Below are 115,343 nucleotides of genomic sequence, written 5' to 3' on the forward strand. Positions count from 1 at the left end.
GACATTGCAAGACGTCAGTTTGTACCCACAAACTGCTCTTGCTCCCCTCGTTCGATTGTCGGGGAGATAAGACCGTAATCACTCCGTTCTCATCGGTCAGTATTCAGGAATTAAGAAACAATGAATCATCTACAATGATAAACTTTCAAGGAAACTTATATGAGCAGATACAAGAGAAAAGCTGCCCGATGGCAGCAACAGGATAAGGAAGAACAGCGAATGAACAAAACAGAGTTCATCAAGGTAAGATGCACCTTAGAAGAGAAGCAGCGTATCAAGTCAAAAGCGGAAAGTGCAGGGCGGAAGTTCTCAGACTACTGCCGTGAGATTCTCCTTAACGGAGAAGTTATTGCCGTTCCCAAGATGACCGACAATGAAAGGGAAGCCATTGCCATTCTCCAGCAGACAGGAAAGTTCTATGGGCAGGTTTCCAACCTCATCAAGGTCAAGGACGAAAGGTGGGTACTCATCACAAAGAATCTATCGCTATGTGCCAAAGAAGCATTTAAGCGATTTTACGACTCGCATTTTCGTGTGAATGATGAGGTATATAAGGTCTTAAATCTAACAAGAAATGATAGGAAAATGTAAGGCGATAGCGCACGTCAGCACGGCTTTGGACTATATCTTCAGAGAGGGCAAGCTTGGTTATCGGCTTGCCTTCCACAATCTTTGCAGCAGGGAGCCAAAGACTATCTATGAGGAAATGAAAGTGGTTAGCGACTATAACAGCCGTTGCAGGAACAAGTTCCTACGCATTGAAATAGGCATCGCACCGCAGGACGAGAAAAAACTGCCTGTGTCCGAACTGATGTGGATAGCCCATCTGTTTGCCAAGCGAATGGGACTTGACAACCACCAATGGGTGGCAGTAACGCACAAGGACACCGACAACAGACACATTCATATCATTGCCAACCGCATCAGCCTATATGGAGAGGTCTATGATACCACTTTTGTGAGCAACAGGGCTGCAAGAGTGGCAGAGGAAATCAGCAGGGAGAAAGGCTTGACCATTGCAAAAGAGGTCAAGGCAGAAAGGAAACACCAAAAGACAAAGGCTAATCCCACGAGAGAGCAAACAAAACAGCAGGTACAGCAAATCTGCTATGCCTTGCTTGACAAATACAAAGGTACAGGCATCACGGGACACTCTATGTTTCTCTACGAACTTCACAAGAACGGCATTTCCATAGAGTGTATGAAGAACAAGCAGGGCAAGGTATATGGCTTGAAGATCTCATACGCAGGACAATCTTTCAAGGCTTCCGAAATCGGCAGGGAATTTGGCTACCGTTCCTTGCAGAAGAATTTCGAGGCAAGTCAGAAAGTCGAGACCAATGCACCTGCTCAAGAAATACATAATCCGGCAGAGCATACAGATACTAAGAATTCAGGCTATCAGCTCGTACCCCCAAGCCATTCATACAGTCCACAACCAACTAAGGAATCTCCACAAATCTCACAGATTGTAAGAGAAGTGGCAGATACAGCCATTAGCACAGCCGATGATTTGGTGGAGGGACTGGGCGGAATGATAACCCCAGCAGCACATAGCGAAGATTATGCAGAAGCAGCATGGCAACGCAAGCTCAGATTCCAAACTAACAAGAAAAAGAGAGGACGAAGACAATGATGCAGTTGGTAAGCTCTTTTGTTTCATGGTGATAAACTAGTAGGGAGTGCCAATTTGACACTCCCTGTCTTCTTAGATGACCTTAATGTTTCCTGTCTTTTGGAGGGCAAGAGTCATTACCATAACTATTAGGATTCTGAATCTTACCATCCTTTCCATGAGGAATAAGTTCTGCCCCTTCTTTCTTGGCAAGATTACGTCCCCAGTCCATTGCCTCCTTCTTTGTTTCAAAGTGTTTTGAGGCTCTGTCTGCATTTGGTCGCTTTGCGTCCCACCCTCCGTCTGGATTAGAAACGACATGAATTTCTTTTCTCATATCAATAATTTTTAGTTGATAGTTTTGCTTACGGTGTCCTTCCGATTCCGCTACGGTGTAATAACAGCATATTTAAAAGCAAAATAGCAATTATGGTGCCAAAAATTAAAAAAAATATTTTTTCGCTTTTATGATAAAACGATCTGTTTCTAATTTCAGTTTGTAACAGATTCTATAATCTTATATAGTTGATAGAAAGATAAAAATTATAGGTATATTTCATCCAAAACGCTTGTTATTCGGTAACAAAGTATTATCTTTGCAGACAGAATAACAAGCGTTCTTTGTTAGGCAGAAAACAGCGAAGCCAAGTAGCTCGCTCGTTTCTAAATCGTTACCAGTTTAGTTGTAACAATAAAGTAACTTCTTTATTTTCAATAAGTTGTATTTTAAGAATTATCTTGTGCGGCGATATGGCTGATATTAGAAAGCCGTATGATTAGGCTTTTTTATCGAATTTGATGAGCAATAGGCCTATTCCCGTCCAAAGCAATTCGCGAAGTCTGACAATCAATGCGACAAAGATACCGGCATTGGCTGAGATGCCTAATGCCGTCGTCGACATCAGGAAGCCGCCTTCACGTCCTCCCAACTGCAAAGGAATGAAGAAAAGCAGGTTGGCAAAAAGACTGGTGAAGGCAAGAACCAACACGCATTGCAGGAAGTTTGCACTCGGCATGAGTACCAAAAGAATAAAAAACAGCTCCAATGCGGAGCAGAAACGGCACGAAAGCTCTAACAATACGGCCGAAACAAAAGTCTTGGGACTCTGTTTGTGGAGGGCCGATATCTGCCGATCAATGGTGTCAAGTTGCTCCCTATGACTTTCAATGAAAGGCAAAGCCCATCGTTTCAAGAGTGGAATATGCCCTAAGAATTTCATCACACGGTTGGCTAATCCCTTGCGGTAGCCGGAGATAAAGAACCATATTCCCAACACGCAAAAGGCTCCCGTGACAGTCAAGAGCACAGCCATTGGCATGCTGACACGCTGTGTGAAGATAAACAAAAACAGAGAGAGAAGCCAGAACCAAAAGTGACTGAAGATGTGAGTCATGGCATATAAGATGACCGAAGACGAAGCTCTTTCTGGTCCGATCCTTGGAGACAGCGACATGATGCGATAGGGTTCGCCTCCCATCAAGCCGCCCGGCGTGGCATAGTTGAGGGCAAATCCCGATACGGTCAGCTTATACAACCATGCAAAAGATACTTTCTTCTGTCCCTCTTTGCAGTCTTGTGAGTTGATGATGATATACCATGCCGACGTATTAAAAAGGTAAAGGAAAGCCCAAAGCACTACTACTGCGATGAACCAATAGCCTGCATGCCGCAGTCCCTCCCACACTTGGTGGAAGTCGAGCTGCGTAATCATGATGCCGAGAACGATGATTCCGAAGATGAAAAAACCGTTCTGATATTTCTTATTCATGTTTTTTCTTTGAAACGGAAAAGCGCACTTTCTCTCCGTCGTCATGCTTTTCGTGATAAAGCTTTTGCAGAGGATGCTGTAAAGGCTCATCATATCGGGCACGGTTGCGATGAATATCAATAGCCATATAAATGGCATGACGGAAAGAACGCTCGTCGGCCACACACTGACCGGCGATGTCGAAACGCACATGACAGTCGGGCTCGGTCGTAATGATGGGAAGATTGGCGTTGAATTTCACGACGCCTTCCGTGGCAAGTGCTTTGATCGACGGGACTCCTTGGTCGTAAAACATGGCAAGAATGCCGTCGAATTCATTGTAATAGTCATTCTCAAAGAATTCGGCTGCCGTATAAGGACCGAATGCCTGCACCCCCGTTTCTATCAGTTCTTTGATGGCCGGCGCAATTATCTCTTGCTCTTCTTTGCCTTGGTTAGGGTTCAAGGCCAGAATGGCAAGGCGTGGATTAGAAATATTAAAGTCTCTGCGAATGGTTTTGAAGAACAATGTGGCTTTGTCCTTCACCAAATCTTTGGTCAATACACTTGCTATATCTTTGACAGAAGAGCCTTCTGTCGCCACCATCAAGCGCATCTTGTCGCTGATAAACAAGGTTGCGGCCTTACTTCCTTCGCCCAAACTGGCTTCTATATACTTGCCGGTGTTGCTGAACCGATAGCCGCCAATATGTATATTCCCGTCATCCATGGGGCAGTTGACCAGCACATCGTAGGCATTTTCTCGGTAATCTGTCATGGCTTTGTCGAGAACTTTCAGGGCAGCCATACCGCTTTCAGGCGATGCCACGCCCATTTCCACTTTCACATCTTCGTCAAAGCAGGCGAGCAGATTGACGCGTCCGTCTGTGGCTTCTGCCACATTGTTGATGATGCTGAAGTTTCCTTGAATGTCAAGAACCTTGCGATGGTAGGCCGCAATCTTGGGAGACCCATAGATAATCGGCGTGCATAGTTCCAATATTTCAGGCTCGGCAAAGGTCTTGAAGATGAGTTCATATCCGATACCGTTGGTATCACCGTGCGTGATAGCGACACGAATTTTTCTATTTTCCATTGTTTATGATATTTATTGAACCCAGTATGGCACGAAGCTGACTGAGAAGTGTATTCTTTTCGTTGGTTTCGGGCGCATAGAGGAAGCCTTCCGCGATGATGAGCCCGCGCCTGTCAAGCCGTTCATATACGTCGCTGACGAATGGACCACCCATGGCATCGCCTTTCATTTCCCATAATCCTTCATAGCGACATCGCCTACTTTTTGGATAGAAGCGCCCTTTGACGGAGGCCTTGACCGTGGCGACGTGCATGCTGTCTTCCTCTCCTTTGATATTTATCTTCATCACGCTGTCGCGCAACTCGCAGAACCTTTCCACACTCAACGGCAGTGTGTTGCAGCTGCGAATGCGGTAGATGACTACGTTCTTCATGCCCGAAGCAGCATTGTTCGACAGCCAAAAGAAGTCTTTTCCCAGCTTGCTCGACTGCATGTCGGCTGGCAACGCAATGGCAAGGTTGAAAGACTTGCGCACCTTTTCTTGCATTTCAGGATTGTCCGCATAGGGACGGTCGAGCCGTTGTATCCGCCTACACGCACTCAGCATGAGCAGTGCGGCCAAAATAAAACCTATCGTCTTACCGTTCATGCCTTATCTCGCCTATCTTTTTTGAGGTGGAAAGCAGGCCGCAGGCCGCGAATATGTCCTCTCCACGACTGGCCCGAATGGTTGTGAACACGCCATGAGCCGTCAGATAGTCGCGCAGCTCCTCCATCTTTTTCTTGTCGGCACCATGTAGCGGCACATCGGGAATCTGGTGGAATCGGATCAGATTGACGCGGCAGTCCAATCCCTTCAGTAGCTTTACGATTTCCCGGGCATGGGCCGCAGAGTCGTTAACGCCACCGAAGACAATATATTCAAACGACAGCCGACGCTGCCGGGAGAAGTCATAGTTGTGCAGAAGCTCCACGATTTCCGCGATACTCATACTCTTTTGAGCCGGCATCAATTCGGCCCTTTGCTCAGTAATCGGCGAATGCAGGCTGATAGCCACGTGGCAGTCGCTCTCTTCGAGGAAGCGCTTCAGCTTGTTCTTCACACCCACGCTACTCACCGTGATACGTTTCGGGCTCCATGCCAGGCCGTAGTCGGCCGTCAGGATTTCCGTTGCTCTCAGAACGTTGTCGAGATTATCCATCGGCTCTCCCTGTCCCATGAACACGATATTCGTCAGCTTGTCCACCTCGGGCAGCGCATAAATCTGGTTCAGTATGTCGCAGGCATCAAGACTCCCCTCGAACCCCTGCTTGCCCGTCTGACAGAAAAGACAGTTCATCTTGCAGCCCACTTGGCACGAAACGCACAGCGTGGCGCGGTCGTTCTCGGGGAGATACACCGTCTCGACGAACTTCCCGCCCGCCACGGGAAACAGATATTTGATGGTCCCGTCCGCGGAGTGCTGCGCGTCGATAGGCGCATGGCAGCCCACGGTGTAGCTCTCAGACAGCCGCGCACGATTGGCCTTGGATATGTCCGTCATCTCGTCAATCTCTTTCACGCGATGCACATACAGCCACTTCGCCATCTGCCCGCCCGTGAAGGCCGGCATGCCGAGTTCCTTGCAAACCTTCCGGAGTTCGTCCAAGGTCATGCCCAAAAGTGTCTTCTGCTGAGAAATCATAGTGCAAAGGTAATAAATTAATGTCGAACGGCTTCACGCTCCGTCTTGTTTTTTGATGCGAAGACACATGAAACTGCCCGTCCGCGTTTCCGTATGATGCTATGGAAATAGGACATTATCGTATGGAAACGTCAGCGCAATAGCACGAAATACATTCTTATACCGCACGGAATGGTCAGCGCAATAGGATGGTTTTTGTTTATCACCATGGAGATAACACCTTATCACCGTGGAGATAAGACTTTATCACCATGGTGATAAGACCTTATCTCCATGGTGATAATCCAAAAAGAACTATTGCAAAAACCGTTCCGTGCGGTATGTGTGTAGTTTCTCTCCTATAGTAATTATGGTTCTTTCGAGTTGCAATTATAGTTCTTTCGAGTTACAATTATGGTTTTTTCCTATAACAATAATAAATCTCTCTTATGGCAGTTGCATTTTTCACCTAAAGCGAGCCGAACCGGCCGCTTATTCAGGATAATTTAGTATCTTTGCACGAAACAAAGCTCCGCCACGGTTTTCCGGCCCTTTGGTCGGCTACTGCACGCAGGGCGTCGGAACACAAGCTAAAAAACATATCGTATGACAGGAAATACAGACTGCTTTCTGTCTTGCGAGAGCCCGGAGGAATTCGGGGAACTCGTCGGGACATTGAGACAGAATAAGGCCGTAGGGCAGATATGCCTTGTGGTTGATTCGAGTAGGGAAACTGACCGTGCGCCCGGCGGCTGTTCGCTGCTCGCCATGGAAAGACGGTTTTCGACCGATGCAATTTGCAAGATCGGCACGACGGCCAAGGGCGACTACGTGCTCCTTGGCCTGAAATCTACGCCGGTAGTCTTAGGACAGCACGCTATCGACCGAATGCTGCGCGTGGCTGACGACACTGGCGCGGCTATGGTTTATGCTGATTTTTATTCGGTTGCCGACGGAAACCGTGAGCCACATCCTGTCATCGATTATCAGGAAGGCAGTCTGCGCGACGATTTCGACTTCGGCGCTCTGCTGCTCATACGTACCCGTTTGTTGCACGAATACGCAGCCACTTGCGGACGCGACCCGCGTCATCGCTTCGACTTCGCCGGGCTTTACGACTTGCGCCTCTTTTTAAGCCGCAAGGGTGAACTGTTCCACGTTAACGAATATCTTTATACCGAGCAGGAATACGACACGCGGAAGAGCGGCGAGCGGCAATTCGACTATGTCAATCCGCGTAACCGTATGGTGCAGGCGGAGATGGAAAAGGCCGTGACGTTGCATCTTGAGGCTGTGGGTGCGCTGGTTGACACGCGCCGCTATCGTGAGCCCGACTTCACCGAAGGCAGTTTTGATTGCGAAGCCAGCGTGGTTATTCCCGTGTACAACCGTGAGCGGACCATTGCCGATGCCGTAAAGAGCGCGTTGGCGCAGCAGACGGAGTTTAAGTACAACGTCATCGTTGTTGATAACCACAGTACCGATCGCACGGGAGCTATCTTGTGCGAATTGCACGAAGAGCGGCTCGTTGTCATCAAGCCTGAGCGTACCGATTTGAGCATTGGCGGCTGTTGGAATATGGCCGTTGACGACAAACGTTGCGGTCGGTTTGCTGTTCAGTTGGATAGCGACGACCTCTATTCTTCGCCGCATACGTTGCAGAAGATTATCGATGCGTTTCATGAGCAGAAGGCTGCCATGATCATCGGGGCTTATCGTATGTGTGACTTTGAACTGAACACGCTGCCGCCGGGGCTTATCGACCATAGAGAGTGGACCGAAGACAATGGCTGTAACAATGCCTTGCGCATCAACGGGCTGGGGGCTCCGCGTGCGTTCTTCACCCCGCTTTTACGCCAGATCCGCTTCCCCAATACCGGCTATGGTGAAGACTATGCCGTGGGCTTGACCTTTAGTCGCCATTATCGTATCGGCAGAATCTACGACGAACTCTATCTTTGTCGGCGTTGGGGTGGCAACAGCGACGCCGCTTTGAGCATCGAAAAACAGAACGCCAACAATCTCTATAAAGACCGTCTGCGCACGGTTGAGCTTATGGCTCGCCGCCGTTTGAATGCCGAGAAGGTCGGGGGCGCAATGGATAACGAACTGAACGACTTCTTCTGTCAACAGCTGGAGCAGTGGGAAGAAGTCCGACAACGCTATCAGCAGCTGCAGGATGTAAAGGTGAAGCAAACGGGGCGACTGCGTGTGCAGTTCAATCCGGCACGCATGGTGAGCACGGGGGCAAAGATTGATAAGCAGACTTTGGAGAAGCGTCCATGCTTTCTCTGCGAGGCGAACAGGCCCGAAGTGCAGCTCACGGAGCACTTCGACAAAGGTTTCGACCTCTTGGTTAATCCGTTTCCCATACTTCCCGCTCACTTCACGCTCCCTGCCTGTAAGCATCGGCCGCAGGCTATCAAGGCGGATTACGGCGAAATGCATAAAGTATTGTCACGCTATGGTAGCCTCATGGTGTTCTACAACGGGCCGAAGTGCGGTGCAAGTGCACCTGACCACATGCACCTGCAAGCGGGAACGAGCGGCTTGGTACCGTTGCAATGCGAGTGGCGGCGCATGAGTCGCAGTCTTGAGCCTATCTTCGCCTTAGACCGCGATAATGATATCTGCGTGCTTCATGGCTTCGTAGTGCCGGCTCTTGTCATTCGAAGTAAGGACGAGACGGCCGACCGGACGCTCTTCAACCTTGTTTACGAGGCCCTGCCGCAACGCGACGGAGAAACTGAACCAATGATGAACATTGTGAGCTGGCGGGAAGAAGCGTATTATATCTCCGTGATTATCCCACGCGGAAAGCATCGTCCCAATTGCTACTATGCCGAGGACGAAGAGCAGTTGCTGGTGAGTCCCGGTGCCTTGGATATGTCGGGATTGCTGATAGCTCCACGTGAAGAAGACTTTAACCGGCTGACCGAAATGCAAGCAGAAGCCATTCTGAAAGAGTGCGGCATCACCGAAGAGGCCATGCAGCGGGTGGTTGAAAAGCTGAGTGCACACCATTGCGGGCCGAAGATAAAGGGAAGGGCCGACGTGTCGGTAGGTATTGTCAATGGAAAGCAAATCAAGTTCCGACTCAATGCGCCTTATCTCGTAGATAATAATAAGGTAAAAGGCGAGCAGGAGGTTTCCTTTGCTAACGGGGCCATGCTATGGAATGGCAAGTCTTATAGCGGGCTGACTTTCATACCGCAAGCGAATGGTGCTTCTTTCTCGCTTTCCGATGTCACTATCGGAGTTGATTTCCATTGGGAACGCAAAGAGACGCAGACGTTTCTCGGTGCGTTGAAACTCATTGTTGCGGGCGATAGGATATATGCCGTCAACGAGTTGCCCGTAGAACAATATTTGGAGAGTGTCATTTCGAGCGAGATGAGTGCTACGTCGAGCCTTGAACTGCTTAAAGCTCACGCCGTTATCTCACGCAGTTGGCTGCTGGTACAGATAGAAAAGCGAAAGACCGCGCATGAAAGAAGCAATAAACCTTCTTCATTCATCAGGAATGACAACGAACTGATGCGCTGGTATGACCGCGACGACCACACGATATTTGATGTTTGTGCCGACGACCATTGCCAGCGTTATCAAGGCATCACAAAAGCGACAAGTAAACAAGTGGTCGAGGCAATCAGGCAAACTAAAGGGCAAATCCTGACGTATGATGGTGAGATTTGCGATGCCCGTTTCTCTAAATGTTGCGGTGGTGAGACCGAAGAGTTCCGATATTGCTGGGAGAACATTCGCAAGCCTTATCTCGTTGCCTTGCGAGATGCGCCACACGACGAGGCGATCGACTTGACCATTGAGGCAAATGCCGACCGCTGGATACGCTCCAATCCGGAGAGTTTCTGCAACACGCACGACGCAAAAGTGCTTTCCCAAGTGCTTAACGACTATGACCAAGAGACGGCAGACTTCTACCGTTGGCGCGTTGAATACAAGCAGGAAGCACTCTCCCGCTTGATAAATGAGAAGCTGGAAACAGACTTCGGGCGCATCATCGACCTTGTTCCGGTAGAGCGTGGCACGAGCGGGCGTCTCTCCAAACTCAGGATAGTAGGTGAGAAGAAGACCCTTACCATCGGCAAAGAACTTGAAATCCGCCGTGCTTTAAGCAAGAGCCATCTCTACAGTTCGGCTTTCGTCGTCGATGCGTTCGACCGCGATGCGCAGGGCGTCCCACAGCGCTTTGTCCTCACGGGAGCAGGGTGGGGACATGGAGTAGGCCTCTGTCAGATAGGGGCTGCGGTCATGGGAGCGCGCGGATATGCCTATGATGCCATCTTGCTCCATTATTATAAAGGTGCAACCATTCAGAAAATCTACTAAAAACCATGAAGACTTCAAAACCTTGGACATGGGTTCCATCGCTCTATTTTGCGGAGGGACTTCCCTATATTGCCGTAACCGTGCTGGCCATCGAAATCTACATGCAATTGGGATTGACCGACGCCGAAGTAACATTCTACACCTCTTGGCTCTATTTGCCGTGGGTCATCAAACCTTTTTGGAGCCCTTTTCTCGACCTTTACAAGACGAAACGCTGGTGGATAACGGCCATGCAGTTGCTCTTGGGAGCTGCCTTTGCGGGCGTGGCTTTCACCATTCAGGCCTCGTGGTGGCTGCAGGGAAGCATCTGTTTCTTTTGGATGATGGCCTTTTCGAGTGCCACACACGATGTAGCGGCCGACGGGTTCTATATGATGGGACTCAATCAGCACGACCAAGCTTTCTTCGTAGGCATACGAAGCACATTCTATCGCCTTTCGATGATTGTCGGAAAGGGAGTCTTGATTATGATAGCCGGAGTGCTTCAGGTGATGTTCCGCTATCAGATCAAGTTCTCTTGGAGCCTTATTTTCTATGGTCTTACCGGGCTTTTCATGGCTTTTTATCTCTATCACAACTACATCTTGCCGCGGCCGAAAGAGGATATAGACCATAAAGAGAAGCGGCAGGCCAAGGCGATATTGTATGAGTTCTTGATGACATTCGACACGTTTTTCAAGAAAAAGCAACGATTTGCGGCAATCGCCTTCATGCTCTTCTTCCGTCTTCCCGAAGCTTTGCTGAACCCCGTCTCGCAACTCTTTCTGCAAGCTCGGCCGGGTAAGGGAGGATTAGGGCTGTCGCCGCAGGAGTTCGGACTGGTCAACGGAACTGTCGGTGTGGTCGGACTGTTGGCGGGAGGCGTCATCGGCGGACTGCTTGCAAGCCGCGACGGACTGAAACGCTGGTTGTGGCCGATGACCTGCGCCATCACCATTCCCAACATCGCCTATGTGTATCTGGCTTATGCGATGCCCGAGAACCTGATGACCATTAATGCGTGCGTGTTCTTCGAGAATTTCGGCTACGGTTTCGGCTTCAGTGCCTACATGCTCTTTATGATTTATTTCAGTCAAGGGCAGCACAAAACCTCGCACTATGCTTTGTGCACAGGCTTCATGGCCCTTTCGATGATGCTTCCCGGACTCTTTGCGGGCGCTTTGGCGCAGGCCGTGGGCTACCGAATGTTCTTTATCATCGTCATGTTGAGTTGTCTGCTGCCCTTCGCCGTGGCTTCTTTCCTCGATATCGATCCCCATTTTGGAAAGAAAGACGTAGAAGAAGACGTTTGATTTCAACGTTTTTCTTCTTCCAAGTCCTTGGCCGTTTGGAAACAAGATGCTTGGTAATGTGTTTTATTCCAGCCACATAACGACGCTATTTGGCTGTGAAGAAGTAGGGACGTACGGTTTGTGCGTCCGTTCAAGGCGGATTTCCAAGTGCATGCACATGTTTGTTTGAGCGGACGCACGGGCCGTGCGTCCCTACATGCCTTGCAACAATCAACTTATTCACCCGTTTACTCGCCAACTGTCAACTGAAACAGGAACGGACGCACGGGCCGTGCGTCCCTACATGCCGTGTGACAATCAACTTATTCACCCATTTACGCATCAACTGTCAACTGAAGGAGGAACGGACGCACGGGCCGCGCGTCCCTACTTCCAGTCAAACGGTTGCCCGTATTCGTCGACCAGTTATTGTGAATCGTAAATTTTTATACGGGAAGAAATTTATTTTCTCCCGTATGCCCGTAAATTTTCTCCCGCAAAGAATTTTATTTTCTCCCGTATGAAAATTTATTTCTTCCCGCATGAAAATTTATTTTCAACCGCATGAAACTTGAGTTCTAACCGCATGAAACTTGAGTTTCAACCGTATGAAACTCGAATTCCAACCGTATGAAACTTGAGTTTCAACCGTATGAAACTTTATTTCAATGCGATTTCAGCAATATTGCAACACAATATCAGCTGTTTTGGTGCGCAATATCAGTCATTTCGCACGCTAATGTGGCTGAAATTGCGTCGTAAAATGGCTGGAATCAGAAACCGGAGTACATGCTGCGGGAGTTTATCCTCATGGATCGGCGGCCGTTGCTCATAAATTACGGCCAAAGTTTGCATATCTCGGAAAAAATAACGAATATTGCATGGCAAACAAACTTGCAGAAACAATATTCAAATCTGATTGAAAACATGAAATATCTATTGGTATCCGACATTCACGGCTCGCTCCCTGCGCTGGAGAAAGTGATTGACTTCTACCGCCAACAGCATTGCGATATGATGTGCATCATGGGCGATATCTTGAATTACGGGCCCCGGAACGGTCTGCCGGAAGGGCTCAATCCCAAGGCCATAGCCGAGCGGCTGAATGCCATGGCCGACGAAATTGTGGCCGTCAGAGGGAATTGCGACTCGGAGGTAGACCAGATGTTGCTCGACTTTCCCATTCTTCAAGACTATGTGTTGCTCGTCGATAACGGCCGTAAGTTGCTGCTTACACACGGCCATATCTTCCATAAAGACCACCTGCCGCACGGCCGTTTCGATGCCGTTGTCTATGGGCACACGCATCTTTGGGAGCTTCAACGGACCAAAGAAACGGTGATATGCAACACGGGGTCGGTCACTTTTCCGAAAGGAGGGAACCCGCCTACATTGGGAACCTATGAGGACGGGCGCATAAGAATGTTCCGGCTCGACGGCAAGCTGCTAAAGGAAATCGACCTTTAGCATCGGGAAAACGCCCCGAAAGGGCTTTGAAAGCAGAGCCTTTATCCTTTCAAGGCGATGTTGTAGTTGTAATATTCCGATACGCCCGTGATGTCTTTGACGACCTTGATGAACGGGGGAAAGTTCACAGACTCTTGCTCTGTAATGCCTTTTGTCTCTAAAATCATCAGCCCGCTGACCGGTTTCAGGAAGTTGTCAAGCTCGAAATACTGCCCTTTCCAGATGAAACTCTTGCGCGTTTTCTGTATCGTCTTACGGTAAGGGTCGGCCTGCTGTAACAACGACGTATAGAGGTTGCTGCTGATTTGGCGTTCGGTTTCGAGCTGTTCTGAGTTTGAAATGTTCTTTTTCGTGGTGTGCACATAGACATATTTGCCCTGCCAGCCACGGCGACGTAAGCGTACTTCGCACCCCGGTTCAGCCACCAAATAGGTCTGTGTGATTTCACTCTCGATGCAATTCGGGATTTCTCCCGTCAGTTCGACAATGTATTTCCGTTCTTCGACGATAGGCTGGGGTATGCCCAAGACGCTCGATATCTCTTTCAACACGCGATGCAACTTGTTATTGAAGTCTTCATGATTGTTGATTACACGCAAATGAGGATGCCCGGTCCAGGCGTCAATCACCTTTTTGTCAATCAGTCGGGCCATTTCCAAGCCCTCCGTGCGTTGCTTGTTATTGGTTGTTGTATAGAATTTCTCGGCACCGTCTGCCGCCGAAACAAGATGCAGCACGGCATCGTAACGCTGGTCTCGCAATGCCGTCGTGCTGGTTCCCACAGCCTTTGTGATGGTATCCCACGTTTCTGGGGACATATAGGCCGAGATGTCCATTGCCCCGCGGTCGCAGATAATTATAACCGGTTCCTCACATTGCTCTGCCATGCGCTGAAACTTATCTTCCAAAGCCAGCTGTACTTCAAGCGTTGCCTTTTCGCCTTCATAGAAGAGCTTGCGGTTTGTTGTCAGATAGTCCATACCCGACTGGCTGAACATCGTCGGAACCTCGGGAATAGTGAATACCTTATAGCCGAGACTTGAGAAATGCTCGATAACCTTGACTAAAGCCGTTGTCTTTCCGGCACAAGGGCCACCGGTGAGGACGATTTTCTTAATGCTGTTTGTCATGTTTCGCTGTATCAAATTTGGGAACAAGGCCTGAGAAAGCCCGCTTAAAGCAGGTCTTCAGGCTGTTCTGCGCGAACGATTGCGTACCTCTTTGGCTTTGACAAGCTCCGGGTGACTGTCTATGTAATGCTGACGATACTGTCGTGGAGTCATGCCTTTGAAGCGAAAGAATGCCCCATAGAAACTCTGACGATTGGCAAACCCCACCATTGCACCGATATCAGCAACGCGTAACTTCAGATAACGTGGGTCTACGAGCATCGACATAGCCTCGTTGATACGCTGTGCATTGACTAAACCGCAGTAGTTCGTGTGGAAACGCTCCGCACAAACTGCCGAAATATAGCGCACATTGGTTCCTAAATCCTCGGCCATCTGCTTGGCAGAGTAATCTTTATCCTTGTATTTCTGCTCGATAATGATTTTCCTGCTGATTTCCTCTTGCAACGTATCCTTGACGTTTGCACTCATCATGACGCGATAAACGGTTGACCGTTTCTGCTTTTCTGTTATGTTATACTTAGCCATCTTCTGTATATGTTTTGTAGATTAATGCTATTCTGACATACAATCCGTATATCAATTTTATTATAAATCTTATTTCGCGTCGCAAAATTAATAAGAAAAAAAGAAAAACAGGCAAGATAGGATACAAAAAAACTGAAAGATGGTCAATCTTTCAGTTCTTTATATGATGTAAGACGGTAAGGAAACGCTTAGTCTGCCGTGTTGGTATCTTCTTTCTTCTTACGGATACTGCGCTTTGCACGCTTCGGTTTTTCTTCCGAGACCGACTTTTCTGATTTGATACCAGCTAACTCCGGATCAACCATAATACGTCCGCAATATTCGCAAACGATGATTTTCTTATGTATTTTAATGTCTAATTGACGCTGTGGGGGTATCTTATTGAAACAACCGCCGCATGCATCACGCTGAACGTAGACAATACCGAGACCATTGCGGGCGTTCTTGCGAATTCGTTTGAAGCTGGTCAGTAACCGGGGCTCTATCTTTGTCTCTAGTTCCTTTGCCTTTTCCTTCAGTTTTTCTTCTTCTTCACGAGTCTCCTGCATGATTTCATCCAGTTCATCGCGCTTTTCGCTGAGGGCTTCTTCGCGTTCCTTGATAGCCTGTTGCGTCTGCTCTAAATCGCTCTTGCATTCTTCTATCTTGATAGCAGCCTCTTTAATCTTCTTATTGCAAAGTTCGATTTCCAGCGATTGAAACTCAATTTCTTTTGTTAGTGTGTCGTATTCGCGATTGTTCTTCACGTCGTCCAACTGGCTTTTATAGCGTTCAACGCTGGCTTGTGCTTCAGCAATATCTCGTTGTTTCTGCGTAACGGCGTTTTGAAAATCGGTTATTTCATTCTGTATTTTTTCCATACGTATGTTCAACCCCTCAAGTTCGTCTTCTAAATCCTGAACCTCCAAGGGGAGCTCGCCACGTAATGCTTTCTTTTCGTCGATGCTACTCAACGTTGTTTGCAGTTGATAGAGTGTCTTCAACTTCTCTTCAACGGATAAATCTGTAGGGTTTTTTCTTACCATATTCTGTTATAAATAAATGATGGGATTGGTATTGATTTCCGTGAGAACGCATCTCGCACCGGAACACCGCTCCTCTATGATTGATTTAAATATTTCGTTTGTAAACTGTTCACTCTGATAATGCCCGATAACAGCTATCTGTATTTCCTGATCGTGACCAAAGAACTCATGATAGTGCATCTCTCCCGTTATGAAAGCATCTGCACCTGTCTCGATAGCATCATGCAGTAAGAACGAACCAGCACCACCACATATCGCAATTGTACGAATAGGGCGACAAAGAAGTTGATTACATTGAATGCATTCCGCATCAAAACGCTTCTTCAACATCATTACAAAGTCATCAACCGCCAATTTTTCATGGACTTCACCCACGACGCCATCGCCCCCTTCGATGCCATTGACGAGAACCTGTTTGCCAAAGAAACGCAGATTCCTTAGTCCAAGTTTCTCGGCTATCTTGTAGTTTACACCACCCTTGGCACTATCCATATTCGTATGCATGGACACAATGGTGATGTGATGCTCTATCGCTTGACGTACCGTAATCTGCACTTCGTTTTCATCAGCAATGCGTTTCAGCTTATGAAAGATAAGTGGATGATGGGAAACGATAAGATTACATCCCTTTGCAATAGCTTCATCAACGACTTTAGGGGTCACATCAAGACACAATAAAGCCCCTGAGAGTTCCACATCTGTTAATCCAATTTGCAGACCGGCATTGTCATAGTCTGCCTGCAATGGCAGAGGTGCGAATTGTTCAAGGGCACCAATTACTTCCTTTATCTTCATGCTATGCACAAAATATGGTTACAAAGATAGTGATTTTATGAGATTTTATAAAGGTAGCATGATGTTGTTTAACGTTTTTTACCAGTCCGATAAATCTGTTTTTGCCTCTATTCTTGTCTCTATCGTGTCCGGGAGCGAAGAAAAGAAATCAATACCGGTAATGCGTTCGATTTGATCTACCGAATTAACATAATCACCTTTCGGTCTATTTCCTGATTTGTTTTTATAGATAAAGCCAATTGCTTTTATCGTTCCTTCCATACAAAGAATCACTTTGAAAAAAGCATCGGGCACCACAACCTTAGACTTGCCTATCGTTTTGTGTTTCTGATGATAGAGAATCGGGCCGGCAACGATATAGATGCTGCCATATACTTTGGCCCATTTCCGGCATTGCTTCTCCATTTCATTCCAATCACCAACATTCAAACCGTGGTCTTGCGGACAAACATTCGTGAGTAGAAACGACTGTTCCTGTGCGCGTCTGCTCCACTTATTGTCAGCCGAAGGACACATATGGCCACGATCATAACCACTTCTACTGTAATCAAATGTCGTTACCCTCACACCTTTTGCCTCAATATCCTCCTGAAATCCAATACCTTCACGCTTGTAAGGGCCAGTCGTATGCTGTGCTTTCAGGTGCCATGCCACCCAATTTGGAATGTGTGTTTCATAGTTATAGGAGACGATATAGCCCTCTCTTTTTAGGATTTGGGAGGGTTTTCCTTGTGGAACATTTTGTATTAGTAATCGTTCATCAGTAATTGTAGTAAAAGTACTCTTTGTCAGGTGTGCTTTTGTCGTAAGACGCTTCTTTCTATTAACTTCAATGCCACCATTATGTTTGCTATTGTTCTTCAGGAAATTACGGTTTCCCTTAGCTAAGTTGCAGGTTACTGTTCCAATAAGAAATATAAGAAAAGGAATATATACAGGGAAATGCTTTTTCATTCTTCAGTTTCGTTTATCTGTTTCTGGGTGCTCAACTTGCCATACTCGTCAAAGGTATAGCGTTTGGTAAGCACTAATGTCAACAACAAGGCCAAAGGTGAGGCTGCTAACATCACAGCGAGAGCCAATAATTCTATGAGGATAGCCGAATAAACATTGGTACCAGCTAACAGCATTGCCCACATAACAGCTGGTGTAACACCTATTATTATATATGCCATACGGCCTAAGGAAGGAAGCATATTACGTTCCAAAGACCGCTTGATAAAGTATTTGACAGCCTGATGATGACTTGCTCCATTACCCAAAAGATTGTAAAAAAGCGCGCAATGATTGCGCAATCCGGCATAATAAGTATCCAAAGCCTTAGCATTACTCTCTATTATACCACCAATAATAAAGCCAGTAATCGGAATAAAATAACGTGTATCGAATGGATTCCCTGTTGAGAAAACGGCCATAATAACGAGAATACCAAAGATGAAGGTTACTATAAGTGTAGAAAAAAAAGCTGGGATAAAGTACCTTTTCATGCTCAATTTTGCTCTGCTAACAGTCACGACAGAGGTTAAAAGTGACAAGAATATCACCCAAAGAATATTGAGTATGACATTATTCAGACGGAAAACGAACTCCAACATGATGCCCGTAACCGCAAGATAGCCCACAGCCTTTGTGATTGCTATGACGAACTTTCGCTGTAAATTCAGCTTGTAAAAATAAATCAGATATACAGGGATACATAGTAATATCACAAGGATACAAATACCCATAAAACCAATATTCATCGTCTTCTCTATAATCATTGCGGTTCTAACAGCGTTTTATCACACAGTTCTTTCACTTCCTCATCTTCAGTTGCAATAATAATCATTCCTCCAGAGGCCGTATATTGTCTGAGGTAAACTATCATTTCAGGTGTCACGGCCCCTCGTATTTGATCAATAATGATGTAGTTACTGCTCTTCATTACAGCCACAACCATCATCATTTGTTGCAAAACCATCTGCGAAACAGACGATATGGCCTGCTCCCATAGATTTCCCTTGATACCTATCTTATTCCATTCCTCCTCGATTTTGTCTTTTGTCAGAGATTTATCTATCGTCATCATCTGCATCATCTCACCGATTGTCATGGAAGGGAACTGAAGTTCACGAGGGACGTAGGCTGCATGTGCTCTGAAATAAGCAGCGGAACGGCTGTCTACGACATCTCCATCAATAGAAAAAAAACCAGATTTGAGAGGCTGCAAGCCTAATAGCGTGTGTATGATTGCCTGTCGTTTTTCATCATGCCAAGCATAAATGCACAGCATTTCTCCTGCTTCTACCATAAAATTAATGCCGGCTACAGTCTTGGAGTACTCGACTCCACTCAAAACCCCATCTTTTATTTCCAACATTTCCCATCGCGTTTAACGGGGCAAAGGTACTGTTTTTTATCCAAAAAATCAATAATTAGAGAAAAAACAGCTATTTTTGTAGGCAGCAATACGAATGATGATAGCACAATATGACAAATAATAACTTCATGCTTCCTGCTGAATGGGCACCGCAACGTGGCATTCAACTCACATGGCCGCATGCTGGAACAGATTGGGAACCTTATCTTGACGAGATAACAAAGACATTTGTCGAAATGGCAAGAGCCATTACATGTGACGAACGGCTTTATCTTATTTCACCGGAGGTACCTCAAACAAAGACCTTGCTTGAAAAGCAACTGACAGACGACCAACTTGCCAATATCACATTCTATCAAATAGATTCTAATGACACATGGACGCGTGACCACGGAGCCATCACGCTGACAAACGGAACTGAAGCTCGCTATCTTGACTTCAAATTCAACGGCTGGGGTGAGAAGTTTGAGTGGCAAAAAGATAATGCCATCACAGCAAACATGGCCGGACTTGGCGCTTTCGATGGTGTAGTTGAAGACCACACAGATTTTGTCTTGGAGGGCGGAAGCATTGAAAGCGACGGAAAAGGAACCATCTTCACCACTTCAAGCTGCCTTTTGGCTCCGCATCGAAACCAGCCCATGACACGCGCAGAGATAGAGGAAAGGCTACTTAAAACGTTGCATGCAGTGCGAATTGTGTGGATAGAATACGGTAAACTGAAAGGAGACGATACCGACGGGCATATAGATACGACGGTGCGACTTGCGCCTGACGACACCTTATTATATATATATAGTGATGAGAACGATGAACATTTTGCGGACTTTCAAGCCATGGAAAATCAGTTGAAGGCTCTCCGCACACTTGAAGACAAGCCCTACCGACTGCTTCGCCTGCCATTTCCCGAAGCCATTTATGATAATGGAGTGCGACTTCCGGCTACTTATGCCAACTTCGTAATCCTCAATCATAGCGTGCTTTGCCCTACATATGCGCAGCCGTATAGAGACGGGCTGGCTATGTCGCAGTTGCAAAAGGCCTTTCCCGGCCGTAAGATTATCGGTATTGATGCCCGAACGGTTATCCGTCAGCACGGTTCGCTCCATTGTCTCACCATGCAATTCCCTAAGATATGAAAGAACTTAAAATAGGTTTCTCGCAGCAACATAATGTTTCTGATGCCTCTGTAAACATACAACGTTTATCTGAAGGCATTGCCGACTTGGCAACTCGCGGTGCACAACTCATCATACTGCAAGAACTCCACAACTCACTCTATTTCTGTCAGGTGGAAGACATCAATAACTTTGATTTGGCGGAGCCTATACCCGGTCCGTCAACAGACTTATATGGCGAACTTGCACGTCAATTCGGCGTAGTCATCGTCACATCTTTGTTCGAGAAGCGTGCCCCAGGACTCTATCACAACACGGCGGTCGTGATAGAAAAAGACGGAACGATTGCCGGAAAGTATCATAAGATGCACATTCCCGACGACCCTGCCTACTACGAAAAGTTTTATTTCACACCCGGAGACCTCGGCTTTCGTCCCATCGAGACGAGCATAGGCAAGCTGGGTGTGCTGGTTTGTTGGGACCAATGGTACCCCGAAGCAGCCCGCTTGATGGCCTTACAAGGGGCAGAAATATTGATTTATCCCACAGCTATTGGTTATGAGAGCAGTGACACGTCCGACGAACAAGAGCGTCAACGCGAGGCGTGGACCACTGTTATGCGTGGTCATGCGGTTGCCAACGGACTACCCGTCATTGCCGTGAACCGCGTTGGCCACGAACCTGACCCCAGCGGACAGACCAAGGGTATCCAGTTTTGGGGCAGTAGTTTCGTAGCCGGGCCACAAGGCGAACTCCTTTACCGTGCGAGCAACGACAAGGAAGAGCGCATTGTCGTCAGTATTGACATGCATCACAGCGAGCAGGTGCGTCGTTGGTGGCCTTTCCTGCGCGACCGCCGCATCGATAGCTACACCGACATCACCCGCCGCTTCATCGATGAATGAGCAATGCGAGTAGAAGTCTAAGTTACAGCAAGAATACACACTTTTAAGTATTGCCGCATACGTTTCCTTTCTGTAACTTTGATGCATCGTTTTACGACATTTTATTAAATCAGACACATATGGAAACAAAACAATTATCGGCTATTCCCGAAACGATGCTCATTCCGCTGTGGGCCAAGGCTACGGAAACACTCAACAACGGTGGACTGCTACACGACGAAACGGCCGTGGAGATATTCCAAAAGCTCGACTATGACTTCTCGAAATTCAAGAAAGCCACCATGTCGCAAGTGGGTTGCTGTGTTCGGGCAAACCTCATCGACCAAGAAACCAAGGCGTTTCTCAAGCAGCATCCCGATGCCGTTGTCATTCAATTGGGTGCAGGTATCGACGCACGCTATCAGCGGCTCGGCATGCCTGCGGTCACCCATTGGTATGACCTCGACCTGCAAGAAACTATCGACCTGCGTCGCCAACTTATTCCCGAGACCGAGAAGAACACCTATATCGCTCTCTCGATGTTCGACTATCAATGGATTGACACCGTCAAAGCCGCAGGAAAGCCCGTGTTGATTATCATCGAGGGCGTATTGATGTACTTTGAACCACAACTCGTAAAAGACTTTTTCATCACGCTTTGCAACCGTTTCGACCGCGCAACCATTCTCATGGACATGCTCTCCTACATGCTTGTGAAGCACAACAAGCAACACGATGCACTCAAGAAGATGGGCAAGGAGGCCGAATTCAAATGGTCGGTGCTCCACACCGAGGAAATGGAGGCGTGGCATCCCAAACTACATCTTGGTAAAGAGTATTTCATGAGTGATTATACGCAGGGACGTTTCCCCCTCATAGCCCGCCTTGCCTATAGAATCCCTTATTTCTATAGGCACGGTAACCAACGTATCGTAAGGCTCGAAATCGAGTGAAGGCTCCGGAAGCCTGTCCTATTGCAACCTGATATCAGTCGTATCAGCGTGTAAAGTCAGCCTTATTGTGCCCCGATATCAGCCATTTTAGCGCGTAATATCAGCCATATTACGTGCTAAAATGGCTGATATTAGATTGCAATGGCAGATACTGTTTGTCTAAAGTAGGACTACACCATGTCTAAAGTAGGACTACATCTCATGTAAAGTAGGACTACATCATGTCTGAAGTAGGATTAGATGTCGTCTGTAGTAAGTATAGGCAATGTCTATGTTGGGAGTTGATGTCTCCGATATCGGTTGGGTTTGCCAATGAAGTTATGTTTATCGAACGACTCTATAGTGTGTTTTTCGGTTTATTATTATCAGTTTTTGGCAACTATTATATGTTTATTTTATATCAAAGTTTCCAAAAACTTTTTGTAACTTACTCATAATTAGTTGTTTTACATTAATTAACTCGTAAAAAGTTGTCCAAAAAGTACGCCGTAATAAAATTAATACTATCTTTGCAAAAGAAAAATATAATCAAAATATAACAATCAAAATGATACAGACGGTAGTAAAGCGAGACGGACGAATCGTTGGTTTTAACGAGCAAAAAATCATGGCAGCCATTCGTAAAGCCATGATGCATACCGATAAAGGTGAAGATGATGCCTTGGTACAAAAGATAACGGACCATATTAGTATTCACGGAAAGAGCCAGATGACCGTGGAAAAGATTCAGGATTCGGTGGAAATGGAGCTGATGAAGAGTGCACGTAAGGACGTAGCACAGAAGTATATCGCTTACAGAAACCAGCGGAGCATTGCCCGAAAAGCCAAGACGCGCGACGTGTTTATGGAGATAGTGAACATCAAGAACAATGATGTGACGCGCGAAAATGCCAATATGAATGCCGATACGCCGGCGGGAATGATGATGAAATTCGCTTCGGAAACGACGAAGCCGTTTGTAGATGACTATCTGTTGTCAGAGGAAGTGCGTGAGGCGGTGACCCATAATTATATCCATATCCATGACAAAGATTATTATCCGACAAAGAGTCTGACTTGCGTTCAGCACCCTTTAGACCACATATTAGAGTATGGTTTTGTGGCTGGTCATGGCTCTTCACGACCTGCTAAGCGCATAGAAACGGCAGCAGTTTTGGCTTGTATTTCGTTGGAAACCTGCCAAAACGAGATGCATGGTGGGCAGGCCATACCGGCTTTCGACTTCTATTTGGCTCCTTATGTGCGCAGTTCTTACATCGAGGAACTGAAAAATCTGGAGAAACTGACGGGCCGTGACCTCTCGGCTTTGTATCATCAAGAGCTGGAAGACTATGTATTGAAGGAACTTGATGGCTTGGAAGGCGATGAACGTCTGCGCCAACATGCTGTGAACAAGACGGTGAACCGGGTGCATCAGGCCATGGAAGCCTTTATCCACAATATGAATACGATTCACAGCAGAGGTGGAAATCAGGTTGTTTTCTCGTCGATAAATTATGGAACGGATACTTCTGCCGAGGGACGCTGCATCATACGCGAGTTGTTGAAATCTACTTATGAGGGAGTTGGTAATGGAGAAACCGCTATATTCCCTATTCAGATTTGGAAGAAAAAGCGGGGCGTAAACTATCTTCGTGAAGATAGGAACTATGATCTTTATCAATTGGCTTGCAAGGTGACGGCCCGTAGATTCTTCCCGAACTTCCTTAATCTCGATGCCACGTTCAATCAAAACAGCAATTGGAAAGCCGACGACCCGGAACGTTATTTGTGGGAGGTGGCTACGATGGGATGTCGTACGCGCGTGTTTGAGAACCGCTTCGGTCCGAAGACGAGTGTGGCTCGCGGTAACTTGAGTTTTACGACAATCAACATCGTCAAGTTGGCCATCGAGTGCATGGAAATAGCCGGTAAGGAGGAGCGTATCAATGCTTTCTTTGCAAAGCTTGACCATATTTTGGAGGTGACAGCTAAGCAATTGGACGACCGTTTCCAGTTCCAGAAGACAGCGTTTGCCAAGCAATTCCCGTTGTTGATGACGAAACTTTGGATTGACTGCGACAAACTTCAGCCTACCGACACGATAGAAAGCGTGCTTAATCAAGGTACATTGGGTATTGGATTTATCGGATTGGCCGAGTGTTTGAAAGCATTGGTGGGCAAGCATCACGGAGAAAGCGAAGAAGCACAGGCCTTGGGCTTGAAGATTATAACGTATATGCGTGACCGTGTGAATGATTTCTCAGAGCGTTACCAGCATAATTACAGTTTGTTGGCTACACCGGCTGAGGGACTCTCGGGACGTTTCACGAAGTTTGACCGTAAGCGTTTTGGTGTAATCGATGGAATTACCGACCGCGATTATTATACGAATTCAAACCATGTGCCTGTATATTATAAGTGTTCTGCACTGCATAAAGCGCAGATAGAGGCTCCTTATCATGATTTGACGCGCGGTGGCCACATCTTCTATGTAGAAATTGATGGTGATGCAACGCATAATCCAGATGTCATATCTGGTGTAGTGGATATGATGGATAAGTATAATATGGGCTATGGCAGTGTGAATCATAACCGTAACCGCTGTATGGACTGTGGTTATGAGAATGCCGAAGCTGAAATGGAATGCTGTCCGAAGTGTGGGAGCCGACATATTGATAGGTTGCAGCGCATTACGGGGTATCTTGTCGGAACAACCGACCGTTGGAACCAAGGAAAACTGGCCGAATTGAATGACCGGGTGACGCACATCGATAAGAAATGCAAGTAGAAAGCTAAGTCCTCTTCGCCTCATAAAGGCGAAGAGGGAGTTGGATTTATATATGAGTAATGATAAGTATCTTGGAGATTGTGCACGACACAATGGTTGACGGGCCGGGGTTTCGCACTTCGATTTATTGTGCCGGATGTCCAAATGCCTGTTCGGGCTGTCATAATCCACAATCGTGGGATATCCGTCATGGCACATTAATGACGACCGATGCAATCATGAGAGAGATCGTCTCTGACCCTTTTGCCAATGTTACTTTTACAGGTGGGGATCCGATGTTCCAGCCTGAAGGCTTCTTGGAACTGGCAATGGCTATTAAACATGAGACGGAAAAGACGATATGGTGTTATAGTGGGTTCGTTTTTGAGAGTTTAATGAAAAAGGAAGTGTCATGTCAGTTGCTGGAGAACATTGATGTATTGGTGGATGGTCCTTTTATAGAGACTCAGAAAGATAATGATTTGATTTTCAGAGGAAGTCGAAATCAACGGCTGATAGATGTCAAACGCTCACTAAAGGAAAAAATGGTCGTGCTATTAAATTATAATCCAAAGGGGGACTTCCTATAAGGAAAAAAATCAATATGTCTTAATTTGGAGTTGAATTCTCCGGATATTAGGTAGGAATATAGCTATAAATGAAGGCTTATTCTTGCTTGTTTTTGTTAAATTTCTTGATAGGCTGGGATATCACCTAAATATAAATATTTTTGATAGTCATAATCCATTTTACAACAATAATGTTGAATGCCGTTTGAGACGATGAGATAATCTACATGAAGAAGCATATTATAGGTTGTAATTTGATCGAACACTTTTTGAGTAATGGCGATATGAGGTGCCTTGTATTCTATGATGATACGTGGTTTGAGTTCTCTTGAATAAAGGACTGTGTCAGCTCGAAGAGTTTTATTGCCTATCTTGAGTCTCACTTCATTTGCCAAAAGGGTGGCGGGGTATCCTTTGTGATTAATCAAAAAATGAACGAAGTGTTGGCGTACCCATTCTTCTGGAGTAAGGGCAACGTACTTGCGACGTAAAATGTCGAAAATCGTTGGTTTGGTAGGCGTTCCGGATAACTTTATTTCGTAATCGGGTAGGTTTAATGGAATCATTTTATTATTTTTGCAGATAAAGAACAGGTTGATGAAAAAGACTTCCTTTTAGGATAAGTCTTTGTTTCTTGTTTTCTGCAAAGATAAACAATAAAAAATAAAATAGAGCGAAATGCCTGAAAAGAAAAATACAGGAACATCGTATGAAACGATAATGCGTGACTTAAAAGCACGTCATTTTTCACCTATATATATATTAATGGGTGACGAATCATATTATATTGATAAGATTTCTGATTATATTGCTGAACATGTATTGAGGCCGGAAGAACGTGATTTTAATCAAACCGTAGTGTTCGGCTCAGATATCTCGGCCTCACAAATCGTGGATTCAGCCAAAGCCTTTCCAATGATGGCCGAAAAACGAGTTGTGATAGTAAAAGAAGCACAGAATTTGAAGGGTACAGAACCTTTAGTGAAGTATTTCAAGCAGCCGGTGGTTTCCACAGTTCTTGTCCTTTGTCACAAGAATGGAAGCATTGATAAAAGAAAGAAGATTATTCCAGCAGCACAGGTAGGTGGTGCGGTTATTTTTGAGAGTAAGAAGCTTTATGAGCGCGAATTGCCGGGTTTTATAACATCTTATTTCATGCAACATGAGATTACTGTAGAGCAAAAGGCGGCCCAAATGATTGCGGATCATGTTGGGGCCGACTTACATAGACTAACTTCTGAGCTTGATAAGATTTTGATTTCTTTTTCTGAAGCTGACAGAATGGTAACTCCGGAAATTGTTGAAAAGGAAATTGGGGTCAGCAAAGATTTTAATGCTTTTGAATTACGAAGTGCTATTATTCAAAGAGACGTCTATAAGGCTAATTTAATTACGAAATATTTTGACAACAATCCCAAGGCTGGCTCCTTGTTTTCTTTTCTCCCAATGCTCTTTTCTTACTTTGAAAATTTGATGATAGCATTTTATTCACCAAACCGAAGTAATGAAAATGCGATTGCACAATTTTTGGAATTACGAAATGGATGGGCTGCAAGAGATTATCTTACTGGGATGCGAAATTACTCGGGAATGAAAACGATGCAGATAATTTCAAAAATAAGAGAAATAGATGCCAAAAGTAAGGGGTTAGATAATCCAAATACAGCTTCAAGTGAGTTAATGAAGGAACTTATTTTCTTCATTTTGCATTAAATGTGTCTTTTTTAATACTATTTTTTTCTAGATTGAGTGCTCTTATAGAGTACTTTTTTTATGGTAATCTCCGATAAATAAACGTTTTACCATAGTTTTTCCACCTCTAAAACTCGTATATTTTCAGCAAAGAAATCCCTTATCAAGAATATGTGAATTATGTTATTTTTTATCGATTTGGCACACTATGATTTCGAGATTAGTTTTTATTAACGTTTTACATTCTAAAACTTCGGAAACGAAAACCAAAAGCTCTGAATATTATTTTAGCCATGTAAACATAAAATACTCGTTTATAAATAATTCCTTTTTATCGGAATAAAGGTTTGTAAATGTGAAATATGGATATATATAATTATACGTATGTATATTCTTTAGTCGACATATAAGATACCTATTTGAATTTCAGCCGTTTATTTGTTTTTTATAAACTAAATAATAGAATATAGTATTTTCTTTGCATTTTAATATTGGATATTGAATAAATAATACAATACTCTTTATAGCTAATTATATATAACACATATATTTACACTCTAAATATTATATTACCTATTTTGATATTTTTCATTATGGGAAATTTTGTTTTGTTGCGATATATATATTCTATATATTTGTATATTTATAACACTAAATTTTAAATATAAAAATTTAAAAATTGAGTAACTAAATTTAATATACAAATGTTGTGTGTGTTATTTTTTCATTTTACCTTTGTAAAATCAATGAAAATTGAATGTTATACTCTAATTAAATATAAAGGTTTATGAAGGATAGAATAAAAACAATCATGGAAAGTCAGCATATGACTCAGCAGACCTTTGCACAATTCATACAAATATCTCCTGCATCATTGAGTAGTATTTTTAATGGAAGAACTAAACCAACATTGACCGTTGTTGAGGCTATTCGTTCAAAAATTCCATCTTTATCACTTGAATGGTTGATATTTGGTGTAGGTCCAATGTATAATAGCGATAAAGCGAGGTCTAATTTGGAGGTTGTAGAAGGAACATTTGCTGCTAAAGAGGGCTTAAATCATTTTGGTGAGCAAACAAAATCTCCTACTCCTTCACTTTTTGATCAAGACCAAGAAAGAATTCAGAATATAGGTAATACGCTTATTGATAATAAAGAAAAAACGGTAAAAATAATTGAAAAGCCGCAACGCAAGATTTCTGAGATAAGAATCTTTTATGATGATAGAACTTGGGAAACTTTTGTCCCACAGAAAAGTTAGCTATTGGTTAGAATGTTTTTTTTTCTTATATTTGCATCAACCAAATTGCAAAAGCAAATATGAAGAAATTCGTTCAAGATTTGACTGTCAAATCTGTAGAGATTCTTAGTTCTAAGCATGTGCTATTGAAACTTACTACAGAAGAAACACTACCACCAACAATTCCCGGTCAGTTTGTTGAAGTTCGGGTTGACAATTCACCCTCTACTTTTCTTCGGCGTCCAATTTCAATAAACTTAGTAGACTATCAGCAAAATGAGCTGTGGTTATTGATAGCTATGATAGGTGATGGTTCTCAACAATTGGGTAAACTTAAGGTTGGAGATACTTTGAATTGTTTGTATCCCTTAGGTAATGGGTTTACACTTCCCAACGATTCAAGTGAAAAAATATTATTAATTGGCGGTGGTGTGGGTATAGCTCCCCTTCTTTATTTGGGACATGAGATTAGGGCTAATAAAGGAAAACCCACATTCATTTTGGGTGCTAGGACAAAGAATGAATTGTTAGAGTTGGACTTATTCCAACAACTTGGCCGTGTTTTTATTACAACAGAAGATGGAAGTATGGGAGAAAAAGGCTTTGTAACTAATCATTCGATTCTCCAAAAAGAAAAGTTTTCAAGTATTTCTACTTGTGGTCCCAAACCAATGATGATGAATGTAGCACAATATGCATATGCGAATGATATACAATGTGAAGTCTCGCTAGAGAATAAAATGGCTTGCGGTTTAGGGGCATGTCTGTGTTGTGTAGAGAAGACTATTGATGGAAATATATGTATATGTAAAGAAGGACCGGTGTTAAATATTAAGAAATTATTATGGCAGATTTAAATGTAAAAATAAGCAATCTTCAATTTAAGAATCCCGTGATGACAGCTTCTGGTACTTTCGGTTACGGGTTGGAGTTTGCGGATTTAGTGCCATTACATGAGATTGGCGGCATAATAGTAAAAGGTACTACTTTACATTCGCGTGAGGGTAATGACAGTCCACGTATGGTGGAAACTGCAAGTGGAATGCTGAATTGTGTTGGGCTTCAAAATAAGGGTATTGACTATTTTTGTAAGCATATCTATCCACAAATTAGGGATATTGATACGAATATAATAGTCAATGTAAGTGGAGACAGTGCGGAGACCTATGCCGAATGTGCCCGGCGAATCAATGAATTGGACGCGGTTCCTGCGATAGAATTGAATATCAGTTGCCCTAATGTCAAAGAAGGCGGTATGGCATTTGGTGTATCATGTGCCGGTGCGGCGGGTATTGTCAAAGCGGTTAGGGCTGTTTATCAGAAAACTTTAATTGTCAAACTCTCTCCAAATGTGACGGATATTGTATCTATAGCCCGTGCATGTGAAGAGGAGGGAGCAGATGCCGTTTCGCTTATTAATACATTGATGGGGATGGCCATTGATATAGAAAAGCGCGAACCTCTATTGAGTATCCGCACCGGAGGCTTGAGTGGTCCGGCTATCAAGCCCGTTGCCCTGCGTATGGTTTATGATGTTGCTCATGCTGTTGAAATTCCTGTTGTGGGGCTTGGTGGTATTAGCAGTACGGAGGATGCCATTGAGTTTATGATGTGTGGTGCGACTGCAATTGAGATAGGAACAGCCAATTTTATTGATCCTACGATAACAAAAAAGGTGAAAGATGGAATAAACAGTTGGCTTGATGCACATGGCTGTAGAAGTATCCAAGAGATTATCGGAGTCGTTTGATTTCAATCATACCTTTGTTTTAACGTGAGTTGGATATCAGCCCCTTAGGAACAATAAATTCTGCGTTTCGTTCGTGAGTGACAAGTAAAAAATAGCAAATTTTGTGTTTCGCGCCTGTGCGACGACATAGAAAATAGGAAAAAGAGCTTTAAAAATCTCTTCGTCTATCGAACTCACATTGTTTTATTGTTTATGTTTTCGGCAAAAAGTACTATCTTTGCAAAGCGTTTAATCTATTTGTTTTATTTATCCATCATGAAGAAGTCTCTTAATAAATACATTGTTGCTTCATATAAATTGTATGATGTGACAGAGGGCAAAAAAGAATTGGTAGAAGAAACTTCGGCCGATCGTCCTTTTGTTTTCTTGAGTGGATTCGGTGTTACACTTCCTGCTTTTGAAGATGCGTTGGTTAATCTGGGCAAAGGAGAATGTTTCGATTTCTCGCTAACGGCTGAACAGGCTTATGGTGCGTATTATCAAGAACGTGTGATTGAGCTTGACAAATCTGTCTTTAAGGTTGATGGCAAGTTCGATGAAGCGCACATTGTTGTCGGGGCAATCGTACCACTTCAGAATGAAGATGGAAATCGCTTTAATGGTCGCATACTCACTGTCACGGCAGATAAGGTGAAGGTTGATTTGAACCATCCTTTCGCCGGCAAGAAACTTAATTTTGTCGGAAAGGTCATAGAGAGCCACGAAGCTGACAGTGAAGAAATAACCGATTTTGTGAACATGCTGAATGGAGAAAGCGGCTGCGGTAGTTGTAGCGGAAGATGTGGTGGCGGAAACTGCGAAGGTGGTTGTGGTTGCCATTGATGCAAAATAGTATGAGATATGGTGCGAAATAGTTTTGGTAATATATTTGTACTTACGACCTTTGGCGAAAGTCATGGAGTTGCTATAGGGGGTGTCATTGACGGAATGCCGGCTGGTATTGAGATTGATTTTGATTTTATTCAAAATGAGCTGAAACGCCGTCGCCCGGGGCAAAGCAAAATAACTACGAGTCGATCGGAACCGGACAAAGTTGAATTCTTCAGTGGTGTGTTTGAAGGTAAATCTACGGGGGCCCCGATTGGTTTTGCCGTCTATAATACCGATCAACATTCTAAGGATTACGACAATATGCGTGCGCTGTTTCGTCCTTCTCATGCAGATTTTACTTACTACAAGAAATATGGCGAGCGTGATTATCGGGGAGGAGGGCGCTCTTCCGCTCGTGTGACAATAGCGCGTTGCGTAGGTGGTGCTTTGGCTAAATTGGTGTTGAGGAAGCTACATATTGACATTAAAGCTTATACCTCGCAAGTGGGAAGTATCATTTTAGAGAATGATTATCATAAATATGATTTGGATACTATAGAGGATAACATTGTTCGTTGTCCGGACCAACGGAAAGCTACAGAAATGGCAGAACTCATTGAACAGGTGAAAAACGAAGGAGACACGATTGGTGGTGTCGTGAGTTGTGTCATAAAAGGCTGTCCGGTGGGACTTGGCGAACCGGAGTTCGGGAAACTTCATGCGCAGTTGGGAGCTGCAATGCTCAGTATTAACGCCGCGAAAGGTTTTGAATACGGTATGGGATTTGCCGGAGTGGGGAAACGTGGAAGTGAACAAAATGATGTCTTTCATTCTCAAAAAGGGAATATCTCCACAGTCACAAATCATAGTGGAGGTGTTCAAGGTGGCATCAGTAATGGGCAGGATATATTCTTCAGAGTTGCATTTAAGCCTGTTGCTACGCTTTTAATGCCACAAGAAACGGTAGATGAGCATGGAGATGCTACTTCTTTTCATGCGCATGGACGCCACGACCCCTGTGTGCTCCCGAGAGCTGTCCCTATTGTCGAGGCAATGGCTGCAATGGTGGTACTGGATAACTACCTTCTCAACTTGACAATAAAAGTATGAAATCGGCATATAGGCTTTTATGATGTAACGTGAGTTCGATATATTCCCGGGGAACTTGCAGAAGTCACTCTCACGATGGAGAGTGCAGCTCAGGGTAAAAGAACCCACCCGATAGCTTCTACGGCATCGGACGACAGCTTCTTTTCTCATTCGAGCCCTCAGATGACAGTTCCTTTTTACTTTTTTATCATCCGAGCCCTCGGAAAACAGTTTAATCTTTCTTTTTCTTCCATCCGAGGCCTCGGATAGCATTTTCCGTTAATTAATTTCACATCCGAGGCCTTGGGTAGTACTTCCTGTTAATTAATTTTATATCCGAGGTCTCGGATGGCATTTTCCGTTAATTAATTTTACATCTAAGGCCTCGGATAACTGTTCTTTTTCCATTTAATTTCCAGCCGAGCCCTCGGACGAGCCTTCTTTTTTTGTATTCCATTAATCCGATGCTTCAGAGACGCAGTTTTTCCTCCATAGGACTCATATCGAACGCACATAGGGCAGAACGCAGCACGAACTTCCTCATCATGAAAAGCGCAAGTATGGTAAGAAGACCAAGGGAAACATTGAACTTCGTAATATCGAAGCCGGAGTTTTACAAGTATTATTCGGAATGTTGCACTTGATGGGGGAGGCTTTACTTACAGAAATCAGTAGACTCCAGTTTTGTAAAAAAGATAAAAAGAATTGCACGTTACATATAAAAGTTGTATATTTGCCTACTGTATAGAGATTAGCACTTAATGAGACAACTGAAAATCACAAAATCAATTACTAATCGAGAAACGGCATCGCTCGATAAATACTTGCAGGAAATAGGGCATGAAGAACTGATTTCTGTTGAGGAAGAAGTTGAACTTGCACAACGAATTCGGAGAGGAGACCGTCAGGCATTAGAGAAATTGACGAGAGCTAATTTGAGATTTGTGGTTTCAGTCGCAAAGCAGTATCAGAATCAAGGATTAAGTTTGGCTGATTTAATAAACGAGGGTAACCTCGGTCTTATCAAAGCTGCTGAAAAATTTGATGAAACACGTGGCTTCAAGTTTATATCCTATGCAGTTTGGTGGATTCGGCAGAGTATACTTCAGGCAATAGCAGAACAGAGTAGAATTGTAAGATTGCCATTAAATCAGGTTGGGTCCGTAAACAAAATAAAGCGTGCACTCAATAAGTTCGAGCAAGAAAATGAGTGGTATCCCAGTATAGAGGAAATAGCGAAGAAGGTGGATATTCCGGAAGAAAAGATTGCAGATGCCATTAAAATGAATGGACGGCAAATCTCTGTTGATGCTCCCTTTACAGATGATGATGATTGTACTTTTTTGGATATCATGCCTAATAGTGATGCGCTTATGGCAGATAATGTCTTGGTTAGAGAGTCTCTTCAAGATGAAATTTCGAATGCACTCCAAACATTAAGCGAACGCGAACGTAACATTATTGAGGCCTTTTTCGGTATTAATCAATCGGAACTGACATTAGAGGAGATAGGAGATAAGTTCGGTCTGACTCGTGAACGTGTGCGGCAGATAAAAGAGAAAGCCATTCGTAGGTTGCGGCATCATGCGAAGAGTAAGAATCTGAAAACGTATCTTGGACAATAAAATAACTTTATATACGTTTGTAGTAAATAAATAACAGAAGGTAATGAGATTGGAAAGATTTTTTTTGATAGTGGTTGTGTTTTCCGTTTGTACCACGGTATTTGCCGGAAACAAAAACAAGGTATTCCTTTGTGGTTTCGCAGCTTCATTTAATGATTCAACCGTTTTTTTCACCGATATACAAGAGGTGGATTCTGCTGTAATAGATAAGAATCATTTCCTGTTTGGTCGCGATAATTATTCATATCAATTGCGTGATTACTTGACTTCACAGGGCTTTGAGCATGCAACTTGTGTGACATTATGGGCAACGGCACGCGATGTCATAGAAAAGAAATATCAGAAACTGAGAAATAAGTATGCGGTTATTGCTCAGAAAAGAACAAGAAGAAAGAATACAGCTCCCCTTACTATAAAGTATCTCACAACAGAACAGTTCCGTTATGAGGCTATCGTTCCTGAAGGGAATACCGTCTCTGTAGCAAAGCAATCAGCCGTGAAAACCAAGAAAGCAGGAAAGTAATCGGGCACAATCTTAGTTTTAGATACTGTTATCGTAAAACATATGGATTACTATTTCGAGATTGCCGAGCATTATATAAAAATCAGTCAGTTGGACGGCAATATTCCGCTCTTAAGCCTATTGCCTTCGTTTCAGCCGTTTTTATGTGATGCCGTCAGCGACGAAGAATTATTGTTCGGTTTTACGATAGACAATCACTTAAAGGCCGTTGATAAAAGTCGGCGGCATCCCATTAGGACTTTTGATACCGGAAATGGAGATACTGTCGTAGACAAGCTTTCGGATGGCGGTTATCAATACGTCGTCAAGAACATCAACAGGGACGCGTGTGCTTTATTGATATGCGATAAAGACTTCAGGACGTGTTCGTGTGCACTCAATGGAAGTTTGAATATGCAAAGTTTCGGTCTTAACAATGCACTCATGCTGACGATGGCCTTTGCGGGTAGTAAGCGCGACACGGTGCTGATACATGCATCTTTGGTCAGGAATAATAATTATGGTTATGCTTTCATTGCAAAGAGCGGCACGGGCAAGAGCACGCACGTCAGCCTTTGGCTGCGCTTTATCCCTGATTGCGATTTGATGAATGACGACAATCCAATTATCCGGCTCATCAATGGTACGCCATATATCTATGGGAGTCCGTGGAGTGGAAAAACACCTTGCTACCGCAAAGTAAAGGCACGCTTAGGGGCTATTACACAGATAGCACGCGCCCGGGAGAACTCCATTGAGCATCTTTCTGTGGTAAATGCTTTCGCTACACTCCTCCCATCGTGTTCGTCGATGAAGTGGGATGCCGATATCTTCAATCATATTTGCAGCATCGTAAGCGACATCATGGCCAAAACCCCCATATACACCTTGCACTGCAGGGCCGATCGGCATGCTGCTGAATTGTGTCACCAAACCATAACCGCAGAGTGAAGAAGATTTTCCCAAATGAACAGCTGATACCAGAGGTTATCTCGTTAATCGAACAAGGGCACACCGTGACGCTCCCGCTTCGTGGGTTCAGCATGCGTCCGTTCTTGGAAGACAATCGCGACAAGGCACTGTTGACAAAGCCGGACCGTTTGAAGGTGGGAGACCCCGTCTTGGCAGAGGTGCGCCCGAAGTTCTACGTCTTGCATCGCATCATTGCAATTGATGGCGAGCATGTCGTCCTTCGTGGCGACGGCAATCTGGCATGCGAGCATTGTCTGCAGAAAGACGTCAAGGCCGCTGTCATCGGCTTTTACAGAAAGAAACATAACTATCTAGACCGAACCGATGGTCTGAAATGGCGGCTATATTCACGCCTTTGGCTCTTTCTCTTTCCCATTCGCCGCTATCTGTTGGCCTTTTACCGACGCGTGTGGATAAAGTGTTTCGGACTGATTTAATAATAAATAAACACGTATGAAAACAAAACAAGGATTTATACTTCGCAACGTTTGTGGTGAGAACATTATTGTTGCGGAGGGCGAGACGAATATTGATTTCAGCAATATCATCAGCATGAACGAAACGTCTGCTTTCTTATGGAACAATATTCAAGGAAAAGAATTCACACACGACGATCTTGTCGATTTGCTGACCGAGACGTATCAGGTTGATGCGCAAAAAGCGCTCGAAGATGTTACCCGTCTTGTCGAAAACTGGAAATCAGCAGGAATTATAGAATAAGTATTGCTGTCCGATAAACATTTTCCGCACAGCAATAAAAATGACATGTGCATGGAAATGTAGAATGTTTCGCATGAGTTCTCGGCAATGTTTATTTCACTCAGAAATGATTTCAGCCATTTTACCTCGCAATCTCAGTCATATCAGGCGATAAAATGGCTGAAATCAAGTCGCAATATGACTAAGATAGAAAAGTCTTTGAAAGTCAATCAACTATATGCATTGTTGATGATGAATTTTCTTTCAAGCTTGTCGGTTACGTAACTGCATGATAAGGGCATTCAATTGGTTTTCATCTTGTATCAGCACCTCACGCGGTTTACTTCCTTGCGCAGTACCGACAATGCCCATATGTTCAAGCTGATCCATCAATCGCCCTGCACGATTGTACCCAATGGAGAAGCGACGTTGAATCATACTGGTTGAACCTTGCTGGGAAAGAACAATTGCATGGGCCGCTTCCTCGAAGTAAGGGTCGAGTGAAGAAATGTCAGTTGCCCCGTCACCTATACTACCACCGCTATTATCCTCGATTGGTTCGGGAAGTTCCATAGGCTCTATGGGGCCGGGCTCTTCACTGATGTAATCGTTTATATGCTCGATTTCGGGTGTATCGACAAAGGCACATTGCACGCGGACAGGCTCATTGCCATTCAAGAAGAGGAGGTCGCCCCGACCTACAAGCTGATTTGCGCCGGAACGGTCAAGAATTGTGCGCGAATCTATCTGGGAACTCACACGGAATGCCATTCTTCCGGGGAAGTTAGCTTTAATATTTCCTGTAATAATCTTTGTTGTCGGACGTTGTGTTGCAATCACCATATGGATACCGACAGCGCGTGCCAACTGTGCAATACGTGCAATCGGAAGTTCTATTTCCTTGCCAGCTGTCATGATAAGATCGCCGAACTCATCGATGATGACAACAATATAAGGCATGTAGTCGTGGCCTTTTGTGAGATCAAGCTTATGATTGACGAATTTAGCATTATATTCCTTGAGGTTCTTTGCACCAGCCATCTTCAATAAATCATAGCGATGGTCCATGAGTGCACAGAGACTGTTCAACGTTCTGACCACTTTGGTGACATCGGTGATAATGGGCTCTTCTTCATTTTCAGGCAGACAGGCCATAAAATGTCCCGAAATCTTGTGATAGACACTGAACTCGACCTTCTTTGGGTCTACAAGAACGAATTTCAGTTCATTTGGATGCTTCTTATATAATAATGATGTGATAATCGCATTCAGGCCGACAGACTTTCCTTGTCCTGTCGCACCGGCAACGAGCAAATGGGGAATCTTGGCCAAGTCAACCATAAAGACCTCGTTGGTGATGGTTTTTCCCAATGCCAAGGGCAGTTCCATCTTTGTTTCTTTGAACTTTTTGGAGTTAAGAATACTCTCCATGGAGACAATCTGCGGCCTTTTGTTCGGTACTTCAATACCAATGGTCCCCTTACCCGGTATAGGAGCAATGATACGAATACCAAGTGCCGAAAGACTCAAGGCAATATCGTCCTCTAAGTTTCGTATTTTAGAGATGCGTACACCCTCGGCCGGAGTAATCTCATACAGTGTAATGGTAGGGCCGACGGTAGCTTTAATCTCTCTGATTGATACACCAAAGCTGTTAAGCACTTCGACAATACGGGCATTGTTGGCCTTGATTTCTTCCATGTCAACATTGGGTTTGTCTTCTTCGTCATACTTTTTCAGAAGCTCAAGCGTTGGTTTCTTGTACTTAGTAAAAGGCTCCAAAGGGTCTATAGGTGTACTAAGGATATCTTCCAAGTTCACAACTGCACTGCCAGCTTTCTCTTCATTCTTGGCAATCTTCACTGTCAGCCGATTGTCATTTGCTGTCTGAGGCTCTGAATTGTTCGTAACGCTCAGCGTGGGAACTGCATTTGCTGGTAATGTATCTTTGTCAATGTTTCCAAAATCGGTAAGATCCACCACAGGGGCAGGAAAATCTTCGGGCAATCCCTGATTTATCGTATTGCTGTCTTCAGTTTCTTCGTTATTATCAGCCTCTGTATTGTGTTCGGAGTCAGCTGTGTCTATCTCGTGATTCGTAACCGTGAACTTGACTTTAGAAGTCAGATATTTCACCGGATTCATCGCTTTTCTAATAATAAAAATCGTTTCTGCGCTCAGATAAGTCAAGAAGGCAAGTGCCGTGAAAAGCAGAATTACGATTAATCCTGGGGCACCGACAATGTTCTCTAACTGCTGAACACAGAACAATCCGTGATTACCACCTGGATTAAAGAACAAATTTCCCATGACAGGAGTAAGGAACTTGGCAAATGTTATCGAACACCATATCATGGTCAACATCATACCAAAGAACCATTTCCACAGGTTGATGGTATAGATGCTCATCAGTTTCAGTCCGACTAAGACAATAAAAGCTGGAATAATGAAAGCCGGCAGGCCAAAATTAACCGACATGAGGGTGTAAGCCACAATGGCTCCGATGGAACCGCAATAATTTGTAATCGAACGGTTAGAGTTTATCCATTCTCCATGCCTTAAACTTTCAAGAATACTTTGGTCATCCTGCCCAGTAGAGAAGTAGGAGACCATAGCTATGATTACATAAATTGCAATTAAGAGGAGTATAAGTCCTAAAAGGAAATCTGTTTTTTCATTACTGAAAATATTGCGAAAGCCGACTGCCTCACCAATACTCTTGGGTTTGCGGTCAGATTTTTTCCTTGCCATGTTTATAGAGTCGATATTGTATTTCTTGCAAAATTAGTGTAAAATTCCGAGAAAAGGCGTTCTTTTCGTAACTTTTTTCTAATTTTGCACGTTGGAACAAGCCATTTATAATGAAGAAGACAATATACAGCAAGTTTGATAAAAAAAAGATTACCAATCTCCCTATCGTTCAATTTCCGGGAAGGATCATTACAATCGTCAGTGAGACAGATGCCGATAAGGCCGTTGATTATCTCTTATCGCGTGATATCTTAGGCGTAGATACCGAAACCCGGCCGACCTTTCATAAGGGAGAACAGCATAAGGTTGCATTATTGCAAGTTGCATCGCGTGACACTTGTTTCTTATTCCGGCTTAACGATATAGGAATGCCTGCCTCAATTATAAGATTGTTAGAAGACCAGACCGTTCCAAAAATCGGTTTGTCATGGCATGACGACATTCTTTCTTTGCACCGCCGCACAGAGTTTACACCGGGATATTTTATCGATTTACAGAATGTGGTAGGTGAGATTGGTATAAAAGATCTCAGTCTTCAGAAGCTTTATGCCAATCTCTTTCATCAAAAGATAAGTAAACGACAACGGCTGACAAATTGGGAAGCAGATATATTGAATGACAAACAGAAGCAATATGCAGCCACGGACGCTTGGAGTTGTATTAAACTCTATGAAGAGGTTAAGCGACTGCATGAGACAAAAGATTATGAGTTGATCGTTCCGCTGGAGGTTACTGAAAACAACAATGACTATGCTGTCTGACAAGTTTTGTTAATCATCGAAATATTTGAACTTATGTATAAATCTGTCTATCTCAAAAAAGGGAAAGAAGAATCGTTGAACCGCTTCCATCCATGGATTTTCTCGGGTGCCATTCATCACATGGAAGAAGGCATAGAAGAGGGAGATATCGTCAATGTATTCACTGCGACGAACGATTTTATTGCGGTCGGTCACTATCAGATTGGCTCTATTGCCGTACGCGTGCTTTCGTTTTCAGAAGAGGAAATCAATCATTCTTTTTGGTGTAGTCATTTGGAAAGTGCTTTGAAAATGCGGCAACGCATCGGCATTGCAGATAATGACAACAACAATACGTATCGATTGGTACATGGCGAAGGCGACGCTCTGCCCGGATTGATTATAGATTGTTATGACGAAACGATGGTCATGCAGGCACACAGCGTAGGCATGCATGCTTCCCGCAAGGCGGTGTGCCGTGCATTGGTTGAAGTTATGGGTAACCGCATGAAGCACGTTTATTACAAAAGTGAGACCACACTTCCATTCAAGGCCGAACTCGAACAAGAAAACGATTTTATTCATGGCGGGACAGACAATGATATTGCCATTGAGAACGGGTTGAAGTTTCATGTGGACTGGTTACATGGACAAAAAACGGGATTCTTTATCGATCAAAGAGAGAATCGCAGTCTGTTGGAGCACTATGCTAAGAACAAAAGCGTACTGAATATGTTCTGTTATACGGGCGGCTTTTCCGTTTATGCCATGCGTGGGCAAGCCAAGATGGTTCATTCCGTTGATAGTAGTGCCAAAGCCATAGAACTGACAAACAGAAACATTGATTTGAATTTCCCCGGTGATAAACGCCACAAGACCTTTTGTGAAGATGCGTTCAAGTATTTGGACAATACAGACAACGCCAACAAATATGATTTGATAGTTCTCGATCCTCCGGCATTTGCCAAACATCGCAAAGCACTTCATAATGCTTTGAAAGGTTATACTCGGTTGAATGTGAAAGGATTGCAGCGCATTAAGCAGGGCGGTATCTTGTTTACGTTCAGCTGTTCTCAGATAGTTTCAAAAGAAAACTTCCGTAATGCTGTGTTTACAGCTGCGGCGCAGGCAGGGCGCAAGGTGAGGATTTTGCATCAACTTCATCAACCTGCAGACCATCCCATCAACATTTACCATCCGGAGGGAGAATACTTGAAAGGCTTGGTGCTTTATGTTGAGTAGTTTCGCACATGGTGTCAAAGCGTTTATCGATAGGAACCGTTTGTTGAAGACCGATGGTTTCTATCTGCTTGCTTTAAGTGGGGGCAGTGACAGTGTGGCTCTGTTCCGTGTGATGATAGAACTCGGCTATCGTTTCGCTGCCGTTCACTGCAATTTTCAATTGCGTGGAGAGGAATCTCAGCGTGATGAATTATTTTGTGAGCAACTTTGCCTCGCTCAAAAGGTCCCATTCCATCGTGTTCATTTCGATACAAAAGCCTATGCCAAGCTTCATCGTGTCAGCATTGAGATGGCCGCACGCGAACTGCGCTATCGTTATTTTGAACAATTGAGAAAAGATTTGGGAGCAGATGCCATTCTTGTGGCCCACCATAACGATGATTCCGTCGAAACTTTTTTGCTTAATCTGATATGCGGAACCGGAATTCACGGGCTATTGGGAATAAAACCGAAAAACGGTTTCATCGTTCGGCCGTTGTTATCCATCGGCCGTTCCGACATAGAAGCATATTTATCCGGTATCGGGCAAGCGTTCGTGACAGACTGCAGCAACCAAATTGCCAATGTCAAGCGGAATATGATCAGGCTGAAAGTGTTACCACTGCTCCGCGAAATTAATCCTTCCGTGTCAAACGGCATTGCTTCGACAGCCAAACGATTGGGGCTTGTGGCGCAGACATTCGATAAAGCTATGACTGAAAGCATTGCGGCAGTAACCTCTCATCAAGGGGCGGACAACTGTGTCATAGACATTCGGCAGCTGAAAAAAGAAACGGCACCGGAGTACACGTTGTATTCCATTCTCAAAAAATATGCGTTTTCATCGGCCCAGATAGAAAGTATTGCATGCTCACTCGATGCGCCTTCGGGGAGAAAATGGTTATCGAAGTCGCACGAACTGGTCGTGAGCAGAGGACAACTGATTGTCGTTCCTCTTTTTCAGGACGCGAACCGTTCCCTGAGTCTGACCGAACCGGGGCGCTATGTCTGGAATGATGTGATGAAGTTTGATGTCGCCTTGTGTGATATTCCATCGGATTTTTCCCCGAGTCGTAGTAAAAACATCGTTACATTGGCTGCTGACAGCGTCCGTTTCCCGCTGCTTGTCCGTCATGTCCACAAGGGCGATAGATTCCGCCCGTTGGGAATGAAGGGGAGTAAGCTCGTCAACGACCTGCTGACAGACCTGAAACTTTCATTAGACGAGAAACAACGTCAGCTGGTTGTCGTCGATGCAGCCGATAAGATTATTTGGGTCGTGGGGAGAAGGATAGATGACAGCGTCAGCGTAACATCCGAAACGACAGAAATACTACGCTTACAAGTTCTTTAAAAGCCTGCTTTTAACCTCTGCCGAAAGTCAAGGGGTAAAATACATATCAGCGGGAGCCCCGCCGGAAGTCAAAACTCAAAAGACGTATCTGCGGAAGTTCCGCCGAAGATAAAATGTTAAGAAACGTGTCTGCGGAAGTTCCGCCAAGCTGTAAATGTTAAGAAATGTATCTGCGGAAATTCCGCCGGCTCTTTCCAAATAGAAGTGCAAAATCTTGGTGGTGTTTGACACTATGCAAAACAACACGGGGCTTGCCTTGCGGCCGGGGGGGGGGAGCCCCCAAAGAGCCCGGTGGAAGACTTAAGCAATGCAAAAAAGGAGGAGAACGTGTCCGCTTCCAACATGGAGGTCAACTCTTGGTATCATCCATTAAGAATTGGGGTTCTGTCTTGAATGTTTAGAATTCTGCCAATATATAGCCAACGGTAGCAGTTTACAATTTATAATGTACAGAGGTGAATCAACAAGGTTCTCGATTTTTATGCCCGAGGGCAATTTCATTCCTTATCATTTGCCCATGTATGGAAAATTATGTAACTTTGGGCCTGATTAAAAATTACAGAGTTATGGCTGATAAAAATAATCATTTAGTTATCATGGCCGGCGGTGTCGGCAGTCGCTTCTGGCCGATGAGCACGGCAGCACGCCCCAAGCAGTTTATTGACGTGCTGGGCGTTGGGCGTTCCTTGCTGCAGTTGACCTACGACCGTTTCAAAGGAATTTGCCTACCCGAGAACGTCTGGGTCGTGACCAACAAAGACTACGCCGAGAGCTGTCGGGAACAATTGCCCGATATTCCGGCTGAGAATATACTGCTGGAGCCGTGCCGTCGCAACACGGCACCCTGCATTGCCTATGTCAGCTGGCGTATCAAGTCGAAAGACCCGAGGGCAAACGTCGTCGTCACACCAAGCGACCATATCGTTACCGACACGGCAGAGTTCAGGCGTGTTGTCGCTTCATGCCTGAAGTTCGTGGGCGAAACTGATGCTATCGTCACATTGGGCATGAAACCCACCCGTCCCGAAACGGGTTACGGCTATATTCAGGCTGACCTCTCCACCGCTTCGCCTCGCAATAAGGAGATTTTCCGCGTGGATTCGTTCCGCGAGAAGCCCGATGCCGATACGGCTACGAAATATATCCGGCAGAACAATTATTTCTGGAATGCAGGCATTTTCATCTGGAGTGTTGGCACCATCGTCAACGCGTTTAGGGTCTATCAGCCCGCCATCTCCAAAGTCTTCGAGGGAATGGAACGCATTTACGGGACGGCAGAAGAACAGTCGTTCATTGATGAACGCTACCCCGAATGTGAGAGCATTTCCGTGGACTATGCCATCATGGAGAAAGCCGAGGAAATCTTCGTGTGCCCGGCTGACTTCGGTTGGAGTGACCTCGGCACATGGGGCAGTCTGCTTGCCGAAAGCCGAAAAGACCTCTACGGTAACAGTCTCATCGGCGACAATATTACACTGTTTGACTCCCACAACTGTATTGTCCACACCATGCAGGAGAAGCAAGTGGTCGTGCAAGGGCTCGACGGCTACATCGTTGCCGAGAACGATGGCCGGCTATTGATTTGTAAACTATCCGAAGAACAGCGTATCAAGCAGTTCTCCGAAAACAAATAAAAGAATAATGGAAAGAAAAACAGCACTTATCACTGGTATCACCGGACAGGACGGTTCGTATTTGGCCGAGTTCCTCTTGGAGAAAGGCTACGAGGTGCATGGCACCATACGCCGCTCTTCCGTCGACTACCGCGAGCGCATTGCCCATTTGGAGGGCCATCCTCATTTTCATTTGCACTACGCTGACTTGAGTGACTCGATGAGCATTCTGGGCGTCGTCGGCCAAATCCGACCGACAGAAATCTATAATCTCGCGGCGCAGAGCCATGTGCAGGTGAGTTTCGACTCGCCCGAATTCACGGCCGACGTGGATGCTGTCGGTGTGCTACGCGTGTTGGAAGCCGTTCGCCAATTAGGTCTCACCGATTCCTGCCGCATCTATCAGGCCAGCACGTCAGAACTCTACGGCAAGGTGGAGGAAGTGCCGCAGAACGAAAACACGCCTTTCCACCCCTACAGCCCCTATGCAGTGGCCAAGCAATATGGTTTTTGGATTGTGCGTGAATACCGTGATGCCTATAACATGTTCTGCTGCTCGGGCATTCTGTTCAATCACGAGAGCGAACGCCGTGGCGAAACGTTCGTCACGCGAAAGATTACGCTGGCCGCCGCACGTATCAAGCAGGGCAAACAAGACAAACTCTTGCTGGGCAACCTGAGTTCATTGCGCGACTGGGGCTATGCCAAGGACTACGTGGAGTGCATGTGGCTCATCTTGCAGCACGACAAACCTGAAGATTTCGTCATCGCTACGGGCGCACAGCACAGTGTGCGCGAGTTTTGTTACTATGCTTTCAAGCGTGTGGGCATCGAACTGGAGTTCAAGGGCGAGGGCATCGACGAGAAAGGCATTGACAAGACCACGGGAAAAGTGCTCGTTGAAGTCAGCCCCGACTTCTATCGCCCGACGGACGTCGTCAACCTATGGGGCGACCCCACCAAGGCCAAGGCCGAATTGGGCTGGAATCCCGACAAAACGAGCTTCGAAGAACTCGTCAACCTCATGGTCGATAGTGACATGGCCAAAGTGGCTTCGGAGGGTGCAGCCGAGAAGGTGCGTACCAATTTGGCCGAATACCTTGAAAAAGGCATTGTTAAATAGTCTTTTTCCCATTTTATATTTCACGCATATCCGCTTTGGAATATGCGTGAAATCTTTTTATATTATTGTCCGGTAGACCTTTTTCGTATATAGAACCACAAGCTTGTCAATTGTAAACCACAAGGTTATGACTCGTAAATGTCAAGATCTTGAAAACATATCGGGCAGATGTTGATAATCAATGCCTTACTATCAGTTCATAATATCAGCCATTTTAGCCCTCAATATCAGCCATTTCACCGTGTAAGATGGGCCATATTGTGCGGTGAAATGGGTCATTTTGTCAGGCGATATGGGACGGACTTGTTTTCTGAATGAACCAAAAAGGATAACCATTTGGATGATAGCGCATGCAAAGCGCCTACAACGTAAGGATAAGACAGGCCCAATCGCCCTCTTGTTTCCGTCCGAATTCTTCCAATCCAAGTTGTCGTGCATGTTTCAGAAGCAGGGGAATGTCGGCCAAATAGAAGCCGCTGAGTATCAGCAAGCCGCCTTTGGCCATGACATTCTTAAAAGTTTCCAAATCGTTTAAGAGTATGTTGCGGTTGATGTTGGCCATGACAACGTCGAAAACCCCGCTGATATGGTTCAGCACATTGGCATCGCCATGGTACACCTCCATGTTTTCTACGCCGTTAAGTGCGGCATTATGCCGGGAATTCTCTACGCTCCACTCGTCTATATCATATCCGATAACACGCTTTGCTCCATGCTTCGCGGCGACAATCCCCAATATTCCGGTGCCACAACCACAGTCGATCACACGCTTATCTTTCAGGTTCTGGTGGAGCAGGGTAGAGACTATCAATCTCGTTGTCTCGTGTGTTCCGGTCCCAAAGGCCAATCTTGCGTCAATGAAAACATGCTCTGTCTTGCCGGTTGTGGCGGGAACAGGCTTCTTGGCATCGCAAATCAAGAGTCTTCCTTCAATATCGATAGGTTCGAAGCCCTGTGCCTCCCATTCTTGGTTCCAGTCTTTATCATCAGCATTTCTCACTGTATAAGTGATGTGAACGCCCGGTATAATGAAATGTTCGATAGCCTTCTTCATCACGTCTTCATTCCAATTCTCCGTTTGGGCGAATGCTTTGAGTCCGTTTTCAGTGTCTTCAAACGATTCACAACCGGCCTCTCCGGCTGCATCTGCTAGCAAAGCGCGTGCGTCATCAGCAGTTTCTGGGTTGCATTCCAGCTTGAAATCAATCTCGAAATACTTCATAATGTTGTTTAATTTTGGTGCAAATATATAAAAAATAGGGAAAAACCTATCGCCGATTAGGGAATTTCCTTATTTTTGCAATAGAAGAATAAATAATTTTGTAACTGAAAATAAGTGTAATTAAATAGGGAGACAATAATATGAAAAAGCTTGTTCTCATGACAGTTCTTGCCGGATTTTTGCCATTATCAATGATGGCACAGGACGACGACCTCTATTTCACACCGAAAAAGAGTTCGGAAACCGGCCCTATGGTTGAAAAATCAACCTATTATTCAGGCAGTGACCGCAGCGTTGATGAGTACAATCGTCGCGGGAAATATTGGAGTCACTATCAGAAGATAGGCACTGACGGAAAGGGAAACGACATTATTCAGTTCTCCAAGGGCAAGGGTGTCTATCCCGATTCCACGTATATCGACACCACCTTTGTCGGAAAGTATTATGATTCCATGACAGATGCCGACGATTATAGATACACACAGCGCATGAGTCGCTGGGATGGTTTCTATAATCCGTGGTATTATAGTTATTCATGGGGCTTTGGCCCTTATTGGGGCTATGGTCCTCGCTGGCGTTATGGCTGGTACGACCCGTTCTATGACCCTTGGTATGATCCATGGTATTATGGTTACTACGGCTATGGTTATGGCTATCCATACTATGGTTATGCCGGTTGGTATGGCGGATGGTACAGTCCATGGTATTACGGTGGCTATTATGGCGGTTATTATGGCTATCCTTATTATAGTGGATACGTAAGCTATAATCGTCCGACAGGCACGATGAACCATAGTTATGCTTCCAATTCAACTTCGTTCCCAACCGGTTCGTTTGGCGAAGCGCGTAGTCGTTTCAGCGGTAGCCGCTCTTCTATGTCGTCAACACCGGGCGTTCGTGTTGGTAACAGCGGCATGTTCGGAGGCTCAAGGGCCGTGGGTGGCAGTCGTTCTTACAACAATGGCAACACGGACATACCTTCACGCTCTTACAATAACAGTCCTTCACGCGGTTCCTATAATCAGGTTCCCACTCGTTCCTATAATTCGAGCAGCTTTAACTCGGGCTCTTCTTTCGGTGGTAGCGTTCATTCCGGTGGCGGATTCTCAGGCGGTCATTCCGGAGGAGGCTTCTCCGGAGGAGGCGGAGGCTTCTCTTCCGGTGGTTCGTTCGGTGGACGTAGATAAGCTATAAAACAACAAAGTAAAAGAATGGATATGAAAAATTTATATATTTCTATTGCAGTGCTTTCCCTATGTGGGTTGCCTGCAATGGCTCAGGAGACTTATGAGAATACGAAGCTCGTTGATAACGATTTGAACGGTACGGCCCGTTATGTCGGTATGGGCGGTGCAATGGAGGCATTGGGAGCCGATATATCGACGATGGGCACTAACCCTGCGGGCATAGGTCTGTTCCGCAAGTCGAAGGTCGACATGTCCTTTGGACTTGTCAGCCAGCAAGACGCAACCAAGTTCAACACTTTGGGCAAGACAAACGCCAGTTTCGACCAGATAGGCTTTGTATATGTGCTCAATAAAACCTCGAATTCGGTTTTCAACATAGGTTTCAACTATCACAAGAGCCGCAACTTCGACCAGATTTTAAGTGCAGCCAATACGCTGGATAATGCATCACAGAACAAACTGACGTATCAGAAGTATCGTAAGGGCATCTTTACTGATAAGAAAAGCATGACCTATAATCAGATAGATAACCTCTATATGGAGAATCTGCTTTATAATAACAAGGATAAGAAGTACTATAACTTCCCGGCGACAGGCTATCTCTATAATGAGGAAAACAAAGGTTATATCGGCGAATATGATTTCAACATGAGCGGAAACATCAACAACCGCGTTTACTTGGGCCTGACTGTTGGGCTGCACGATGTGCATTATCGCAGCTATTCCGAATACACCGAGAACTTTGCACCCAACAGGGATAATATCCCCGGCCTGACTTTGAACGACAATCGCGAGATAACGGGTACGGGATATGACGTAAAGTTCGGCGCAGTCTTCCGTCCGTTCGACGCAAGCGCATTCAGATTGGGTGTTTATATCCATACGCCGACATGGTATGACCTGACAACGTCGAACTATTCGACGATGACCGACGGAAATGTAGCAAAACCAACGAATGAATCCTACGACTTCAGAATAGACACGCCTTGGAAGTTCGGCTTGAGCTTGGGCCATACGATAGGCAACTTCATTGCCTTGGGTGCCACTTACGAATATGCCGACTACGGAGCCATCAGCACACGCATCAAAGATGGCGGTTATTATGATTCTTGGTCTGGTTCTTATTACGAGAACAGCCACAGAGATAAGGCGATGAATGCGCACACGGAGGCCACGTTGAAGGGCGTTCACACGCTGAAGTTGGGAGCCGAGGTCAAGGTTATGCCCGAGTTGGCGGTACGTGTGGGCTATAATTACCTGAGTGCGATGTTCAATGAGAATGGTGCGAAGAATGGAACCGTTGCTTCTCCCGGCTCATACTATGCAAGTTCTACGAGCTTTGTGAATTGGAAAGCTACGAACCGTCTCACTTGCGGCTTAGGCTATACGGCCAAGAATTTCAATATCGACTTGGCTTATCAGTACAGTGCACAGAAAGGGGACTTCTATCCGTTTATGAACTATTACGAAAGTAACACGTCGTCTCCGGAGGACAACATCGCAACCATGACCAAAGTGAACAACAAGCGTCATCAGTTGCTCCTGACATTGGGCTACCGCTTCTGACCAATAAACAATAAAAGGAATTTGTCTCTCGGCAAATTCCTTTTATTTTGTTCCCATTATTCCTTATATCGGTCCGATTTAGGCTCAACATCCGGCTTGACCTTCAATATCATTCCTATTGTACACATATTATCTATCCTGTTGTATAGATACTATCTATCCTCTCCGATACATACTATCTATCCTGTTGCATAGATACTATCTATCCTTTCCTATAGATACTATCTATCCTCAAGGACTCTAAGTATAAGGTGTCAAGGACTCTAAGTATAAGTCCTTTCATACCTCCAATAGGAGTCCGATCGTACCTCCAATGGAAGTCCTCTTGCACTTCCACTGGAGGTCTTATTCACTTATAACTTGATGTAGATTTTCTTCTTCCACAGCGGGTAGCCGATGGCTGCATGGAGCAGGGTGAAGAGCAGTGCATATACCAATGAAGCAAGATAGGGATTGATGATGATGGCATGAAGCGTGCCGTATAACTCTTCCTTCCATGCCCGGCTGCCGAACAGAATGGAGAGCAGTTCGCTGACTACATAGAGGAACAAAGGATTGGTTCCAAAAACAAGAAAGAAGGTCAATCGCGAGCGTGAGACGCCTTTCATGTCGATGACGTACATCAGGAGACCCAAGCATGTTGCGGCCAATCCGCAGGTTATGCAGACGTAACTCGGACTCCAGATGCGTTTGTTCAGTGGTAGGCCGAAGCTCGCCAGATAGCCGATGAGAACAAGGACGCCGCCGACTAACAGGCATTTCAATACTTTCTCTTCCGTCGTTCGGGCCATAGCCATCAGTCTGCCGCAGTAAAAGCCGATGAGCGTGTGGGCTATAGCCGGCAAACTGCTGGCAAGTCCTTCGGGGTCGACGGGGCTTTTATGGTAGAGATGTGCTTGGCCGAAAAGGTGAATGTCGATTTGTGCGATAAGGTTTTGCTGGCTGTCGTAGGCATAGCCGTTTCCGAGCATCAGGAACATAGCGTAGGCCATCAGCAGCGTTGCAATCAGGGGTAGGATACGTTTGTGGTTGATGCTGAGCGCAAAGACGCTGACGGCACCATAACAGATGGCAATTCGCTGCATGACGCCCCATATCCGGAGGTGTTCGAAGTCTAAGGCACGGCCTTGCTGCAGTAGGTCGAACCAATTGATGAACAAACCTATTGCGAACAAGAGCACCGTTCGCTTGGCAATCTTGTATGCTGTCTGCCTGTTCCACGCGAAGTTTGTCTGCTTCAGGCTGAGGAATGTGGATATACCCATGATGAAAAGAAAGAAAGGGAAGACGAGGTCGCAGGGTGTCATTCCGTTCCATTTGCTGTGTTGCAGCGTAGCATAAATGTGTTCGCCGGCGCCGTTGTTCACAAGTATCATCAAACAAACCGTCATTCCGCGAAGCACGTCAAGGGAGAGGAGTCTTTTCTTTTCCATATCGTCTTATTTCAAGAACCGGATTACTTCCTTTGCCATGTCAATGGCGTCGCCTTCGGGCTGACTTCGGTAGGTGTTGTGTTGCAGTGTCCAAGGCTCTTCGATGGCATACCAATCAATCTGCGGGCCTTTTGGCAGGGCCATCTCAAAGAGTTCGTTGGCGGTTTTGTTGGCATTCGCTCCTCCGCCGAGCGCATCTTCGTTGCTTCGCGTGTTGTCTTCCATTTGCTTGGCAAGCGCATACATATAGATTTTCCACCTTTTATAATAGAAGTCTTTCAGAATGCCCTGCCATTCTTTGTGCGCATAGTCTCTTAGTCCGCCGTTATCGGCACAAGTTCTGTTTCCCCATGTCGTTATTTGCACGCGGGCATTCCACTCGTAGAGGTTTTTTTCGGCCTGCGTTGTCCCAAGACTTCTTGCTGCTTCCGTCCAATGTCCCAAGCGAAATTCCTTTCTTGTGCCCAATAACCTGTCTTGCAATAGTATCATATCGAGGAAACGTCTCGCGTCTTTCGCAAAGGCTGCACGGCTGAATCCATTGTAATCGGCGATGGTCTTGAGATATTGCAAACGACCTTGGTCGGCCAGAGCCTGCCGACAGATATCTATTAGGTCGTATTCAAAGTTGTTGTTGCCTTTGTAACGACTGGAAACGCTTGTCATGAGTCGGGCTGCTTCCAAGGTAGCTTGCGGGTCGTAATAGTTTCTCATCTTAGACCAACTCTTCACCTGAAAGTTATTCAATCCCGGTCTGCCGCAAAATACACTCTCATGTGGACCTTGCTGATTGTTTCCGGCCGGGCAATTGTAAATCGTTTCTGCAAGCAAGAGCCATGCACGCTCGATGGTCTCATCTTTCCTGCCGTATCTTGCCTTCACATAACCTCTGACCCAATCTTCCTTTTTGAATATTTCCGGTCGCCATGGCAGTTCGCTCATGAGTTCAAACATCACGGGATTGTTCTCTGAACCTTCCATCGTAAAGCCGATACCTTTCAGATGTTGTGTATTTGGGCTTCGCTTCTTGGTGCTATAGAAATTGTGAATCAGTTGGTCCATACGTCCATGTAGCCCCACATTTGCCCCGAAGTTCTCAAGCATGCAAAACAACCAATCGTGCTGCTCGTATCCTTTCTCTCGTTTCCACACAGAGGGAATACCGAACATGGGCCTGCATTCAGAAAACAAATCCAATATCAGCAAATCGCCATTCTTCATATCTTGTATCATACGCGGACGTGGGTTTTCTGTCCATCCTTGAATAACCCATGTCGCTTTTGGGTTGATACGTTTCATCGCCTCCAGCATCACGCTTCCCGCTTTGCCATAGTCCAAGGCATCATCGTCGTTGCTTTCATGGAAAGGATCCATGCTATAGTAATTGGCCTTGCCATAAAGTCGTGTCAGTTCGACATAATAAAGGTCGGCAATCCTGTTAAACTGACTGTCGGTAGGTGATAGATTAGCGGGCCGAGTGTAGCCATTCCATTTGCCACCGTCAGTGACATTAAGTCCCAATTTCTCTTTGGCATCATGGGGCATCATACCACAGAAGCCCGGCAACACGGGCTCCATGCCATACTCATGCATTCTTTGAAGAATCTTCTTCTGTAGCGTTTCCTGTTGTTTATACCAAGAATCGGGCAGCGGACCGCCCCAACCTTCAAGGTTGTTCATCTCCCACCATGCGAGGAATGCAGGCCCTGCGATGAACTTTCCGATTTCTTTCTTGGTGTAACCCAGCTTCAATAGCATGTTACGCCACGCCACCTCTTCGCCCACAATGGCCAAGGGGAGATTGACACCATGCAGTGCCATCCAGTCAATCTCTGTTTGCCAGCGTTCCCAATTCCAAAAGGCCATGGAGTAGGAGAAGGTACAATAATTGAAATCATACCTCAACTTCAAGTCGGTTTCGTGTCGTTCTGTTTGGGTTACTTGCGGCAGACGTTCCGGAAGGTTTGCAGTCATGTTGTTCCAAGTCAAGTGTATGCCGGCATGATATTTCAGATACCAATTCAGTCCGGTGGCAATATTCACCCACGTGTTACCTTTTATGACGACTTTATTTCCCTCTTGCGAAAGTTCAAAGAAGTCTGTCGGGCTTTTAATCAATTGGGTCTTGAATTTCTTGCTTGCTCCTCTTTCAATACGCTCCAGCAGGTTCTCTACCGGGTTAGCTGATATAACGACGCTCGTCAGGCAAAATAATGCGATGATAAAGTTTCTCATGTCATTCACTTTTATTTGCAAAGGTAGGCAATTTAATTAATTTCTTATGGCCATTTTCGTTATAAAGCAAAAAAGAGAGATAAATTCTATCTCTCTTTGTACACCCTTAGGGATTCGAACCCTAGACCCACTGATTAAGAGTCAGTTGCTCTACCAACTGAGCTAAGGGTGCAAATGCAATATTTCCGGTAATCTTCAAATGTACACCCTTAGGGATTCGAACCCTAGACCCACTGATTAAGAGTCAGTTGCTCTACCAACTGAGCTAAGGGTGCATTTGTTTCACCTCGGATATTGCTTTCCGAATTGCGTGTGCAAAGGTACATTCTTTTCATTAAACAGCCAAACAAAAGCGCTCTTTTTTTGAAAAAAACACGGACAATCTGTCATCTGTTTTACAGTTTCACCCATTTTACAACCCAATCTCAGCCATTTTGTGACTCAATCTCAGCCATTTTGTGGCCTAATATGGCTGACTTTGCAAGCTAAAATGGTTGAGATTGGATTGTAAAATAAAACACCTTTGTGGGAGGAATGAATTTCTTTGTGGGAGAAAATGCTACAGTTCACTATATCGTTTGGCTGATACGGCCAACCGCATGAAAGGTGTAGGAACTCACGGCTCATACGTCTGTTCAAATAAACATGTGTAATATATCTTCAATTCATCTTGGACAGGCAAACGAACCGTGTGTCCCTATTTATCAATCTCAGCGATATGGTAAGACAGGTTGCTTAGATTTCAATATAAATCAGGTCACTCATGATGTCGTCAGCAGTGAAAAGACCTTTTCTTGTGAGCGAAAGGTGATGATTTTTAATTTGCATATAGCCGGAATTCAAATGTGGTCGTGCCTCATGAAGCATATAATCATGGTATTTCCTTCCATATTGTTTTAGAAGATTGGTCAAGTTGATTCCTTCACGCGTTCTGAGTGTTGTCGTGACCAAGTCGTCATAGCGCGTATTCAAGTCCAAATACTCGGACTCTCGCGGCAGTTTGTCGTTTTGAATACTGTCGATGTAGGCGTTGATATCGCTGATATTCCAGCTGCGCGTGCTTTTGTTATAACTGTGGGCAGAGGCTCCTACGCCCATATATGGGATTTCATGCCAGTAGTTGCTGTTGTGTATGCTTCGGTAACCGGGTCGTGCGAAATTGCTGATTTCATAGTGTTCGTACCCAACATTCGCGAGTGTGTCTATCAGACTATCATACATCGCCAAATCAGTTTCCTCACTTATCGCTTTTATCTTTCTCTGTTTTAACAAGTGAAAGAGTGGTGTGCCCTCTTCATAGGTCAGGCTATATGCAGAGATGTGTTCAACATTGAGGCTGATAGCCTCGTGTAAATCGGATTGCCACGCTTCAAGTGTCTCTTCGGGAAACCCGAATATCAAATCTATGCTTATATTCTTGATGCCTGCATCTCGTAAGTTTTGCACGGCATGCAATATATCTTCGCGGTTATGCCGACGTTTAAGAAAACTAAGACGGTCGTCGTCGAAAGTCTGTACGCCCACGCTTACACGGTTGATGGGCAGGTTTTTGAGGGTGATAGCATAAGCGGTCGTCACATCATCGGGGTTACATTCAATCGTTACTTCCTGTAAATCCAAGTGTTTCGACCACACTTTGGAAATGCATGCAAACAATTGTGACAATTGCTTTTCTGTAAGTAAACTGGGAGTACCCCCACCCAAATAGATGGTTTTGATTTTATGGTCGGAGTGGATGCAATCTTTTGCAAGCTCGGCTTGGCGTAACTTCATTTCATGACAGAGTGCATCCACATATTGTTGTTGGAGCATTTGTTGTGTTGTGCTATAGAAATTGCAATATATACAACGGCTCGCACAAAATGGTATATGTATATACAGACCTGACATGTACTCTTTTTCCATACAAAATTACTAATTTTCCTAAAATATTTTTGGTTGTTCTCTCTTTTTTTTCTATCTTAGAGGCCAATAATGATACGTGAGTCATTATCAACCATGAATGATTACTAACACTTTAAATCTTTTGATATGAGAGTTTATCAAACGAATGAAATTAAGAACATCGCACTGCTTGGCAGTGCGGGCAGCGGCAAGACAACGCTTGCCGAGAGTATGCTTTTTGAAGCGGGAGTCATTAAACGTCGCGGAAGTGTGGAAAACAAGAACACCGTAAGCGATTATTTCCCGGTAGAGTTGGAATATGGCTACTCGGTATTCCCAACAGTTTTTCATGTCGAGTGGAACAATAAGAAGCTTAATATTATAGATTGTCCGGGAAGTGACGACTTTGTCGGCGGTGCCATTACATCTTTAAATGTGACTGACGAGGCTGTTATTCTTATTAACGGGCAATATGGACCAGAGGTTGGGACACAGAATTTCTTTCGGTATACGGAGAAACTAAATAAACCTGTTATTTTCTTAATCAACCAGCTTGATAGTGACAAGTGTGATTTCGATGCTATCATTTCTACCATGCGGGATATCTACGGTCCGAAGTGTGTTCAAATACAGTATCCATTACAAACAGGAGCCGGATTTAATGCTTTGATTGACGTACTCATGATGAAGAAATATTCATGGAAGCCTGAAGGTGGTGCGCCAATCATTGAAGATATTCCGGCAGAAGAAATGGATAAGGCCATGGCACTTCATAAAGCTTTGGTCGAGGCGGCAGCAGAGAACGATGAAACTTTGATGGAAAAATTCTTTGAATCGGAGTCTCTGACAGAAGATGAGATGCGAGAAGGCATTCGAAAAGGGCTTGTCACACGCAGTATATTCCCGGTCTTTTGTGTCTGTGCGGGGAAAGATATGGGTGTACAGCGTTTAATGGAATTCTTAGGCAATGTAGTTCCATTTGTTAACGAGATGCCGAAGCTGCATAATACGCGCGGCGAAGAAGTCGCTCCCGAGGTTTCTGGTCCGACGAGTTTATATTTCTTTAAAACCGGAATGGAGCCTCATATCGGTGAAGTTAGTTATTTCAAGGTGATGAGCGGAAGCGTAAAGCCCGGCGATGACCTGACGAATGCCGATCGTGGAAGCCGCGAACGGATGGGACAAATTTATGCTTGTGCCGGTGCTAATCGTATTGCAGTTGATAAGCTGAACGCTGGTGATATTGGGTGTACTGTTAAGTTGAAAGACGTAAAGACTGGCAATACCTTAAACGGGAAAGATTGTGATTGGCGATTTAATTTTATCAAATATCCTAATTCGAAATATAGCAGGGCCATCAAGGCAGTCAATTCGCAAGATACAGAAAAACTGATGGCTGCGATAGTAAAAATGCGCCAGGAAGACCCAACATGGGTTTTAGAACAAAGCAAAGAATTGCGTCAGATTATTGTCCATGGTCAGGGAGAGTTCCATTTGAGGACCTTGAAGTGGCGTCTGGAGAACAATGAAAAACTTCAAGTAAAATATGAAGAACCAAGGATACCTTATCGTGAAACGATAACCAAGAAAGCAAAAGCCGAGTATCGACACAAGAAACAGAGTGGTGGTGCCGGACAATTTGGCGAGGTTCACCTCATCATTGAGCCGTATGCAGAGGGAATGCCAGATCCTACGATTTATAATTTCAACGGACAGGAATTCAAAGTAAACATCAAGGGCAAGGAAGTTGTAGATTTGGAATGGGGCGGTAAGCTTGTTTTCATTAACTCTGTGGTTGGTGGAGCCATCGATGTCCGCTTTATGCCTGCTATATTAAAAGGTGTGATGGATTGCATGGAACATGGTCCGTTGACAGGGAGTTATGCTCGTGATGTTCGTGTGGTTGTCTATGATGGCAAGATGCACCCGGTTGACAGCAATGAGCTTTCGTTTATGTTGGCTGCACGCCATGCTTTCGCTGATGCTTTCCGTAATGCCGGACCAAAGATTTTGGAACCCATATACGACTTGGAGGTCTATGTTCCAGCAGACTTCATGGGAGATGTCATGAGTGATTTGCAAGGTCGGAGAGCCTTAATTATGGGTATGGATGCAGAGGCCGGTTATCAAAAACTCCAAGCCAAGATACCTTTGAAGGAACTGAGTAATTACAGTATCTCTTTAAGTTCATTAACGGGAGGACGTGCTTCGTTCACGACAAAATTTGCAAGTTATGAGCTTGTTCCTGCGGAGCTTCAGACAGCTTTGATAAACGAACATGCAACGGAACTATCAAAAGACGACGAATAATTTACGCTAATCATGTAATGGAAAAGAGACGGAATAATAATTTCTGTCTCTTTTTTTAGTGCTACATTCTGATTTATAGATATATTAATTCGTTAAATTCATTGAATAATCTATATTTATTTAACATTATGATGTTAATGAATTAAGAATTGATATACCTTTGTCTGCATGAAGCAAAGAACAATATGGACAATAGCCATCATCATGGGGCTTTCGTTTATGGGGCTGTTATTCCTGCAATTGAGTTATATTCAGGAAATGGCTGAGATGAAAAAAGAGCAATTTGACGAATCTGTTAATCGTGCGCTCTATCAGGCTTCGCGTAATCTTGAATTAAATGAAACGTTACGATATTTAGAAAAAGACGTCAAGGAGACCGAACGTCGTTCTTTTATACGGGATTCTGTTGGAACAAGGTCAGGGCAACTCAATGATGGTACCATACAGCAAAGTCATCAGTATTCTACGATAGGTAAAGATGGAACTATCTATTCTTCATTCGAACTTAAGACAATTTCTACAAAACCATCGGCAATGCCCAAGGGAATGATTCTAAAAACAGACAAGAATTCGATATCAGAGGCTTCGAAGTCATTGCAGGAGATTATCAAGAATCGTTATGTCTATCAAAAGGCTCTGTTGGACGAAGTTGTTTATTCTATTCTTTATTCAGCTTCAGACAAGCCTTTGAAAGAAAGAATAAACTTCAAACTACTTGATCAAGACCTCAAGGCGGAATTGATGAATAATGGGATTAATATATCTTATCACTTCACGGTTTCAACTCAAGACGGCAGAGAGGTCTACCGCTGCCCAGATTATTCTGATGAAGGAGAAGAGTTTACTTATTCACAAGTTTTATTCAGGAATGATCCCCAATCTAAGATGGGTGTTGTAAAGATTCATTTCCCGGATATGAATGCATATATCTTTTCTAGCGTTCGTTTTATGATACCAAGTATTATATTTACGTTGGTATTGTTAGTCACGTTTATCTTTACAATTGTAATTATATTCCGTTCAAAGCGTTATAGTGAAATTAAGAATGACTTTATTAATAATATGACGCACGAGTTGAAAACACCGATTGCAAGTATATCGTTGGCTGCTCAGATGCTGAATGATAAAAGTGTTACCAAGAGCGAGACGATGATGACCCATTTGGGAGGTGTCATCAATGATGAAAGTAGGCGATTGCGTTTTTTGGTAGAAAAGGTATTACAAATGAGTATGTACGATCGAAAAAAGGCTGTATTGAAAAAACGCGAGATAGATATCAATGAAATGGTTGAAGGCATTAGTAATTCCTTTACATTGCGTGTGGAGCATACGGGAGGAAATGTGTATACGGATATAGAGGCAGTTGATTCTAAGATATATGTGGATGAAATGCATTTCCAGAATGTAATTTTTAATCTGTTGGACAATGCAGTGAAATATAAGAAGCCAGACCTGCCATTGAATGTTTATTTGAAGACATGGAATGAGGGGAAGAAAGTTTGTATATCGATAAAAGACACGGGACTTGGTATTAAAAAGGATAATTTGAAAAAAATCTTCGATAAGTTTTATCGTGTACATACTGGAAATGTACATGATGTCAAGGGGTTTGGCTTAGGGTTGGCTTATGTGAAGAAAATGGTTGATTTGCACGATGGAGAAATCTATGTAGACAGCGAATATGGAAACGGGACGACTTTCACGATAAAATTACCATTTATAGAACAATAAAAATCGAGTTATAAAATAGAATATTAACTTTAAAAATAAAAATTATGGAAGAAAAACTGAAAATCCTTTTGTGTGAAGATGATGAAAATTTAGGTATGCTTCTTCGTGAATATTTGCAGGCGAAAGGCTTTGCGGCAACGCTTTGCCCTGATGGAGAAGTGGGGTACAGGGAGTTCCTAAAGAATAAGTTTGATATTTGCGTGCTTGATGTGATGATGCCAAAGAAAGACGGCTTTACTTTGGCACAGGAAATTCGGCAGGCTAATGCCGAAATACCAATTATTTTCTTAACAGCAAAAACGCTGAAAGACGATATTCTCGAGGGCTTTAAGATTGGTGCAGATGACTATATCACTAAGCCTTTCTCTATGGAAGAACTTGTATTCCGTATTGAGGCAATCCTACGTCGTGTTCGGGGAAAGAAGAATAAGGAGAGTACACTCTATCATATCGGTGAGTTTACTTTTGATACACAGAAGCAGTTGTTGTCGATAGGGGAGAAGCAGACCAAGTTGACAACTAAGGAGAACGAGTTGCTTGCCTTGTTATGCTCCCATGCAAACGAAATATTGCAGCGCGATTTTGCCTTAAAGACAATTTGGATTGATGATAACTATTTCAATGCTCGTTCTATGGATGTTTATATCACGAAATTGCGTAAACATCTGAAAGATGATCCGCAGATTGAGATTATCAATATTCATGGTAAAGGATATAAGTTGATAACTCCGGAGGAAGAGTAAAAGAAGTCTTAATAGTTGTTTTGGCACTTATCATTTACGATGTATCCTATAATACCTATAATGATAAGTGCCAAACCTATTAGATGCGGAAAGTTGTGCTTGCCGATATCCAATAAATGTGTTACCAATAAAATAATCACACCTATATATATAATAGGTAGGCCCATATAGTGGGCAGCTTTCTTAATCATATTAGAATTCTGTCTTCTCATATTTCGAAGTTTATCACAAAAGTACGAAAATATTTGTTTATATCATCAAAAAGCAGTATTTTTGCACCGCATTTCAAAAGAGAGAGTCTTGAACTCTGCTGTTTGGAGTGTAATTACTATTTTAATAATAATTATTTTTCAATTTTATTTAGTATGAATCAATACGAAACCGTTTTCATTTTGACTCCCGTTTTGTCTGATGATCAGATGAAGGAAACGGTCGCTAAATTCAGAAAACTTCTTACCGATAACGGTGCAGAGATTCTGAATGAAGAGGCTTGGGGACTGAAAAAGATGGCTTACGCTATCGAAAAGAAATCGACAGGCTTCTACTGTTTGGTTGAGTTCAAGGGTGAGCCATCCATCGTTAACACGCTCGAAACAGGCTATCGCCGTGATGAGAAAGTTATTCGTTACATGACAGTACGTCTTGACAAGTATGCTGTAGAGTATGCTGAAAAGCGTAGAAACAAACTTGGTAAAAAAGAGGAGGCTTAATTATGGCAGAGCAGAAAAAATCAGAAATCCGTTATTTGACAGCTCCTTCAATTGATACTCGCAGGAAGAAGTATTGTCGTTTCAAGAAAAGTGGGATTAAGTATATAGATTACAAAGATCCTGAATTCTTGAAGAAGTTTTTGAATGAACAAGGCAAGATTTTGCCTCGCCGTATCACAGGTACCTCTTTGAAGTATCAGCGCCGCGTGGCACAGGCTATAAAGCGTGCCCGCCAGATTGCACTGCTTCCATACGTAACCGATTTGATGAAGTAATTAAGGAGGAATTAGCAATATGGAAATCATACTGAAAGAAGATATTATCGGACTTGGATACAAGAATGATATTGTGAATGTAAAGAATGGTTACGGTCGTAACTATCTGATACCGAAAGGTAAGGGTGTTATTGCTTCTCCTTCTGCGAAGAAAGTGCTTGCAGAAAACTTGAAGCAGCAGACTCATAAGCTGGCAATGCTTAAGGCTGAAGCAGAAAAGAAAGGTGCTGCATTGGATGGCATTACACTCACGATTACGGCAAAGGTTAGTGCTACTGGTGCTCTTTATGGTTCTGTAAATTCAGCTATTGTTGCAGAGGAACTTGCAAAGAAAGGTATAGAGGTAGATCGCAAGATTATTACCATGCACGATATCAAGAAGGTTGGTGAGTTCGAGGCAACTGTTCACTTCCACAAGGAAGTGGAAGTTAAGGTTCCTGTGACTGTCATTGCAGAGAATGCGCCAGTCGAAGCTCCTGCAGTTGAGGCTCCCAAAGTTGAAGAAGAAGTTACTCCTGCGGCAGAATGATCATAGTACATTAATGATTGCAGTGTAAAGCAAATCTATATAAATCCCGATAACTACTTGTTGGTTCTCGGGATTTTTTATTTTATATGCGTCGTTCTGCATTTTTTTTTGTATTTTTGCAAGCAAATGAATTTTAATTAGAAAAAACAATGAAAGCATTTGTATTCCCAGGGCAAGGTGCCCAGTTTGTCGGTATGGGCAAAGACCTATATGAAAATAATGCTCTTGCAAAGGAGCTTTTTGATAAGGCTGATGAAATTCTCGGCTTTAAGATTACTGATATCATGTTTGCCGGAACAGATGAACAGTTGAAAGAGACCAAAGTGACGCAACCGGCCGTGTTCCTTCATAGTGTCATTCAAGCACTATGCCTTGGCGAAGCTTTCAATCCGGATATGGTCGCAGGCCATTCATTGGGAGAGTTTTCTGCGCTTGTAGCTTCCGGAGCGTTGAGTTTTGAAGATGGTCTGAAGCTCGTGGCAGCCCGTGCAAATGCAATGCAGAAAGCTTGCGAGGCAAATCCCGGAACGATGGCAGCCATTATCGGTTTGTCGGATGAAAAAGTTGAAGAAGTATGTGCATCGGTATCCACCGATAATAATATTGTTGTGGCAGCAAATTACAATTGTCCGGGTCAGTTGGTTATTTCGGGCAATATCGACGCTGTTAATAAGGCTTGTGAGAAGATGAAAGAAGCTGGTGCGAAGCGTGCACTCCCGTTGAAGGTCGGTGGGGCTTTCCACTCTCCGCTGATGCAGCCGGCCAAGGATGAATTGCAGGCAGCCATAGAAAAAACGACTTTCAGGATGCCGAAATGTCCTGTCTATCAGAATGTCGATGCCAAAGCACATACAGACGCTGCTGAAATCAAGAGCAATCTGATAGCGCAACTTACAAGTTCTGTCCGTTGGACGGCAAGTGTTCAGACCATGATTGCTGCCGGTGCCAACGATTTCACCGAATGCGGTCCGGGAACGGCATTGCAGGGAATGATTGGTAGAATAGACAAGAGTGTTAGTGCTCACGGCATTGCATAATGAAAGACAAGATAGTAATATATCAAGTGTTACCCAGACTTTTCGGCAATCGTAATGAGACTCTCATCGAGTCCGGCACGATTGCCGAAAATGGTTGTGGCAAGTTCTCCGCCTTTGATGACAAAACGCTGAAGGAACTCCACGACATGGGTATCACGCATGTATGGTATACCGGAGTCATACGTCATGCCACGCAGACGGATTATTCTGCTTATGGGATTCCAAAGCAGCATCCTGAAATCGTGAAGGGAAAGGCGGGCTCTCCCTATGCCATCACGGATTATTATGACGTAGATCCGGATTTGGCCGACAAGGTTTCGGAACGCATGGCGGAATGGGAGCAATTGATAGAAAGAACCCATGTGGCAGGAATGAAGGTTGTCTTGGATTTTGTGCCCAATCATGTTGCACGCGAATACCGGTCAGTCTGCAAACCAACGGGAGTGCGCGATTTGGGGGAGGACGACGACACGGCCTTGCATTTCTCGCCACGCAATGACTTTTATTATTGCTGGGGCGAACCGCTTGACCTCAGTGCGATTGCATCGGGCACAAGTTACGAAGAAACACCGGCCAAGGCTACGGGCAATGACCATTTCGATGCGCACCCCGGAATAAACGACTGGTATGAAACCGTGAAGTTGAATTACGGCGTTGATTACTGCAATACCGATGGCAGAAGTTATCACTTCGACCCGATACCGAGCGCATGGCGCAAGATGACGGACATACTTCTGTTCTGGGCCGCGAAGGGTATCGATGCTTTCAGATGCGACATGGCAGAGATGGTGCCCGTAGAGTTTTGGGACTACGCCACCAATAAGGTGAGAAAGCGTTTTCCACACATACTTTTTATCGGCGAAGTTTATAACACCTCGCTCTATCGCACCTATATCGCCAACGGCTTTGACTATCTCTACGACAAGGTGGGCATGTATGACTGCATGCGTGGCGTCATTAGTGGCATGCGCGGCGCGCACGAGATTACCCGCGAGTGGCAGGCCACCGACGACATTCACGAGCACATGCTCTACTTTCTCGAGAACCACGACGAGCAGCGCATTGCGAGCGATTTCTTTGCCGGTGCTGGGCGCAAGGCTATTCCTGCGGCAGCCATTGCAATTCTGCTGCGCACCAATCCTTTTATGCTCTACAGTGGGCAGGAGTTCGGCGAAAGGGGAATGGACTGTGAAGGTTTCAGCGGTCGTGACGGTCGGACGTCAATCTTCGACTATTGGTCGGTCTCAACGCTGCGGCGCGCTTTTACAGACAAGCAGTTGTTGTCCGACGAAGAAAAGGCACTGGCCGAGGCGTATCGGCGACTCTTGCGGATAGCCCATCGCGAGGCTGCAATCTACGACGGCGAGTTCTTCGACCTAACTTACGCCAACCCCTCTCGACAGGATTTCAATCCTGACAAAGAGTATGCTTTCTTGCGGAAGAAAGACGACGTAATCGTGCTGGTCGTGGCGAACTTTGCGGAGCACGACAAGACTTCGGACATCATTATCCCTGCACACGCTTTCGATTTTTGGAAAATTCCCGAAGCGAACTTTGTGGCTCGCGAGCTCTTGTCAGGCAAACTGACGACGTTCGCTTTGATGAGAGACGCCTCCGTGCGCGTAGTGGTTCCGGCCTACGGCTGTGGTATTTTTAAATTCAATCTGAAGATGAAAGATTACGTGTTCAATGAGCATCATAAGGACGAGTTCCCGCCGGCCCACACGGCAGAGCACCTGCTCAACCGACTGATGATGCAGATGTTTGGCTGCGAGAGGAGCCGCAATGCGCATATCGAGCGGAAGAAGAGCAAGATGAGCTACACGCTTGAGCGTAAGCCGACGCGCCAAGAAGAAAAGGAAATCGAGCGGCGCATGAACGAACTCATAGAGCAAGACCTACCCGTCAGCTACGAGCTTGTTGACAGAGCGCATGTTCCCGAAGGAATCGATCTTGACCGACTACCCGACGACGCCTCGGAGATGTTGCGGCTCGTTCGCATTGGCGACTTCGACATCTGTCCGTGCTTGGGCAGGCATGTGCGGTCGACGGCGCAAATCGGGCGTTTCGAGTTGTTGGGGACGAACTGGGACGAGATGAAGCATACATTCCGAATACGTTTCAAGGTGGTGCAATAGTGTACCGCCTGCGTTTCGAAGTGGGTTATTTTGATTGGAAAGTAAAGTTTTTTCGCATTCTTTTCGCACCAAAAAAATGCTTCTATAACTCATTGATAATCAACTCTTTGTAGAGAGCCAAAATTCCCTTATAAGAGAATTTAAATTGTCTTATAGGGGAATTTAAATTCTCTTATAAGGGAATTTGAAAAGAATACGCAGGGAATTTGAAGTTGCTTCTATATTGTAAAAAATTAATCATAATGCTTTTTGAACGTGGAGCACCGAGGGCTAATTCCGGAAGCGGGAAAAGGGCGTTGAAATAAAAATCAAAAATAAAAAGAGGAATTATGAAAAAAACAGAGAATCGACAAGAGTTGAACCGTAACCTTGCACAGATGCTGAAGGGCGGTGTCATCATGGACGTGACAACGCCCGAACAGGCAAAGATTGCCGAGGCGGCCGGTGCTTGCGCCGTGATGGCTTTGGAGAGAATCCCTGCCGACATTCGCGCGGCAGGTGGTGTGTCAAGAATGAGCGACCCGCGAATGATCAAGGGCATACAGGAGGCCGTGACCATTCCCGTCATGGCCAAATGCCGTATCGGGCACTTTGCCGAGGCACAGATACTGCAGGCCATCGACATCGATTACATCGACGAGAGTGAGGTGCTTTCGCCGGCCGACGACGTTTACCACATCGACAAGACCCAGTTCAGCGTGCCTTTTGTCTGCGGGGCCAAGAATTTGGGCGAGGCGCTGCGCAGGATTGCCGAGGGTGCGACGATGATCCGCACGAAAGGTGAGCCGGGGACGGGCGATGTAGTACAGGCCGTCACCCACATGCGCATGATGCAGAGCGAAATCCGTCGCTTGGTCGGTATGAGTGAAGATGAACTCTTCGAGGCTGCCAAGCAACTGCAAGCGCCTTATGACTTGGTAAAATATGTCCACGATAACGGCCGGCTTCCGGTAGTGAACTTTGCTGCGGGCGGTGTGGCCACGCCAGCCGATGCTGCACTGATGATGCAGTTGGGCGCTGAGGGCGTCTTCGTAGGCAGCGGCATCTTCAAGAGTGGAAATCCGGCTAAGCGGGCTGCGGCCATCGTGCAGGCCGTGACGAACTATCAAGATGCCAAGCGACTTGCCGAACTTAGCGAAGATCTTGGCGAAGCGATGGTGGGTATCAACGAGAGTGAGATACAACTCCTCATGGCCGAAAGGGGAAAATGAACATAGCGGTATTGGCTTTGCAGGGAGCGTTTGCCGAACATCGGCAGATGCTCCAGCGCATGGGTGTAGACAGCTTTGAAGTGCGCCAAGCATCGGATTGGTGTCGACCCAAGGACGGGCTGATTATTCCCGGCGGAGAGAGTACGGTGCAGTTGAAACTGCTCTGCGATTTGGACTTGCTTGAGCCTGTGCGAGAAGCCATTGCGGGCGGGCTGCCCGTCTTCGGCACCTGCGCCGGTTTGATTTTGTTGGCCAAGCAGGTAGAGGGCGAGGCGCATATGCGCATTTCTACGATGGACATCGTGGTCAGGCGTAACGCCTATGGCAGGCAGTCGGGCAGCTTTTTTGTCAAGGACCGCTTTGCCGGGAAGCCTATCCCGATGACTTTTATCCGCGCACCTTATATATATAAAGTGGGCGATGGGGTAGAGGTGCTGGCCGAAGTCGGCGGAAAGATTGTCGCCGCACGTGAAGGTTCGCAGCTTGTAACGGCTTTCCACCCCGAATTGACGAGCGATGCGACGGTGCATTCTTATTTCATGCAGCTGGTGAAGCGTGCCCTTTGATTTTGTTTGCATATTCAATATTATTTTGTAACTTTGCACGTCAGAAAACAGAACATTTAACACATACATACGATGTATAGAACGAACACATGTGGGGAGCTTCGTCTCTCAGATACCGGCAAGGAGGTTATCTTGGCTGGTTGGGTGCAGCGAACGCGAAAGATGGGAGGCATGACGTTTGTCGACCTGCGCGACCGCTACGGCATCACGCAGCTTGTCTTCAACGAAGCCGACGACAAAACGCTCTGCGACGAGGCTAACAGGCTCGGGCGCGAATATTGCATTCAGGTCAAGGGCATGGTGAGCGAGCGTGAGAGCAAGAACCCGAAGATAGCAACGGGCGACATCGAACTTCTTGCTAAGGAATTAAACGTGCTGTCGCCCGCTTTGACGCCTCCTTTCACCATCGAAGACAATACCGACGGCGGCGATGACATTCGAATGAAGTATCGCTATCTTGATTTGCGCCGCACCGCCGTCCGCAAGAATATGGAATTGCGTCACCGCATGACCATTATTATCCGCAACTTTCTCGACAGTCAGAACTTTATAGAGGTGGAAACGCCGCTTCTGATTGGCAGTACGCCCGAAGGAGCACGCGACTTCGTTGTGCCGAGTCGCATGAATCCCGGACAGTTCTACGCTTTGCCGCAGAGTCCACAGACCTTAAAGCAGTTGCTGATGGTGGCAGGCTTCGACCGTTACTTCCAGATTGCGAAGTGTTTCCGCGACGAAGACCTGCGTGCTGACAGACAACCAGAGTTCACGCAGATTGACTGCGAGATGAGTTTTGTCGATCAAGACGATGTCATCAATCTGTTTGAGGAACTATGTCGCCGGTTGTTCAAAGAAATCCGAGGGGTTGAACTTCCAAAGTTAGAGCAAATGACTTGGCACGAGGCCATGAAACGTTTCGGAAGTGACAAGCCCGACTTGCGTTTTGGCATGGAGTTCGTGGAATTGAAGGCTGCTTTCGCGGGCAAGGGAAGCTTCTCTGTGTTCGACGATGCAGCCTATATCGGCGGTATCTGCGTGCCGGGCTGTGCTGGCTACAGCCGTAAACAACTCGACGAGCTGACCGACTTCGTTAAGCGGCCGCAGGTAGGGGCCAAAGGGTTGGTTTATATCAAGTATAATGCTGACGGAACAGTTAAAAGTTCCATCGACAAGTTCTATAGCGAGGCCGAACTGAAGGAAATCAAGGCGGTCATGGGTGCGAATGACGGCGATTTGGTGCTGATTCTTAGCGGAGATAATGCCAATAAGACCCGCATTCAACTTTGTTCGCTTCGCTTGGAGATGGGCGACCGTCTTGGTCTGCGCGATAAGAATGTCTTCAAATGCCTTTGGATTGTCGATTTCCCATTGTTCGAATGGAGCGAAGAGGAACAGCGACTCATGGCTACTCACCATCCATTTACGATGCCTAATCCCGACGATGTACCGCTGCTCGATGCGCATCCCGAGCAGGTGCGTGCCAAGGCCTACGACTTTGTTTGTAACGGCATCGAGGTAGGCGGAGGCTCGTTGCGTATTCACGACACGCAGTTGCAAGAGCGCATGTTCGAAGTACTTGGCTTTACGAAAGAGCGTGCCGAGGCCCAGTTCGGCTTCCTGATGAATGCGTTTAAATATGGTGCACCGCCCCATGCAGGTCTTGCGTTCGGGCTTGACCGCTTTGTGAGCATTTTGGCCGGATTGGACTCTATCCGCGACTGCATTGCGTTCCCCAAGAACAACAGTGGGCGCGATGTCATGCTCGATGCCCCCGGAGAATTGGACGTAAAGCAGCTCGAAGAACTTCAGATAAAGCTCGACCTCAAGGCTTGAAACAATTGATGTAAATCAAGAAAATAATACAACAATGTGCTAATTTGTAACTTTTCTTCTGCCATTCTGCACGAATTAAAAAAATATAAGTAATTTTGTATCGTCAAATTAAGGGTCAAACACGTTGACCATAACCTTGATAAAATTAATTTAGTTTGTTAGTTTATGGCAGAAAAGAAAGTAACAACGGCTGCAACAGCAAAGAAAGCTGTGACGAAGAAAGCCACTGCACCCAAGAAGGCTGCAACGAAAGATGCTGGGTTGTTTATCAATGCAGAGAGTGTGGGCTTCCGTGCCGGCGATGTTTATCAGGCATTGGCAGCAGCAGAGAAAGCACTGTCTGTCGCAGAGATTGCAAAGGCTGCAAAAATCAGCGCAGAAGAAGTTTATCTTGGCATTGGCTGGCTCTTCAAAGAGGGCAAAGTTAAAGGTGAGAACAAATTGATTGCACTGGCATAATATTCGGATTGAAGAATATTTGCTAAAGAGAGGGGAGCTGACAACACGTTCAGTTCCCTTCTTTTATCATTGGCAATGTTGACTTATAATAAAGAAATACTGAGGATATTGATAGAGGCAGGCAACGAGGGATTGTCTGTCAAGAAAGTTGCACGCCATGTACACAATGCGTGTAACACGTTCTTTGCGACAGTCAGCTTTGAAGATGTCTATAATTATGTATCGTTTTATTTGAAAAGTAATTCAAAGAGTCGAGGGTCTATCATAGAAAGAGCCGGAACACGTGGGGTCTATCGTATCAATCTTGACAGTAAAGACTCACAGCAGTTGATGTTACAGTTTCAGGAAAACGATGAGACAGAGCCTACTGCCAAGGTAGTCACCGACCAATCACTTGAGTTATTTGGTGATGTGTGAATGTTTTTGATTTGGTTCTTTCCTAAGTTAAATTACCATGTGCCGGTTTCTTCAATGTGAACCTTACTTATGTCGCCTTGCAATATGGCTCATTTCACCGTGCGAAATGGCTGATATTACCGCACGAAATGGCTGATATTACGCGTCAATATGACCCATATTGTGAGTTGATTGCAAAACGTTGATAATCAGCACCTGCTGACATGCCTTTCAAAACCTTATCACTTTTGGGTCGTAAACTTATGGTTTACGATCGATAAACTTATGATTTACGATTGAGAGATGGCTTACTCAATAGGCCATATGACACTTCCCTGCCCGCAAACATAAGTCTCATTTTGCTGTTAAATTTTATGTTTTACTGATAAATTTTCATCAATTTGCTTATTTATCTTGCAAAGCTACCGTTTATTTGTCAAAAGTATGTAACTTTGTAGACAAATCATAAAATAATGAACAGCTATGTTTGATACAGCAACTTACATCAGACGACGCAACGAACTCAAGAAACTTGTTAAAGAAGGCATTATACTTCTTTTCGGAAATAATGAGTCTCCGGCTAATTTTCCAAATAACGGGTACTATCCTTTCCGCCAAGATTCGTCCTTTCTTTATTACTTCGGACTTCAACGCGACGGTCTTGTGGGCGTAATCGACATTGATAATGACAGAGATATACTGATTGGCAATGATATCGACATTGAAGATATCGTTTGGTATGGCTCGGTGGAAAGCATGGATGAGATGAGGCAGCGTTGCGGTGCCCATGAAACAATGCCCATGAAAGCCTTAAAGACGATTTGCAACGAGGCTTTGGGAAAGCATCGCAAAATCCATTTTCTGCCTCCTTATCGGCATGATATCAAGATCCTGATATTTGATTTGCTGGGTATTCACCCCGGTCAGCAGAAAGATGCAGCTGGAATGGACCTCATTAAGGCTGTCGTTAAGATGCGTTCGACAAAGGAAGAGCAGGAAATCGATGAGTTGGAGCGTGCGGCAGTCATAGGTTATAAGATGCACACTACTGCCATGCGACTGACAAAACCGGGCGTAACGGAGAAGTTCGTCAGCGGGCAAGTCGACGGCATTGCCCATTCTTACGGTTCAATGGTCAGTTTCCCAACCATCTATACGCAGCATGGTGAGATACTTCATGGTGCACCTTCCATGAATATATTGGAAGAGGGGCGTTTGGTTCTTTGTGATGCCGGTGCGGAAACCATCAACAACTATTGTAGTGATAACACGCGTACAATGCCAGTAAATGGCAAGTTCACGCAGCAACAACTGGAGATTTACAGTATTGTTGAGGCTTGCCATGACCACGCATTGAAGATTGCAAAGCCCGGAATGAAGTATGCTGACGTGCATTTTGCCGTTTGTCGCCTGATGTTTGACCGTCTGAAAGAATTGGGTTTGGCTAAAGGTGATACGGAAGAAGCTGTCAAGGCCGGTGCTCATGCTATTTTTCTGCCTCACGGATTGGGGCATATGATGGGTATGGATGTGCATGATATGGAAAATCTTGACCAGATAAATGTAGGCTTTGATGAAGAAATAAGACCTAATCTGGAGCAGTTTGGAACAAATTGTTTGCGCATGGGACGCCGTTTGGAAGCTGGTTTTGTCGTGACAGATGAACCGGGTATCTATTTTATTCCGGCTCTGATTGATGCTTGGAAAGCTAAGGGGCATTGTAAGAATTTCCTGAATTTCGATAAGCTTGAAGCCTATAAGGACTTTGGAGGCATTCGTATTGAAGACGATCTTTTGATAACAAAAGATGGTTGTCGCTTCATCGGAAAAGACAGAATCCCTTATCATCCTAAGGACATCGAGGCATTCATGGCCGCCAATCAGTAAGAATGAGACTGGAATGCGATAAATGTAAAAACAGTAATGAATAATATAATCAACGTAAATGAGAAAATTTTTAATGATGACACTCCTTGCTTTGGTAGCATTGGGTGTAAATGCAGAAGAGAAGAAAGAGAACAAAAGCAACGTGAACAAACCGGTGTTCACGACTATCAAGGAAAATAAGATCACAAGTATAAAGAATCAAAATCGCAGTGGCACTTGCTGGGATTACTCGACACTAAGTTTCTTAGAGTCTGAGATACTGAAAAAGACAGGTAAGACCTATGACTTATGTGAGGCTTTTGTCGCAAACAAGACCTATCTCGACCGCGCAATTCAGGTGGTTCGCCTGCATGGTGATTGCCAGTTTGCGCAAGGTGGTAGTGCATACGACCCGATTTACTGCCTCAAGCACTATGGTATCTGCCCTGAAGATGCGATGCCGTTACCGGGAACACTCTATGGTGACTCGCTCAATAACTTCAATGAGTTCTTTGATGTAATGACACCTTATGTGCAAGCTATAGCCAAATCGAAAACCGATAAGCTATCCACACAATGGAAAGTTGCCCTGCAAGGCATACTTGATGCTTATCTTGGAACGTGTCCTGAGAAATTCAACTATCAAGGAAAGAGCTATACGCCGCAAACCTTTGCACAAAGCCTTGGTATCGATGCTGATGATTATGTCAGTTTCACAAGTTATACACATCATCCGTTTTGGACTTCTTTTGCCGTTGAAGTGCAAGATAACTGGCGTAATCCGCACTCTTGGAACGTTCCGCTTGACGATATGATGCGCATTATCGATAATGCCGTCATGAATGGTTATACGATTGCATGGGGCGGCGATGTTTCTGAAGACGGATTCACGCGCATGGGCTTGGCCTATTCCATTGATTCAAAGAAAACACAGAGCCTTAGCGGAAGTGATATGGCACGTTGGCTGAAACTCACCAAAGCCGAGAAGAAGAATGTTCTTGACTCTTTGGGGTGCAAGGTACCTGAGATTACGGCTACACAAAAGCTTCGTCAGGAGCGTTTTGACAATTGGGAACTCACCGATGACCATGGAATGCTGATTTATGGTATTGCAAAAGACCAATATGGTAAGGAGTATTATATGGTCAAGAACTCTTGGGGAGAGACCGGCGACTATAAAGGCATTTGGTATATGACCAAGAACTTCATTGCCAATAATACAATGGACTTCATTGTCAACAAAAATGCCGTTCCAAAAGACATTCGCAAGAAGCTGGGTATCTAAGTTTTAATTCTCTTAAAATGTGGGCACAATGAGAAAAAACATTCTGATTGTGCCCTTGTTCTTGTTTTTATTTTGTATCTTTGGACACGGATTGTCGTTGTCATACATGGAAAATCCGCAGGCATACACATCTTCGTATGCATGAACATAGAATAAAATAAAAAAGACATAAATGCATTTTAAATGGAATTACGAACCACCTACACCAGAAGAAAAGCAAGCAGCCAATGAACTTGGCGACAAGTTGGCAATGAGTCCCATACTTGCACAACTTCTTATTCGAAGAGGAATTACGACAGAATCGGCTGCCAAACGTTTCTTTCGTCCGCAATTAGCCGATCTCATCAATCCGTTTCTGATGAAAGATATGGACGTTGCTGTGGACCGATTGAATGATGCCATGGGGCGTAAGGAGCGGATATTGGTTTATGGAGACTATGATGTAGACGGTTGTACGGCTGTTGCCTTGGTGTATAAGTTCCTTCAACAATTCTATTCAAACATCGATTATTATATCCCTGATCGCTATGATGAGGGATACGGAGTGAGCGATAAAGGAATCGAATATGCGAAGCGAACGGGGGTGAAACTCATTATTATCCTTGATTGTGGCATTAAGGCAATCAGGGAAATAGAATATGCCAAGACACTTGGTATAGATTTTATAATTTGTGACCATCATGTCCCTGATGAAGAAATACCGCCGGCTGTGGCCATACTGAACCCGAAACAGCCAGATGATCATTTTCCTTTTAAACATCTTTGTGGTTGTGGTGTGGGGTTTAAATTTATGCAAGGTTGGGCCAAAAACAATGGGATACCTTTTTCACGTCTGATACCGTTGCTTGATTTCTGTGCGGTTGCCATAGCTGCCGATATTGTTCCTGTGACCGAAGAAAATAGGATTCTTGCTTTTCATGGGCTTAAACAACTTAATCAGAACCCCAATATCGGGTTGAAAGCAATTATTGATATCTGTGGTTTGAACGGACGTGAACTGTCGATGAGCGATATTGTCTTCAAGATTGGGCCACGTATCAATGCTTCCGGCCGTATGGAGAGTGGCAAGGAAAGTGTAGACCTGTTAATAGAGAAGGATTATAACTGCGCACTTCAAAAGGCCAAGCATATAGATGAGTATAACGAACAACGCAAGGACATCGATAAGCAAATGACAGAAGAGGCAAATCAAATCGTTGCTAAGATAGAAAGCCAGAAGCATTATTCCAGTATTGTTCTTTATGACGAGAACTGGAAGAAAGGTGTCATTGGTATTGTGGCCTCACGTCTTACAGAACTTTACTTTCGTCCAACGGTTGTGCTGACACGTGATGGCGAATTTGGAACAGGTTCGGCTCGCAGTGTCACTGGTTTTGATGTCTATGCAGCCATTAAGAGTTGTCGTGACCTGCTAATGAACTTCGGAGGTCACACTTATGCAGCCGGTTTAACACTTCGTTGGGCTGATATTCCTTTGTTCATTAAAAGGTTCCAACAGTATGTCGAAGACCATATTGCACCAGAACAGACCGAGGCTACGCTGCATCTTGACGCACAACTCGATTTTAAGGATATCACCAAGAAGCTTTATAACGACTTGAAACGCTTCGCTCCCTTCGGGCCGGGGTGCAGTAAACCGCTTTTTTTCACGCAGGCTGTTTATGACTATGGCACGAGTAAAGTTGTGGGGCGCGAGCAAGAACACATCAAACTTGAATTGGTCGACTCTAAATCCAATGATGTCGTCAATGGAATTGCTTTTGGTCAGAGTGCTTCTGCACGCTATATTAAGAGCAAACGTGCATTCGATATAGCCTATACCATCGAAGCCAATGTGTTCAAACATCACCGACTTCAATTGCAGATAGAAGATATCAGACCGGAAGAAAACCGACATGACAAGGACCTTCCGATGACCAAAGAATGAAGTAAGGCATGGAATATCGTCAGATATTACGGCAATATTGGGGGTATCCCGACTTTCGAGGTATTCAGGAAGATATTATCCGAAGTATCATCGATGGACGGGATACACTTGGTTTGATGCCCACTGGTGGAGGTAAATCGATTACCTTTCAGGTTCCGGCCCTGACCATGACTGGAATCTGTATTGTTGTCACGCCGCTTATCGCCCTAATGAAAGACCAAGTGGACCATTTGGCCGAACGTGGCATAAGAGCGGGGGCCATTTATTCGGGCATGACACGTCAGGAAATCATCAAAACGCTTGAAAATGCGGTGTTTGGCGGTTTGAAACTATTGTATATATCGCCTGAACGACTTTCTTCCGAACTGTTTCTTGCCAAGCTGCGTCACATGACGGTGAGTTTCATTACTGTTGACGAGGCGCACTGTATCAGTCAGTGGGGATATGATTTCCGGCCATCCTATTTGCATATTTCTGAACTCAGACGTCTTAAGCCTACGGTGCCGGTGCTTGCCCTGACAGCCACGGCTACATTACCCGTGGTAGATGATATTCAAGAACGTTTAAATTTCAAGGAGAAGAATGTCTTTCGCATGAGTTTCGAGCGGAAGAACCTCTGCTATGTCGTTAGGCAGGCTTCGGATAAAGATGGGGAATTGCTGCATATCCTCAATGTCGTGAAAGGAAGTGCCATTGTCTATACCCGAAGTCGCAAGCGAACCAAAGAGATAACTCAATTACTTAACCATAACCACATCAAGGCTACATTTTATCATGCAGGGCTTGAACACTTCACGAAAGATATCCGTCAAAAGGAATGGCAAGCCGGTGACACGCGCGTCATGGTGGCAACGAATGCGTTCGGCATGGGAATAGACAAGTCTGACGTGCGTATCGTGATCCATATGGACTGTCCCGATTCTCTTGAAGCTTACTTTCAAGAGGCCGGGCGAGGTGGAAGAGACGGGCAGAAGGCTTATGCGGTTCTGCTTTATAATCCGTCAGATGCACGAAAACTCAACAAACGCATTGCAGATAACTTTCCCGAGAAAGACTATGTGAGGAAAGTGTATGATTCCTTGGCCTATTATTATCAGATAGGTGTAGGCAGTGGGACTGGACATACATTTACTTTTGATATCATTAAATTCTGTCGTGCCTATCATCTCTCCATGACATGGGCCGATGCTTCATTGCACATCATCGAACGACTGGGATACATCGTCTATGAAAATGAGCCAAACAATAGTGCACGCCTGATGTTTCTGCTTTCGCGCAGTCAGCTCTATCTTCTTGATAACCTAAGTCCCAGGGAAGAAGCTGCAATCGATGCGTTGCTTCGTCTCTATGGCGGACTGTTCAACGACTACACTTATATCGACGAACAACTTATTGCTCATAAAGCAGGACTGACTCATCAGCAGGTTTACATGATATTAAAGAACCTCAGTGCCCGCCATATTCTGCATTTCATTCCACAGCGCAAAATGCCTTATGTGAGTTTTCTACGTGACCGAATTGATGGTGATAAGCTTGATATCACACATGAAGTTTATGAAGATAGAAAAAAGGAATTTGAAAAACGTATCCAGACGGTCATTACTTATGCAGAGAATGATAAGATATGCCGCAGCAGACAACTTCTCTATTACTTTGGAGAAAAGAAAACTGAGGATTGTCTACATTGCGATGTTTGCCTTGAAAAAAACACAAAGCTGGCCGAAAAGCCCCTTGGTGAGTCCTGTCGGGCCGTCATTCTCAAGCTTCTTAATGATGGCAAACGGCATCTCATCACCGAACTCAATGCATTCAATCTGCCCGAACGGCAGTTGGACGAGGCACTTGAGTATCTTCTCAACGAGGAGATTATATGCATGGAGGGAAGTTACGTCTGGATAGGAAAGGAAAATTGATTTTCCCAAACGGTCAAAAAATCAATATGTTTTGCTCATCGTGCAGGAACAAGACACCCATTGCCTTTTTCATTTGCCTCAATCTCAGCCATTTCGTCGTGTAATCTCAGCCATATTAGGCGGCGAAATGGCTGATATTGCAGGGCAAAATGGCTGAAATAACAAATGCAGAAAGGAAATATAAGAAAACACAATGGTGTGACACACCATTTTATTGCAGGACGGTCAACTTGACCAACTCAATCTTTGTCATTGTACTTTTGATAATCTTAAAGCTGTAATGATCGATATTGATAACCTCATTCAGTTTCGGAAGACTCTGATAGCTATTCAAGATAAAACCGCCGACAGTCTTGTAATCGTCATCCTCAGGTAAATTCAGCCCAAACATATCGTTCACCTTGTCTATCTCCAAGCGTGCCGACAGCAGATATTCGTTATCACCGGTCTTTTTTGCAACATATTTATTGCTATCGTGCTCGTCTTCGATATCCCCGAAAATCTCTTCCACGATATCTTCCAATGAAACGATGCCGCTCGTTCCCCCGAATTCGTCCACAACCACGCCTAAACTCTTTTTGCTTTGCAAGAAAGTCCTCATCAACTTTTGAGCGGCCATGGTCTCCGGGATAAAAGGCATCGTGCGAATGGAGTCATGCCAATCGTTTCCTGATATTCTGAACATCTCCGAAGAGTGGATATAACCTTTGATATGGTCTATGTCTCCGTGGTAAACTATGATTTTACTGTTACCGCTTTCAACAAATTTCTGCATCAGTTCGGAAACGGTGCTGTTATATTCTACGGCATTGATTTCCGTACGTGGGATCATACAGTCGCGTACCTTAGTGTCTGAGAATTCCAAAGCATTTTGAAAAATCTTGACTTCATCGCCGATTTCTTCGGCCGATCTCGCGTTGTCAATGCTCGATTGCACAAGATAATCAAGGTCAATCTTGGAGAACTCTTCGTCGTTATCTTCCTTGACGATTTTGACTCCCACTACTTTCAACAACACTTTTGACATGAATGTGGCAAACCGACTGATAGGCCAAAGAACAATATAGAAGAGATATGCCAACGGAGAAAATATGGTTATCAGTCCGTTTGGATTGCTTTTGAAAAGCGTTTTGGGCAGAAATTCTCCCGTGAACAGAACTATAAGCGTCGAAAGTATCGTGTCGGCAGGGACAGTGAAGGCAGGATCCAATCCCCAAAAAATCGAATGATCGAAGAAACGGGCTATCAAGATGCCATAGATGACAAGCACAATGTTGTTACCAACCAACATCGTGCTCACGAAATCATAGGGATGGCGATAGAAGAAATTGATAAGACGGGTGGCTAAGCCATTCTTCTCTTTATCCATCTCAAAGAGCATTCGGTTACTGGAAACGAAAGCAATCTCCATTCCGGAGAAGAATGCAGAAAAGGCCATCGTTATCAAGATACCAATTACTAAAGATATATCTATGTTCTCGCTCATCTACTTTAATAAAAATCTCAATGCATCAAGGGTATTGACGTAATCTTACGTTGCGGTGTGGCAATCGGGTGCAGAGACTTCGCTATTGAGTCTTGTGCACGGCGTGCAGAATCCGTCGTATTCGTATTTTCCGTGCTTTCATTATCAAAGTCACCCTTGACAAAAGAACCTTTCGTGTTGGATACATAATACTTTGTCATCTTCTCGTCACTTCGAAAGTAGCTTCCTTGAAGCGTACGCTCAGGAGTCACTAACTTAGAAAAGACATTTGAATAAAGTTCATGTCTGTCTTCATCCCAAAACAATTGTTCGCTGGAAAAGCGCAGACCGTCTTTTGTCAATATACGAACGCGAGAGCGCAGTTCCCAAATTCGTGTTTGGTCATAATAATAAGCCGTGTCACATTCTATATATGCTTGAACATGAAACCGCTCATCAAATTGCTCTAAGAATATTCCTTTCTTGAACAGCCACCTTGATGGCTTCACGTTAGCATTGACTTCCCATTCCTCGGTCACAATACGATACTTGGCAATCCCCGAATCGGAAATCAGCGTGTTTACTCCATAACTTGTCATGACGGCAACGGAGTCGCGCTCTCGGATTGCTGGGGCGGTATGTTCATGTTGTTCATCACAAGCTGTGAGCAACATCACAACCATAATAACAATATAAAGGAAATATCTTTTTCGTTTCACCACAGAGAGAACTTGGGTATAAGGAGATTTGTATTAATCAACCTTCCACTTTGCGAACCAACGCTCATTGAAAGTAAAGCCTATATTGATGCGAAAAGTATTTTCCTTTATTAGTCCTTTGACTTCCTGATGTACCCAAGAACCACTGATATTAAGAACGGAACGATTGTTCCACTCATTGACTACAGGAATCCCAAAGCCAGCACTTACACTGTACTCCTTAGGTCCGTCGATACCGTTGACTTTATAATATGATGTTGCATAAGAAGCTCCAATGCGATAGCGAATCTGTTCAGTAAGTTTACGTCCTGCATCATTTGGACAAAACTCTACGCCTGCTGTGAACTTCTGACGATCGTTATAGACTCCATCAACCAAACCATACTGTAAGATATTGTTGTTTCTGTTTAATTTGGGATAACCTAACTTTGAATATTGCATCAACGAATAGTCAAAACCTATTTTCAACTTATTGTTATGGTTAAACATCAAGCCTGCACCATACGATGTCGGAATACTTAAACCGTTGGATATCTCATATAAAGTGGTGTCTGCGACTCCGGTCTGTCTGTCGCTGCTGATAACCTCACACTGAGGATTTGCTCCTAACCGATGACCATATCCATAAGTAATACCCAATGAAAGTTCGTTCTTTTGAGATACCTTAATGGTATATTGTGCGCCAATATCTAATTTGTAATTATTAATAGTTGCTTTATAATATCTTGACAGGCTGTTTGTACCATTACTAAACGATGTTACGATAGAACGATTATAATTTCCCCACAGATAACCTATATTGGCACCTATCGCCAAACCTTTCATTGGTTCCCAGCCTGCACCAAGATATACTTGATGTAAACCTCCTTTTCCCTCATAAGTGCTGGTTCCTACTTCCGTTGACGGAAAAGCATCTCTATCATTTAAATTCTTTGTTGAAGAATAATTATAGCCTATCGTCGAATAAGGTAGAACTCCAAAACTAACACCTACATGCTTTGCTATTCTAAACCCGGCCACGACATAATCGAAGACACCATTCTTTGCATTCTTTCTGACACTATTTTCTTGGAAGTTTGTTATCTGTCCAGAAAGACCTGCATCAAAAATGAAAGACAAAGAATCTAAAGAAGAATAGGACGCTGGGTTCATATAATTAACTTGATTGTGGCTATGAAATCCCAATCCTAATCCATTCATGCCTCTGTTGAAACCGGAACCATTGGCTGATAGCAATCCCAAATCATATTGACTATATGGAGAATTAGTTCCACTTTGAGCCAGTGCCGTTGCTGATATTGCGGCCGACAGAGCAGCACTTAATATTACTTTATTCATAAATTGCTAAATAATTGCATGCAAATTTATCAAAAAAAACAGAAACAAATGCACGTTAAGTCAGAAATATAAATTATTTTTGCATCGTGAAACGTTTTCAATATATTTTCAAAAGTGCCCTGCTTGTTTTTTTATTGTCTTTAACACATTCGATTAAAGCAGCGCAAGCTTCGCCTGATATTTATGGCGATTCCATGAAAATCAGCTTACTTACTTGTGGTCCCGGGCATGAAGTTTACTCATTATATGGACATACTGCTATCAGATTTCAAGATTTGAGGAACCATCAAGACCTCATTATCAACTATGGAATATTCTCTTTTAAACAAAAAAATTTCATATTGCGATTTATCTTTGGGCTAACTGATTACGAAATGGGGATTATACCTTATCAGTTATTCTATGAAGAATACAGAAGTGAAGGAAGATGGGTAAAAGAACAAATACTGAACTTGTCTTCAGAGGATAAACAGAACATTGCAATAGCTATAGATAAAAACTATATACCAGAGAATAGAATATATCGTTATAATTATTTCTATGATAACTGTACCACACGTGCAAGAGATATTTTAATAAATAATATAAACGGTTTTGTTGATTATCATTATAATCAGCAGCTTATAACAACTTATAGAAACGAAGTTCACCAATGGAATACACAGCATCCATGGGCAAGATGGGGAAATGATCTACTTCTTGGACTGCAAGCTGACAAGTTGATTTCAAATGAAGAAAGACAATTTATTCCGGATTCGTTGAGCAAAGACTTTCAACATGCAACTGTTAGTTATGCTCATGGGAAAATAAAGAAATTAGTCAGTAATTCATTATATATCATCCCTCCGGTACAAACAAAAGATATTGATAATAGTTTCTCGTCATATTTATCACCAAATATAGTGATGATATGTATTATTGTCATTATCATAACATCATTTTTGCTACAAAAAAAGTGTAAATTATATTATTTACTGACTCACTATTTGTTATGGACTGTCACCGGTTTTTGTGGGATTATTCTTACAGCTATGATATTCAGCCAGCATCCTACCGTAAGTTTCAATCTCCAAACATTCATTCTAAATCCCCTCAATCTATTATTACTTTTCCCAAAGCTCCAAAATAGCAGGAATTTCCAATATGTAATGATTACATGCTATGCATTGGGTTGCGTAGGAAGTTTTTTACAAACCTATGCTGATGGAATTCAACTTCTGGCATTCGTTTTGCTGATAACGAATTTGTTTTCTTTGAAATTTTCATGGAAAAACGGTACAAATTATTAATAAGATCATTGTGAACAAGTATATTGCCATACTAATTGCAGCATTGACGTCAGCAGAAATACAAGCATCAGAACTTGTACCGCGGTTAATTGTGAATATCACCATTGACCAATTGAATACAGATTGCCTTGATGCATTTGCATCTTTATTTGAAGAAAACGGATTGAAGAAGATGATGCAAAGTGGTCGTGTGTATGAAACGGCATCATGTTCTTTTACACCGGTAACGACACCATCTTCCATTGCAACTATAGCTACCGGCACAACTCCTTTTTATCATGGTATTATATCGAAACATTGGATAGACCGTTCAACCTTACGTCAAGTATATTGTGTTGATGGAAATCAATATGGGTATGGGCCAAGCCATCTTAGAACTTCCACCGTTAGTGACGAGATGAAGATTTCAACCCATGGTAAAAGTGTCGTTTACAGCATAGCTGCAAGCCGTAGCTCTGCCATTTTGGCTGCCGGGCATGCCGCAGATAACGCAATATGGTATGATCAGTCCCAAAAAGGTTGGAAAACAACCGCTTATTACGGTGCATCTCCCCAATGGCTCAATACTCCTTTAGCTCCTCGAACCATTAACAATGAGGCTATCGGAGAGAAAGCTATGGATATTGTCATTCAGAGTAGGATGGGAAAAGATGAAGTTCCCGATATGCTTTCTGTCATTCTATCTGCTTCTATAGATGATAATGAGCAATTCCGTAACGTCCAAGATGCTTCACGGCATATATATGCCAATATAGATAAGACTATTAGTAAGTTAATTGGAGGTATTGAGCGAGAGGTTGGCAAGAACAATGTTCTCTTTGTTGTTACCGGAACAGGAACTATTGACAATACTGATAATGACTATAGCCTTTATAGGGTTCCTACAGGTGTCTTTTATATTAATCGTACTGCGAAAATACTGAATGTGTATCTGAATGCCATATACGGACAAGGAGCCTATATTGATGCAGCTTGGGGAAATCAGATATACCTAAATCATAAAATTATTGAGCAAAAGCGTCTTAGTATGCACGAGATACTGACACGCTGTCAAGAATTATTGCTTCAGAGTTCCGGCGTCAGCGATGTCTATACCAGTGAACGTCTGTTCTCCGGTAATGATAATATACAAAAGATTCTCCAAGGTTATAATCCTTCAATTAGCGGTGATATCATCATTCATGTTGTTCCCGGTTGGAAACTCGTCAATGAAGATACCCAAGAAAGCTATACAAGCCGTTCTACTTTAGTGCAATTCCCAATCATATTTTATGGTGCCGGCATCAAGGCGGAACGAATATCCACTCCGGTCACAGTTGATAGAATTGCACCTACCCTTTGTAAAAGCATTCATATTAGGGCACCGAATGCGTGTTCTTCAGTACCGTTATTTTAGGATATAAAAGTTTGATATCTTACCTTCGGTGCAAAGTTTTGCTTTATTTAAGTGGAGATTTAAGAATATAATTCGTAAATTTGCACGATATATGTCATTTTGAGAAATAAAATAAACAATAAAATGAATTTCAATAACTTTTTGAAATCACTATTCGGTGATAAATCAAGTCGTGATATGAAGCTGATTCAACCTCTTGTTGAGAAAGTCAAGGCAGAGTATCCGAAAATCAAGGCACTGACTAATGATGAATTACGTGCGAAGACAAAAGAACTTCAGCACTATGTACAAAGCTCTGCCGACGAGCAAAAGAAACAGATAGAAGAATTAAAGGCAAAGATTGAAGAAACTCCCATCGATGAGCGTGAAGAGATATTCAATCAGATCGATAAATTGGAAAAAGAGGTTCTTGACATCTATGAGAAAGCCTTGGACGAAGTGATGCCAACAGCTTTCAATATCATCAAAGATACCGCCCGTCGATTTGCAGAGAATGAAGAAACCATCGTTACGGCGACAGAGTTCGACCGTGAGTTGGCTGCCCAACCGACTAATGACTTTATTACCATTGACGGAGATAAAGCCATCTATCACAATGAGTGGACTGCCGGAGGAAATAAGATACAGTGGAACATGATTCATTATGATGTTCAATTGTTTGGTGGTATAGCCCTTCACCAAGGTAAGATTGCAGAAATGGCAACAGGTGAAGGTAAAACACTTGTGGCAACACTCCCTGTTTTCCTCAATGCTCTCACCGGTAACGGTGTCCACATGGTCACGGTGAATGACTACTTGGCTAAACGTGACTCCGAATGGATGGGACCTTTATACATGTTCAATGGACTTTCTGTTGACTGTATTGACAAGCACCAGCCAAATTCCGAAGCACGACGCAAGGCTTATCAGGCAGATATTACCTTTGGTACTAATAATGAATTCGGCTTCGATTATTTGCGTGACAACATGGCTTTGAATCCCAGCGACCTTGTTCAGCGCAAGCATAATTATGCCATTGTCGATGAGGTCGACTCTGTGTTGATTGATGATGCACGTACGCCTCTGATTATTTCCGGCCCAATTCCAAAGGGTGACGACCAAATGTTTGAAGAATATCAGCCTTTGGTTGAACGCCTTTATGAGGTACAGCGCAAGCAAGCTACGGAACTGTTGGCCGAAGCTAAACAAAAGATCACGGCCGGACAGGAAAAGAACGACAAGCAAATGTTAGAGGAAGGCTTCCTCGCCCTCTACCGTTCTTACAAGGCTCTTCCGAAGAACAAGCCATTAATCAAGTATCTTTCGGAAGATGGAATCAAAGCCGGAATGTTGGCAACTGAAGAAATTTACATGGCCAATAACAACAGAGAGATGCCTAAGGCCATCGAACCTCTCTATTTTGTTGTTGACGAAAAGCTGAACAGTGCAGACCTTACAGACAAGGGAACGGGTTGGCTTGCAAGCCAGACCGGGCGTGAAGATTTGTTTGTTCTTCCTGATATCACTTCTGAACTCTCTGAACTTGAAAGTCAAACCGAACTCTCCGATCAAGAAAGAATTGACAAGAAAGATGAGTTGATGACGCATTATGGAGTGCAAAGTGAACGCGTGCATACACTTCAGCAATTGCTGAAAGCCTATACCATGTTCAATAAGGATGACGAATATGTTGTTATGGATGGTGAAGTGAAGATTGTTGACGAACAGACCGGCCGTATCATGGAAGGCCGACGCTGGAGCGACGGACTTCATCAGGCCATCGAAGCCAAGGAACATGTAAAGGTAGAGGCTGCCACACAGACATTTGCAACCATCACTTTGCAAAACTATTTCCGAATGTATCACAAGCTGTCGGGTATGACCGGTACGGCAAGCACGGAGGCCGGCGAGTTTTGGGACATATACAAGCTCGATGTCGTTGAAATTCCGACCAACCGACCGATTGCCCGCCATGATATGGACGACCGGGTCTACAAAACTGCACGAGAAAAGTATGCGGCTGTCATCGATGAGATTGAGACCATGCGTAATGCCGGACGTCCGGTTTTGGTTGGTACGACCTCTGTTGAAATCAGCGAACTGTTGAGTAAGATGCTGAAGATGCGACGGATACCTCACAATGTACTGAACGCAAAGCTCCACCAGCGCGAAGCTCAAATCGTAGCAGAGGCCGGTCGTTCGGAGAATGGCTTGGGTGCCGTGACGATTGCAACCAATATGGCCGGCCGTGGTACGGATATTAAACTGACCGATGAGGTAAAAGCCGCCGGAGGTTTAGCCATCATCGGTACCGAACGCCATGAAAGCCGCCGCGTAGACCGCCAGTTGCGTGGTCGTGCCGGCCGTCAAGGCGACCCGGGTTCTTCGGTTTTCTATGTTTCCTTAGAAGATAAACTGATGCGTTTGTTTGCTTCTGAACGCATTGCCAAGGTAATGGACCGTTTAGGTTTTGAGGATGGCGAACGTATTGAAAGTCCGATGATCTCAAAGAGTATTGAACGTGCTCAGAAGAAAGTCGAAGAAAACAACTTCGGTATCCGTAAACACCTGCTCGAATATGATGATGTAATGAACAAACAACGCACTGTCATCTATGAAAAGCGGCGCCATGCACTCATGGGCGAGCGCATCGGCATGGATATAACCAATGTTATTTGGGATCGCGTTGTCAATATCATTGAGAGAAATGACTACGATGGTGCCCGAGAAGAATTCATGAAGGTTCTAGCAATGGAGATGCCTTTCACTCAAGATGAATTTGATAACGGCGTGAAGTCTGAACTTGAAGAACGCGCTTTCCAAGATGCTATCGCATCATTCAAGCGCCATACGGACCGTATTCAGGCTGATGCCTATCCCGTTATCAAGAAAGTGCAAGAAGAACAAGGTGCAATGTATGAACGTATTCTTGTTCCTATCACCGATGGACGCAATGTTTACCAAATTCCGGCAGACTTGCAACTTGCTTATAAGAGTGAGGCTGCAAGCGTAGTGAAAGAATTTGAGAAGACTATCATGCTTCGTATCATCGATGATAACTGGAAAGAGAACCTTCGTCAGCTTGATGAATTGCGACACAGTGTGCAGAATGCGTCTTACGAGCAGAAAGATCCGCTGTTGATATTTAAACTTGAGAGCGTCAAACTCTGGGACAACATGATTGACGACATGAACAACCGCATTGCAAGCGTGTTGATGCGCTGCCAGATTCCGGTGGTTCAAGAGGTCCAAGAGGCTGCACCCGAACAACGCGCACAGCGGTATAACGAACGTAAAGATGACATTGACGCTCAGGCAACACAGCGTGCAGTGGCCAATCATGATACCCGTGAGGGTGCAGATAGGGTAAATCACACGCCTTATATAGCAGATCGTCTGCCACGTCCGAATGATCCTTGTCCTTGTGGCAGTGGTAAAAAGTTCAAAAACTGTCATGGAAAGAACCTGTAGACCACGGATTTAATCCATAAGGCCCATTCATACAAGATGTGTGAATGGGCTTTTCTTTTCTCGTTTTTCCGTCAGACCGAAGACAGAAAGGGGAAATCTCCTCCCATTTGCAGTCGTATGGCGATGCGAAAGAGTAGAGGACCATCGCATTGTTATCTCTTAAAAAGAGCGAAAAGCAAGGTGAAAGTCAAAGACTGCCTTTCATGGCAAAATTATTTCAGCCATTTTACCGCGTAACATGGCTGAGATTACACGGTAAAATGGCTGATTTCAGGTTGCAAAATGGCTGAGATGGCGAAACTTATCCGCCTTAATCTCAGTTATTTTGATAGAGATAGCGTTTAATACTCTTTTTAGGTGTCTTTTCAAACTCCTCTTCATGGATACGTATAGCCGCTAATTTGCAGTAGGCTGGCTGCGACTGATTGAGCTCATTGCGGTTTTGCTCCATGATGTTTTCCAAATCTTCATTGGTAAATCCCATGTTTTGAGCCTCGTCATAGTCAGGATGAACCAAGCCGATCAGCTTGTCGCCCTCTTGAATGACAAGACTTTCGCTGACAAGTGTCAATGAATTAAGCTTGTCTTCTATCTCTTCGGGATAAATATTCTGTCCGCTGGCGCCCAAAAGCATGTTTTTTGACCGTCCTTTGATGAAAACGTTCCCGTCGGCGTCCATTGTTCCAAGGTCACCTGTGTGATACCAACCGTCGGCATCGATTGTCTGGCGGGTAGCTTCTTCGTTTTTATAGTAGCCAAGCATGACGTTGAGCCCTTTAGCAAGGATTTCTCCGGGGATATGTTCCGGGTCTGCACTGTCAATCTTCACCTTCATGTTGACGACAGAGCGGCCGCAGCTTCCCGGGACATAGTCTTTATAGTCGGAATAACAGATGATAGGTGCACATTCTGTGGCACCATATCCGACCGTATATTTGAAACCAATCCGATGCATGAACTGTTCTATCTCCTGATTGAACGCCGCTCCGCCTATAATGACCTCATAGAAGTCTCCACCAAAGGCATTTGAGACCTGTTCACAAATCTTTTCACGAACTTTTTTGGCCACTACCGGCATGTGGAGCAGCATACGCATGCGGTTGTTCTGTATCTTCGGGAAAACCTTTTTCCTAATGATTTTTTCAATAACGAGCGGTACGCTGATGATGACCTTAGGTTTTACTTCACTGAAAGCCTGTGCAATGATTGCAGGACTCGGTATCCGGGTGAGATAATAGATGTGGCAGCCTTTGATAAATTCAAAGATGAACTCGAAAGACATGCCATACATATGAGCCATTGGCAGAATACTGATGATGTTGTCACCAGCATTTAGATGCGTACCTAATACTTGTTCTCCAAAATAAGCATTGCTCCAAAGTGCGCGATAGGGGAGCATGACACCTTTAGAGAACCCGGTTGTCCCGCTGGTGTAATTGATCAGTGCCAATTCTTCGGGGTTCTTATCTACATAATAATCGACATGTTCTTTGCGAAAGAACTTGGGAAACTTCCTGCCAAACATCTCATTAAGATGTTCGCGTGCGTAAGTTAGCTTGTCAGTACGTGAGAGCACGAGAGAATAGTCTGGAATATAGATGATGCCCTCTAATGCCGGCATCTTGGTTGCATCAATCTGAGTGGCAACGACATCACCAACAAAGAGTAGTCTCGCTTCGCTGTGGTTGACAATGTTGTGCATTTGGTCCGGAGTGAACTCATGTAGAATGGGAACAGCTATGCAACCGTAAGTGAGCGTGGCCAAAAATGCCACGGCCCAATTGGCACTATTACGACCGGCCAACGCTATTTTGTCACCTTTTACCACTCCGCTACTTTCAAACATGATGTGCAGCTTTTCTATCTTGCGGGCCACATCATGATATTGTAGCGTTTCGCCTTTGAAGTCTGTCAGCGCATCTCTGTTCCAATTATCAATGATAGACTTTTGTATCAGACTATTAAAACTTGGTATTTGTTTCATAATGTGTTGTATTTACATTTTTAGAATATTAAATATCCATTTAGATTGCATCTTGACGAAGATGGTGTTTGGTACTCTTCTTCTCGCAAACATCTGTTAAGGCGGCATCTTTATTCCAATTACTAATGATGCCTTGTCCTATAAATCTATTGAAGTTCAATACGGAATTCATTGCACAATCTTAGAAACTTTGTGCAAAGGTAGGTCTTTATCTGCACATTTCAAAACTTTATGTGCATTATTTCTTTTCTAAATACAGATTTTGGTTATTCGTAGCGCATTGATTTGGCAGGGTGTATGTGTGAAATCAAATAGCTCGGTGCGATAAGAACGAACAAACAAATAAGCAATGTCGATACATTCAGGATAATGAATAATGGCAAGTTATATTCAACAGGGACCGTATTGACGTAATAAGTTTGTGGATCGAGCTTTACAAATCCTATAAATCTTTGTAACGTAATCAATCCAAGGCCAATAAGGTTTCCTATGAGCATCCCTTTGCAAATAATAAAAGCTGCGAACCACATGAAAGTGTGCCGTATTGTTTTATTGCGTGCACCGATGGCCTTTAGAATACCAATCATTACGGTTCGTTCAAGAATAATGATTAACAGTCCGGAAATCATCGTAACGCCTGCAACAGCAATCATCAGAGTTAGGATTATCCATACATTGAGGTCTAATAACCCAAGCCATGAGAATATCTGCGGGCATAAATCACGAATTGTTTTTGATGAGTAGGTTTCGCCATAACGGTCAAGTGTACGGTTCACTTTTGCCACCAAACCGCTTTCAACATCGTCAACCTTATCGAAATCTTTGACGATTAGTTCTGCACCGGTAGCCTGATCACGATCCCAACCGTTAAGTTTTACGATAGTATTAAGATCGGTAAAGCACGTAAAATCATCATATTGTGAGAGATTCGTCTGATAGATACCTGCTATAATGAATCTGCGCGTGCGTACGCCGTTCTGATCAATGAAATAACTATAAATCTTATCGTTTGATTTTACGCCCAGTTTATCTGCAATGCTTTGTGAAATCAAAATCTTATTGCCATTACTATCATCCCTGAAGTGGGGAATTATTCCTTGCTTTATATTTTGATGTAAAAACGTTGTGTCGTATTCGGGGCCTATACCTTTGAAAACGACACCTAAAAAGTCATGGTCGGTTTTAAGAATTCCTTGTTTCATGGCATAACGTTGTACATGCTTTACGCCCGGAGTTGATTTCAATACCGTAATCATGGAGTCGCCCATTTGTATGGGATAAGAGTCTCCGGTCTGCATGGTCATGAAGTTTGCCACCTGAATATGACTTCCAAATCCGATAACCTTATCACGAATCGTATGCTTGAAACCCAGAACGACACTTACTGAAATCAGCATGACGGCAAGTCCTATAGCCACCCCAGCCGTAGCTATTCTGATGGCTGGCCGTGATACCTGTTTACTATCGGTCTTACCACCATAGATTTTTCTTGCTATGAAAAGAGGTAAATTCAAGATTTGGGTTATTGTTCTTTGGTAATATGCCCCGGATATGCTTCGAGGGCCTTTCTCAACACGAATAATGCACGCTCTAAATCTTTCTTCTTCAACACATATGCGATACGTACTTGATCGATTCCCGCATTCGGCGTGGTATAGAAACCTGCGGCAGGTGCCATCATCACGGTCTCGCCTTCATACTCAAACTCCTCAAGACACCAACGACAGAACTTCTCACTATCGTCAACAGGGAGCTTGGCTACGGTATAAAATGCTCCCATAGGTATGGGTGAATATACCCCGGGAATACGATTTAGCCCGTCGATAAGGCACTTTCTACGTTCTACATATTCATCATAGACATCACGATAATATTCTTCAGGAGCGTTAAGAGATGCCTCAGCGACAATCTGTCCGATAAGTGGGGGAGAAAGTCGGGCTTGACAAAATTTCATGACGGCCTTTCTTACTTCTGCATTCTTTGTAATCAATGCGCCGATACGGATTCCACATTCGGAATATCGCTTTGAAACAGAATCTATCAGGATAACATTATTTTCAATTCCTTCTAAATGGCAGGCGCTAATGTAAGGTGATCCGGTATAGATATACTCGCGGTATACCTCGTCAGAAAACAAATAAAGATCGTACTTCTTGACAAGATCACGAATTTGTTTCATTTCACGACGCGTGTAGAGGTAGCCGGTTGGATTATTTGGATTACAAATCATGATGGCGCGGGTGTGCTCATTGATGAGTTCTTCGAACTTCTCTACTTTAGGCAGAGAGAAACCCTCCTCGATAGTGGTTGCAATAGTCTTAATAGTGGCCCCGGCGCTGATGGCGAATGCCATGTAATTGGCGTATGCGGGTTCCGGAATGATGATTTCATCTCCCGGGTTCAGACAACTCATAAAGGCAAACAACACGGCTTCACTTCCACCGGATGTAATGATAATGTCATCGGCATCGACGTTGATATTGTATTTCTTATAGTAGTCAACAAGTTTCTCCCGATAACTCAGATAACCCTGACTTGGTGAGTACTCCAATATCTTTCGGTCTATCTTCTTCAGTGCATCAAGCCCACATTGCGGTGTAGGCAAGTCTGGCTGACCGATATTCAAGTGGTAGACTTTCGTCCCACGCTTCTTTGCGGCTGCTGCAAGAGGGGCCAACTTTCTGATAGGCGACTCCGGCATCTCTAATCCGCGAATTGATATTTCCGGCATCTTTTGTTTGAATTGCGATGGTATTGCCTACCATCTGTTATCATGCTTGCAAAGGTAATAAAATATTTGGAACCGTAATGTCTTCGCTGAATTTAATAAACACGCGGACCAAAAATGATTGTTCCCACGCGAACCATCGTCGAACCGTGCGCAATAGCTGTCAGATAGTCGTGGCTCATGCCCCATGAACGCTCTTTGAATGCTTCGCTATCTGCGAAATAGCATGCCTTGAGTTCTTCGAAGAAACGGGCAGCCGTATCAAACTCAGCGGCAATCTGTTTTTGGTCATCTGTATTGCTGGCCATCATCATCAGGCCACAAATCCGGATATGGAAGAGTGTTCGCCACGTCCCGTCTTCCAACAGTTCACGACAGGCATCAAGCGTTAACCCGTATTTGGTTTCCTCTTCGGCTATATGAAGTTCCAAAAGAACGTTGATTATACGATCGTGCTTGGCGGCCTGCTTGTCGATTTCTTTCAATAGCTTAAGACTGTCTACAGCTTCTATCATTGAAATATAAGGCGCAATATATTTTACTTTATTGGTCTGCAGATGTCCGATGAAATGCCATTCGATATCCTTGGGCAGCATCTCTACCTTACGGCTCAGCTCCTGTTCATGGCTTTCGCCAAAGACACGCTGCCCTTCGGCATAGGCTGCTCGGATATATTTATCGGGGTGATACTTGCTGATGGCAACCAATCTGACATCTTGAGGCAGATTGCCCAGCACCTCATGTAAATTCTTTGCTACATCAACGGTCATGTTTATTCTGCATTAACTTGCTCAGTTTGTTCTGCTGTTTCATACTCAGGCACGTCATTGTGTGATGTGGCGTCCTTCTTGGCTCCGTTATGTTCGAACACGTCCATAATTTGGGTTTCCTGAATGCCCACAATGACATAATCTATCATGGTCCCGCCCATGACCTCGTTCACATGCTTGACGGCAGCGGGCAGACTTCCTGCCTGTACCAGATAGGTCACCGTGGAGCGTTTCTCTTTCTCCGTCTTTTCGTCAATGGTGATGAACTGTAATTTACACTTGTACCATTTGTCGTCGGTGTCGACATCACTGAAAAATATTTCACCATAGGCAGCCTGCTTCAGGTCGGTCACCTTGAAATCTCCCGTGATATAGACACGCATCTCTTCAATAATCGTATTCTCAGCCTCGGTGAAACTCAAGGCATCTACCACATAACTCTCCGACACTTTCTTCTGCATGCCGTCGTCCATTGTCTTCTCATAACGTATTTTGGTCTCAAACCAAACTGCGGTCCTACTTCTCATACTTCTTCGTTTTTTGATTGTCGGGCAAAATTACGAATTTAATCCGAATCCCACAAAGAATTTATTCAGAATCAAACCACAGAAAGATAACAAAAACTACGTTAAAGCGTCAACTCTTACGATCACACCCATTAAGAAATTGCACTTCTATTTTGAATATTTATATTTTCCAACCACCCGTCCCAATGCTCGAGAGACCAGGCATGACGATTCCTGGCCAGAGACATCGCGCGATCAATCCTAAGAAAAAGGGCATTGAATGTCAAAATAATTTGTAATATATCCATACCTCCAAGCATCATCAAATAGAAAAACAAAGTACGGAAAATTACTTTTTTTCGGTCGTTTTACTGGGTTTTATCCGAAAGGAACGTACTTTTTCGCAGAAAAGTATATACGTTTTAAACAAAAAGTATATACCTTTCGACCAAAAAGTATATACTTTTCGGCAAAAACGACTGTACTTTTTGCCAAAAATGATAGTACTTTTTGATAAAAACGACTATACTTTTCGATTAAAACGACTATACTTTTTGATGAAAACGATGCAACCTTTTGTCTCACAGCAACTTGGAAAAAGAGGCTTAAAACTCGCGTATTTCAGCCCAAAGCAAGTCTCGGTTGAGAAAAAGCGAGCTATGAATGCGTGTTTGTAAAAGAAATATCAAGGGTGTCAAACAGGTGTTCTTCGTCAATTGCCAAATAACTTTAAATGACATTTACACTGTCACCATAGAAAGGCAGAGGAAAGTTCTGTTTGAGCCACTGATAAAGAGACTCACTTTCTTATTGACCAGATGGGACCATTGGGGACGGTTTTCTCCGATCATTCACGGCATTTCGCCTTTTCTTGAACCTTTGGGGTGGATTTTCTTGGAAAAGCAATAAAACTTTCTCGGGATTTTTAGCCGGCTTGCATCTCACGCAACAGCGTTTTCTGCCGTTCGCTCAATCCGGTGGGAAGCTTGACGTTATAAACAATAATCAAATCGCCATAGACGCCGTTCCCGCGACTGTAGCCTTTACCGCGGACACGGACTTTCGTCCCGTTCTGCGTTTCGGGTTTCACCTTCAGTTTTATCTTCTTCCCGTTGCTGAGTTGAATGATGACTTCGCCACCGAGCAATGCCGTATACATGTCGATATTGACTTTGGCTTCCATCTGCCCATTGTCTTGACGTGGCCGCGTCCCGCCTTCAAAGTCCGAAGTATGGAATCCGCCCCCTCCGAACAAGTCTTGAAAGAAGCTCGAGAAACCGCCGCCGCTGCTACTGAAATTGCTGAAGTCGAAGCCCTCGAAAGGATTGCCTTCGGCGTGGCCTCCCGAAGCATTGCCTTGGAAAGCGTCGGCCTCTCGCCACTGTTCACCGTATTTGTCATACTTTGCGCGCTTCTCCGGGTCGTTTATCACATCGTAAGCTTCGTTCAGAGCCTGAAACTTAGCCTTGGCCTTCGGGTCGTTCGGATGCAAATCCGGATGGAAGAGCTTGGCCCTCTTGCGGTATGCGTCCCTGACATCTTTTTGCGGAATGTTACGGTCGACACCAAGTATCTTATAATAATCAACAAATGCCATAATTTTTTTTTAATTTAATACATGAATCATTTTCAGCTTTTGACATAGCAAAAAGCATGCCTGACCTGTTTTTGGCATATCCTTTGCTTTTATTACCCATAAATTTATTACTTTTGCAGCAGCAATAATATAAGGAGGCAAAATATATGACAAGTCAGTTTTCACACAAGGTCTCAGAGATATTAGCTTTCAGTAGAGAGGAAGCCTACCGATTAGCCAGTCGCTCAGTAGGGCCCGAGCACATTGTCTTGGGTATTTTACGTGAGAAAAATAGTTTGCTCAGTAATCTCTTCCAACGCATGAATATTGACGAGAAGAATGTAAAGTCGGAATTAGAATCGAAAGTCAAGAAAGATGAAGTTGTAGAATCTATCATTACATCTGAACTCGTGCTTAATGAGCAGGCAAGTAACATCTTGAAACTTGCTGTTCTGGAAGCACGCATACAACACACTCAACTGGTAGATGTACAGCACCTTATTTTAGCCATCTTACATGACCAAATAAACAATGGGGCCAAGGAAATCTTGGAATATAACAATATGAACTACGAAGATACGCTTTCCTATCTGAAAACCCAGATGAGCAGTAATCAGACTGCGACCGACGGTTATGGAATGCCTGACGAGGAAGAAGAAGATGAGGCCATGCCAACGGGTAATAAAAAGCAGACTTACACCAAGACGGCCAATGGGGAAGCAAAGAGCAAGACTCCCGTATTAGATAATTTCTCGACAGACCTTACGCAGGCCGCCTTCGATGGGAAACTGGATATGGTTGTCGGTCGAGAACAAGAAATTCAGCGTGTCATAGAAATACTCTGCAGGCGCAAAAAGAACAACCCGATTCTTATTGGTGAGCCCGGAGTAGGGAAAAGTGCCATCGTCGAAGGCTTGGCACAATTAATCGTGCAGCACAAGACCTCGCCCGTTCTGTTCAATAAACGTGTTGTAAGTCTTGATCTGACAGCCGTTGTAGCTGGAACTAAATATCGAGGACAATTTGAAGAACGTATCCGGTCCTTGATTAATGAATTAGAGCGGGCCCCGGAAGTCATTGTCTTCATTGATGAAATCCACACGATGATTGGTGCCGGGAGCACTCCGGGAAGTATGGACGCCGCCAATATCATGAAACCGGCCTTGGCACGTGGCGTTATTCAATGCATCGGCGCGACCACTGTCGACGAATATCGCAAAAGTATAGAGAAAGACGGTGCTTTGGAACGCCGCTTCCAAAATGTGATGGTTGAGCCGACCACGGCCGAACAGACGCTGACCATTCTCCACAATATCAAGGACAGATACGAACAACATCATCATGTCAGCTATACAGCCGAGGCACTCAAAGCGTGTGTCAATCTGACAGAACGTTATGTTTCCGATCGTTATTTCCCGGATAAAGCTATTGATGCACTTGACGAGGTTGGAGCCCGAGTACATCTACAGAACACCGAAATGCCTACGGAATTATCCGACAAGCAGAAAGAACTGGAGGAAACAATCTTGAAAAAGAAACAAGCGGTGAGAAACCAGAACTTTGAACTTGCTGCGGGCTATCGCGACCATCAGACTTCCCTTGAAAAAGAAATCGACGAATTGAACCGTAGATGGGCTTCGGGAGAAGATGCCAACCGACACGTTGTCACCGACGATGAAGTGGCAGATGTAGTCTCTATGATGGCAGGTGTCCCCGTGCAACGCATTGCCGAGGCTGAAAACGTAAAGTTGAAGAATATGGGCAAGGTTTTGAAAGAGCAAGTAATAGCCCAAGACAACGCCATCGAAAAGATGGTGAAAGCTATCCAACGCAACCGTGTAGGTATCAAAGCTCCCAACCATCCAATCGGCGTGTTCATGTTTCTAGGCCCCACTGGAGTCGGTAAAACCTATTTAGCTAAGAAGCTGGCCGAGTATATGTTCGGTTCCGATGAGGCACTGATACGAATAGACATGAGCGAGTATTCGGAAAGCTTCAACACATCGCGACTAATCGGTGCTCCTCCGGGATATGTCGGCTATGAGGAAGGGGGGCAGCTCACAGAAAAGGTGAGGCGTCATCCTTACTCTATCATTCTGCTCGACGAAATTGAAAAGGCACACGGCAACATCTTCAGTATGCTACTTCAGGTACTCGACGAGGGAAGGCTCACAGATGGCAACGGGCGGCTCATTGATTTCCGCAACACGGTAATCATTATGACCTCAAATGCCGGAACGCGCCAGCTGAAAGAGTTCGGACACGGCGTGGGTTTCAATGCCAGCGGAAGCATCGGGCTTAGCCTGGGCGACAAGGACAAAGAATATGCACGCAGCATTATTCAAAAAAGCCTCAGTAAGCAGTTTGCGCCCGAATTCCTGAATCGTCTTGACGAAATCATCACTTTCGACCAACTCGACCTCGGGGCCATCAAAAAAATCATTGACATCGAACTAAAAGAGCTTTACAAGCGCATCAAGGGGTTGGGCTATCAGCTGTCAATCACGGACACGGCCAAAGAATTCGTTGCAACCAAAGGATATGACGTACAGTTTGGTGCGCGGCCGCTGAAACGCGCCATTCAAAACTATATCGAAGATGGCGTATGCGAAAAGATTCTCTCCAACACGCTCCGAGAGGGTGACACGATTAGCGTGAGCAAAGCTCCCGGTAAGGAAGAGCTGCTTTTCAAATAAAGAGGCATAAAACGCCAACCGCGCGCCCCCTCCGAGATAAGGAAACCAAAGGGGCGTGGGGCTTCCACCATGGTGGAAAGGGGTTGAACAGAGAAAAAACGCCCGTCTTCCATGGAAGAAATAAAAAAATGTAAAAAAGACGCTCGTCTTCCATGGAAGATGAAGGATATTTTAACAGAAAATATTTTCTTCCACGGGAGAAACAAAAATATGTAAAAAGAACGGTCGTCTTCCATGGAAGATAAAGGATTTTTTAACAATCACCTCTTTTCTTCCATGAAAGATGACAATAAAAGTAAGAAATAACCCTTTTCTTCCATGGAAGACATTAAAAAAAGAAACAAAAAGCATTCGTCTTCCATGGAATATGACAACGAAAATAAAAAATATCACAGAGATACGGCAGCTTGACACTGTCCGCGACGAGTCGTATCGCGCCCTGCAATTCACGGTGCGGGCGGCCAAGCATCGCCGTGCGGCTGACGTGCAGGCTGCAGCCGGCGAGGTGGAAAAGGTAATGAGGCGTTATCCCGAACTGGCCGTGCAGAGCAACATTTCTGCGGCTCATCTCAATAATTTTATTACGGTAAAGTGATTTTATTAGCTGCCCATACGCCGACTTTCCGAAAAAAAATGTGCACTTTCCCCAAGAGTTTTTACCGGACACGAGACACAACAAAAAAAGCCGAACTGCAAAAACAGTCCGGTCTTAGATTGTATTACACGAAAGGAAAAGACCTATCGGCTGTTTTCCATCGTGTGAAATTAGTTTATTTGTTCTTCAACTTCTCAATATACGCGTCGATGACGGCGATGGCAGTTATGTTGACCACGTCGTTAACAGAACTTTCGAAATCAGTGAAGTGGATGGCTTTATTCAATCCCATTTGAATGGGGCCAATGATTTCGCTGTCGGGATTGAGTGCTTGAAGCAGTTTATAACTGCAATTGGCACTGCTCATGTTCGGAAAGACCAGTGTATTTACGTCTTTACCTCTCAGACGGCTGAACGGGAACTTATCATCGCGCAACTCCTTGTCGAGGGCAAAGTTCACTTGCATCTCGCCGTCAATGGCCAAATCGGGATATTCCTTCTGTATCTGCCCGACGGCATTGTGCACTTTCTGCGGGCTTCCGACTTCGTCAGAACCGAAGTTTGAATAGCTCAGCATGGCGATGACGGGTTCTTCATTAAAGAACTTCACCGTGTGGGCGCTGAGCTTGGCTATATCGGCCAGAATGTTCTCGTCGGGGTGGCGGTTGATGAGCGTGTCGGCCATGTAATAGATGCCTTTCTTGGTGTTGAGAATATGCATCGTTCCGAAAGTCTTGAACTCGGGCCTGACACCGATAACTTCCTTGGCCACCTTAATCGTATTGCTATATTTCGTATAAAGGCCGGTGATGAATGCGTCGGCATAGCCGTTTTCGACTAAACTCATTCCAAAATAGTTGCGTTCGTACATCTTGTCGTAGGCTTCCTCGAACGTGTATCCCTGCCGTGCACGCTTCTCGGCCAGATGTTTGGCGAACATGGCGCGGCGCCCTTGCTCTTGATCGGCACGCATGTCGATGATTTCGACACCGGTCAGGTCGAGTTTCAGACGGTTGGCCAGGCGGTTCAATCTGTCGGGGTTGCCCAAAAGAATCGGTTCGCAGAAGCCTTCCTGCTTGGCTTGTACGGCAGCTTTCATCATGGTGGCATGTCCGCCCTCGGCAAACACCACTTTCTGTGGGTGCAAGCGAGCGGTGTCGTGGAGCTTGCGGGTGAGCGCAGTCTCTTGGCCGAGCAGTTGGCGCAGTCCTTTCTTGTAGGTTTCCCAGTCTGTAATCGGCGTACGTGCGACGCCACTTTCCATGGCGGCCTTGGCCACAGCTGCACTGACCTCGGTAATGAGCCGCGGGTCGACAGGTTTTGGAATGAAGTATTTCGGGCCGAATGTAAGGTCGGTCACATGATAGACCTCATTTACGACATCAGGCACAGGCTGCTTTGCAAGTTCGGCGATAGCCTTGACGGCAGCCAACTTCATTTCTTCATTAATGGCTTTTGCGTGGACATCGAGTGCACCACGGAAAATATAGGGAAAACCGATGACATTGTTGATTTGATTGGGGTAATCACTCCGTCCCGTACTCATCAATACGTCAGGACGGCTCGCAACCGCGTCTTCATAAGAAATTTCCGGAACGGGATTGGCTAAGGCAAAAACGATAGGATTGTCTGCCATACTGCGAATCATGTCTTGTGTGAGTATATTTCCTTTGCTCAGTCCTAAGAACACGTCGGCGCCTTTAATGGCCTCTTCCAGCGTGTGAACGCCCTTGCGTTTGGTAGCAAAGATAGCTTTCTGCGCAGTGATTTTCTCACGGTCGGCTGTAATGACCCCCTTAGAATCAAGCATAATGATATTTTCGGTCTTTGCTCCGAGGGCAACATACAGCTTAGTACAACTGATGGCTGCAGCTCCGGCACCGTTGACAACAATCTTTACTTTGCTGATATCCTTACCAGCAACCTCGAGCGCATTAATCAGACCCGCAGAAGAAATGATAGCCGTGCCATGTTGATCATCATGCATCACGGGAATGTCAAGAGTCTTCTTCAGCCGTTCTTCGATATAGAAACACTCAGGTGCCTTGATATCTTCAAGATTGATACCGCCAAAAGAAGGCGCAATCTTCTCAACGGCCTCGCAAAACTTCTCAGGGTCTTTCTCATTCACCTCAATATCGAAGACATCAACGCCACCATAAATCTTGAAAAGAAGTCCCTTACCTTCCATGACAGGCTTTCCACTCATTGCACCGATGTCACCCAGTCCCAATACGGCCGTGCCGTTGCTGATAACAGCCACAAGATTGCCTTTGTCCGTATACTTATAGGCATTATCGGGGTCGGCTTGTATCTCAAGACATGGAAATGCTACACCCGGTGAATAGGCCAAACTCAAATCCGTTTGCGTGTGGTAAGGCTTTGTCGGCTTTACTTCAATCTTGCCCGGGCGTCCATTCTCGTGATATGCCAAGGCTGCTTCTTTAGTAACTTTTACCATTTCAATTGTTTATTTTGTTCAAATCATCTCTTTATTTTCCTCACTTTATGTGCAAAGTTAGCAAAAAACGTTTGAATAAGGAATGGTTTTTTTGTTATTTTTTGTAACTTTGCAAAAGAATATTCAGTCAGTTTCTTTTGATTTTTTATGCATAGACCAAACGCACCAACAGAGTATCGCGAACAGTTGAAGGATCGTATCCTCAAAACTGCCATGCAAGAGTTTCTGACGAACGGTATCAAACAAGTAAAGATGGATGATATCGCTCGAAAGTTGGGTATATCCAAGCGTACCTTATATGAGATATATGGCAATAAGGAAGAGCTACTGTTCGAGGGTATTAAGGATGGAGAGATGAATTGTGAACATCATCTCAATGAATTCCAATCCAAACATGCACAATCGGTGATGGATATCTTGGCCGAGTACTATCGTTTGCAAGTGAAGATGTTCCAATCTACTTCACCTCTTTTCTTCTTTGAGCTTCGAAAATACACCCGCATTACGTCTTATCTGAATACGATACACAAGGAACGTAAGGAAAAAGGCAAACTTTTTTTTCAATGTGGAGTAGAGGAGGGAGTCTTTCGCGATGATGTGGACTATGACCTGATAGTACAAATCAGCGAGGCTTCCATGCAATATGTCATGGAGCATCAGCTCTATCGCTTTTATAGTATGGACCATATCCTGTATAATATCATCTTTCTCTTTATGCGTGGTTTCTGTACAGAGAAAGGATTGGTGATGTTAGACGAGAAAATGAAGTCTATCAAATGAGAATCGTTCTTATTGGTTCAGGGAACTTGGCAACCAATTTAGGTGTGGCATTGAAGAATGCCGGTCATCAGATTGTCCAAGTCTATAGCCGAACGATGGAACATGCCCGTGAATTGGCTACACGTTTAGGGGCAATTCCCACCCATCAAATAGAAAAAGTCAGCGATAATGCGGATGTTTATATCTTATCGCTGAAGGACAGTGTGCTTCGGAACATTCTTCCGACATTATGCAAGGGGAAATCCGACAAGATTTTTCTCCATACGGCCGGTAGTCTGCCAATGGACGTATTCGCAGGTCTCGCAGTTCATTACGGTGTGTTCTATCCAATGCAAACATTCTCAAAAGAAAGGTTGGTTGATTTCAAAGCCATTCCTTGCTTTATCGAGGCTTGTGATGCACCTACAAAGGACCTGTTGCAAGCTCTTTCTCGCTCTATCACGACAAAGGTCTACCCACTCTCTTCTGCCGATAGGCAATATCTCCATCTTGCGGCAGTTTTTTCTTGTAATTTTGTAAACCATTGCTATGAGATTTCATCGGAATTACTGGCCCAGCATCATATATCTTTCAGTGTAATGCTACCCTTGATAGATGAAACTGCACGTAAGGTGCATTCGCTTTTGCCTTCAGATGCGCAGACTGGACCAGCCGTTCGTTACGATGAGAACGTGATTGAACGGCAAAAAGCCCTACTTTCCGACAAGCCATCTTGGGCGCATATCTATAAGCAAATGACTGCTTCTATTCATCAAACAGCAACGACAAAAAGAGAACATGATTAATTATGATTTGACAAAGATAAAGGCTATAGTCTTCGATGTTGATGGTGTGCTTTCAGCAGAGACCATTTTGCTGTCAGAACACGGGGAACCGCTGCGTACGATAAACATCAAGGACGGCTATGCCATTCAGTTGGCAGTCAAAATGGGCCTACAGATAGCCATTCTTACTGGTGGAAAAACCGAAGCTGTACGGTTACGCTATGAAAATCTTGGTGTGCAAGAAGTTTTGATGGGCTGCTCTGTGAAGATAAAAGCTTACGAAGCTCTTTTGAAACGCTTGGAAATCGGTGACGAACAAGTGCTCTATGTAGGAGACGACATTCCGGATTATGAAGTGATGTGCCGTTGCGGATGCCCTTGCTGCCCTGCCGATGCCGCCACGGACATTAAGAAGATTTCTCTTTATGTCAGTTCTAAGGCCGGAGGACATGGTTGTGGCCGTGATATCATCGAGCAAGTGTTGCGCGCCCAAGGAAAATGGCTTAGCGATGCCAAGGCTTTCGGCTGGTAAAAATAAAGAATGAAGATGAAATACAACATCGTTTTGGCCAGTAATTCTCCCCGCAGAAAGGAACTTCTTGCAGGTTTGGATATTCCTTTTACAGTCAGGTTGAAACAAGGAATCGATGAAACCTATCCAGACAATCTGCCTTCAGACGAGGTTCCACTCTTTCTTTCACGCCTGAAAGCGGCAGCCTATCTTGACTCCATGACCAAAAACGAATTGATTTTAACAGCCGATACGGTGGTTATTGTCGGTCAGCAGATTTTGGGAAAGCCGAAAGACGAAGACGATGCCTGCAGAATGCTACGGCTGTTGAGTGGTCGTGAGCATCATGTAGTAACCGGAGTAAGCCTGACAACCTTGCGTAAGCAGCGTAGTTTCAAGGTATCAACGGCGGTTACTTTCAAAACTTTGTCTCAAGATGAAATCTCTTATTATGTAGACCACTATAGGCCTTTCGACAAAGCGGGCGCCTATGGCATACAAGAGTGGATTGGCTATGTAGGTGTAACATCATTACGAGGAAGCTATTTCAATGTGATGGGCCTTCCTGTCCAACGCATTTACGAAGAGCTGATGAAATTCTAAACTCCAATGATGCGGCCCTCTGTCTTTACTCTTTACAAAGAGCAGAGTAGCCTCAACCATAATTACCAACAAAATAGCCGGGAAAGGAGGGTAGGGGACGCAGGGCTCCTGTGTCCACTCAAGGTGAATGAGACACAAATACACGATCGTTTGAACGGCTGCACGAGCCGTATGTCACCACATACATTTAATCTATTCCGTACGCCTTCTATATTAATAATCAACGACTTATGCCTTTTCTTTCAATCTTAGCTATTTCACCGTGCAATCTCAGCTATATTGTGCGGCAAAGTCAGCCATATTACGCGGTGAAATGGCTGAAATTATACGGCAATATCGCTGAGATTGCAATGCAAAAAGTTGGCATGGAGTTTGCTTAATGAGGGATAAAAATTCTAAAAACAACAGATTATGCAAAAAGGAAATATCGGGGTTACGACTGAGAATATCTTCCCTGTCATCAAAAAGTTTCTCTATTCAGACCACGAAATCTTTCTTCGTGAAATGATAAGTAACGCTGTCGATGCCACACAAAAGCTAAAAACACTGGCAGAAAAGGGTGATTTCAAAGGTGAACTTGGCGAACTTAAAGTCAACGTGAAACTTGACGAGAAGGCTAAGACCATTACTATCAGTGATAACGGTATCGGAATGACCGAGGAAGAAATTGAGAAATATATCAATCAGATTGCTTTTTCGGGCGTCAGTGACTTCTTGGATAAATATAAAGACAACGCAAATGCCATTATCGGGCACTTCGGATTAGGTTTTTATTCAAGCTTCATGGTGAGCGATCGGGTGGACATCATCACGCGTTCTTATCATGATGATGCCAAAGCCGTGAAGTGGACGTGTGACGGAACACCCGCTTATGAAATCAGCGAAGTGGAGAAAGAGTTCCGTGGAAGTGACATCGTGCTCCACATCAGCGAGGATTGCAAGGAATTCCTCAATAAACAGAAGATTGAAGAACTGCTTAATAAGTACTGTAAGTTCATGGCTGTGCCCATCATCTTCGGCAAAAAGCAAGAGTGGAAGGACGGGAAGATGGTCGATACCGACGAAGATAATGTCATCAATCATGTAGAACCGTTGTGGATCAAGGCTCCGTCAACATTGAAAGATGAAGACTATAAGAAGTTCTATCAGGAACTTTATCCGATGCAGGACGAACCATTGTTTTGGATTCACCTGAATGTGGATTATCCATTCAACCTCACGGGTATCCTTTATTTCCCACGCATCAAGAACAATATCGATTTACAGCGCAACAAGATACAGCTCTATTGCAACCAAGTTTTCGTCACCGACCAAGTAGAGGGCATTGTTCCTGAATTCCTGACACTGCTACATGGTGTCATCGACTCGCCCGATATTCCGCTGAACGTGAGTCGCAGCTATTTGCAGAGCGATGCAAACGTGAAGAAGATATCAAGCTACATCACAAAGAAAGTGGCTGACCGTCTGCAAAATATCTTCAAGGAAGACCGCAAAGCATACGAGGAGAAGTGGGACAATCTCAAGATATTCATCAACTACGGCATGCTTTCGCAAGACGATTTCTACGACCGTGCCAAGGATTTTGCCTTGTTCAAGGATGTTGATGGCAAGTATTTCACCTTTGAGGAGTACAAAACCCTCATCAAGGAAGAGCAGACAGACAAGGATGGCACCTTGATTTATCTCTATGCCAACAACACCGAGGAGCAATATACCTATATCGAAGCGGCCAAGAATAAGGGCTATAATGTGCTATTGCTCGACGGACAGCTTGACACACCAATTGTAAGTATGCTTGAACAAAAGTTCGAAAAGTCTCGTTTTACACGTGTTGATGCCGATATTGTAGAGCGACTCATCATGAAAGATGATCACAAAGAGAACGAAATAGCCGCCGAAGACCGTGAGAACCTGAGTCAGGTGTTCCGCTCACAAATGCCGAAACTCGATAAAACCGAGTTCAACGTAGAGGTGCAAGCCTTGGGAGAGAACGGCCAACCGGTTGTTATTACGCAGAATGAATACATGCGTCGTATGAAACAAATGAGTCAGTTCCAGCCCGGAATGAGCTTCTATCAGCAGATGCCCGACAGCTATACGATGGTGCTCAACAGCGATCATGCACTTGTAAAGCAGGTGCTTGCCGACTGTAACAGCAACACTGCCGAGACATTGAAGCCCATTTTGAGCGAACTAAAAGGACTACAAGCTCGTCTTTCGGCTTTGCATCAAAGTCAGGACAAGAAGAAACCGGAGGAATTGACACAGGAAGAGAAAGACGATTTGCAAAATACGGAAAAGGCTATCAATGAGCAAAAGAGTAAAAAGACCGAAGTGCTTGATGGCTATGCCAAAGGTAATGATATTATTCACCAATTGATTGACCTTGCACTGTTGCAAAATGGCATGCTGAAAGGACAGGCACTCGATGTCTTCCTCAAACGTTCGATAGACATGATAAAATAAATAGGGAAACAACACTTAGGGACACTTTGTCCTATGGAAATGAATAAGCGAAAGGCCTGTTGTATTTTTCTTTAAAAGAAGAATGCAGCAGGTTTTTTGTTACGTGTAATTCCCTTTATGTATTGCTTGCATATTTCAATAAAAACGCTTAATATTGCAGATAAAACCATATAAAAAGGGAGACAGAAACGATTAAAATAATGTGATGAAAAAGAGATTATACTGCTTATGCTCCATGTTAATCGGTATCGCTGTAGCTTGTCATTCCCAACGGATAGAGGTATCAAGGCAGACCATAAAGGGGGATTTTGACAACGACAAACGGGAAGATTGGCTCACGGTGGTCTGTAAAACACACTATGAAAAAGGTGAGGAAGTCCCGAAAACATGGTATTTCTGGGAGATAACTGTTGAGGGGAAGCTTGTTCTTGGAAGCAGAAAGACATTGCATTTCACAGACTCAGAGTCGTTGGATGCGGTCATTGGTGGAGAATTGAGTTATTTTTCTCCTCATCCCGGGATTATTGTCAGGGCATTTCGTGAGCCACATGGCAGTACAGTTACCATAACTTATGACTATTACCTCTACAATATCGCATTGCATGATTGGTATAGATATAAGATTGCAACCTATGATCAGGCCACATGGGAAGAGGCTTCCGTAGCGTTTGAATATTGCAATAAGGCACAGAAACCTTTGGTTGGTTCAAAATCAAGACGGCATTCTACGGCTCTGCCTGACCCGATGCTACCAAAAAGTCCTTTAAAGCATCTTCGACAACTGAATGAAAGAAAATGGTATCCTAAGTATTATTATGATTTCGTTTCGTGCATAGAAGTACTCAATCATCTGGATAAGAAGATTGGTCGGAAAGCAATAGAGAAACTTGTGAAGCATTTGAAACCTCACAATTCAACGTGGGCACATTATATTGTTTCCACTTATTTGAACAGGAATATCAGATATTAAAGCGAAAGGTAGGCCATGATAATGATAACGCTTAATTAAAGTTAACGGACAAAATAACTCTTACCGCCTTACTTCCTTTTCAAAAAAAAACATTATCTTTGCAGTCGCAATTAAGGAATGAGGCTCCGTAGCTCAACTGAATAGAGCATCTGACTACGGATCAGAAGGTTCCGGGTTTGAATCCCAGCGGAGTCACATTTATGTTGCAGACCTATTATAAGGAGGCTTCGTAGCTCAACTGAATAGAGCATCTGACTACGGATCAGAAGGTTCCGGGTTTGAATCCCAGCGAAGTCACAGACTGAGAGACTATATCATAAATCTTTTATGTTATAGTCTCTTTTCCTTTCATACATTTTGTTGTGTGTGGTGCTACTAAGTGGTTCCTCGTGCGTGCGTCCGTAACCTGTCCCCGACAAAAAAGACGTCAGTTCGGAATGAGGATACTTAGGCAGCAAGTCTTGAAGAGGTAGCAGACTATAGGCAGGGGTTCCGCTACGCTCCACCGCCTGCCTATGGTTTGTCACCCCCAGGAGGCTTTTGGGTGAGAGACTCTTATCGTGGGGCCTGAAAAGGCCATGCACAGCAAAGATTTTGAGGCTATTGAGGAGGCTGTCATGGACTAACGTAATAGTTCTATGGCCATTTCTTGTTGTAACGCTTTGGCACTTTCTGCTGCTTTTTCTGCAAAATCATATCCTTGGCTGGCATAGATGATTCCGCGCGAGGAATTGACTAAGAGCCCACAGTCTTGCGTCATGCCATATTTACAGACTTCTTGCAGGCTACCGCCTTGAGCGCCGACGCCGGGAACTAGCAGGAAATGTTCGGGGACAATCTTGCGAACGGCTTGAAACATCTTGCCTTGCGTGGCGCCGACAACATACATCATGTTCTCCTTGTTGCCCCATTCCAGACTTCTCAAGAGTACATGCTCAAACAACTGTCGGCCGTTCTCGGCTGTTGTCAGTTGGAAATCATGACTTCCTTTATTGCTGGTCAGTGCCAACAGTACGCCCCATTTCCCGTCGTATTCCAAGAATGGTTTGACGCTGTCTTCGCCCATGTAGGGTGCAACGGTCAATGCATCAAGGTCGTATTCCTGAAAGAATGTCCTGGCATACATGCGGCTCGTATTACCAATGTCGCCGCGCTTGGCATCGGCTATGATGAAATGATGCGGATAGGTTGTCTTCAGATAGTCGACGGTTTTCTCGAAGGCTGCCATTCCTTTTAGACCATAGCATTCATAAAAGGCCAAATTGGGTTTATATGCGACGCAATAGGGGGCTGTTGCGTCTATAATGGCCTTATTAAAAGCAAATATTGGGTCGTCGGCTTTCAAAAGATGTTGAGGTATCTTGATTAAATCAACATCTAATCCTACGCAGAGAAATGTTTTTTTATCGAATATCTGTTTGACAAGTTGCTTTCTGTTCATTACTTCTTTATTTCGGTTTTTGGCAATTCTTTTCTGGATTCGTCTTTACGTTGCGTCGAAGTCATCAGTTTCATGAAGTCATCAGCTTGAACAGTCCGTTCTTGCTGTTCTTTATCCTCATTTTTCTTTGTATATCTTATTCCCATGACAAAATATTGTTTTTAGAACTCGTTTTCCTTAAGTTTCTCTGCATTCTCAGCCACTGTCAAAGCATTAATCATATCTTGTATGTTTCCTCCTAAAAAGCCTTGTAAATCATGTGTGGTGAAACCGATGCGATGGTCGGTTACACGGCCTTGCGGAAAGTTGTAGGTCCGTATCTTTGCTGAGCGGTCTCCTGTTGACACCAAACTTTTCCTTCTGTTCGCGATATCATCAACATATTTTTGATGCTCTCGGTCATGGATAAATGTATAGAGTCGGCTTAAGGCTCGTTCCTTGTTTTTAGGTTGGTCACGTGTCTCCGTACATTCAATCAGAATTTCTTCAACTTCACCGGTATTGGGATTCTTCCATGGATAGCGCAAACGCACGCCGGATTCTACCTTGTTGACATTCTGACCACCGGCACCGCTCGAACGGAATGTGTCCCATTTGATGTCGCCTTCGTTGATATTGACTTCAAATTTATCGGCTTCGGGAAGCACGGCAACGGTCGCTGCACTTGTTTGCATACGTCCGTTTGATTCTGTTGCGGGAACACGTTGAACACGGTGAACCCCGCTTTCATATTTCATCGTCCCATACACGTCGGTTCCACTAATGGCGAAATCAATCTCTTTATATCCGCCCACGGCTCCTTCGGAGACATCGGTGATGCTTAATGTCCAACCTTTTATGTCACAATATCGTTTATACATGTTGAACAAATCTCCGGCAAACAGGGCTGCTTCGTCACCGCCTGTGCCTGCACGTATCTCCATCTGGACATTCTTTGCATCTTCTGGGTCTTTAGGAACTAAGAGAAGTTTGATTTCCTCTTCCAATTGTGGCTGGAGAACTTCGTTTGTTTGCAACTCCTCACGTGCCATTTCTTTTATGTCTGTATCGTTTTCGTTAGCAAGCATGTTCTTTGCCTCACGAATCGAATCCAAACAAGAAATATATCGTTTGCGGGCACTCATGATATCACCTAAATCCTTCCATTCTTTTGTGAGTTTTACATAACGCTTTTGGTCTGCAATAACATCAGGATCAGTGATTAGCGTACTTATTTCTTCAAAACGGCTCTCTAGTCCGTCTAACTTTTCAAGTATGCTGTTCTTTTCTGGCATATTTTCTTATTTTGTTCATACTGTCATATTGCACAATACGAAAATTAATATTCGAATGTTCCGAATTCCGATTGAATGGTTAGACTTCGTTTTCCTTCATCAATATGTCCGATAATCTGTGCGCCGATATTGAAGCTTTGGCTGATAGCTATCACTTTTTCGGCTATCTCAGGACTAACAAAGATTTCCATTCGGTGTCCCATATTGAAAACCTGATACATTTCCTTCCATTCTGTTCCGGAACATTCTTGTATGGCTTTAAACAAGGGTGGAACCGAGAACATGTTGTCTTTAACAACTCTACAATTGTCACTGACAAAGTGTAGAACTTTTGTCTGAGCCCCACCGGTGCAGTGAACCATACCATGAATTTCAGGACGTAAAGTCTCCAAGATCTTTTTAATGACAGGTGCATAAGTTCGGGTAGGGGAGAGGACCAGCTTTCCGGCATCAATCGGACAGTCTTTTATAGTATCATTCAGTTTGTATTTACCACTATATACCAATTCTTCGGGTACACGATGATCGTAACTCTCTGGATATTTCTTTGCTAAGTACTTTGCGAAAATATCGTGTCTGGCACTTGTCAGTCCGTTACTTCCCATTCCTCCATTATACTGTTTTTCGTACGTGGCTTGCCCTGTGGAGCTAAGACCGACTATTACATCACCAGGACGAATGTTGGCATTATCAATGACTTCATCTCGCTTCATGCGACAGGTAACCGTTGAATCGACAATAATTGTTCTGATAAGATCGCCAACATCAGCAGTCTCACCACCGGTCGAGTAAATACCTATGCCCATATCTCGCATTTCAGAGAGGAGAGTATCCGTACCATTTATAATAGCAGATATAACCTCACCTGGAATTAGCAGTTTATTTCTTCCAATAGTACTTGATACAAGAATGTTATCCACAGCCCCAACACATAGCAAATCATCTGTATTCATCACAATTGCATCCTGTGCGATACCTTTCCAAACACTTATGTCTCCGGTTTCTTTCCAATACATATAGGCCAAAGACGATTTTGTGCCAGATCCATCAGCATGCATAATATTACAATAGGTAGGGTCATTGCCTAATATATCCGGAATGATTTTGCAAAAGGCTTGTGGGAATATACCTTTGTCGATCTTTTTTATTGCATTGTGAACATCCTCTTTTGCGGCACTGACACCCCGCATCATATATCTATTATCCATATTATTTGTTTTTTTCATTCCAAAAACTCCAACTTTCAAAAGCTTGGAGCAATAACATCTCTAATCCATTCTTGACAGTTGCACCATATTTTGCTCCTTTTTGCATGAATAAGGTCTCGTCTGGATTATAGATTAAATCGTAAAGTAGGGTATGATTATCCATGGCCTCATAGGGTAAATCAGGACACTCATCAGCTTTCGGATACATACCGCATGGCGTACAGTTCACGATCACCTTATACTCTTGGATGATTTGTGGAGTAACAGAAGAATATTGTATTGTACCCGGACGTTCATACCTACTGACTAACAATGTCTCAACTCCAAGAGAATTCAAACCATATTTAATAGCTTTAGAAGCTCCTCCTGTTCCTAAAATCAAAGCTTTCTTATGTCCCCTTTCTAAAAGAGGTTCAATGCTTTTAGTAAAACCGATTACATCGCTATTATAACCTTTTAATATAGTTTTCTTCCCTTTATGGCTTACCTTTATGACATTAACTGCTCCTATATTTTTAGCTTCCGGGCTTATTTCATCCAAGAAGCTTATTATTTTTTCCTTATATGGAATTGTAACATTCAATCCTTTAAGATTCGGATTTTGTACCATAACCTCCTGAAGGCAATCGATATTGGGTATTTCAAAGTTACAATATTGTGCATCTATTCCTTCATTTTGGAACTTTTCATTAAAAAATCCTATAGAGAAAGAATGTCCAAGAGGATATCCTATGAGGCCGTATTTATCCATAACTTAATTTGATGTGAAGATTATTTTCTACTTGGTTGCAAAATACATTGTACATATACCCGATGTCAATCTTGTAAATTTGGGTTCCTTAAAACCAATATTCCTTAGAATTTTCACCATTCTTTCTCCTTGTGGAAATGCTTCAATCGTATTTATCAAGTAATGATATGCATTTGTATCTTTCGAAATCATTCTTCCGTATATGGGAAGAATAGTATGAGAATATATTTTAAATAATTGCTTCATCGGAAAACAAATAGGAGTGGTAAGTTCTACAATAATTAAATGCCCTCCTTGCCTTAAGACACGACACATTTCACTTAGCCCTCTATCAAGATCTTGAAAGTTACGAATTCCAAAAGCAGCGGTGACAGCATCAAAAGAATCATCTTCAAAAGACAGATTGGTACAATCTTCTTTTTTGAAAAAGACTATATCCTGAAGCCCCTTGGCCTCGACTTTCTGTCGACCTATTGTCATCATTCCGTCACTGATATCCACACCTATCATTTGTTTTGGGGATAGCATTTCTGCAGACAGAATTGCGAAATCCCCAGTCCCCGTAGCAATATCTAAAATCGACTGAGGATTAAATGGTAGAAGTTGAGAAATAGCTTTCTTTCTCCAGCTTTTATCTATGTCCCAAGAGAGTCGATGATTTAGAATATCATAGGTTGGAGCTATGTTATTAAACATTTGTTCAACCAATTTTCCTTTTTCGCCATCTTTACCGTAGGGGTTAATCAGTTCTTGTTTATACATAGATAGAATTCATCTAATTGTTCTTAAATATTCAGTGACATTCTTTTCTATCCGTGTAGCAATATCCCCACTTTCCATTTCCCTATCAAATTTTTCACCTGTTATATGCTCATACAGTTCAATATATCTTTCACTAACGCTATCTGCATATTGGTCTGTAATTTCAGGCATTGTTTGGCCGGGCTCATTCATAAACTCATGCTCTATAAGCCATTGTCGTACGAATTCTTTAGACAGTTGTTTTTGAGGCTCTCCGGCTGCTAATCTCTTCTCATAGCCATCTGCATAGAAGTAACGGCTTGAATCGGGAGTGTGTATTTCATCTATTAAATAGACTTTACCTTCTCTTTTTCCAAATTCATATTTTGTATCAACCAAAATCAATCCTTTTTTAGCAGCAATATCCTGACCACGTTTAAAGAGCTTTTTTGTATAGGTTTCCATGACAGCATAATCTTCTTTGGAAACTATGCCTTGAGAAATAATTTCTTCTTTAGAAATATTTACATCATGTCCTTCGTCAGCTTTGGTTGTAGGGGTGATAATTGGCTCAGGAAATCTTTCATTTTCACGCATTCCTTCTGGAAGTCTTACACCACATAATTCACGGCAACCTTCTTTATAAGCACGCCATGCACTTCCTGTAAGGATAGATCTTATTATCATCTCCACACGGAATCCCACACACTTAAGCCCGATCGTAACCATGGGGTCGGGAACTGCGATTTTCCAATTTGGGCAGATATCATTCGTGGAATCCAAAAATTTAGCAGCAATTTGATTTAAAACTTGACCTTTGAACGGAATACCTTTTGGCAGTACCACATCAAAAGCCGAGATTCTATCAGTTGCAACCATCACTATTAAATCATCATTAATGTCATAGACATCACGAACTTTCCCGTGATACACACTCTTTTGTCCATCAAAATGGAAATCGGTCTTAGTTAAAGCATTCATTTCTACTATTAATTAAAGTCATTATCTGTATTTTCAAATATAGTATAGCTATCATCATTGTCAGATGTAGAACTATCTATATTAGCAATTCTTTGTTTTTGCACTCCTTGCTCTGTCTCCCGTTGTTTGTCAAAGGCATCATATGCATTAACAATTTGGGTTACAAGCTTATGTCTGACAATATCTTTCGGAGTTAAATTTATAACACAGACCCCTTCTAATTTCCTCAAAATTTGTAAGGCTTCTCTCAAACCACTTTTCTGTTTTTGTGGTAAGTCTATTTGGGTCATATCTCCGGTTATAATCATTTTCGTATTCCAGCCCATTCGTGTCAGAAACATTCTGATTTGTTGTGGGGTAGTGTTTTGGGCCTCATCCAATATGACAATAGCATCACTTAATGTACGTCCACGCATGAATGCAAGCGGAGCAATCTGTACAATATGTTTTTCTATCATATCTCGCAGTTTAGCTGTAGGGATCATATCTTCGAGGGCATCATATAATGGTTGAAGATAAGGGTCAATTTTATCCTTCATGTCCCCGGGTAAGAACCCCAATTTTTCGCCGGCTTCAACCGCAGGACGGCTCAGAATAATCTTTTTTACAGCTTTCTCTTTAAGGGCTTTAACTGCCAATGCTATACTAATATAGGTTTTTCCCGTACCTGCAGGACCAACTGCAAATACCATATCGTGTGTATAAAAAGCATCTACCAGACGCTGTTGGTTCTGTGAACGACCTTTTATAGGTTTCCCGGAAATACTGTAAGCAATCACTTTCTCTACTTCAACAGTTTCTTTTTTACCTTTTATAACATTAAGAATATCTTCGTCTGCTATAAAGTAGTGTTTTAAGATATGATTTTGTATCAACATTAAATCATCTTTCAGCTTGATAACATCTTCATGGTTACCTGAAATCCTAATTATATTGTCACGCGCTGTGACCTTTAATGCAGGATAAAGAGATCTTATCATCTGTAAATGACTATTATTAACTCCATAAAAGATCACAGGGTCAATATTTTCCAATATTATATGCTTCTCTATCAATGTTGTATATGATGCTTAAAATATAATTGCAAATTTAGAATTAATTTCTGAAATTACCAAATATTTTCATCTACCTTTATCTGCTTTACGTAAGTTAAAGATGCGTTTATCTCATAATGTATTAGTCATTCATACAATTTATCATAATACGTATTATATTATCATTGCTGTTTTGAGTAACGAACTCATATCTGGAAAATCATAAAATGAACCATATTGTTCGATAATATGGCTAATATTGTGCACTGATATGGCTAATATTGGACGCTAATATCACTGATATTGAGCGTTAATATGGCTGAAATTGAATGCTAATATGGCTAATATTAAAGGCGGATATAGCCCAATATACACAAAAAAAGATTGCAATTTTTATTGCAATCTTTTTTTATTATGAACTAATAAAATTATTTCTTAAAAAAATCTTTCACTGCCTCATTGGGAACCATCTGCTCATCAAAAACATAAGCACCAGTCTTGGGGCTCTTTACCATTTTGATTACTTTTGAGTATGCGCGACCATCCGTTGAACCTTCATGGAGGGTAGCGACCGCTTTCTTTGCCATATCTTAATAAGCTTTTTAAAAGGGTTATTACTTAATCTCCTTATGAAGTGTCATCTTCTTCAGGATGGGATTATACTTCTTTAGTTCAAGACGCTCAGGAGTATTCTTACGGTTCTTTGTTGTCACGTAACGGCTTGTTCCTGGAAGTCCACTATTCTTCATTTCTGTGCATTCAAGAATGACCTGCACTCTATTTCCCTTAGCTTTCTTTGCCATGATGATTATTCTCCTATAACTTTAATGTCTTTCCAGTCGCAGAAACCTTTGGAAACGGCCTGCTTCAAAGCTGCGTCAAGACCAACTTTATTGATGAGACGAAGGCCGGCAGCACTGACCTTGAGGCTAATCCAGCAACTTTCTTCCACGTAGTAGAATTTCTTGCTGAAGAGGTTAACGTCAAAGCTTCTCTTTGTACGGTGCTTTGAGTGAGACACATTGCAACCTATCTGTGCCTTCTTTCCTGTAATCTGACAAATTTTAGACATTGCTATCTTTAATTTTTGTTTTCGTTTTTTGATACTTATTCCAAACAGGGTGCAAAATTACAAATATTTTTGAATTATACAAAACAATTCTTTGAAGAATATAGAGAATTAAGCATTTTTTTGTTTTATACTATTCCTCCTTATGTTGTTTCTCTTTCAGATAATCAAGAAACATACGTAAAGCTTGGTTTGTAGCAATGGCCAGATTGATATCGCGCCCAAAGTCTTCTTCTAACTTCATCGTACGGACATCATCTTTACTTCCACAAGCCAGCCATATCGTGCCCACAGGTATATCTGGTGTCCCACCTGTCGGGCCGGCAACCCCCGTTGCCGCTATTGCATAGTCGACATTCAAGGCTTCACACGCACCTTTCACCATTTGTTTGGCGACTTCTTCGCTTACAGCTGTTTGCTCTTCAAGAGTCTGATGGCTTACATGAAGCAGATTCTCTTTCACTTCATTTGTGTAAGACACGATTCCGCCCTTGAAATACTCGCTTGCACCGGGAACGGCTATGATTGCTTCGGCGATGCGACCACCCGTACAGCTTTCTGCCGTTCCAACCGTCAACCTATTATCATATAGGTATTGCTGTACCTCTTTGCTCAATACTTTCGTTTCTAATTCCATATTTATTCTCGTTACTTAAAGGTTACTTTTGAGAATGCAGGGGCATCCATTCTTCCAAAATCATTATCACGATACTTAAACTGCCCGACAATGGCAATCATGGCCGCATTGTCGGTCGTATAGCTGAACTTTGGGATATAAATTGTCCAGCCATACTTCTCGGCATGCTCCCGAAAAGCATTGCGCAGGCCATTATTGGCAGATACACCGCCAGCAACGGCAACATGCTTGATTCCCGTTTCCTTCACGGCTTTACGTAGTTTATTCATCAATATATCCACTATCGTGTGCTCCAGACTTGCAGCCAAATCGTTCTTGTGATGTTCGATGAAGTCGGCATCTTCCTTTATCCAATCACGCAGATTATAAAGAAAAGAGGTTTTTAACCCTGAGAACGAATAATCAAACCCGGCGATGTGAGGTTCGGCAAACTGAAAAGCAAGCGGATTGCCTTGCCGTGCAAGTTTATCAATAATCGGACCGCCGGGATATCCGAGCCCCATTACTTTGGAACATTTATCTATGGCTTCGCCGGCAGCATCGTCGATAGTTTGTCCCAACACCTGCATATCATCATACGCATTGACTTTTACGATTTGGGAATTACCACCGGACACCAACAGACAGATAAATGGGAACGGAGGTGCACTCGCATCATCGTCGCTTTCTTTGATGAAATGGGCCATGACGTGACCCTGCAGATGGTTCACATCAATCAGAGGGATATTCAACGAACGCGCCAGACCTTTGGCAAAGTTGACGCCGACAAGCAAAGAGCCCATCAATCCCGGCCCGCGCGTATAAGCTATTGCACTTAATGTCTCTTTTTTTATGCCGGCTCGCTTGATAGCCTGATCGACCACGGGGACGACATTCTGCTGATGGGCACGTGAAGCCAACTCGGGGACCACCCCGCCGTAGGCTTTATGCACGTCTTGCGAAGCCGTTACATTAGACAGTAGCACGCCGTTTCTCAGCACAGCGGCAGAAGTATCATCGCAAGAACTTTCTATACCTAATATATATATATCCCTATTGTTTTCCATAACTCATCGTATAGCCATCGCGTTAATAAGATAATACCTCTACACCCTGATCCGTCATCAGGAACGTATGCTCCCATTGGGCACTCGGCTTCTCATCGCCGGTAATGACTTCCCAGCCATACGGGTCGTCGGCATCAATGAACACCTTCCAAGTGCCCATATTGATCATGGGTTCGATAGTGAACACCATGCCGGGAACCAGCAACATGCCCGTGCCGCGATGACCAAAATGCACCACATCGGGCTCTTCGTGCATGGCCAAGCCTACGCCATGACCGCACAAATCGCGCACGACGCCATAATGATACTTCTCGGCATGCTTCTGAATGGCATGCCCGATATCGCCGACAAAGCAATAAGGCTTGGCTGCCTCGGCACCAATCTCCAGACACTCCTTAGCCACTCTCACCAATTGTTCTTTCTCCGGTGTCGTCTTTCCCCCGATGATGAACATGCGTGAGGCATCACCGTAATAGCCGTTCACACTCAACGTCATATCCACATTCACGATATCGCCCTCTTGAAGCACATCCTCTTCTTTCGGAATGCCATGGCAGACAACCTCGTTGATACTCGTACAGACGCTCTTGGGAAAGCCTTCATAGTTCAAGCAGGCCGGAACGGCATTGTTGTCCCGGCAATATTGCATGCAAATATCATCTATCTCCTGCGTTGTCATGCCCGGCCGGATGGCCGCAGCGACAGCATCGAGACAGCCAGTATTTACCTTACTTGCGATGCGGATGCCTTCAATTTGTTCTGGGGTCTTTATAAGATCGCGCGTAGGCACTTCCCTACCCTTGTTTTCCCAATACATCACCTGCTTGTCAAGCTCTGTAATGGGAACGCCCGGCAGGCAATGCCACCTTTTCTTCTTAAGTTTCATACTTCTTCAACGTTTAAACTTGGTTGCAAAAATACAATTTATAATTGAAACAGACAATTTTTTATGTAGATATCCGGAAGGTTTGTTTCATGTATCGCCAATCAGCAAATTCGGACTCCCCGCCTTACGAGAGTCCGATGATGGACCTTCGATTACTTCCACGTTGCGAAGCCGGCTGAAATTTAATTCATACGAAAATAATTTACAATTATAAGCCTTTTCAAACTTACTGCGTACTTTTTTGAAATTTACTGCGTATTTTTTTAAAATTGTCTTATAAGAGAATTTAAATTGTCTTATAAGGGAATTTGAA

99 protein-coding genes and 4 tRNA genes are annotated in these 115,343 nt (G+C 44.1%); 59 read left to right on the forward strand and 44 right to left on the reverse strand.

Annotated elements, in window-relative coordinates:
- From H164_RS15760 to H164_RS0102015, 3 genes are all read left to right on the forward strand, one after another.
- The coding region (locus H164_RS15760) for a hypothetical protein (RefSeq protein WP_211214766.1) at positions 1-206 on the forward strand (206 nt) is incomplete at its 5' end.
- The gene (locus tag H164_RS0102010; protein ID WP_019967069.1) at positions 160-591 is read left to right on the forward strand and encodes a plasmid mobilization protein; all 432 of its coding nucleotides are present in this window, start codon (positions 160-162) and stop codon (positions 589-591) included. The genes H164_RS15760 and H164_RS0102010, both read left to right, overlap by 47 nt.
- A complete protein-coding gene (locus H164_RS0102015) occupies positions 575-1,636 on the forward strand; it encodes a relaxase/mobilization nuclease domain-containing protein (RefSeq protein ID WP_019967070.1) in 1,062 nt (353 codons plus the stop codon). Before H164_RS0102010 ends, H164_RS0102015 begins: the two co-directional genes overlap by 17 nt.
- Before the next feature lie 82 nt (positions 1,637-1,718).
- Here the strand turns inward: H164_RS0102015 and H164_RS0102020 are convergent, their stop codons facing one another.
- The 5 genes from H164_RS0102020 to rlmN all read right to left on the reverse strand — a co-directional run bounded on the left by H164_RS0102020 (position 1,719) and on the right by rlmN (position 6,084).
- On the reverse strand, positions 1,719-1,952 hold the full coding sequence (locus H164_RS0102020) for a DUF2188 domain-containing protein (protein ID WP_045166774.1): 234 nt from the start codon (positions 1,950-1,952) through the stop codon (positions 1,719-1,721).
- A gap of 439 nt (positions 1,953-2,391) precedes the next feature.
- Entirely contained in the window at positions 2,392-3,384 is a 993-nt protein-coding gene (locus H164_RS0102025; protein ID WP_019967072.1) for a lysylphosphatidylglycerol synthase transmembrane domain-containing protein, read from the reverse strand.
- The gene (locus tag H164_RS0102030) at positions 3,377-4,459 is read right to left on the reverse strand and encodes a PdxA family dehydrogenase (protein WP_019967073.1); all 1,083 of its coding nucleotides are present in this window, start codon (positions 4,457-4,459) and stop codon (positions 3,377-3,379) included. Before H164_RS0102030 ends, H164_RS0102025 begins: the two co-directional genes overlap by 8 nt.
- Positions 4,449-5,048, reverse strand: coding sequence for a DUF4837 family protein (locus tag H164_RS0102035; protein WP_019967074.1), 600 nt, complete (start codon positions 5,046-5,048; stop codon positions 4,449-4,451). The genes H164_RS0102030 and H164_RS0102035 overlap by 11 nt, the downstream gene beginning before the upstream one ends.
- Positions 5,038-6,084, reverse strand: a complete 1,047-nt coding sequence (gene rlmN, locus H164_RS0102040) for a 23S rRNA (adenine(2503)-C(2))-methyltransferase RlmN (RefSeq protein WP_019967075.1) — start codon at positions 6,082-6,084, stop codon at positions 5,038-5,040. The genes H164_RS0102035 and rlmN overlap by 11 nt, the downstream gene beginning before the upstream one ends.
- A gap of 585 nt (positions 6,085-6,669) precedes the next feature.
- Between rlmN and H164_RS15010 the strand changes: the two genes are divergently transcribed.
- The 3 genes from H164_RS15010 (at position 6,670) to yfcE (ending at position 13,151) form a co-directional block, all read left to right on the forward strand.
- Positions 6,670-10,413, forward strand: a complete 3,744-nt coding sequence (locus H164_RS15010) for a DUF4922 domain-containing protein (RefSeq protein WP_019967076.1) — start codon at positions 6,670-6,672, stop codon at positions 10,411-10,413.
- Positions 10,414-10,418: 5 nt separating this feature from the next.
- Positions 10,419-11,705 carry an MFS transporter gene (locus H164_RS0102055; protein WP_019967077.1) on the forward strand — a complete coding sequence of 429 codons (1,287 nt, stop codon included), beginning with the start codon at positions 10,419-10,421 and terminating at the stop codon, positions 11,703-11,705.
- A gap of 906 nt (positions 11,706-12,611) precedes the next feature.
- Positions 12,612-13,151: a phosphodiesterase gene (yfcE, locus tag H164_RS0102060; protein ID WP_026356206.1), complete on the forward strand. Its 540-nt coding sequence runs from the start codon at positions 12,612-12,614 to the stop codon at positions 13,149-13,151.
- Between the two features lie 41 nt (positions 13,152-13,192).
- Here the strand turns inward: yfcE and H164_RS0102065 are convergent, their stop codons facing one another.
- The 7 genes from H164_RS0102065 to H164_RS0102095 form a co-directional block, all read right to left on the reverse strand.
- Positions 13,193-14,281, reverse strand: coding sequence for an AAA family ATPase (locus H164_RS0102065; protein ID WP_019967079.1), 1,089 nt, complete (start codon positions 14,279-14,281; stop codon positions 13,193-13,195).
- Between the two features lie 57 nt (positions 14,282-14,338).
- Positions 14,339-14,809 (reverse strand): helix-turn-helix domain-containing protein, encoded by a 471-nt coding sequence (locus H164_RS0102070; protein ID WP_008563748.1) that lies wholly within the window; start codon positions 14,807-14,809, stop codon positions 14,339-14,341.
- Positions 14,810-14,997: 188 nt separating this feature from the next.
- Entirely contained in the window at positions 14,998-15,834 is an 837-nt protein-coding gene (locus H164_RS0102075; protein WP_019967080.1) for a zinc ribbon domain-containing protein, read from the reverse strand.
- Positions 15,835-15,840: 6 nt separating this feature from the next.
- Complete coding sequence (locus tag H164_RS0102080; RefSeq protein WP_019967081.1) at positions 15,841-16,629, reverse strand: Nif3-like dinuclear metal center hexameric protein; 789 nt, start codon at positions 16,627-16,629, stop codon at positions 15,841-15,843.
- Between the two features lie 78 nt (positions 16,630-16,707).
- Positions 16,708-17,583, reverse strand: a complete 876-nt coding sequence (locus H164_RS0102085; protein ID WP_019967082.1) for a DNA/RNA non-specific endonuclease — start codon at positions 17,581-17,583, stop codon at positions 16,708-16,710.
- Complete coding sequence (locus tag H164_RS0102090) at positions 17,580-18,389, reverse strand: ABC transporter permease (protein WP_019967083.1); 810 nt, start codon at positions 18,387-18,389, stop codon at positions 17,580-17,582. The genes H164_RS0102085 and H164_RS0102090 overlap by 4 nt, the downstream gene beginning before the upstream one ends.
- Positions 18,386-18,919, reverse strand: coding sequence for a P-loop NTPase family protein (locus H164_RS0102095; RefSeq protein ID WP_238315189.1), 534 nt, complete (start codon positions 18,917-18,919; stop codon positions 18,386-18,388). The genes H164_RS0102090 and H164_RS0102095 overlap by 4 nt, the downstream gene beginning before the upstream one ends.
- 179 nt (positions 18,920-19,098) lie before the next feature.
- On the opposite strand from H164_RS0102095, the gene H164_RS0102100 reads away from it, so the two are divergent.
- From H164_RS0102100 to nrdG, 5 genes are all read left to right on the forward strand, one after another.
- Positions 19,099-20,127, forward strand: a complete 1,029-nt coding sequence (locus H164_RS0102100) for an agmatine deiminase family protein (RefSeq protein ID WP_019967085.1) — start codon at positions 19,099-19,101, stop codon at positions 20,125-20,127.
- Positions 20,124-21,011 (forward strand): carbon-nitrogen hydrolase, encoded by an 888-nt coding sequence (locus tag H164_RS0102105; RefSeq protein WP_019967086.1) that lies wholly within the window; start codon positions 20,124-20,126, stop codon positions 21,009-21,011. The genes H164_RS0102100 and H164_RS0102105 overlap by 4 nt, the downstream gene beginning before the upstream one ends.
- 119 nt (positions 21,012-21,130) lie before the next feature.
- Positions 21,131-21,943 (forward strand): class I SAM-dependent methyltransferase, encoded by an 813-nt coding sequence (locus tag H164_RS0102110; protein WP_019967087.1) that lies wholly within the window; start codon positions 21,131-21,133, stop codon positions 21,941-21,943.
- Between the two features lie 547 nt (positions 21,944-22,490).
- Positions 22,491-24,713, forward strand: coding sequence for an anaerobic ribonucleoside triphosphate reductase (locus tag H164_RS0102115; RefSeq protein WP_008563759.1), 2,223 nt, complete (start codon positions 22,491-22,493; stop codon positions 24,711-24,713).
- A 59-nt stretch (positions 24,714-24,772) separates the two neighbouring features.
- Complete coding sequence (gene nrdG / locus H164_RS0102120) at positions 24,773-25,282, forward strand: anaerobic ribonucleoside-triphosphate reductase activating protein (RefSeq protein WP_025829978.1); 510 nt, start codon at positions 24,773-24,775, stop codon at positions 25,280-25,282.
- Positions 25,283-25,377: 95 nt separating this feature from the next.
- Here the strand turns inward: nrdG and H164_RS0102125 are convergent, their stop codons facing one another.
- Entirely contained in the window at positions 25,378-25,827 is a 450-nt protein-coding gene (locus tag H164_RS0102125) for a type I restriction enzyme HsdR N-terminal domain-containing protein (protein ID WP_019967089.1), read from the reverse strand.
- A 112-nt stretch (positions 25,828-25,939) separates the two neighbouring features.
- Here H164_RS0102125 and holA point away from each other — a divergent pair, with 112 nt between their 5' ends.
- From holA to H164_RS0102180, 11 genes are all read left to right on the forward strand, one after another.
- Entirely contained in the window at positions 25,940-26,974 is a 1,035-nt protein-coding gene (gene holA / locus H164_RS0102130; protein WP_025829977.1) for a DNA polymerase III subunit delta, read from the forward strand.
- 766 nt (positions 26,975-27,740) lie between these two features.
- Entirely contained in the window at positions 27,741-28,214 is a 474-nt protein-coding gene (locus H164_RS0102135; protein ID WP_019967091.1) for a helix-turn-helix domain-containing protein, read from the forward strand.
- A 59-nt stretch (positions 28,215-28,273) separates the two neighbouring features.
- The gene (locus H164_RS0102140; protein ID WP_019967092.1) at positions 28,274-29,050 is read left to right on the forward strand and encodes a dihydroorotate dehydrogenase electron transfer subunit; all 777 of its coding nucleotides are present in this window, start codon (positions 28,274-28,276) and stop codon (positions 29,048-29,050) included.
- Positions 29,038-29,943, forward strand: coding sequence for a dihydroorotate dehydrogenase (locus H164_RS0102145; protein ID WP_019967093.1), 906 nt, complete (start codon positions 29,038-29,040; stop codon positions 29,941-29,943). Before H164_RS0102140 ends, H164_RS0102145 begins: the two co-directional genes overlap by 13 nt.
- 255 nt (positions 29,944-30,198) lie before the next feature.
- Positions 30,199-30,765 carry an FKBP-type peptidyl-prolyl cis-trans isomerase gene (locus H164_RS0102150; protein ID WP_019967094.1) on the forward strand — a complete coding sequence of 189 codons (567 nt, stop codon included), beginning with the start codon at positions 30,199-30,201 and terminating at the stop codon, positions 30,763-30,765.
- An 18-nt stretch (positions 30,766-30,783) separates the two neighbouring features.
- Positions 30,784-31,863 carry a chorismate synthase gene (aroC, locus tag H164_RS0102155; RefSeq protein ID WP_019967095.1) on the forward strand — a complete coding sequence of 360 codons (1,080 nt, stop codon included), beginning with the start codon at positions 30,784-30,786 and terminating at the stop codon, positions 31,861-31,863.
- A gap of 740 nt (positions 31,864-32,603) precedes the next feature.
- Positions 32,604-33,467: a sigma-70 family RNA polymerase sigma factor gene (locus tag H164_RS0102160; protein WP_019967096.1), complete on the forward strand. Its 864-nt coding sequence runs from the start codon at positions 32,604-32,606 to the stop codon at positions 33,465-33,467.
- 43 nt (positions 33,468-33,510) lie between these two features.
- Positions 33,511-33,990 carry a hypothetical protein gene (locus H164_RS14340; protein WP_025829975.1) on the forward strand — a complete coding sequence of 160 codons (480 nt, stop codon included), beginning with the start codon at positions 33,511-33,513 and terminating at the stop codon, positions 33,988-33,990.
- 42 nt (positions 33,991-34,032) lie between these two features.
- Complete coding sequence (locus tag H164_RS0102170; RefSeq protein WP_019967098.1) at positions 34,033-34,920, forward strand: hypothetical protein; 888 nt, start codon at positions 34,033-34,035, stop codon at positions 34,918-34,920.
- Entirely contained in the window at positions 34,917-35,378 is a 462-nt protein-coding gene (locus tag H164_RS0102175) for a S24/S26 family peptidase (RefSeq protein WP_019967099.1), read from the forward strand. Before H164_RS0102170 ends, H164_RS0102175 begins: the two co-directional genes overlap by 4 nt.
- Positions 35,379-35,394: 16 nt before the next feature.
- The gene (locus tag H164_RS0102180) at positions 35,395-35,661 is read left to right on the forward strand and encodes a PqqD family protein (RefSeq protein ID WP_019967100.1); all 267 of its coding nucleotides are present in this window, start codon (positions 35,395-35,397) and stop codon (positions 35,659-35,661) included.
- A gap of 243 nt (positions 35,662-35,904) precedes the next feature.
- Here H164_RS0102180 and H164_RS0102185 read toward each other — a convergent pair whose 3' ends face one another.
- Entirely contained in the window at positions 35,905-38,391 is a 2,487-nt protein-coding gene (locus tag H164_RS0102185) for an FtsK/SpoIIIE family DNA translocase (RefSeq protein WP_019967101.1), read from the reverse strand.
- Positions 38,392-38,501: 110 nt separating this feature from the next.
- Here H164_RS0102185 and H164_RS0102190 point away from each other — a divergent pair, with 110 nt between their 5' ends.
- The 5 genes from H164_RS0102190 to gmd all read left to right on the forward strand — a co-directional run bounded on the left by H164_RS0102190 (position 38,502) and on the right by gmd (position 44,442).
- Positions 38,502-39,152 (forward strand): 3'-5' exonuclease, encoded by a 651-nt coding sequence (locus H164_RS0102190; RefSeq protein ID WP_019967102.1) that lies wholly within the window; start codon positions 38,502-38,504, stop codon positions 39,150-39,152.
- Positions 39,153-39,185: 33 nt separating this feature from the next.
- The gene (locus H164_RS0102195; protein ID WP_019967103.1) at positions 39,186-40,373 is read left to right on the forward strand and encodes a class I SAM-dependent rRNA methyltransferase; all 1,188 of its coding nucleotides are present in this window, start codon (positions 39,186-39,188) and stop codon (positions 40,371-40,373) included.
- The gene (gene tilS, locus H164_RS0102200; protein WP_019967104.1) at positions 40,363-41,706 is read left to right on the forward strand and encodes a tRNA lysidine(34) synthetase TilS; all 1,344 of its coding nucleotides are present in this window, start codon (positions 40,363-40,365) and stop codon (positions 41,704-41,706) included. The genes H164_RS0102195 and tilS overlap by 11 nt, the downstream gene beginning before the upstream one ends.
- Before the next feature lie 566 nt (positions 41,707-42,272).
- The gene (locus H164_RS0102205) at positions 42,273-43,340 is read left to right on the forward strand and encodes a mannose-1-phosphate guanylyltransferase (RefSeq protein ID WP_025829970.1); all 1,068 of its coding nucleotides are present in this window, start codon (positions 42,273-42,275) and stop codon (positions 43,338-43,340) included.
- Between the two features lie 7 nt (positions 43,341-43,347).
- A complete protein-coding gene (gmd, locus tag H164_RS14345) occupies positions 43,348-44,442 on the forward strand; it encodes a GDP-mannose 4,6-dehydratase (RefSeq protein WP_019967106.1) in 1,095 nt (364 codons plus the stop codon).
- Between the two features lie 361 nt (positions 44,443-44,803).
- On the opposite strand, the gene prmA is transcribed toward gmd, so the two are convergent.
- Complete coding sequence (gene prmA / locus H164_RS0102220) at positions 44,804-45,664, reverse strand: 50S ribosomal protein L11 methyltransferase (RefSeq protein ID WP_019967108.1); 861 nt, start codon at positions 45,662-45,664, stop codon at positions 44,804-44,806.
- 140 nt (positions 45,665-45,804) lie between these two features.
- Here prmA and H164_RS0102225 point away from each other — a divergent pair, with 140 nt between their 5' ends.
- Positions 45,805-46,851 (forward strand): hypothetical protein, encoded by a 1,047-nt coding sequence (locus H164_RS0102225; protein ID WP_025829969.1) that lies wholly within the window; start codon positions 45,805-45,807, stop codon positions 46,849-46,851.
- Positions 46,852-46,881: 30 nt separating this feature from the next.
- A complete protein-coding gene (locus H164_RS0102230) occupies positions 46,882-48,417 on the forward strand; it encodes an OmpP1/FadL family transporter (protein WP_025829968.1) in 1,536 nt (511 codons plus the stop codon).
- Positions 48,418-48,770: 353 nt separating this feature from the next.
- On the opposite strand, the gene H164_RS0102235 is transcribed toward H164_RS0102230, so the two are convergent.
- The 5 genes from H164_RS0102235 to hemW all read right to left on the reverse strand — a co-directional run bounded on the left by H164_RS0102235 (position 48,771) and on the right by hemW (position 53,975).
- The gene (locus H164_RS0102235) at positions 48,771-49,850 is read right to left on the reverse strand and encodes an acyltransferase family protein (RefSeq protein WP_019967111.1); all 1,080 of its coding nucleotides are present in this window, start codon (positions 49,848-49,850) and stop codon (positions 48,771-48,773) included.
- A gap of 6 nt (positions 49,851-49,856) precedes the next feature.
- Positions 49,857-52,085 carry an alpha-N-acetylglucosaminidase gene (locus tag H164_RS0102240; protein WP_019967112.1) on the reverse strand — a complete coding sequence of 743 codons (2,229 nt, stop codon included), beginning with the start codon at positions 52,083-52,085 and terminating at the stop codon, positions 49,857-49,859.
- A gap of 99 nt (positions 52,086-52,184) precedes the next feature.
- A tRNA-Lys gene (locus H164_RS0102245) sits at positions 52,185-52,257 on the reverse strand.
- A 30-nt stretch (positions 52,258-52,287) separates the two neighbouring features.
- Positions 52,288-52,360 (reverse strand) — tRNA-Lys (locus tag H164_RS0102250).
- Positions 52,361-52,820: 460 nt separating this feature from the next.
- Positions 52,821-53,975 (reverse strand): radical SAM family heme chaperone HemW, encoded by a 1,155-nt coding sequence (gene hemW, locus H164_RS0102255; protein ID WP_025829967.1) that lies wholly within the window; start codon positions 53,973-53,975, stop codon positions 52,821-52,823.
- Between the two features lie 141 nt (positions 53,976-54,116).
- Here hemW and H164_RS0102260 point away from each other — a divergent pair, with 141 nt between their 5' ends.
- The 17 genes from H164_RS0102260 (at position 54,117) to H164_RS0102355 (ending at position 74,895) form a co-directional block, all read left to right on the forward strand.
- Complete coding sequence (locus H164_RS0102260) at positions 54,117-56,279, forward strand: elongation factor G (protein WP_019967114.1); 2,163 nt, start codon at positions 54,117-54,119, stop codon at positions 56,277-56,279.
- Positions 56,280-56,447: 168 nt separating this feature from the next.
- Positions 56,448-58,010, forward strand: a complete 1,563-nt coding sequence (locus tag H164_RS0102265) for a sensor histidine kinase (RefSeq protein WP_019967115.1) — start codon at positions 56,448-56,450, stop codon at positions 58,008-58,010.
- Positions 58,011-58,054: 44 nt separating this feature from the next.
- Positions 58,055-58,753 (forward strand): response regulator transcription factor RprY, encoded by a 699-nt coding sequence (rprY, locus tag H164_RS0102270; RefSeq protein ID WP_008566723.1) that lies wholly within the window; start codon positions 58,055-58,057, stop codon positions 58,751-58,753.
- A gap of 365 nt (positions 58,754-59,118) precedes the next feature.
- Positions 59,119-59,463, forward strand: coding sequence for a 30S ribosomal protein S6 (gene rpsF, locus H164_RS0102280; RefSeq protein ID WP_019967117.1), 345 nt, complete (start codon positions 59,119-59,121; stop codon positions 59,461-59,463).
- A gap of 2 nt (positions 59,464-59,465) precedes the next feature.
- Positions 59,466-59,738: a 30S ribosomal protein S18 gene (rpsR, locus tag H164_RS0102285; RefSeq protein ID WP_008563797.1), complete on the forward strand. Its 273-nt coding sequence runs from the start codon at positions 59,466-59,468 to the stop codon at positions 59,736-59,738.
- A gap of 19 nt (positions 59,739-59,757) precedes the next feature.
- A complete protein-coding gene (gene rplI, locus H164_RS0102290) occupies positions 59,758-60,267 on the forward strand; it encodes a 50S ribosomal protein L9 (protein WP_019967118.1) in 510 nt (169 codons plus the stop codon).
- 149 nt (positions 60,268-60,416) lie between these two features.
- A complete protein-coding gene (gene fabD / locus H164_RS0102300; RefSeq protein ID WP_019967120.1) occupies positions 60,417-61,304 on the forward strand; it encodes an ACP S-malonyltransferase in 888 nt (295 codons plus the stop codon).
- Positions 61,304-63,442, forward strand: a complete 2,139-nt coding sequence (locus tag H164_RS14350) for an alpha-amylase family glycosyl hydrolase (protein ID WP_019967121.1) — start codon at positions 61,304-61,306, stop codon at positions 63,440-63,442. Before fabD ends, H164_RS14350 begins: the two co-directional genes overlap by 1 nt.
- Before the next feature lie 329 nt (positions 63,443-63,771).
- Positions 63,772-64,653, forward strand: a complete 882-nt coding sequence (gene pdxS / locus H164_RS0102310) for a pyridoxal 5'-phosphate synthase lyase subunit PdxS (RefSeq protein WP_019967122.1) — start codon at positions 63,772-63,774, stop codon at positions 64,651-64,653.
- Positions 64,650-65,219, forward strand: a complete 570-nt coding sequence (pdxT, locus tag H164_RS0102315; protein ID WP_025829966.1) for a pyridoxal 5'-phosphate synthase glutaminase subunit PdxT — start codon at positions 64,650-64,652, stop codon at positions 65,217-65,219. Before pdxS ends, pdxT begins: the two co-directional genes overlap by 4 nt.
- Before the next feature lie 72 nt (positions 65,220-65,291).
- Complete coding sequence (aspS, locus tag H164_RS0102320; protein ID WP_019967124.1) at positions 65,292-67,049, forward strand: aspartate--tRNA ligase; 1,758 nt, start codon at positions 65,292-65,294, stop codon at positions 67,047-67,049.
- A gap of 165 nt (positions 67,050-67,214) precedes the next feature.
- Positions 67,215-67,508 carry a winged helix-turn-helix domain-containing protein gene (locus H164_RS0102325; RefSeq protein ID WP_019967125.1) on the forward strand — a complete coding sequence of 98 codons (294 nt, stop codon included), beginning with the start codon at positions 67,215-67,217 and terminating at the stop codon, positions 67,506-67,508.
- A 75-nt stretch (positions 67,509-67,583) separates the two neighbouring features.
- On the forward strand, positions 67,584-67,925 hold the full coding sequence (locus H164_RS0102330) for a hypothetical protein (protein WP_019967126.1): 342 nt from the start codon (positions 67,584-67,586) through the stop codon (positions 67,923-67,925).
- A 462-nt stretch (positions 67,926-68,387) separates the two neighbouring features.
- A complete protein-coding gene (locus tag H164_RS0102335; protein ID WP_019967127.1) occupies positions 68,388-69,791 on the forward strand; it encodes an aminopeptidase P family protein in 1,404 nt (467 codons plus the stop codon).
- 58 nt (positions 69,792-69,849) lie between these two features.
- Positions 69,850-71,055: a C1 family peptidase gene (locus H164_RS0102340; RefSeq protein WP_008563810.1), complete on the forward strand. Its 1,206-nt coding sequence runs from the start codon at positions 69,850-69,852 to the stop codon at positions 71,053-71,055.
- A gap of 172 nt (positions 71,056-71,227) precedes the next feature.
- On the forward strand, positions 71,228-72,982 hold the full coding sequence (gene recJ / locus H164_RS0102350) for a single-stranded-DNA-specific exonuclease RecJ (RefSeq protein ID WP_019967130.1): 1,755 nt from the start codon (positions 71,228-71,230) through the stop codon (positions 72,980-72,982).
- A gap of 8 nt (positions 72,983-72,990) precedes the next feature.
- On the forward strand, positions 72,991-74,895 hold the full coding sequence (locus H164_RS0102355) for a RecQ family ATP-dependent DNA helicase (protein WP_019967131.1): 1,905 nt from the start codon (positions 72,991-72,993) through the stop codon (positions 74,893-74,895).
- 211 nt (positions 74,896-75,106) lie between these two features.
- Here H164_RS0102355 and H164_RS0102360 read toward each other — a convergent pair whose 3' ends face one another.
- From H164_RS0102360 to H164_RS0102370, 3 genes are all read right to left on the reverse strand, one after another.
- Positions 75,107-76,381 carry a hemolysin family protein gene (locus H164_RS0102360; protein WP_019967132.1) on the reverse strand — a complete coding sequence of 425 codons (1,275 nt, stop codon included), beginning with the start codon at positions 76,379-76,381 and terminating at the stop codon, positions 75,107-75,109.
- 17 nt (positions 76,382-76,398) lie between these two features.
- The gene (locus H164_RS0102365) at positions 76,399-77,043 is read right to left on the reverse strand and encodes a hypothetical protein (protein WP_019967133.1); all 645 of its coding nucleotides are present in this window, start codon (positions 77,041-77,043) and stop codon (positions 76,399-76,401) included.
- A 69-nt stretch (positions 77,044-77,112) separates the two neighbouring features.
- Positions 77,113-78,417, reverse strand: a complete 1,305-nt coding sequence (locus tag H164_RS0102370; RefSeq protein WP_019967134.1) for a hypothetical protein — start codon at positions 78,415-78,417, stop codon at positions 77,113-77,115.
- An 86-nt stretch (positions 78,418-78,503) separates the two neighbouring features.
- Between H164_RS0102370 and H164_RS0102375 the strand changes: the two genes are divergently transcribed.
- The 3 genes from H164_RS0102375 to secA all read left to right on the forward strand — a co-directional run bounded on the left by H164_RS0102375 (position 78,504) and on the right by secA (position 84,552).
- Positions 78,504-79,706: an Lnb N-terminal periplasmic domain-containing protein gene (locus H164_RS0102375; RefSeq protein WP_019967135.1), complete on the forward strand. Its 1,203-nt coding sequence runs from the start codon at positions 78,504-78,506 to the stop codon at positions 79,704-79,706.
- A gap of 10 nt (positions 79,707-79,716) precedes the next feature.
- On the forward strand, positions 79,717-81,102 hold the full coding sequence (locus H164_RS0102380; protein ID WP_025829963.1) for an alkaline phosphatase family protein: 1,386 nt from the start codon (positions 79,717-79,719) through the stop codon (positions 81,100-81,102).
- Between the two features lie 123 nt (positions 81,103-81,225).
- Complete coding sequence (gene secA, locus H164_RS0102385) at positions 81,226-84,552, forward strand: preprotein translocase subunit SecA (RefSeq protein WP_019967137.1); 3,327 nt, start codon at positions 81,226-81,228, stop codon at positions 84,550-84,552.
- A 316-nt stretch (positions 84,553-84,868) separates the two neighbouring features.
- Here secA and H164_RS0102390 read toward each other — a convergent pair whose 3' ends face one another.
- The 6 genes from H164_RS0102390 to H164_RS0102435 form a co-directional block, all read right to left on the reverse strand.
- Positions 84,869-86,536, reverse strand: coding sequence for an AMP-binding protein (locus tag H164_RS0102390; RefSeq protein WP_019967138.1), 1,668 nt, complete (start codon positions 86,534-86,536; stop codon positions 84,869-84,871).
- Positions 86,537-86,802: 266 nt separating this feature from the next.
- A complete protein-coding gene (locus tag H164_RS0102400; RefSeq protein ID WP_019967140.1) occupies positions 86,803-88,050 on the reverse strand; it encodes an ABC transporter permease in 1,248 nt (415 codons plus the stop codon).
- Positions 88,051-88,058: 8 nt separating this feature from the next.
- Positions 88,059-89,267, reverse strand: a complete 1,209-nt coding sequence (locus tag H164_RS0102405; RefSeq protein WP_025829962.1) for a pyridoxal phosphate-dependent aminotransferase — start codon at positions 89,265-89,267, stop codon at positions 88,059-88,061.
- A 92-nt stretch (positions 89,268-89,359) separates the two neighbouring features.
- Complete coding sequence (locus H164_RS0102410) at positions 89,360-90,034, reverse strand: YggS family pyridoxal phosphate-dependent enzyme (RefSeq protein ID WP_019967142.1); 675 nt, start codon at positions 90,032-90,034, stop codon at positions 89,360-89,362.
- A 2-nt stretch (positions 90,035-90,036) separates the two neighbouring features.
- The gene (locus H164_RS0102415) at positions 90,037-90,561 is read right to left on the reverse strand and encodes a DUF4494 domain-containing protein (protein ID WP_019967143.1); all 525 of its coding nucleotides are present in this window, start codon (positions 90,559-90,561) and stop codon (positions 90,037-90,039) included.
- 904 nt (positions 90,562-91,465) lie between these two features.
- A complete protein-coding gene (locus H164_RS0102435) occupies positions 91,466-92,137 on the reverse strand; it encodes a DnaJ domain-containing protein (protein ID WP_019967147.1) in 672 nt (223 codons plus the stop codon).
- A gap of 146 nt (positions 92,138-92,283) precedes the next feature.
- Between H164_RS0102435 and H164_RS0102440 the strand changes: the two genes are divergently transcribed.
- Complete coding sequence (locus H164_RS0102440) at positions 92,284-94,812, forward strand: ATP-dependent Clp protease ATP-binding subunit (protein WP_019967148.1); 2,529 nt, start codon at positions 92,284-92,286, stop codon at positions 94,810-94,812.
- A gap of 367 nt (positions 94,813-95,179) precedes the next feature.
- Complete coding sequence (locus tag H164_RS0102445) at positions 95,180-95,407, forward strand: DUF6261 family protein (RefSeq protein WP_238315090.1); 228 nt, start codon at positions 95,180-95,182, stop codon at positions 95,405-95,407.
- Positions 95,408-95,582: 175 nt separating this feature from the next.
- On the opposite strand, the gene H164_RS0102450 is transcribed toward H164_RS0102445, so the two are convergent.
- Positions 95,583-97,868 carry an NADP-dependent malic enzyme gene (locus H164_RS0102450; protein ID WP_019967150.1) on the reverse strand — a complete coding sequence of 762 codons (2,286 nt, stop codon included), beginning with the start codon at positions 97,866-97,868 and terminating at the stop codon, positions 95,583-95,585.
- 147 nt (positions 97,869-98,015) lie between these two features.
- On the opposite strand from H164_RS0102450, the gene H164_RS0102455 reads away from it, so the two are divergent.
- The 8 genes from H164_RS0102455 (at position 98,016) to H164_RS0102495 (ending at position 104,259) form a co-directional block, all read left to right on the forward strand.
- Positions 98,016-98,648, forward strand: coding sequence for a TetR/AcrR family transcriptional regulator (locus H164_RS0102455; protein ID WP_019967151.1), 633 nt, complete (start codon positions 98,016-98,018; stop codon positions 98,646-98,648).
- Positions 98,645-99,433: a Rossmann-like and DUF2520 domain-containing protein gene (locus H164_RS0102460; RefSeq protein ID WP_019967152.1), complete on the forward strand. Its 789-nt coding sequence runs from the start codon at positions 98,645-98,647 to the stop codon at positions 99,431-99,433. Before H164_RS0102455 ends, H164_RS0102460 begins: the two co-directional genes overlap by 4 nt.
- A complete protein-coding gene (locus H164_RS0102465) occupies positions 99,426-99,944 on the forward strand; it encodes a KdsC family phosphatase (protein WP_019967153.1) in 519 nt (172 codons plus the stop codon). The genes H164_RS0102460 and H164_RS0102465 overlap by 8 nt, the downstream gene beginning before the upstream one ends.
- Before the next feature lie 9 nt (positions 99,945-99,953).
- Complete coding sequence (locus tag H164_RS0102470) at positions 99,954-100,526, forward strand: Maf-like protein (RefSeq protein WP_019967154.1); 573 nt, start codon at positions 99,954-99,956, stop codon at positions 100,524-100,526.
- Positions 100,527-100,937: 411 nt separating this feature from the next.
- Positions 100,938-102,992, forward strand: a complete 2,055-nt coding sequence (gene htpG / locus H164_RS0102480) for a molecular chaperone HtpG (RefSeq protein WP_019967156.1) — start codon at positions 100,938-100,940, stop codon at positions 102,990-102,992.
- Between the two features lie 205 nt (positions 102,993-103,197).
- Positions 103,198-103,962: a class I SAM-dependent methyltransferase gene (locus tag H164_RS0102485; RefSeq protein WP_154652094.1), complete on the forward strand. Its 765-nt coding sequence runs from the start codon at positions 103,198-103,200 to the stop codon at positions 103,960-103,962.
- A 121-nt stretch (positions 103,963-104,083) separates the two neighbouring features.
- Positions 104,084-104,157: transfer RNA gene (locus H164_RS0102490), tRNA-Arg, on the forward strand.
- 28 nt (positions 104,158-104,185) lie between these two features.
- Positions 104,186-104,259, forward strand: a tRNA-Arg gene (locus H164_RS0102495).
- A gap of 325 nt (positions 104,260-104,584) precedes the next feature.
- Here the strand turns inward: H164_RS0102495 and pyrF are convergent.
- From pyrF to map, 14 genes are all read right to left on the reverse strand, one after another.
- Positions 104,585-105,403, reverse strand: a complete 819-nt coding sequence (gene pyrF / locus H164_RS0102500) for an orotidine-5'-phosphate decarboxylase (protein WP_019967158.1) — start codon at positions 105,401-105,403, stop codon at positions 104,585-104,587.
- A complete protein-coding gene (locus tag H164_RS15655; protein ID WP_019967159.1) occupies positions 105,403-105,549 on the reverse strand; it encodes a hypothetical protein in 147 nt (48 codons plus the stop codon). Before H164_RS15655 ends, pyrF begins: the two co-directional genes overlap by 1 nt.
- A 15-nt stretch (positions 105,550-105,564) precedes the next feature.
- Entirely contained in the window at positions 105,565-106,677 is a 1,113-nt protein-coding gene (gene prfA / locus H164_RS0102510) for a peptide chain release factor 1 (protein WP_019967160.1), read from the reverse strand.
- 44 nt (positions 106,678-106,721) lie between these two features.
- Entirely contained in the window at positions 106,722-107,885 is a 1,164-nt protein-coding gene (locus H164_RS0102515) for an AIR synthase-related protein (protein WP_025829718.1), read from the reverse strand.
- Between the two features lies 1 nt (position 107,886).
- Positions 107,887-108,636 carry a shikimate dehydrogenase family protein gene (locus H164_RS0102520; RefSeq protein ID WP_019967162.1) on the reverse strand — a complete coding sequence of 250 codons (750 nt, stop codon included), beginning with the start codon at positions 108,634-108,636 and terminating at the stop codon, positions 107,887-107,889.
- A gap of 27 nt (positions 108,637-108,663) precedes the next feature.
- Positions 108,664-109,398 (reverse strand): bifunctional demethylmenaquinone methyltransferase/2-methoxy-6-polyprenyl-1,4-benzoquinol methylase UbiE, encoded by a 735-nt coding sequence (gene ubiE / locus H164_RS0102525; RefSeq protein ID WP_019967163.1) that lies wholly within the window; start codon positions 109,396-109,398, stop codon positions 108,664-108,666.
- A 9-nt stretch (positions 109,399-109,407) separates the two neighbouring features.
- Entirely contained in the window at positions 109,408-110,358 is a 951-nt protein-coding gene (locus tag H164_RS0102530) for a phosphoribosylaminoimidazolesuccinocarboxamide synthase (protein WP_019967164.1), read from the reverse strand.
- 8 nt (positions 110,359-110,366) lie between these two features.
- A complete protein-coding gene (locus H164_RS0102535) occupies positions 110,367-111,413 on the reverse strand; it encodes a PhoH family protein (protein WP_019967165.1) in 1,047 nt (348 codons plus the stop codon).
- Between the two features lie 407 nt (positions 111,414-111,820).
- Entirely contained in the window at positions 111,821-111,979 is a 159-nt protein-coding gene (locus H164_RS15020; RefSeq protein WP_004374897.1) for a DUF4295 domain-containing protein, read from the reverse strand.
- A gap of 27 nt (positions 111,980-112,006) precedes the next feature.
- Complete coding sequence (gene rpmG, locus H164_RS0102545) at positions 112,007-112,195, reverse strand: 50S ribosomal protein L33 (protein ID WP_004370497.1); 189 nt, start codon at positions 112,193-112,195, stop codon at positions 112,007-112,009.
- A 5-nt stretch (positions 112,196-112,200) separates the two neighbouring features.
- On the reverse strand, positions 112,201-112,464 hold the full coding sequence (gene rpmB, locus H164_RS0102550; RefSeq protein ID WP_007133875.1) for a 50S ribosomal protein L28: 264 nt from the start codon (positions 112,462-112,464) through the stop codon (positions 112,201-112,203).
- A gap of 130 nt (positions 112,465-112,594) precedes the next feature.
- On the reverse strand, positions 112,595-113,098 hold the full coding sequence (locus tag H164_RS0102555) for a CinA family protein (protein ID WP_008563978.1): 504 nt from the start codon (positions 113,096-113,098) through the stop codon (positions 112,595-112,597).
- An 11-nt stretch (positions 113,099-113,109) separates the two neighbouring features.
- The gene (gene tsaD / locus H164_RS0102560) at positions 113,110-114,144 is read right to left on the reverse strand and encodes a tRNA (adenosine(37)-N6)-threonylcarbamoyltransferase complex transferase subunit TsaD (protein WP_019967166.1); all 1,035 of its coding nucleotides are present in this window, start codon (positions 114,142-114,144) and stop codon (positions 113,110-113,112) included.
- Positions 114,145-114,166: 22 nt separating this feature from the next.
- A complete protein-coding gene (gene map, locus H164_RS0102565; protein WP_019967167.1) occupies positions 114,167-115,030 on the reverse strand; it encodes a type I methionyl aminopeptidase in 864 nt (287 codons plus the stop codon).
- Positions 115,031-115,343: the final 313 nt, after the last annotated feature.

The organism is Segatella maculosa DSM 19339 = JCM 15638 (assembly GCF_000382385.1).
Taxonomy (GTDB): Bacteria; Bacteroidota; Bacteroidia; order Bacteroidales; family Bacteroidaceae; genus Prevotella; species Prevotella maculosa.

Coding starts and splice junctions, on each gene's coding strand:
- H164_RS0102010 (WP_019967069.1), top strand. CDS start 160: ATGAGCAGATACAAGAGAAAAGCTGCCCGATGGCAGCAACAGGATAAG.
- H164_RS0102015 (WP_019967070.1), top strand. CDS start 575: ATGATAGGAAAATGTAAGGCGATAGCGCACGTCAGCACGGCTTTGGAC.
- H164_RS0102020 (WP_045166774.1), bottom strand. CDS start 1,952: ATGAGAAAAGAAATTCATGTCGTTTCTAATCCAGACGGAGGGTGGGAC.
- H164_RS0102025 (WP_019967072.1), bottom strand. CDS start 3,384: ATGAATAAGAAATATCAGAACGGTTTTTTCATCTTCGGAATCATCGTT.
- H164_RS0102030 (WP_019967073.1), bottom strand. CDS start 4,459: ATGGAAAATAGAAAAATTCGTGTCGCTATCACGCACGGTGATACCAAC.
- H164_RS0102035 (WP_019967074.1), bottom strand. CDS start 5,048: ATGAACGGTAAGACGATAGGTTTTATTTTGGCCGCACTGCTCATGCTG.
- rlmN (WP_019967075.1), bottom strand. CDS start 6,084: ATGATTTCTCAGCAGAAGACACTTTTGGGCATGACCTTGGACGAACTC.
- H164_RS15010 (WP_019967076.1), top strand. CDS start 6,670: ATGACAGGAAATACAGACTGCTTTCTGTCTTGCGAGAGCCCGGAGGAA.
- H164_RS0102055 (WP_019967077.1), top strand. CDS start 10,419: ATGAAGACTTCAAAACCTTGGACATGGGTTCCATCGCTCTATTTTGCG.
- yfcE (WP_026356206.1), top strand. CDS start 12,612: ATGAAATATCTATTGGTATCCGACATTCACGGCTCGCTCCCTGCGCTG.
- H164_RS0102065 (WP_019967079.1), bottom strand. CDS start 14,281: ATGACAAACAGCATTAAGAAAATCGTCCTCACCGGTGGCCCTTGTGCC.
- H164_RS0102070 (WP_008563748.1), bottom strand. CDS start 14,809: ATGGCTAAGTATAACATAACAGAAAAGCAGAAACGGTCAACCGTTTAT.
- H164_RS0102075 (WP_019967080.1), bottom strand. CDS start 15,834: ATGGTAAGAAAAAACCCTACAGATTTATCCGTTGAAGAGAAGTTGAAG.
- H164_RS0102080 (WP_019967081.1), bottom strand. CDS start 16,629: ATGAAGATAAAGGAAGTAATTGGTGCCCTTGAACAATTCGCACCTCTG.
- H164_RS0102085 (WP_019967082.1), bottom strand. CDS start 17,583: ATGAAAAAGCATTTCCCTGTATATATTCCTTTTCTTATATTTCTTATT.
- H164_RS0102090 (WP_019967083.1), bottom strand. CDS start 18,389: ATGATTATAGAGAAGACGATGAATATTGGTTTTATGGGTATTTGTATC.
- H164_RS0102095 (WP_238315189.1), bottom strand. CDS start 18,919: ATGGTAGAAGCAGGAGAAATGCTGTGCATTTATGCTTGGCATGATGAA.
- H164_RS0102100 (WP_019967085.1), top strand. CDS start 19,099: ATGACAAATAATAACTTCATGCTTCCTGCTGAATGGGCACCGCAACGT.
- H164_RS0102105 (WP_019967086.1), top strand. CDS start 20,124: ATGAAAGAACTTAAAATAGGTTTCTCGCAGCAACATAATGTTTCTGAT.
- H164_RS0102110 (WP_019967087.1), top strand. CDS start 21,131: ATGGAAACAAAACAATTATCGGCTATTCCCGAAACGATGCTCATTCCG.
- H164_RS0102115 (WP_008563759.1), top strand. CDS start 22,491: ATGATACAGACGGTAGTAAAGCGAGACGGACGAATCGTTGGTTTTAAC.
- nrdG (WP_025829978.1), top strand. CDS start 24,773: ATGATAAGTATCTTGGAGATTGTGCACGACACAATGGTTGACGGGCCG.
- H164_RS0102125 (WP_019967089.1), bottom strand. CDS start 25,827: ATGATTCCATTAAACCTACCCGATTACGAAATAAAGTTATCCGGAACG.
- holA (WP_025829977.1), top strand. CDS start 25,940: ATGCCTGAAAAGAAAAATACAGGAACATCGTATGAAACGATAATGCGT.
- H164_RS0102135 (WP_019967091.1), top strand. CDS start 27,741: ATGAAGGATAGAATAAAAACAATCATGGAAAGTCAGCATATGACTCAG.
- H164_RS0102140 (WP_019967092.1), top strand. CDS start 28,274: ATGAAGAAATTCGTTCAAGATTTGACTGTCAAATCTGTAGAGATTCTT.
- H164_RS0102145 (WP_019967093.1), top strand. CDS start 29,038: ATGGCAGATTTAAATGTAAAAATAAGCAATCTTCAATTTAAGAATCCC.
- H164_RS0102150 (WP_019967094.1), top strand. CDS start 30,199: ATGAAGAAGTCTCTTAATAAATACATTGTTGCTTCATATAAATTGTAT.
- aroC (WP_019967095.1), top strand. CDS start 30,784: ATGGTGCGAAATAGTTTTGGTAATATATTTGTACTTACGACCTTTGGC.
- H164_RS0102160 (WP_019967096.1), top strand. CDS start 32,604: ATGAGACAACTGAAAATCACAAAATCAATTACTAATCGAGAAACGGCA.
- H164_RS14340 (WP_025829975.1), top strand. CDS start 33,511: ATGAGATTGGAAAGATTTTTTTTGATAGTGGTTGTGTTTTCCGTTTGT.
- H164_RS0102170 (WP_019967098.1), top strand. CDS start 34,033: ATGGATTACTATTTCGAGATTGCCGAGCATTATATAAAAATCAGTCAG.
- H164_RS0102180 (WP_019967100.1), top strand. CDS start 35,395: ATGAAAACAAAACAAGGATTTATACTTCGCAACGTTTGTGGTGAGAAC.
- H164_RS0102185 (WP_019967101.1), bottom strand. CDS start 38,391: ATGGCAAGGAAAAAATCTGACCGCAAACCCAAGAGTATTGGTGAGGCA.
- H164_RS0102190 (WP_019967102.1), top strand. CDS start 38,502: ATGAAGAAGACAATATACAGCAAGTTTGATAAAAAAAAGATTACCAAT.
- H164_RS0102195 (WP_019967103.1), top strand. CDS start 39,186: ATGTATAAATCTGTCTATCTCAAAAAAGGGAAAGAAGAATCGTTGAAC.
- tilS (WP_019967104.1), top strand. CDS start 40,363: ATGTTGAGTAGTTTCGCACATGGTGTCAAAGCGTTTATCGATAGGAAC.
- H164_RS0102205 (WP_025829970.1), top strand. CDS start 42,273: ATGGCTGATAAAAATAATCATTTAGTTATCATGGCCGGCGGTGTCGGC.
- gmd (WP_019967106.1), top strand. CDS start 43,348: ATGGAAAGAAAAACAGCACTTATCACTGGTATCACCGGACAGGACGGT.
- prmA (WP_019967108.1), bottom strand. CDS start 45,664: ATGAAGTATTTCGAGATTGATTTCAAGCTGGAATGCAACCCAGAAACT.
- H164_RS0102225 (WP_025829969.1), top strand. CDS start 45,805: ATGAAAAAGCTTGTTCTCATGACAGTTCTTGCCGGATTTTTGCCATTA.
- H164_RS0102230 (WP_025829968.1), top strand. CDS start 46,882: ATGAAAAATTTATATATTTCTATTGCAGTGCTTTCCCTATGTGGGTTG.
- H164_RS0102235 (WP_019967111.1), bottom strand. CDS start 49,850: ATGGAAAAGAAAAGACTCCTCTCCCTTGACGTGCTTCGCGGAATGACG.
- H164_RS0102240 (WP_019967112.1), bottom strand. CDS start 52,085: ATGAGAAACTTTATCATCGCATTATTTTGCCTGACGAGCGTCGTTATA.
- hemW (WP_025829967.1), bottom strand. CDS start 53,975: ATGTCAGGTCTGTATATACATATACCATTTTGTGCGAGCCGTTGTATA.
- H164_RS0102260 (WP_019967114.1), top strand. CDS start 54,117: ATGAGAGTTTATCAAACGAATGAAATTAAGAACATCGCACTGCTTGGC.
- H164_RS0102265 (WP_019967115.1), top strand. CDS start 56,448: ATGAAGCAAAGAACAATATGGACAATAGCCATCATCATGGGGCTTTCG.
- rprY (WP_008566723.1), top strand. CDS start 58,055: ATGGAAGAAAAACTGAAAATCCTTTTGTGTGAAGATGATGAAAATTTA.
- rpsF (WP_019967117.1), top strand. CDS start 59,119: ATGAATCAATACGAAACCGTTTTCATTTTGACTCCCGTTTTGTCTGAT.
- rpsR (WP_008563797.1), top strand. CDS start 59,466: ATGGCAGAGCAGAAAAAATCAGAAATCCGTTATTTGACAGCTCCTTCA.
- rplI (WP_019967118.1), top strand. CDS start 59,758: ATGGAAATCATACTGAAAGAAGATATTATCGGACTTGGATACAAGAAT.
- fabD (WP_019967120.1), top strand. CDS start 60,417: ATGAAAGCATTTGTATTCCCAGGGCAAGGTGCCCAGTTTGTCGGTATG.
- H164_RS14350 (WP_019967121.1), top strand. CDS start 61,304: ATGAAAGACAAGATAGTAATATATCAAGTGTTACCCAGACTTTTCGGC.
- pdxS (WP_019967122.1), top strand. CDS start 63,772: ATGAAAAAAACAGAGAATCGACAAGAGTTGAACCGTAACCTTGCACAG.
- pdxT (WP_025829966.1), top strand. CDS start 64,650: ATGAACATAGCGGTATTGGCTTTGCAGGGAGCGTTTGCCGAACATCGG.
- aspS (WP_019967124.1), top strand. CDS start 65,292: ATGTATAGAACGAACACATGTGGGGAGCTTCGTCTCTCAGATACCGGC.
- H164_RS0102325 (WP_019967125.1), top strand. CDS start 67,215: ATGGCAGAAAAGAAAGTAACAACGGCTGCAACAGCAAAGAAAGCTGTG.
- H164_RS0102330 (WP_019967126.1), top strand. CDS start 67,584: ATGTTGACTTATAATAAAGAAATACTGAGGATATTGATAGAGGCAGGC.
- H164_RS0102335 (WP_019967127.1), top strand. CDS start 68,388: ATGTTTGATACAGCAACTTACATCAGACGACGCAACGAACTCAAGAAA.
- H164_RS0102340 (WP_008563810.1), top strand. CDS start 69,850: ATGAGAAAATTTTTAATGATGACACTCCTTGCTTTGGTAGCATTGGGT.
- recJ (WP_019967130.1), top strand. CDS start 71,228: ATGCATTTTAAATGGAATTACGAACCACCTACACCAGAAGAAAAGCAA.
- H164_RS0102355 (WP_019967131.1), top strand. CDS start 72,991: ATGGAATATCGTCAGATATTACGGCAATATTGGGGGTATCCCGACTTT.
- H164_RS0102360 (WP_019967132.1), bottom strand. CDS start 76,381: ATGAGCGAGAACATAGATATATCTTTAGTAATTGGTATCTTGATAACG.
- H164_RS0102365 (WP_019967133.1), bottom strand. CDS start 77,043: ATGGTTGTGATGTTGCTCACAGCTTGTGATGAACAACATGAACATACC.
- H164_RS0102370 (WP_019967134.1), bottom strand. CDS start 78,417: ATGAATAAAGTAATATTAAGTGCTGCTCTGTCGGCCGCAATATCAGCA.
- secA (WP_019967137.1), top strand. CDS start 81,226: ATGAATTTCAATAACTTTTTGAAATCACTATTCGGTGATAAATCAAGT.
- H164_RS0102390 (WP_019967138.1), bottom strand. CDS start 86,536: ATGAAACAAATACCAAGTTTTAATAGTCTGATACAAAAGTCTATCATT.
- H164_RS0102405 (WP_025829962.1), bottom strand. CDS start 89,267: ATGCCGGAAATATCAATTCGCGGATTAGAGATGCCGGAGTCGCCTATC.
- H164_RS0102410 (WP_019967142.1), bottom strand. CDS start 90,034: ATGACCGTTGATGTAGCAAAGAATTTACATGAGGTGCTGGGCAATCTG.
- H164_RS0102415 (WP_019967143.1), bottom strand. CDS start 90,561: ATGAGAAGTAGGACCGCAGTTTGGTTTGAGACCAAAATACGTTATGAG.
- H164_RS0102435 (WP_019967147.1), bottom strand. CDS start 92,137: ATGGCATTTGTTGATTATTATAAGATACTTGGTGTCGACCGTAACATT.
- H164_RS0102440 (WP_019967148.1), top strand. CDS start 92,284: ATGACAAGTCAGTTTTCACACAAGGTCTCAGAGATATTAGCTTTCAGT.
- H164_RS0102445 (WP_238315090.1), top strand. CDS start 95,180: ATGACAACGAAAATAAAAAATATCACAGAGATACGGCAGCTTGACACT.
- H164_RS0102450 (WP_019967150.1), bottom strand. CDS start 97,868: ATGGTAAAAGTTACTAAAGAAGCAGCCTTGGCATATCACGAGAATGGA.
- H164_RS0102455 (WP_019967151.1), top strand. CDS start 98,016: ATGCATAGACCAAACGCACCAACAGAGTATCGCGAACAGTTGAAGGAT.
- H164_RS0102460 (WP_019967152.1), top strand. CDS start 98,645: ATGAGAATCGTTCTTATTGGTTCAGGGAACTTGGCAACCAATTTAGGT.
- H164_RS0102465 (WP_019967153.1), top strand. CDS start 99,426: ATGATTAATTATGATTTGACAAAGATAAAGGCTATAGTCTTCGATGTT.
- H164_RS0102470 (WP_019967154.1), top strand. CDS start 99,954: ATGAAGATGAAATACAACATCGTTTTGGCCAGTAATTCTCCCCGCAGA.
- htpG (WP_019967156.1), top strand. CDS start 100,938: ATGCAAAAAGGAAATATCGGGGTTACGACTGAGAATATCTTCCCTGTC.
- H164_RS0102485 (WP_154652094.1), top strand. CDS start 103,198: ATGAAAAAGAGATTATACTGCTTATGCTCCATGTTAATCGGTATCGCT.
- pyrF (WP_019967158.1), bottom strand. CDS start 105,403: ATGAACAGAAAGCAACTTGTCAAACAGATATTCGATAAAAAAACATTT.
- H164_RS15655 (WP_019967159.1), bottom strand. CDS start 105,549: ATGGGAATAAGATATACAAAGAAAAATGAGGATAAAGAACAGCAAGAA.
- prfA (WP_019967160.1), bottom strand. CDS start 106,677: ATGCCAGAAAAGAACAGCATACTTGAAAAGTTAGACGGACTAGAGAGC.
- H164_RS0102515 (WP_025829718.1), bottom strand. CDS start 107,885: ATGGATAATAGATATATGATGCGGGGTGTCAGTGCCGCAAAAGAGGAT.
- H164_RS0102520 (WP_019967162.1), bottom strand. CDS start 108,636: ATGGATAAATACGGCCTCATAGGATATCCTCTTGGACATTCTTTCTCT.
- ubiE (WP_019967163.1), bottom strand. CDS start 109,398: ATGTATAAACAAGAACTGATTAACCCCTACGGTAAAGATGGCGAAAAA.
- H164_RS0102530 (WP_019967164.1), bottom strand. CDS start 110,358: ATGAATGCTTTAACTAAGACCGATTTCCATTTTGATGGACAAAAGAGT.
- H164_RS15020 (WP_004374897.1), bottom strand. CDS start 111,979: ATGGCAAAGAAAGCGGTCGCTACCCTCCATGAAGGTTCAACGGATGGT.
- rpmG (WP_004370497.1), bottom strand. CDS start 112,195: ATGGCAAAGAAAGCTAAGGGAAATAGAGTGCAGGTCATTCTTGAATGC.
- rpmB (WP_007133875.1), bottom strand. CDS start 112,464: ATGTCTAAAATTTGTCAGATTACAGGAAAGAAGGCACAGATAGGTTGC.
- H164_RS0102555 (WP_008563978.1), bottom strand. CDS start 113,098: ATGGAATTAGAAACGAAAGTATTGAGCAAAGAGGTACAGCAATACCTA.
- tsaD (WP_019967166.1), bottom strand. CDS start 114,144: ATGGAAAACAATAGGGATATATATATATTAGGTATAGAAAGTTCTTGC.
- map (WP_019967167.1), bottom strand. CDS start 115,030: ATGAAACTTAAGAAGAAAAGGTGGCATTGCCTGCCGGGCGTTCCCATT.